Below are 94507 nucleotides of genomic sequence, written 5' to 3' on the forward strand. Positions count from 1 at the left end.
GGAAACAAGCCAAATATCACTGGCGACGTTTTATCACCTGGACTCAAGATACCATGGAGTATGAGCTAAATACGTTATTGGAAGGTTATGGTGATCAATTTGCAATTAATTTTTCTTGAGCACTTAACCGAAATGTGTTTGGTTTTCCTACAAAATTAGAATGGCGCGAAGTTAGCTCAGGGAAAGATAGTGAAGACTATTTTCCAAGGGATAGGTACACGAATGTCTTAAAACTAGATAAAGGTAAGGCGGTAATTTACCAAGATTTTTACAATCGAGGCTTTTCTGAGAAACCCGAGTTTATCATTGATATTCACAATGACCTCGACAAATACAGCTCAGTGAATCTTGGTTCTGTCGATGAAAGGTTAAAGCATGCTTACCTGTCATCATATTGGTCAAGAGAAACCATCGTCGCTTTCCATTACGATGAAGAAATCAGCACCTTATTCATTGATGTAGACTTGCCGGAAATAGAAGATACGCCAGTCTCTAATGGTGAGCGTTTGAAAACCGCTGAGGAATATTTTCATGATTACGCGAGGCATGTTCACGCCGTGATCCTTCGTGTATCCGGCATAGCTTTTAGAGTGCGCCCAGAAGTTCAGTTTGTTGTGACGGCTGGTTATTCACAAATATTCAATCACGATACTGGTGATGAAGATGACCGCTATCTGATTAATGCCAGACTTAATAGAGAGAAATTTGAGCGGCTACCAATCAAAAACATAGCTAAGTGTGACCCCATACAATATTTGTCAGGCTTTGATGTGTTGGTTAACATGGCAACCAACAACAAAATGAATGCAATTGAGTTGAGATGGTGACATGAAAAGGCTACTAATTGCATGTGTAATTCTTGCCTTAACAGGATGCGGTGATAACCACAGTGAATTTAATGGCGTGTATATCTGCAAAATAGGTCAGATAGTTAATTCTGAGGTAGCAGCACAAGGAAGTGAGTACTCTTTTCCGCTGGTGGTAGTGAAAGCCAAGATGACTTTTAAAAATGGAGTGATGACCATTCATGGAATGAAATCAGGTGATTATGTTGGGCATGAGATGGCTCTGACTGCTGCACCAGTTACACCGGATGGCAGGAAGATTATGTCAGAAAGAGAGTTTAAATATGATGATGGTGTAGTTAGTGAGGATTTTTTCCCTAAATACGGTATCGCGACAATTACGATCGGCAATCCGCGCTATGATGGTATAATGCAACAGCTAACTAACTGCAAAAAAGAGCAAGAATAATTTCACTGAAAGCCGAAACAGCCCCTTACGTGGCTTTTACTATCCAAACTCTCCAGTCATACGCCATTGACTTATACGATAAGAGTGCTATTATCATTCTATACATACGCCAATGGCGTACTGAAACATGATATTCATTGAGACCTCTATATTCACCGAAGACTGTAAAGAGCTGTTAAGTGATGATGAATATCGCGAGTTTCAGCAATATCTTGCAGACAATCCCGCTTCGGGTGATGTTATCCAGCACACTGGGGGCTTACGTAAAGTTAGATGGGCATCCAGAGGTAAAGGTAAACGTGGCGGTGTACGCGTCATTTATTATCACAAGGTCGATGTCTCACATATAAGACTGCTGCTGATTTATAAAAAAGGCATTAAAGATGACCTTAGCGAGTCAGAAAAGAAAGTCTTGAGAGCATTAAATGAGGGATGGTAACAATGGATAGCAAATTATTTTCCAGACTCACTGAAAGCATGACACAGATGAACGAAATCATGAATGGCGAACGTGCTGCTTCTCGTGAAACAACTATTGAGGCAGTGAAGGTAAAAAACATTCGTCAGACAACCGGCTTAAGCCAAGCGGGATTTGCTAAATTAATCTCTGTTAACGTTGGAACCCTTCGCAATTGGGAGCAAGGGCGAAGAGAGCCAACAGGACCAGCCAAGGCTCTGTTAAAGGCGATAGAGAAAGATCCGCTTCATGTCTTAAAGGCGTTATCTATGTAGCTTACGAAGCCCCTTACGGTAATACCGCTCGCTTAAGTACGAGCGGTTCTTTTTTTATAAAGGTAACGTGGTGCTTTACAGAGCACTTGCCTTGGAATAGATTGGCGTTTTCGCTTTTGAGGTAAGATCAGCCGTTTACCACTCTCCCTGAGTGCTTTTAATTTTTGAGGGATCGTGCCGGGACTTCGTCCGGAACACCATAAAAACTCATCCTGTATTAGTCGTAACGCATTGATAAAGCTTATCTGAAGAGGTGCAACACGATAGTCCTTTGCCATCCGACTCATCTCCAGCCGAACCAGATTGTAGGCAATTAATATGCCCCATAATTCCTGATAGATGCCTGCCCGGGTTTGGCTTCTCAGGATGGCCGTATTATTGAGTTGCCTTTGTTTCAGCTCACCATAACCTTCTTCGGTTTCCCATCGTTCCCAGTACACACCCAGAATTTCTTTGAGGGGATACGTCACCGGGCACGCCATGGAGGTGATAAATCCTTTAATTTCTCCCTTCGGTTCCGGGATCAAAATAAGACGGGCCCGCCATGTTTTTTCAAGGTGAGGATGGGTTTGTCGGGCTTGGGGAGAAACCGGCATGTCGATAAGTTTGTCATAAGGGCTGTGTTCCTTAATGACGTCATAACGTATTTTACTTTTTATCGGGGTGAGCCAATGGGTATTTTTGTCGGCACCTCTCCAGGCTTGAAATAACTCCGCAGAGAGAAAACCCCGATCAAACAACGTCAGGGAATTTTCTGGTGCAGAGCCCACCAGTTGTTGGGCGTAACTAACCTCAGCTTCGTTTAAAAATAGCGATATCATTATCCCGTAAATTCAAGCTCGGTTTTTTAGGTTGGAATGTATAATCAATGAGGCCTGCGGCGATTTCCAGCAGAAAGCCACCTTAGAGGGAATGGGGGTGTCGGATGAGAAAACCGTCGAGCTGATGATGAAAGGCCGTAAGGAGCTGGAACGGGTGATGGGTATCCAGAAAGAATATGCCGGCATCACCAAGGAGAGCATCGAAAAGTCTATCAAGTTCAATGCGGCCATGAATAAGTTCAATCAGTCATCGGGCTTGCTCAAAAACAGCTTTCTGGAGATGGTGATCCCCGTTCTCGCCAAAGGCATGGCATGGTTGTCCCAATTCATCGACTTTTGTAAGGATAATAAGAACCTGATTATCGGCTTCTTTTTGGCGGTTGGCATTGCAGTGGCCACGTTTTATGTGCCGCCCATGCTGGCCGCTGCGGCCGCAACCCTTGCCGCGACATGGCCCATCTTAGCCATTATCGCCATCATTGCGTTGCTGGCCGCCGCGTTCGCTATTGTTTACGACGATATTATGAACTTTATCGATGGCAATGATTCGATGATCGGTCGCATCATGGACAAGTACCCGATGGTGAAGAAAGTCATCATGATGCTATGGGAAGCATGGCAGACCCTGTTTGGCTACCTCAAAGTGGCGGTGAAATTTGTCGCCGATATCGTGATTGCTGCCTTTAATTATATGGATCAGAAGATCACGGCATTTATCAACTGGCTGCTGGGTTCGGTGGCTTCCCTGACCGAATGGGGCAGCCAGTTCAGCGGCGTCTTTGACACGGTCTCGGATGCGGTGGTGGGCGCGTTTAAATGGATGTGGGAACAGGTGAAGAAGGTGATTGGCTGGATAGGCGACGGGTTGGATGCCGTGTCCAAAGGCATTAGCACAGTGAAAGGCTGGTTCGGTTTTGGCGACGATAGCAAAGTGGAAGTGGTGCAGCGCTCAGTCAATGAAGACGGACAGATAGATGCGAAGCTACCGAAGTTGGCTCATAAGGAAGATGATAAACAGGCTGTTCGCGCCGATGTAGAAAAACTCAACCGACAGCTGGCTATCGCTGCCCAGAACCCGCTTAATCCGATAACCAGTCAGGCGATCAGCAACCAGTCGCACCAGACGAATGAAATCAATACGCAGATCGGTGAAGTCACTATCACGACACAGGCCACCGATGCGCAGGGAGTCGCCAAGGATATGAAAGGCGAGCTGAACAACCAACTGAAAGACTTAGGCCAGCAAACTGCCACGGGAGTAGCGAAATGATCACCGAGGTGAAAATCTTTAACGTAGACAGCTTCGCCACCTTGTTCGAAAGTGCCAGTCCGATACAACTCAGTGTCCGGGATGAGCATAAGGTGACGAAGTTTCAGGTGGAGAACGGCGAAACCCGCAGTGACCATATTGTGGTGGAAGCGGTAGAAATTGGTATGGAACTGTTGCTCACGGGCGAATTGAAAAACCATTTTGCCACGATGCAGCAGGCCTACGATACCCATCAGTTGGTGGGTATCCAGACACGGGTCAAAACCTACCAGCCGATGATCCTCGTCAATTTTTATCATGATGAAGTGCCGGAAATGGCCGATGCGATCAAACTGTCCCTGCGGTTCAGCGAGTGGCGCACGGTTGAGCCGGAATACGGTGAACTGCCGCCCCGGAAAGTGGCGAAAAAAAACCAGTCCGGCACGGTCAACCGGGGCAATGTCCAGACCAAGGACGTAGAGGGCAAGAAAAAATCCGTTGCCACCAAAATCATGGATGGCGAAAGTATATTCGGAAAGAGTGGAGGCAAATGATGCGCGAAATCCCGCTACGCGCCATTCCTAATCAGCGGTTGGCGGTGACATTGGACGAGGCTAACTGGGTGATCACGATTAAAGCTGCACGCACGATGATGGTATGCGATATCCAGCGCGATGATGTGATAGTGGTTCAGGGCAGCCGCTTAATCCCCAATACGCCGTTAATTCCTTATGCGTACCTCAGCACAGGCAATTTTGCTTTGTTGACCGAAAATCACGAATTGCCCTGGTGGGAAAAGTTCGAATCGACACAAACACTCATTTACTGGAGTCACGATGATAGATCTGCGACGCATCCGGCTGGGGATTGAAGTCAGCGGGCGGCTGAACTGGTACGAGGGCATGCGCCTCTCAGCCTCCGGCACCAAGTACGCCAACCCGTTGCAAAATGAGTGCGCGGTCAATATCGACGGCCTGAGCAGTGATACCCGCGATTACCTCCTGACCCAGACCAGTCCCTACACCAAAAACAAACAACCGCGCCGCCTGATCTTGGAAGCCGGACGGGTGAATACCGGGCTGTTCCGGGTGTTTGTCGGCGATATTGTCAGTGCAGAAATTACCTCACCGCCCGATGTGACCTTAACCCTGAAAGCCAAGACGGGGAACAGCAGCAGCGGTGCTGTCGTTTCTTCTTCTGGCGGGGCCATCAAAAAACTGTCTGAAATTGCGCAGGGGATCGCGCAAGACTGCCACGTGAAGCTGGATTTTCAGGCCACGGATAAAAATATTGCCAACTGGTACTACTGCGGCGCGGCACTGTCTCAGGTGGCGCGGTTACAGGAATCGGGCGGCGTGAAAGCGTTTATTGACGATGAAGTCTTGTATGTTAAAGACCGTGATAAGGCGCTGAAAAACCGCCTGCGTATCCTGAATATGAAATCAGGCATGGTGGGCATTCCCAAAGCCACCGAAAAGGGCCTTGATGTCAGTTTTCTGATTGATGGCGAATCTTTTCTGGGCGGTATGCTGCGGCTGGACAGCAAACTGAATAAATCCCTCAACGGCGATTACATCATTGAGCAACTGAAATTTGATATTGCCTCCCACGATGACGCCTTTTTCTACACCGCCACCTGTAAGCGAGCGTAACCATGAATCAACCCAATAGCGATATCGCCAGCGAAGGCAGTCTGGCGGGGCAGTTTATGGCGGCCTTTCGTAACCTGATGTTAAACGTGGAGGACATGTTGCCGGCGACGGTGGTGAGTTATGACGACCAGACCAATAGAGCCGTTATCCAGCCACTGGTGATGATGGCGACCACTGAAGGACAGACTGTTTCCCGTGCACCGGTACATAACATCCCCGTATTTCGTTTTGGCGGCGGGGGCTTTTTTCTGCGCGTACCCATCAAGCCCGGTGATTTTGGCTGGTTAAAAGCCAACGACCGGGATATCAGCCTGATCTGCCAGCGCGGGGGACAGGAAGACCAGCCCAACACGGCACGGCTGCATTCGTTCAGTGACGCGATGTTCTTTCCTGACACAATTAAAGGTTGGGCCATTGACGGCAAGAATCTGGATGCGTTGGTTATCCAGTCGATGGATGGCTCAGTCTGTTTGTCGTTGCACAGCAATAAAGCCGTATTGGAAACCCCCCGTTTTGAGGTGAACGCCCCTGAAACCCTGTTCACCGGCAATGTCACCATCAATGGCAACCATGCGGTGAATGGTAACAGCGATTCCAATGGCGGCACGATGCGCCATAACGGGCGCAATATCGGTGATACCCATCAACACAGCGGTGTTCACACGGGTGATGGCCACACAGGAGAACCACTATGATCAGCTTTGCCGTCGATACCAATAACGATTTAATGCTGGGCGATGATGGCAACCTGTCGCTTTGCAAAGGCGAACAAGCGGTTAAAAACCTGTGTGTCCACTACGCCCGTGCATTACGGGGAGAGATGTTGCACAAGGTGGATAAGGGGATCCCTTACTGGAAAACCACCTTTGGACGTCAGGCAGATATTCCGATGTTTGAAGCGGCGTTCCGTGAACGCATGCGTGAGGTGGACGGGGTAAATGAGGTTGTTTCCTTTCAGGCTGAAATTGCGGATGACGAGTTGCGTTACGTTGCCGTGATCCGCTCAACATACGGGAGTTTTACCCTCAATGGCTGATTATCATTACATTACCCGGCAGGGCGTGATTGTGCCGGATACGGCCGATTTGCGCGGCGCCGTGGAAGCCGAGTTTCGCACGGCGTTCGGGCAGGACATCGACTTGTCACCGGAAACCCCGCAAGGCGTACTGGTGACGATGGAAACCGAGAACCGTGATGCGATGGTGCGTAACAATGCCGAACTGGCCAACCAGATTAACCCTGATATCGCGGGTGGGGTGTTTCTGGATGCGATTTGGGCGCTGATGGGCGGCAGCCGTTTTGCGGCCACCCGTTCTTACCTGTCCAATGTCGAATTCGGCGGCGTACCGGAGACGATTATCCCCAAAGGCGCGCAAGCGGAATCAGTCACCGGGGCGTTGTTTGAAACGATCAGCCCCCTGATTATCGGCAAGAACGGTAAAACCACCGGGGATATGCGGGCGGTGCTGTTCGGTACGGTGGAATGCAAAGCCGGACACCTTGAACGGGTGGCCAGTTCCGTGTTGGGCTGGGAAACGGTAAATAATCCCACCCATGCGGTGGTCGGGCGTGAAGCCGAATCGGATATCAGCGCCCGGCGAAGACGCAAGCAGACACTGGCTAAGAATACCGTCAGTGTGGGCGAAGCGATCACGTCTTCTCTGTACGAACTGGAGGGTGTGAATTCGTTGTCGTTCCGTGAGAACTATGCGCCGCAGATTATCACGGTTGATGGTATGAAGCTGCTGCCCCATAGCGTCTATGTTTGTGTGGAAGGCGGCGACCGCGAGGAAATCGCCCGCGCCCTGCTGCGTACCAAAACCATCGGGGCGGCGTATAACGGGAAAGAAGTGGTAACCGTAATAGAACAGGTCAGCGGACAGGAGTATGAGATCCGCTTTGACCGTCCCACGGAAAAGATCACCTTTTGCCGGGTCACCGTTAAAAAATCCACGATGGACGCGCAAAGCATTATCCCCGCGGCTATTGAGCAATGGGTACGCGGTGAATTAGAAGGCGATAATGGGCTGGTGGTCGGGCGTGAAGTGTCACCGTTTGAAATTTCTGCGGCCATTAATGCCATTGAGCCACGGCTTTTTATTACTAAAGTTGAGTTGTCACTGGATGGTCAGGCGTGGGAAATGGGCACGATTCCTATCAGGCTAAATGAAGTGGCGCGATTGCATCGGGGATCGGTGCAGGTGGTGATCGTATGAAGATACAAACGCTGGACTTTCATTCTGATCTGTTGCGGGCCATTCTCTGGCAGTATGAGAACGCCGATAAACTGAAAACACTGGCGAGGCATAAAGCGGATTATTTCAATCGCAACACGGTGGCATTCTGGCAGCACTGGACTCGCGACGTGTTCAACATCGATACGGCCAACGACTTCGGGCTGGCCGTCTGGGCGCGGATCTTGGATGTGTCGCTCGGCATTGATGTAGCCCCCAGTGATAAAACCAAAATTGGTTTTGGTTTTGGCAAGAAGCGTAACTTTAAGGGCAACTTCCGGCGCAATGCCGATTACACCCTGATGCTGACCGCTGAACAGAAACGCCTGATTATCCGTATGCGCTACTTCAACCTGACGCAAAGTCCAACCGTGGTTAACATCAACCTCTTTTTAGAGCGCTTCTTCTGGCGTAATGAAAGCAAAGTATTTGTGCTCGATCCGCTTGACATGACCTATATGTATTACGTTTTTAATTTCAAACCCGATGAACATCTCAGGGTGTTACTCGAAAACTTTGATCTGATGCCGCGTCCCTCTGGCGTGGGTGTCAAATACCGCGTTGTCACCAAGAAAGCCTTTGGCTTCGGTAAAAAACATACCAACTACTTAAGCAGTAACTTCGGAGCTTAATTCCATGACTAAAATCTTTAAAACCCCCTTTGCGGCGCAAGGGGACAGGGTGTCTATTCCTAATGAAGTTCAGCCAGATGGGGCTGTCTCGTATACCCAGGGTTACGGCTATGATTACGAGCGTGACCAGAATACCGATCCGGCGGCGAAGGATATTGAACGTGAGAAGATGAACGGGATTTTTCACGATATCACCGAAGCGGTGGGTGAAATGCAGACCTTTGGTGTGGCGAAATGGTCGTTAGAGGCACAACCTTATCCCTTGCGTGCGGTGGTGTACCACAATCAGAAACTTTACCAGTCACGTATTGAGAACAACAAGGAGGATCCGGAAGCGGGTAAAGGATGGGTGGAGCTAAAAGCCGACCTGACAGCGGGTGATGTGGGGGCCTATAACAAAGAAGAAGCTAATCAGCGATTCCAGCCACTGGGGAACTATACGCCTGCGGGGTATAGCTATGGCAAAGAAGAGTCAGATACCCGTTTCCAGCCGAAAGGGAACTACCAGCCTGCGGGGAATTATGCACTTAAGGGCGAAAGTTACATTAAGTCGGAATCGGATGATAAATATCAACCCAAGGGAAGTTATTTAGAAACGGGTTATAGCTATTCAAAGAATGAAAGCGATGGTAAATATCAACCGAGAGGCAACTATGCACCTGCGGGCAGCTACGCCCCGAAAGGGGAGAGTTATACGAAAGATGAATCAAATTCCAGATACCAGCCAAAAGGAAATTACCAGCCTACAGGCAACTATGCCGTTCGCGGGGAAAGTTACACGAAAGGGGAATCAGATAGTAAATATCAACCTCGTGGGAACTATCAGCAAGCGGGGAACTACCAACCTGCCGGAAATTATGCGGTGAGGGGAGAGTGCTATACCAGAGGGGAGAGCGATGGACGATATCAATTGCGAGGTATTGCACAAAATTGGCGAAAAGTCGGAGATTTTGGCAAAGATTATAATATTGAGATTCAATTGAGCGAAAATTGCTTAGGCAAATATCTATATATCCAACGTGATGGTTGGGGTTATAGCCTAGTTGGTTTTTTTGTTCCCCCAGTGCCTGGTGTTCGGTTTGGAGTTTCTTTGCATTCACAGGGGTATTGGGATTTTGTCGTATCAACCAATGGTAGGCAATTAAATATGCTAGAGTCTGGTAACGGGCGTGCGGGGGCAGTTTTTATAGTAGATTGAATTATAAGTTAAAAAAAGACAGATGGAACAAAAATGCGGGAATTTCTTTTTTCGTTATGAATTCATAATTGATTATGAAAGTAATTATTTACTTTTTTGATGTATGCCTGTCGTCATTATCACTGCACTTAGTAGTGCATGTTTATTTGCAAGTATTACGTGATGTTTCATTAGCCACTATTGAATAAATAAATTTTATTAATGCCTCATGCGTTATTCTTCTGTTATAAAAATATAATGTGATAAATCTCTACATCACTAGTAGAAATTCACCAATGCCTTTGTAACATTAATGGGGTGGTATCGAGTTTCTTAACATCAGAGTGCCAGTAACTATTTATTGTTACTGGCATTAAATAAATTCAATTACTGAGACAGAATTTTTAGTGAGTTTTCAAACTCTTTTATAAATAGATTATAATCCGTCGTTTGCTTTGACCACTCTAATGCATTTTTACTTAATTGGTGATAATTGCCAACAATGTGTTGGACAGCTGTGGCACATTTCACAGGGTCAATTAATTTAGGGGCGGTAAGGCGGTCATTAATAGGGTCATAAATGTCATGTGGAAAATCAATATTGAGCCCTGTTGTTTGATAATATTCATCCGCTGAAATATCAGGAGTAATACCGATACCGCATACTTTATCTTTTATTGCTTCCGGTTGCCCATTCAATAGAGGGAATATGACAGGTACACCGTTTGACATAGCTTCAATACATGATAAACCAAATGCTTCAGCAACTGGTGTACTGATGTAGATATCAATCATTGAGTAAAACTTAGCTATATCAGTTTGATAGCCAATAAATTCAACATTTTTTTCTAATTTCAATTTAGTAACTAATTTCAGCAAGTCATCTTTTTGTTCACCATCACCGGCAATAATTAATTTAGCATCTATGCTCTGATCTATCAGAGCCTTAATACAGAGAATTGCAATTCCAATACCTTTCAGACCAACCAGTCGTGAAGCTATACCTAAAGTAATGGGGCTATCATAGTTAATAATTTTAGAAGATATCAAAGGTTCTATTGGTAATCTGTTTATTACAGTATTTATTTGGCATGATGGATTAAACCTTAACTCCATGACTCTTTTTGATGCATTAGAAACTGTAATTACAGAGTTCAGCATGTTAAAAAAATCTATAGTTTTTTTATTGTTTTCATATTGCCATGAGCAGCCATGGTCATAATAAACTAAAGTAGTATTTTTAGGCTTGTAGGATAGCCGCGGTATAAAATCCCAAACAATAGTTACATTCGGCTTACTTTTCTCTATTTTTTTAGCTAAAGTGAGTTTTCTTAAGAAAGTTGGGTATTTTATTGTAGTTGAGCCAATGAAATTAGAAAAATTAATGTTAAATTGCAATAATTCATTTTCTAAGTTTTTGTTTATACTGTTACTGGTACATAAAATTTCATTATCAAAAGAACTATTTTTTAAATATTCAATAAAAATACGTTCAGCACCGCCAAAGCCTTGTAAATTAATTAGATGCAACAGTTTCATGTATTCTCCTCTGTTATGATTTTACCCTTTTAACCCAACGTCAAATAAACACTATCCATAAAAAAGCTTTTATTTTTAATGATCTATTTCTATATTGTTCATCAAAAAAAGAAATCCGCTTTTGGAGCATTATTGACCTATCGCCATCGTTATAGGTTGATTGCACACCAATAGGCGTATTTATTCATATCATCCTCCAAAATGATTTACAGCAAGTACAAGCATAGCACTCAATCTCATTTACGTAGACTAATCTGATGAATTGTTGATCGTTACCCCACGAATGGAGCTGGGGGAAAGGAATTATAGTGCCAGCAGTTTGCTTCTCGCTTTTCTCTCACCATTTTATGTCGAGTATCCTATTGATGTGGTCGGCAAATTGCAGGGCTGGATGGGTGGGACGTATTTGGGACGGGTATCGAAAAGCAACCGCAGGTAACTGCGGGTAACTCTCGGCAAGGTGGGACGTGTGAGCACTGATAAATGCGGTAATTAGTTGATTTAAAAGGTGACTCTACTCTCTTCTAAGCCGTAGGTCACAGGTTCGAATCCTGTAGACTACAAAATCAGGATCAATGTGCTGATATCATCTTCTTTTTTTTGGTTAAGGTATATAAGAAAGCTAAAATAGAATATTTTTTCTAATAAATTGTAATCAGAAACTATCGAAGAAAGCGGCAAGAAAAAGGGGGCTTCGTACACCTTTGGCCAACAACAAAATCGATCTTAAAGTTAGAGCGCTTTTATCATTTTTTGTCGGCTATTTTACCAGAATATTACCATCATTTTACCAAAGGCAAATTTGAGACATAAAAAAACCAACCGCAATTGGTTGGTTTTTCTAGGGAAATTTGGTCGGCATGATAGGATTTGAACCTACGACCCCCGACACCCCATGACGGTGCGCTACCAGGCTGCGCTACATGCCGATGACTGTTCCTATAGTACCGTTTTTTATTTTCAAAGCAAGCCCTTAATTTAGTGAGTGATTGATTTTTAAACGATTAGTTTGCTAAAAAACGTTTCACTTCAGTTAGTATCTGTAATAGTTGGGCAAGATTTGGTTTGGAACCCTGAATTTCATTACCGTCTAAATCATACAGATAATATTCCCCATCTCTGGAAAGATAGATCGTATTTTTAGCCGTCGTAATTATCAATGAACCATTATCACCAGTAATAAGCCATGGGTTTTCTCTTTGAGCGTTAAAAAGATCTTCACCTTGTGAGTAATCTTCTGGAGAGTTGCCAACGTGCAGTAAACGTTGCATTAATGTTGTCATGACATCTTGATGACTGGTCAGTTTGTCGATAACTTGTGCAGGTGTACCCGGCCAGTGAATTATCAGAGGAACGTGAATCTGTTCGCGGTTGAATTTGTTATCAGTAATCCATTGCGGAGAGCGATTTATTGTCTCTTCACTCTGTTTGGCTGTAATCACAACGATGGTTTTATCTAGAACGCCTTTATTTTTCAAAGAGTCTAAAATGTTGTAGATTTCAGTATCCAGCGCTTTCTTATCGAATTTACCCGATGTATGAGTAACCCCGTTAATATCCAGAAAGGAGAACCATGGTGCAGAATCGTTGCGTAGATTCAGCCATTGACGCCATTGTGTCACGGTTAAGTTATCGTCTTGCTTGCCTGTGTTTGGCAGTGAGTAATCAGTCAATATCGCTTGACGATAAAGCGGGGTTTGGAATCCATCGGAAGAGAACAGGCCAAATTGATACCCTTGATGCGTCAGTGCATCAACAAGTGCGGATGGTTTTCTTGCATTAAGAACACCATCTAGGTAACCCGATGATATGCCATAGAATAAACCAAACAATGCAGTGTCGTCCTGAATACCCGTGCTGAAATGTTGAGTAAACTGGATGTTGTTTTTTGCAAATTGTTCCAGAGCCGGCATATCATTGATGATATCTTGATTATCCAGCCCATCCACCACGAGTAGCAGTAGATTATAGCCGCGCCCAGTATCCTGATAGGATAAGTTATTCAGTGGATAGTTGATGCTCAAGGCAGCAGGGTTTCCTTGCAGATTAATGCGGCGTTGGTATTCTTGATGATCCAATAATCCATGTTTTTCAAGGAACTTACGCGCTGTCATTGGATAAGAAAGCGGTAGGTTTGATCGTTGCATGGTAATGGGACGGTAAAAGTTGGCGTCTGCCCAGATATACATGAGATGGGAAGCGACAAAAGCGGTGATAAATACCGCGGCCAGTGGTTTTCCGAATCGTTGGCGATTGAGGCTACGTAACTTTTGCCAACTCCATGTACCGAAGAGCATCTGTATCAGGAAAATGATGGGGATACAGATGAACATCAGTTGCCATTCCCTTGTTAATTCCCCTTGTTCCGGGTTAGTGACTAAATCCCAGACTAATGGAGTTAAGTGCAGGTGAAAGCGAACATAGACAGAAGAGTCGAATATCAGCAGCGTTAGGCCCGCCGTTGCCAGTGCGGCTGAAAGAAACCTAAGTAACCGCTGGGATATGACGATGAATGTCAGCGGAAATAAAATAAGTAAGTAGATAGCAAAGATAATAAAGCTGAAATGACCGAGCCAACTGACTAGCGCGTAGATACGCCCAAACAGTGAACCCGGCCAGTCAGATGCAAATAAATAGCGACTGCCCAGCACAAGACTGAACATAATGTTGAACAGGGCGAACCAGTGTCCCCAACTGATCATCTGAGAAACTTTTTCGCGGTAATGCTGACGGCTAGTCACCATATTTTCTTTACATTAAGGTATTAATTGAAATTAATGCGCTTTATCTTCGTTAATTGAAGATTGTAATGCGCGTGCAAACGAGTCTGCGATATGTCTGCGTTGTGCAGGAGCAATGCTCGTATTGATCAAATTCGTTACCATATTACCCAATACCATCAGAGTAAGGTCAGTTGGCGCATGATTTTTCTCGAAAACATTTATTAATTCAGTTAATAAATGTTCAACTTTTTCATCGCTATAGCGAGACGACTGTGGCATAAATCAAATATCCTGAATGTACAAAGCCCTATATCTTACCGTATAGGGGAGTAATTTTCTGCTTTTTTATGACAAATTAATTCCCTATCGTGGGTATTGCTGTAATTTTCTAATCTGCTGCATCGTTTTAGCCTTTGATATATTGAGCATTAGCAATTAAATTTTGAATGCTTTTTGATCATTGGGGTTTTTGGTTGCAGCAAAGAGGCAACAGTGTTTGAATACGCCGCTAATCGCAAGGTTCCATAGGTAGCCAAAGCTGCAAAAGGAGTATAAATAATGAGTCTGGACATTACCCAGATCGCGTTACATCGGCTGATTAAACGTGATGAACAAACGTTGGAAGTCATTTTGCGTGATTCTCTGCTAGATACTAATCAAGTGGTTGAAGAGATGATGGCTGAATTACATCGTGTATATAGTGCAAAAAGTAAAGCCTATGGTTTGTTCAATGAAGAGAGTGAATTGGCGGAATCTCTCCGTCATCTGCGTAAAGGTGATGACGATTTTCTCGGTTTTAGTCGGGCTGCAACGGTTCGCCTGAAAGATGAGCTGGCAAAGTATCCTTTTGCGGAGGGTGGAACGGTTCTGTTTTGCCAATATCGATATCTTGCCGTGGAATATTTGCTGATTGCAGTTCTGAATAGTTGTAACAGCATGTCCGTCAATGAAGAGTTGGATGTGAACACAACGCAGTACCTTGATATTCCTCATGCAGATATCGTAGCAAGAATTGATCTGACTGAATGGGAAACTAATCCTGAATCCAGCCGTTATCTGACTTTTCTGAAAGGGCGGGTAGGGCGCAAAGTTTCTGACTTCTTTATGGATTTCCTTGCTGCCAGTGAAGGTATGAATGCGAAAGTACAGAATAAAGGATTATTGCAGGCGGTGGATGATTATTGCGAATCGGCGCAATTGGATAAAAATGAACGCCAGGCTTATCGTCAACAAGTCTATGGTTATTGTAATGAACAGTTACAGGCCGGTGAGGAGATTAAGCTTGAAGAATTATCCCAGGAATTACCGCCATTGGGAGAGCAAAATTTTCAGCAGTTCTCGCAGGAACAAGGGTATGAACTGGAAGATAGTTTCCCTGCCGATCGTGGGACGTTGCGTCAGTTGACAAAATTCGCGGGCAGTGGCGGAGGATTAACCATCAATTTTGATGCCATGTTAATGGGAGAGCGGATTTTTTGGGATCCAGTGACGGATACCCTGACGATTAAAGGTACACCGCCAAATTTACGTGACCAATTGCAACGTCGTGGTAATCGCTAATTTCCGTATTAGCCAAAGAATAAACCCTAGAAATAAATAACGCCGCAATTGCGGCGTTATTTACTCGGCGTCCCGATAAAAGCTCGACTGTGGCTAATTAAGCACGCAGGAAATCGATGTGCGTCAGTTTAGGTTTAAACGGATGACGCTGTACTGCCTGCACTTTAACTTTAGTTTCTTTACCATCAACAACCAGAGTCATAACTTCGTAGAATTCTGGTTTGCTTTCGTGGTTGATAACTGCATCGTGATCCAGTTCGATAGAAACTGGCTCTTGGTTACCACCGTAGATGATTGCTGGAAACTTGTTAGCTCTACGCAGGCGGCGGCTCGCACCCTTACCCTGCTCTTTACGTACTTCTGCATTAATAGTTAACATTATTTTTTCTCTGTAAAAGAAGAAAATAAATCCTGCTACAGGCGACCCAGCAGCAGGTTCGATACTTGGCCTAACATTATGTATTATGCTAAGCGGGCGGCATTCTAACGAAAAACCGCTATGACAGCAAATAGAAATGCACTATCTGGCTGGTTAGCAGGCAGGTTATTTGGCAAGCCTAGTACAGATCATCAGCCCGTCTAAACCGTCCCTGATAGTCAAAAATTTTTTCCCGGATTTGCCAGAATTGCCCCTTTTTGCGTGCAACAACAAAATCAGGATGGCGTAATAAAGGGCGTTGGTGAGCAATGTCTGCTGCTGTTTGCCACTGGAAAGCGGTTCCCGGCGCACGTTGATGTTGACGAAGGAACTGAAGTTCAAATACTTTCTTCTGAGCAGGAGTGGATAAGCGGAACAGTTCTGAAACATCCGCACCATCTTCATCATAATAGGTGATCTTCAACCACTCTCCTTTGTTGTCATAACCCGGAATTAATTGCATTCCACCACAACGCAGTACCAGCGCATCTTTAAGTTTTAAGGCTGCTTTCAGCATATCATCAGGATCGACTAATATTTCTTCACAGCGGTTACAGCGTCGGGCCGCGATATCATTTTCTGCTCCACAGTGGGGGCATGATTTGAAACGAAAACGGAAATCACATTGTTGTCGTTTTCCATTTTCATCCTCTTCCCAACCTTGGCAACGCCTTCCAAAATGCTCAATGAGCTCTCCGTCTGCTGTACATGTCCCCCAAAACGTATTAGCAAATTGGCAGATGGGACAAAATACCTGTACCGGCTGGCTTTGTGAATTAGGTTTGCTGTTACCGACTTCGGGCGTGTAGAGATCGTGGGGGTTGCCCGCATAATCCAGGATCAGGCAATCTTTTTTATCAGGAAATAAACGCAGTCCACGCCCAACGATTTGCTGATAAAGGCTAACGGATTCCGTGGGCCGTAATATGGCAATTAAATCTACATGCGGCGCATCGAATCCTGTTGTCAGTACGGCGACGTTAACCATATAGCGAAGTCGTTGTTCCTTGAATGCGTTGATCAAGAGATCCCGTTCAGATGTGGGGGTATCTGCGCTGACTAATGCAGCTTGCCCAGTAGGTAATAACTGGAAAATTTCTTTGGCGTGTTCGACCGTAGCGGCGAAAATCATCACACCTTTTCGGCCTTGGGCATAATCAATAATCTGTTTAATGATATGGGGAGTAATGCGCTTTTGGCGTTTTATCTCCCGGTTTAGCTCAGATTCGTTGAATATTCCTTGCTGACTGGTACGAACCTGACTGAAATCATATTGAACTATTGGCATGTCCAGTCTTTCCGGAGAAACCAGAAAGTGGTGTTTAATCATATAACGCAACGGAAGTTCATAAATACAATCGCGAAAAAAACAGCGTTCATCACCGCGTATCATGCCATGATAATGATATTGGTATATCCAGCCATAACCCAGACGATAAGGTGTTGCGGTTAGTCCCAGAATACGTATTTGAGAATTGTTTTTCTGGAGTTGTTGGATAATTTGCTGGTATTGGCTATTTTCATCATCACTGATGCGATGGCATTCATCAATAATTAGCAGTGAAAAATGGTGATCAAAATGCTCCAGATTACGGGCAATGGACTGGATGCTGCCAAAAACGACCTTTCCTTCGCTTTGTTTTTGCTTTAACCCGGCAGAAAAAATATCCGCATTTAACCCATAAGCACAATATTTGCTATGGTTCTGTGCAACGAGTTCCTTAACATGCGCCAAGACTAAAACACGGCCGTGAGCTAACTTTGCCAATTCAGCGATAACGAGGCTTTTACCTGCACCTGTTGGTAAAACAATCACTGCCGGCTCTTTGTGTTGGCGAAAATAGTGAATGGTAGCATCTACCGCTTCTTGTTGATAAGGGCGTAAAGTAAAAGCCATTTTTATGTTACTGTCACAGGTATCAGGTAAAAGAATGGGTATAGAGAATAACATCTTTCATTTAGCCTTGCTGCTGAGAAAATGTTTGTCATTCTTTCTTTTTCTAGGATTAGACGGGCTATAACGAGTGATTTATTATTGTTATAGTTATTTTAGTGATGACTATTATGGTAATTATCTGTTTAACTTAGTATCACCGTAGTAGCCTTGAAAATATTTGCAATATCAAAGGCATATTTACGTGTGTTTATTTTTATCAGGGACATCTATTCATGCGATTGGATAAGTTTTTATCTCAACAGTTAGGTATTAGCCGTAATGATGTGGGGCGTGAGTTACGAGCAAAGCAGGTTACTGTCGATGGTGAAGTCATCAAAACAGGCACTTATAAGTTGAAACCCGACCAACAAGTTGCTTATAACGGAACGATATTGCAACAATTAAATGGCCCACGCTATTTTATGCTGAACAAGCCACAGGGATATGTGTGTTCGACAGATGATCCGTCAAACCCGACGATTTTATATTTTATTGATGAACCTGTTGCCCATAAATTACATTCGGCCGGGCGCTTGGATATTGATACTACCGGGTTGGTTTTGCTGACGGATGATGGACAGTGGTCACATCGTATTACGTCTCCTAAACATCATTGCGAAAAAACTTATCTTGTTACATTAGAACACCCGATATCGGAGGATACTGAGCAACAATTTCTGGCAGGAGTCCAGTTGAATGGTGAGAAGACACTGACAAAACCAGCAAAGTTAGAAATTATCGAACCCCAAATTGTACGTCTGACCATCAGTGAAGGGCGTTACCACCAAGTAAAACGAATGTTTGCAGCAGTGGGGAACCATGTTGTTGAACTTCATCGGGAAAGAATCGGTGAAATTTATCTCGATCCTGAATTAGCGCAGGGAGAGTACCGAGCGCTAACTGATAGCGAGATTAATAGCATACAAATGCCAACACCTTAACTTCTTACCCTTCAACTGATTCAGGAGTAACTGCGTGCAACAACAGCGAGTATCCTATTTGGGATTAGTCATGATCCTTGGCTTGCTTTCTATGCTAATGCCATTGGCAATTGATATGTATTTGCCAAGTATGCCAACGATCGCTGAAAATTTTGGTGTCAGTGATGGTTTGGTTCAGATGACGCAGAATAGCTATATTCTGGGTTTTGCCATCGGTCAAATGTTTTATGGGCCAATGGCGGATAGTTTGGGGCGTAAGCCTGTCATTTTAGGGGGAGTTATTGTTTTTGCTATATCTTCTGCCGCGTGTGCTTTAGCCCAAGATATTCACACCTTTATTTCCATGCGTTTCTTGCATGGTTTTTCTGCTGCCGCTGCCGGTGTTGTAATCAATGCCCTGATGCGTGATATGTTCACAAAAGATGAATTTTCCCGCAGCATGTCTTTTGTCACCTTAGTGATGGTTATTGCACCTTTATTAGCTCCCATGTTAGGTGGGATGATGCTGATATGGTTCAATTGGCATGCCATTTTTTGGTCAATCGCTATTGCAGCGGTAGTCTCTGCGGTTTTGGTCACTTTCTTTATTAAGGAAACATTGCCGAAGGAAAAAAGGCAGCGCTTTAATTTAAAAAACACGCTAATGCAGTTTATTATGCTGTTCCGGCAACGTCAGGTATTGTGTTATATCTTAGCCAGTGGTTTTTCCTTTGCCGGTATGTTCTCTTTCCTGAGTGTCGGGCCATTTGTTTACATTAAATTAAATGGCGTGTCTGAACAGAATTTTGGTTACTATTTTGGGCTGAACATTATTTTTCTGTTCATTATGACAACTATTAATAGCCAGTGTGTTCGTAGATACGGTGCATTGAAAATGTTGCACATTGGGTTGCTCGTCCAATTTGTCATGGGGCTGTGGTTATTGTTTAGTACCCTGTTTGATCTGGGATTTATTTCTTTAGTCATAGGCGTTGCTATTTATATCAGTGGAATTTCTATGATCACATCTAACACAATGGCTGTTGTGTTAGATGATTACCCGCATATGGCCGGAACCGTTTCTTCACTGGCAGGAACAATCCGTTTTAGTATTGCTGCATTGGTGGGGGCCACTTTGTCTTTTATGCCAGGAGAAAGTGCTTGGCCGATGGTAGGAGCAATGGTGTTATGTGCGACATTGGGAATGCTGCTTATTATCCAAGTACGTAAGGCACAAAAATAAAAAACTAAAAGGCTGTCTCTTTGTATGGGATGGCCTTGTGTTATCACTTCTGTTTATTATCTCTTCTTCACTCTTAGGTATAAGAACATATAGATTTTCTTAAGATTTTTTTCTATGTATTTAGAGCTAAGTTTGCATTTTCCCTCCTAAAATTCCTTGAATGCGCAAAGAGGCGATTGACTGCATTGATAGACAGGAAATACCGAATGATCATCAAATAAATGTAGAAAATTATTAATTTCGTTATGTTCAGATAGTATTAATGTGTTGGCTTTTTGTTAACTTTTTATGATTGGTTTCATAACTACAAATGATAATGGTGTCGTTATTAATTAACCTATTGTAAAAAAACAAAATTAATCTTTTTCTGGCGTTAGGTGAAGTCTAAAGAAAGCAAATATGTAAATGAATCTTGAATAAAAAGTTGCCATATTGCGTGAAAATAAGTTGAATTATTTACTTAAACAGTATAAATATATACAAAATGCGAGTTTGATCGCACTTTTTCAGGATGAAAAGGGAAGTAAGTGCGATAATGTGGTTTTCATTTTAACCTTTTTTTTACTTTTCTGTTGGGTGGTTATTCGGTTTTGACGAGTCGATAACCGACATCTGGTGGTTAGATGTATTAATGTTGTTTCTGATAGGAATAATACGTGAATAATATCCAACTTTCGGTAGTACACAGACTGCCGCAAAGTTATCGGTGGTCATCTGGGTTTGTTGGTACAAAAGTTGAAATTTTACCAGCAGAAGAAACAGATATAGGGAACAGCCTGACGGGGCTGAAGTTGTTAAGCCATGAAGGCGAAAAAGCACAGGAGATTTTGCGTACTATAAATCAGTCTATCGCTGATATGCAGATACTAAGTGCAGTGATTGAATGGGAAGGGGAGCCATGTTTGTTTTTTGCTAAGGAAGACGAAAGTGCAGTGATATGTCGTCTTAAGACGTTAGGAGCTGCAATTGCGGAAAACATAACGGCGTTATATCCGCTATAATTTTTTTACCCATCAATAAAAAACGCTTCTATTCAGGAAGCGTTTTTTATTGCTTGCAAGGGAATTTTTTGAATAATACGGCCTTATGCCCGACTTAATGATGGGTTATATTGTGGCCTTTGTATCATCTGATAGTACTCGCCTTGCACCATAGTATCGTTTATTCCAATAGTTATCAGTCAACTTAGAGACGATAACCCCACTACTGGTTGAAGCATGCACAAATTGATTATTGCCGATGTAAATACCAACGTGACGCATATAACGGCCAGTCTTGAACAGTACTAAATCACCTGCACGTAATTTAGAACGGCTAACGGTTTGACCTATACGCTGTTGTTCTGATGTTGAACGTGGTAAATCCATGCCGAATTGATCGTGAAAAGTACGCTGTACAAAAGCAGAACAGTCAATGCCGCGTTTTGTATTCCCGCCTAACCGATAAGCAACCCCTTTCCAGTCTGCATATTGATTAAGTAACTTGGATTTAATACCTAAGTTGTTAACTAAAGTTTCAAATTCATCCTGAGATGGTTGCAGTAAGAAATGCTTTTGAGAGTTTACTGCATGCGTCTCAGTATGCTTATTACGTAGTTTGGAATCTGGTGAACTACATGCGGTTAGTGCCACTGCCGCCAGAATTGCGGGTATCAACCGCAATATATATCTCAGTATTGGTTGAGATTTGACCATTATATTAATTTTCCCTTGCAGCCCTTAAATCTGATTTATTACCACCATAAAAACACTAAACGTTTTAAAGCCTAGTAAGAGTATGATGAATTAACAAATTTTCTGTCCCTAAAGTGTGTGAAGCAACACATTTTATTAGTTTCTTTACAAAACGCATTATTTTAACAAACAGGACGCAGGGAAGATTACTTAATTCATTAGTAAAAAGCGAGAGACAAAAAGAGGTATTTACAAAAAATTAGATTACTAACTAAGAGGTTAGAATGGCTTGTTGTTATTTTATACTGGTATGGTGAAAATTTTATGGTAATTGAGGAGATAGCTGATATCTCCTCAATATTATGGCCTTAATTTGTCTGTCTGATATGCGGTAATTTCTTATCCAGCCATTCTGCTATGTTGTCACTCAGTGGCGTCAGTAATACCCAACTCATGCCGACCAGCGTCAGAGACAGGGAGCCTACGGCAACATCTGTAAACCAGTGAGCGCCTGCCATAATGCGAGGAAGGGCGAAAGTGATCATAATCAGCAGGGCAATAAAAAATGCGCCGCGGGAGACATAACGTAGAATAAAGCTGCTGAAAATCAATAGCATCAGGCCATGATCGCCAGGGAAACTGTCTTTTGAGGCATCTTTTGTATGCCAACTTGTCATACTGTCTATACGGTTGACGTTTTCAAATGTCAATGTTGGGCTTGGACGAGTGACAGGTATCTGGTGACCTATCTGATTAATGATGACAGCGGAGATGAGCATGACGAGGCCAATCATGAAAAGTCGGCGTTTACCCGCATAATCTTGTTTGCGAAATGCACTGTAATAAAGCATTCCCATAAAAAGTAGCGAGATCACATCAAATGCTCTGACATTGGCGATTGCTACAAATAGGGTAAATTTTGAGTTTGGCAGCAGTTTCTCATTAAAAAAATAAAAAATAGAAGAATCAATGTGAAACCAAAAGCCGTGGTTCTCAGGTAAGTACCATGAGAGAAACAGGGAGATGCCAAGGATATTAAGCATAAGTATAGCGAGTGGGCGACTGCGAGTCATGAAGTACCTATCTAACACGTAAAATGGTTTTAGTAGACAAATTAACAAGGGGGGCACTATAACAAACTTTCCAGAAAAGGGTAATCGCTGTGGGATGTAATTGTTAACGTATGGTTATATCAGCATATTTTTAAAGTTAATCGGTTAATTTTTTCTCATTAATATGGAAATGGTTCAATGATATCGGAAAAATAGCTAAATCCCAATTTCAGTACCGATAATATATATTTGATGCGACATTGATACCTGACTATTATTAAATAACCAAGAATTGACTCCTTCATATCCAAACTTATTGGAATATTCTGTTGAATTGCGGGCTGAATAAATAAAAGGTATAAAGAAATTTTTCCATTTGCCGTTATATAGACAGCAGAGTGTTACGCTATTATCTGGTTTAAAATTAGCGCGGGGCTAAAATTGAAAAAAGATAATAATACCTGTAGTGGAGATTGACTGCTTATGTTACGAAAAATGACGACTTTTTTGTTTATGTCCCTATCTTATCCTGCAATGGCTCATTCTCCGTCAACTTCAAATTCTGGAACTATTCATTTTCAAGGTGCTATCGTCGATCCTCCATGCCAATTTAGTTGGGATGAAGAACATACTGAAATGGTTTGTTGGTATAATGGCGAAAAAATAACTCAAGATAAAGTAATTGAATATCAACAGGATAAGAAGATTCTGTTGTCTCTTCGAAAACATATCGGAACAGAAGAAATCAGATGGGTGGGAGAAAATAAGAAATTAGGCATTATTACTATAACTTATCACTAAATGTTATATGTAATAAATATAATTATCTTGTTTGTTTTATTTAAATAATATAAATGAAATTTGCAGAAATTATTTGTGATTTAGTTCAATGAACGATTTTTAATAACATTTTTGTAAATTATTTAATAAAGACATTAACTTTATTTTTTAGTTAAAGATTCACTTTTGATATTTATCAATAAAATGTGTCAATGTCGTATTTTTTTCATGTGAAATAGTTATGATGAAAAGGAAGGAATAAAAAGTAGTTGAGTCTGAGTTAATGGAAAAACGAAAGTGAGGTGACCATGCGAAATTATCTTAAATTGCTAATTAGCTGTTTGTTGGTTTCATGGCTTTCTTATGGGTATGCAGAATCTAATGGAGGAGTAATTCGGTTTTCAGGTGCAATTGTTGATCCAGGATGTCAAGTTGTCGTATCAAATATTCAAGCTAATATCTCTTGCTATCGGTTAGGGAAAAACCTCACTGTTAAGCAAATCATCTCAACTAAGAAAACAACAAATAATGTTATGCTTCCCGGGAATATTGGTGTTTCCAGTGTGAAGTGGACGGATAACCAAAAACGAGTGGCAATCGTTAATGTGGATTATTTCTGATTTAATAGGTAATGAGTTGCTCTTTTTATCGAATATTATTTCGACGAAGAGAGCAGCTCATATTTAAAGAGTATAGGATTAATCACAACGTCCCATATAACGACGTTCTGCAATATGAATGCGGATTTTTTCGCCTGAACTCAGATACTCAGGAACTTGAATAGTCAACCCTGTACTCATTTTGGCGGGTTTAGTTCTGGCACTTGCTGATGCGCCTTTAATACCCGGAGATGTTTCTTCAATGACCATATCAACAGTTTGTGGTAATTCAAGAGCCAGTAATTGTCCATCCATTGTTAGGACTTGCATTCCCGGTAAACCCTCTTCTGGAATGAAAAGTAATTCTTCTTCGATTTGATCTTTCTTGAAGTGATAGGGGGTGAAATCTTCATCATCCATAAAGATATATTCATCACCATCAATGTAAGAAAAACTTACACTACGGCGAGTTAATGTGATGGTTTCAAGAATGTCATCACCTTTGAAACGCTCTTCCACTTTCTGACCAGTACGAATATCAGTAAAACGCATTTTATACAAAGTGCTGGCCCCGCGTGCGCTAGGAGACTGAATATCGATGTCTTTGACTAATAGTAGTTTTCCATTGTAGCTGATTGCAGCACCGCGTTTAATTTCATTGGCTTTAGCCATAGATACCTTCCATAAGAACGAGGAAATAGTGGAATGAATATTCAAGTGGCGACAAAATTACTCGCAGTCGGTCTGTTAGGCAAGAGTTGAATGAATTCCCCAGTAAAAATACTGGGGAATAAGGAAGGTATCAGCGATAAGTAGGCAACAAATTAAACAAAGAGAGAATATGGGCTGTCGCATTGATCAAGCCGAACAGAATAACAAAGACTATCAGAAAATTACCGCCCGGAACTCGATAGCCAGATGTTGGATAACGCTTACGACTAGCTCGAACCATTAACGCAGGGATAATCACTGCCCAGATGGTTGCAGCCAGACCAGCAAAGCCGATTGCGTACAAAAAACCATTGGGGAAAATCAGTGCCAGTACAGTGGGCGGAACAAATGTAATTAATGCTGACTTAAGACGGCCTTTGCCACTGTCATCGAATTTAAAAAAGTCGGCCAGATAATCAAACAACCCCAGCGATACGCCTAAGAATGAACTTGCCAGTGCCATATATGAGAAGGCATTCAGGAACTGGGTTACGGTTACATTGTTGGAGGTATTATCCATTTGTTGCAGTAAGTTACCAATATTGCCCCCATCCGCAATAATTTGTTTGAACGCTTCACGGGGAATGTTTCCCTGAATCACGTACTGCCACAAAATATAGATGACTAATGTTATTAATGTTCCGTATAACAAGCTGCGAGCAACAGCTTTACTGTCTTTGTGATAGTACTTAACAAGCCCGGGAACATTACCGTGATAGCCAAATGAGGCGAGTAGATAAGGCAGGGCGACTAAAGCGTAAGGCAAATAATTCGCTTCGGTATTGGCTTGATCAAATAAAATAGCTGGTTTTACTTCAGTAAACATACCACCGACAGACATGATAAAGGTGATTACCATACCACCTATCAGGATAGTGCTTAAACGGTCTACAGCTTTCGTGGATAACCAGACAATGAAAGCAACGATAAAGGCGAAGATCAGGCCAGCTACGGGTTGTGTTATCGGGATAATATGCCCAATGTTGTGAACAATAATTGAGCTCCCCGCTGAAACATAAGCATAGGTCAGGATATATAGCACAAAAGTGATGGATAAGCCTGTCAGGATGCTCCAGCCATTGCCTAGTAAATCTTGGGTAACCGTATGGAAACTGGAGCCAGCGGGATAATGCAGATTAGCTTCCATAATCATCAGGCTAGAAAAATACAGGCATGCACAGGTATATACCAGCAAAATGATTGAGCCTGTAAACCACACGCCTGAAGTAACGATAGGAATGGAAAACATACCAGCACCGATAGCAGTACCGGCAATAATCATCGCGCCGCCAAATATGGAGGGGCGTTTTAAATTTTGCGTTACCTCAATGGTCATAGAGACTCCCTGATGAATGGTGTTACCTTGTACTAGCGCAAAGATACATTAATGAATAATATGTGTAAATAAATATTTATGGAAACTAATTAAGTCACGTTGTCGCATTTAGGATACATTTGCCGATAACTCAGGTAAGGCAGGTTATTTGAATGAACCTGCCTTAAGGGATATTAAGTTTCTGAGTAGAATTGTGCCTTTTGCCATAGCTTGATGGCATTGCGGCTGGCTTCAAAATGCGGTTCAGGAAGATAATTAGGATCGCACCAAATGAGTTGTGAACATTTCTCTGGTTCCATTAATTTAGGCTCACCTCCGGTATACTGTGCTAACAAACAGACTGAAACTGTGTGTTTTCCTTCTTCATGATAAGTTTCGAGATTATTGCAAATACCATAAACCTTGGGGCTTTGGATTGTCAGACTAATTTCTTCCTGAATTTCACGAATAGCGCAGTCTTCAAACGTTTCGCCAGGATCAACATGCCCGCCAAAGATTGACCAATATGGCGCATGTTTGCTGGTACGTTTTCCCAATAAAACTTCACCCTTATCGTTAACGATAACAACACCTACTCCGACAACAACTGACACTGATATATTCCTCCGGATAGAACCTAATGACGCTGGTTCAGATAGCTTTTAGCTATCTGTAACAGTTTTCTTTTGTTACTTAATAAGAAAACATATTGCAGCATATTTTTACTTTTAGATCGCGGTGACACAATGATCAATCAAGGCGTAATTTTAACTGAAACGATTCAATTTTGATGATATAAATACATAGATAAATCTTAACGTTACTTATGACTGCTTATTCAGGAGAAACCGGGCAAGATGAGCCGCCGAGTTGCCACAATTACCTTAAATCCAGCTTATGATTTAGTTGGTTTATGCCCAGATATTACTAAGGGAACCGTTAACCGTGTACAGACAGCGGGGTTGAATGCTGCTGGTAAAGGAAACAATGTTGCGAAGGTACTGCGTGACTTAGGGATTGATGTTACTGTCAGCGGTTTTTTGGGGCGGGAGAATCAGGAAGGGTTTCAGCAGTTTTTCAGCGAAAATGATATGGTAAATCGCTTCCATTTGGTTTCAGGGCGAACGCGAATCAATGTAAAACTGACAGAAAAACACGGTGAAGTGACGGATTTTAATTTTTCCGGTTTCCATGTAACGCCAGAAGAATGGAATCAATTTGTCAGTAATTCTCTCACGTGGTTGGGGCAGTTTGATATGGTTGTTGTCAGTGGTAGTTTGCCAGAGGGAGTGACGCCTGAGTTGTTTTCAGATTGGATGATACAACTACGACAGTGTTGCCCTTGTGTTATTTTTGACAGTAGCCGTGAAGCTTTCGTTGCGGGCCTTGACGCATTGCCATGGCTGATAAAACCTAATCGCCATGAATTGGAAATTTGGGCAGGTAAGCCACTGCCGGATTTAAACAGTGTGATTGATGCTGCCCATGAGTTACGTAACAGAGGGATTGCCCATGTCGTCATATCATTGGGAGAGCAGGGCGCGTTATGGGTTAATTCCTCTGGCGCGTGGTTGGCAAAACCACCCCATTGTGAGGTGGTCAGCACTGTTGGGGCAGGGGATTCCATGGTGGGTGGATTGGTTTATGGTTTGCTGATGCGTGAATCCAGTGAGCATACGTTGCGTCTGGCAACCGCAGTTTCTGCACTTACGGTCAGCCAGTCGAACGTTGGAATTAGAAGCCGTACTGAACTTGCTTCAATGATGTCAAGGATTGAACTGACTTCAGTCAGATAATCAGCTTTGTTGGGATTTCAGCCAGGCAATTTCCTGAGCCCAAATATCTGGATTGATCGTTTCGAGTACTAAGGGAATACCATTGAAGCGATCATCTTTCATGATATAGCTGAAAGGCGTTTTGCCGATATTACCTTCGCCAAGACTGTGATGCCGGTCAACCCGGCTGGAAAATTCACTTTTAGCATCGTTCAAGTGCATCGCTTTAAGATATTTGAACCCGACTATTTTATCGAATGCCTGAAAAGTTTCATCGCAGTCTTTTTCAGTGCGTAAATCATAGCCAGCAGCGAAAGCGTGACAGGTATCAATACAGACACCAACCCGGCTTTTGTCTTCAACACCGTCAATAATTGCAGCGAGTTGTTCAAATTTAAAACCAAGGTTGGTTCCTTGTCCGGCGGTATTCTCAATGACAGCAATGACGCCTTGTGTTTTGTCTAACGTGATATTAATGGATTCTGCGATACGAGCGAGGCACTTATCTATGTCAATTTTATTGAGATGGCTGCCCGGATGGAAGTTGAGCAGACCGATGCCTAACTGCTCACAGCGTTGCATTTCATCAAGAAAAGCGGCACGGGATTTTTCCAGTGCTTCCGTTTCAGGATGACCAAGATTGATTAAGTAGCTGTCATGGGGAAGAATTTGTCGGTTGCCATAACCATAACGTTCACAGTTTGCCTTAAATTTATCAATAACTTCTGTTGATAGCGGCGGGGCGTGCCACTGGCGCTGATTTTTCGTGAACAGGGCAAATGCTGTTGCTTTTAATTCGTGGGCTCGGATCACCGCCTGATCAACACCACCCGCAGCGCTCACATGGGCTCCAACAAATTTCATATTCTTTTCTCCTATTTTCTCGTCATTATGGCATTGTTTGTTCCGTTGATACAATTTTGCCGGAAACAGTCAATTCAACTGAGAGTTAGATCCTCTTCAGGCTGGATTAGCTAAATAAATGCTGAATGCCTTGATTGATGATTAGCCCTCCCACCATTAGCCAAATAAACAAAATGAGTGCCAATAAAATGGGCTTAACTCCTGCCTGACGAATAGCACTGATATGCGTGGTTAAGCCCAAAGCAACCATTGCCATTGCCAGCATGACGGTATCTATAGCAATGATATTGTTAACAAGGGATTCAGGTAATAAATGAAAGGAATTAAAACCTGCTGTCGCAATAAAGAACACCGCAAACCACGGAATAGTGATTGGGGATTTTTTCTGATCGGTCTGGCAATGTGCTGTTTCCATGCGGTTGATATAACCAGAAAGTAGCAACAAGAATGGTGCCAACAACATCACTCGGATCATCTTGCTAATGACGGCCGCATTTTCAGCATCGCTTCCTAATGTATGCCCAATAGCGACAACTTGAGCGACTTCATGAACAGTTGAACCAGAAAAGATACCAAATGTTTCTTGAGAAAAGTTAAACCACTGGTAATGGGCATTGAGCTGATAAAACCACGGGTAGATAAAGATTGCAAGCGTACCAAAAATTACCACAGTAGATACAGCCACAGCGACTTTGCTGGCAGCGGCTTTGACAACGGATTCTGTTGCCATAACAGCCGCAGCGCCACAAATGCTGCTGCCGGCACCTATCAGAATGACGGTTTGGTTATCCAACTGAAAAAAAGAGCGTCCAACCCATAAGGCGATAAAAAAAGTTGAAGACAGCATAATGACATCAATCAGTATTCCTGTTGCGCCTACTTCGGTGATTTGTTGGAACGTTAATCGAAAGCCGTAAAGAATGATGCCTGCCCGCAACAAATAATGTTTGGCAACATGAACGCCACTATCACAAATGGGTTTTAAAAAAGGATATAGTGTATTGCCGACACAAATTCCTAATAAAATAGCGAGTGTCAGTACGCCTAACCCCATGTTTATAAGCCACGGAATATTACCAATATAGATAGCGAAGGCAGTCAGGATTGCGGTTAATATGAATCCAGGAATTAATTTTATTGCAGTGTGTTGGTGGCTTTTTTCTGGTTCACCGAATTGAGTTTCAGACATTTGGGCTACTCTATTGCTTATGTGTTTTGGGAATAAGCATATATCCAATCTTAAAATCAATAAAATTGATAATTTTTATATATATAACTACTAAAAGTAGTTAATTGCGGGTGACTTTTGTTAAGTTGCATAATACTGTCTAAAATCAAGACTACCTTTCAACTTAATTTGCTTCCCGTGAGGCCATATGCGTATCACTCTGAGACAACTGGAGATTTTTGCAGAAGTTCTGAAAAGTGGTTCAACGACACAGGCTTCTCAGCAGTTGGCGTTATCACAATCTGCGGTGAGTGCTTCACTGACAGATCTCGAAGGACAGTTAGGAGTACGGCTGTTTGATAGAGTGGGGAAACGTCTGGTGACTAATGAACATGGGCGTTTACTCTATCCTAAGGCATTAGCATTACTTGAACAGGCTGGTGAAGTGGAACAGCTTTTCAAACTTGAATTGGGGGCATTGCGGTTAGCGGCCAGTAGCACGATTGGCAACTATATGTTACCTGAAATGCTGGCGAAATATCGTCAGGATTACCCTGATACACCATTAGAATTGAATATCGGCAATACTGAAGATGTCATAAAGGCAGTTGCAGAATTTCGTGTCGACTTGGGATTGATTGAAGGTTTGTGCCATGACCCTGAATTGATCACTCAACCGTGGATGAAAGATGAGCTCATTATCTTTTCTTCGCCGGAAAGTTCATTATTACAGCGTGATCTTACTATTGAGGATTTGATTACAGCACCTTGGATATTGAGGGAAAAAGGATCAGGAACCAGAGAAGTGTTAGATCATCTTTTATTCTCACAAATTCCTCGGTTCAATATCGCAATGGAGTTGGGAAATTCGGAAGCCATCAAACATGCGGTTCAATATGGAATGGGGATCAGTTGCCTTTCACGGAAAGTCGTTCAAGAGCAACTAAAAAACGGGACGTTAACAGAGCTCATAATCCCTGGACTTAGCCTCAATCGCAACCTGTATTTGATTTACCATCGCCAGAAACATATGTCCAATGCACTGCAAAAGTTACTGAATTATTGTCGCTAATGTTAAGAGCATAATCGTGTAGCTTATAATTGGTTATGGATTATGAAGGTATCTTATAACCACGAATCGCTGCTATTCTGGAAACGAGGATTTGTTACAATTCCACATTAAAGTTATTTTAATGATATAGGAATAGAATGTCTCAAGAACAGTGTACGCCACGGGATCAGGCTCCGAAAAACCTGCGCCGTGAATTAAAAGCACGACATATGGCAATGATTGCCATCGGTGGATCAATTGGTACGGGATTATTTGTTGCCTCAGGCGCAACTATTTCTCAGGCTGGCCCGGGTGGAGCTTTACTTTCCTATGCCTTAATTGGCCTAATGGTCTATTTCTTGATGACCAGCTTAGGCGAATTGGCTGCGTACATGCCGGTTTCGGGATCATTTTCAACCTATGGCTCCAAATATGTGGATGAAGGTTTTGGCTTCGCATTGGGCTGGAACTACTGGTATAACTGGGCGGTGACAATTGCTGTTGACCTTGTCGCTGCACAATTGGTTATGGGGTACTGGTTCAGTGATGTTCCTGGCTGGGTATGGAGTGCATTGTTCCTTGGCCTGATTTTTCTGTTGAATTTTATTTCTGTTAAAGGCTTTGGTGAAGCAGAATATTGGTTCTCCTTGATTAAAGTTTCTACGGTTATTGTTTTCATCATCGTTGGTATTCTGATGATCGTCGGCATTATGAAAGGTGCTGAGGGGGCTGGCTGGCATAATTGGGCCGTTGATGATGCGCCATTTGCAGGCGGTTTTGCTGCTATGATTGGCGTAGCAATGATTGTCGGCTTTTCCTTTCAGGGGACAGAATTAATCGGAATCACCGCAGGGGAATCTAAAGATCCGGCGAAAAATATTCCTCGTGCTGTTCGTAAGGTATTCTGGCGTATCCTGCTGTTTTATGTGTTCGCCATTTTGATCATCAGTCTAATCATTCCTTACACTGATCCAAGCTTATTGCGTAATGGAGTGAAAGATATCAGTGTCAGTCCATTCACATTGGTGTTTCAAAATGCCGGATTGCTGTCAGCCGCTGCCATAATGAATGCGGTGATATTGACTGCTGTACTTTCGGCAGGAAATTCAGGAATGTATGCCTCTACCCGAATGTTGTTCACGCTCGCAAGAGAAGGTAAGGCACCGAAAATTTTTGGTCATTTGTCAAAAGGTGGGGTTCCACGTAATGCACTTTATGTAACCACGGTGGTGGCAGGATTGTGTTTCCTCAGCTCTATGTTTGGCAACCAAACCGTTTATCTGTGGTTATTGAATACCTCAGGAATGACCGGGTTTATCGCTTGGTTAGGAATTGCAATCAGTCATTACCGTTTCCGTAAAGGCTATGTTGCGCGCGGGCTGGATCTGAATGATCTGCCATATCGTTCCGGTTTCTTCCCTATTGGGCCAATTTTTGCCTTTATTTTGTGTCTGGCAATCACATTGGGGCAGAACTATCAGGCGTTTCTGCAAGATAAGATTGATTGGTATGGTGTTATTGCAACGTACATTGGCATTCCGCTATTTCTGATTATTTGGTTTGGTTACAAATTGAAAAAGAAAACTCGCTTTGTTAAGTACAGTGAGATGGAATTTCCAGTATTCAAATATACTAATAAAGAATAGTTGTGAATAAATATTCAATGGATTGATATTTATTGATTACAACATTATGACTTTTATGTGAAAGAGAGCTGCCTATTCTGTGATAGAATCGGCAGTTTTTATTTTTCAGGGGATTAAGGAAAAAATATAGTCTGTAAATTTGGTATACACCGAATCAATCGCATTGATAAGTATTCTTATTTGCTTTATTGTTAGCGCCACAATTGTTGCATGAAGAGGCTAACTAAAGTGAAGTTTGTATTCCGAGCAGTCGTGAAAAGTATGGGTGTCAGTTTGATAGCAGGCTCTGCCATGATGGCAAGTTTTGCATCTTGGGCTGAAACAGTCACTGATGTTGCTGGACGTACTGTGGAAGTGCCTGAGAAAGTCAATCGGATTTTGTTGGGCGAAGGTCGTCTATTCCATTCTGTTGCACTGCTGGAAGGAGATAAACCTCTGGCTCGCATTGCTGGCTGGCAAGGTGATTTCCGCAAGTTAGATCCACAAACTTACGCCATCTATAAAGCTAAATTCCCTGAAATCGATAACATTCCCCTGATTGGTAATACCAGCGAGGATAGTGTCAGTTCTGAAAAAGTACTTACATTGAATCCTGATGTTGCTATTTTCGGCCTGTCTGGGCATGGTCCCGGAAAAAACAGCGAACTGGTAAAACAGTTGGAAAAAGCGGGTATTCCGGTTGTTTTTGTCGATTTCCGCAATGATCCTTTGAAAAACACATTACCTAGCCTCCGTATGCTGGGCAAAATCCTGCACCGTGAAGAACAAGCAAATGCTTACGCCGATTTTTATGAAAAAAATCTGAAACTGGTGACTGATATTACTGATCGTATACCAGAAGCTGAGAAACCTTCCGTATTTATTGAGTTAAGAGCTGGCTCCAGCGAAGATTGCTGTGGTACGGCAGGTAACGGCAATATGGGGAATTTCATTGACTTGGCTGGAGGCAAAAACATCGCCAAAAATGTATTGCCGTCTCCATTGGGTACAATGAATCTGGAAAAAGTGATTGCCGATGATCCTTATATCTATATTGCAAGTGGTGCACAAGATCCGGGTGATAAAGATGAGGGCATTAAAATGGGAGCTCAGACTTCCGCAGATATTGCCCGTGCTGGATTAAAAGCCATCACTGAACGTAATGGCATCAACACGTTAACCGCAGTGAAAGAAGGCCGTAGTTATGCTATTTGGCACCACTACTACAATTCTCCTTATAATGTTGTTGTTACGCAAATTTTTGCCAAATGGTTCTACCCTGAAAAATTTGCTGACTTAGATCCACAGCAAACATTGAAAGAGCTTCACAATAAATTCTTGGCTGTTGAACCAGCAGGTACGTATTGGGTTAGTGAGAAATAAGTAGTAACAGGTAATAAAAATGAGCGTCACTACCGAGCCTATGCCAATGGTGAAACAGAAATTGAATGAGTGCGATATAAAAGCACATTATCGTCATATCCTGCGTCGACGTGTTGCATGGATATTGTTCATCATTTTGGTGATTGGCACTTCTGTTGTACTGGATTTTACAATGGGGCCATCGGGGTTATCACTGCAAACCCTTTGGCAAACACTGGTTTCACCGGAAAGTGTTAACGCAGCAACACGGGTGATTGTTTGGGATATTCGATTACCCTATGCTCTGATGGCGGTAGTGATTGGCCTGTCTCTCGGGCTGGCCGGTGCTGAAATGCAGACAATCTTGAATAACCCATTAGCCAGCCCGTTTACTTTAGGTGTTTCCAATGCCGCTTCTTTTGGTGCGGCATTGGCGATTGTGCTTGGAATTGGTATTCCTGGCGTTCCGGATCAGTGGTTCATCTCGGCAAATGCTTTTCTTTTTGCATTGCTGGCCGCGTTGATGCTTGATGGCATTACCCGCTGGACCAGAGTGGCAACCTCCGGTGTTGTATTGTTCGGTATTGCGATGGTATTTACCTTCAATGCGCTGGTTTCTATGATGCAATTTATCGCCACGGAAGATACCTTGCAGGGTTTGATCTTCTGGACAATGGGGAGCCTTTCCAGAGCGACGTGGGAAAAATTGGGCGTTATGATGCTGGTCCTTTCCGTTATTATGCCTATCTCAATGAGCAACTCTTGGAAATTGACCGCGTTGCGTCTGGGAGAAGATCGTGCTACCAGCTTTGGAATCAATATCAGCCGCCTTCGTTTAGGAACATTACTGCGTATTAGTATCTTGACTGCATTAGCGGTTGCGTTTGTTGGTCCAATTGCTTTTATCGGGTTAGTGGCACCTCATATCGCCAGAATAATGTTTGGTGAAGATCATCGTTTCTTTCTGCCTGCAAGTGCATTAATTGGCGCATTGGTTTTGTCGATGGCCTCCATTGCCTCTAAGAACTTGATCCCGGGTGTCATTATACCGGTGGGGATCGTGACATCGTTAGTTGGTGTGCCTTTCTTCCTTAGCATAGTTTTACGCCATAGGGGGAATGTATGAGTCAGGGGCTAAAAATAAATCGTTTGATAACGGGGTATTCGAAACATCCTGTTATTCAGAATCTGGATGTTAAGCCATTACCGCGTGGTCAGATTACCGTATTGCTGGGGCCGAATGGTTGTGGAAAATCCACGCTATTACGTGCCCTGGCGGGTTTGAATAAAGCCAGTGGTGAACTATTGTTGGATGGGCAGGATTTGATGCAGATGAATTTTGCCCAACGCGCAAAAAGCGTGGTGTATTTGCCTCAATCGCTACCAGCGGGCGTTCATCTCCACGTACTCGAATCTGTGATTGTTGCTCAGCGAGCATCAGGTGGCATAAGCAATAGCCAGTGTGAGAAAGAAGTCATGGAGCTACTACGCCAGCTCGGTATCGATCATTTGGCTCTTAGCTACTTGGATCAATTATCGGGTGGTCAGAAGCAATTGGTTGGATTGGCTCAGTCATTAATCCGCCATCCGGCTCTGTTATTACTTGATGAACCATTAAGTGCACTGGATTTAAATTACCAGTACCACGTCATGGATTTGGTTGCACGCGAAACGAAACGTCGTAATATTATTACGGTTGTTGTTGTTCACGATATAAATATTGCATTGCGTCATGCAGACCATGTATTAATGCTAAAGAAAGGCCAATTAATTTCTGAAGGTGCACCTGAACAGGTTATCACATCTGATAGTTTGGCTGAGGTTTATGGTATCAAAGGCCGAATTGAGCGTTGTTCTCAGGGGGTTCCACAAGTATTAATTGATGGTTTAGTGACGGAATTGGCGAGTTAGAATAATAAAAAATATAAACTGTTTTATTAAATTAAAAAGTCATTAATTTAATAAACATAACACTGACAGGGATAAATATTTATCCCTGTATTACGAGTGTATGTCGATTATCCATATTAAATTAATTCTATTCTACCTCTTGGAGAATCGGGAATGGCTGTTTTTGCAAAGAAAAAAATCGTATTAGGTATTATTGCTGTTATCTCATCCAGCACTGTTTTGACTGTTAATGCAGCTAATGGCGGTGAAGATAAAATAGTTGTAACAACCGCAGCGGGTTTCCAGCAAAAAATTGAAGATGCACCTGCTTCTATTTCTGTTGTTAGCCGTGAACAATTGGAAACTAAAGCTTACCGTGATGTGACGGATGCATTGAAAGATGTGCCAGGAGTGGTTGTTACGGGCGGTGGAAGCAGTAGCGATATTAGTATTCGTGGTATGGCTTCGAAATATACCATGATTCTAGTTGATGGTAAGCGTGTTGATACCCGTAGCACCCGTCCAAATAGTGATGGTTCAGGAATTGAACAGGGATGGTTACCACCATTGGCTGCAATTGAGCGTATTGAAGTGGTACGAGGGCCGATGTCTTCTTTATACGGCTCTGATGCTATGGGGGGAGTAATTAATGTTATTACTCGTAAGGCACAGAAAAAATGGCATTTAACTCTGAATGCAGATGCTACCCTGACTGAAAGCAAAAAATCTGGTAACAGCTATCAGAAAAGCATCTATGCTGCAGGCCCAGTCATTGAGGGATTGCTAGGTTTGAGAGTAAATGGTCTATATTCGCATCGCAATGAAGATAAGTTTTTAGGTGGATTTAGAGAGCAGGAGATGCGCAATGGTGCGGTTGCTCTGTCTTTAACTCCAGATGAGCAAAATGATTTTACTTTTGAAGCAGCCCGCTATGAACAAGATCGCGACTCAACGATTGGTAAGACACGCGACTGTCAGCCAAAATCTTGTGAAAATGATATAAGCCGTTATAAAAGAAACAATTATTCCATTACTCATCATGGTGTTTATGATTTTGGAACGACGACGTCTTATATTCAAAGAGATGAATCTCGTAATCCTGAACGTGAAATGACAAACAACGATACGATATTTAATAACCATACGACGTTTATTTTTGATGACCACACAATAAGTATTGGTGGTCAATATCGTTATGAAGATTTGCGAGACAATAGTAACAAACTACCTTCAGCCAAAAATGTTAATAAGTTAACTCGTTGGAGTTGGGCATTAGTTGCAGAAGACGAATGGCAAATGATCAATGATTTTGCTCTGACTGGCGGAGTTCGGTTAGATAAAGATCAAAACTTCGGCATGCATTGGACACCTCGTTTATATGGAGTATGGCATGCTGATGAGCAATGGACTATTAAGGGTGGTATTTCTACAGGTTATCGTTCTCCTGATATAAGACAAGTTGCCCCTAACTGGGGACAGACAACGGGCGGACGTTCCAGTAAGGGCATGATCTTAGGTAACTCAGACCTCAAGCCAGAGAAAAGTGTTAATGAAGAAATTAGTATCATCTGGAATAACCAAGAGAACTTTAATATTGGTGTAACTGTGTTTAATACTGATTTCAAAGATAAAATCACTGAAATTAAAGATTGCGAGAAAGATTGTAATCTAGGTGGTGAGAATTATGACTTTATTAACAAACGTATAAATGTTGATAAAGCTAATATTCGCGGTGTTGAAACTACCATGAATTGGGATATCGTTGAGAGTCTATCATTGGCTGCAAGCTATACTTATACCGATTCTGAGCAGAAAAGTGGTAATTTCAAAGGACAGCCTTTAAATAAAATGCCAACACATATGGCGAATGCAACCCTGAACTGGCAACCTTTATCCGAGTTGAATACATGGACTCGTATCAATTTCCGAGGTAAAACAAAAAATTATCAGTATCGCTCTAGTATGAGAGATGGAACCCCTTCTTATACATTTGTCGATCTAGGGATGGCTTATAATTTGGCTAAAAATCTACGCTTGTTAGGCGGGGTTTACAATGTTTTTGATAAACGAGTCACTGAAGAAAGCCATGATGCAGTACTCGATGGCCGCCGTTACCATATCGGCATCAATTATGACTTTTAATTAATATTTCACTTTTTTATTAATATTAGTCATTATACTTAATATTTAGACGTAATATAAAATCATCCCGCATCAATTTTATGATGGTGGGATGATTTTTTTGACATCAACGTCATCATAATTAATTGGCTCATAGTTTCTCTCTGTGCTAAAAATTTACAGAGGCTAATCAATGGATATGATGGCGTTAAATTTCAGCACTGACTCAGTAAGAGCCTGTTCTCTAAGGCTCTGTAGTGTCGTAAAAAATAATAGATTTTTAGTGTCATAGCGCTTGCTATTTCTGGACTCGAAGTGCAAAATGCGTGCACTAAAAATAACTGATGCGTAAATATGCATCAGTTATTTTTTTTGCGTTGAGTTATTTTTTACAACACCAAGAGGCCGGATTTTGTTCCGGATCGATACTGACCAATAAGCAACCATAACTGAAACAAGGTTGCTGTACTGAGGAATGCAAATATGGAGCAATTATTCTCTTTTGCACTTGTGCCGATTGGCGCTCGTTGCTGCAACGATGACTATGGGGCATGGCGCTCTGTTAATTCACCATCCTCTAATTCTTCTTTCTTTTCTGTTTATAGACAGATGCGAAGTCTACCCAGTAACTATCGATTAAGTAGTTGTATCAGTACCCAAATCGAAGTTATGGGAGGTTTCGCTCATGTCGCATAATTCAATCTCTCTCGGCACTAACCAAGCCAGTGCCAGTAACCGCGTCCAACTGAGAAAAACCTTGACCTTGTTTCAGGTGGTCATGATGGGCCTTGCTTATATACAGCCAATGACTATCTTTGATACTTTTGGCATTGTTTCCAAATTAACGGATGGGCATGTCGCGACATCTTATGCTATCGCACTGATCGCAATTTTATTTACAGCTTTAAGTTACGGGAAATTAGTAAAACGTTTTCCATCAGCAGGTTCTGCCTATACATATGTACAAAAATCAATGAACCCCCATCTTGGGTTTATGGTAGGTTGGTCATCTTTGCTGGATTATCTGCTTATGCCGATGATCAATATCCTGCTGGCAAAAATTTATCTTCAAGCCATTTTTCCGGGTGTTGATCCTTGGATCTTTGTTGTTGGTTTGGCAATTTTGATGACAGTTTTCAACCTGAGTGGTATCAACGTTGTGGCTAACCTCAACGGTTTGATCGTGGTTGTGCAAGTAGCTGTTATAGTGGCATTTGTTGGTTTATTAATATACGGCGTACATAATGGTGAAGGTGCTGGCACATTGCTCAGTATGCGGCCGTTTACGTCGGAAGAAGCAAAATTGATTCCAATGATAACCGGAGCGACGATACTTTGTTTCTCTTTCCTCGGGTTTGACGGCATCAGTTCCTTGTCTGAAGAAACACCTAATGCAGAAAAGGTCATTCCGAAAGCGATTTTCCTGACCGCATTAATTGGTGGTGTTATCTTCATTGCGGTATCTTATTTCTTACAACTCTATTTCCCTGATATTTCCCGATTTAAAAACCCGGATGAATCTCAGCCGGAAATTATGTTGTATGTCGCTGGGGCACTATTCCAAGCGATTATTTTAGTCTTCTCTTGTGTCACTGTAATGGCTTCTGGTATGGCTGCTCATGCGGGCGTCTCCCGACTGCTTTATGTGATGGGGCGTGATGGTGTATTGCCTGAGAAAGTGTTTGCTTATGTTCATCCAAAATGGCGTACTCCTGCGATTAACGTCCTATTGGTTGGCATTGTTGCTCTATCAGCCTGTTGGTTGAATCTGGTGACTGCAACTGCATTGATTAATTTTGGTGCATTGGTGGCATTTACTTTCGTTAACTTGTCGGTTATCTCGCAATTCTATGTTCGTGAACGCCGCAATAATACACTGAAAGACACCTTGAATTTCTTGATCCTGCCACTTTTGGGGGCCGCAACAGTAGGTGTCTTGTGGATGAACCTGGAAGCAAAATCGATGGAATTAGGTTTGATTTGGGGCGGATTTGGTCTCCTTTATATGTTCTTTGTGACTCGTAGCTTCCGTCAACCAATGCCACAGTTCAGTGAGTCGTGATATCAGTGAATCATGATAGTAAAAGATGATTTCAGGTTGCCGCTGCTACAGGCGTGGTCTGAAAGAAAAGAGTACATTGATACTTTTTTGAAACAGCACCTTCGGGTGCTGTTTTTGTTAGAAAAAAATAGGAAATAGAAAAAGCAGTTACTGCATAAAGAACATTAAAAGGTAGTCGGTGATTAATGGATTCTAAGTTGAAATGCGGATGAAAAAACAACAAATTGTAATGAAAAGGGTATAATAGATAATAATTTCGCCATACCTGATTTCAGCAAGAGCCCGTCTGGTAGGTTCTCATAAGGTAATAGTACTATTATGAATGATGCTAAAAACCCACAAAATCAACAACTAATTGCTGTTCTCACCAATATCGTTGGTTCTTCCCATATCCTCACTGAACCCAGAAAAACAGAACGTTATCGAAAAGGTTTTCGTTCCGGGCAAGGAAATGCCCTTGCGGTTGTGTTTCCGGGTTCGCTATTGGAACAGTGGAAAGTTTTCAAAGCTTGTGTTGAAGCTGACAAAATTATCTTAATGCAGGCAGCTAATACTGGATTAACGGAAGGATCTACACCGAATGGCGATAACTATGACCGTGATATCGTTATCATAAACACCCTGCGGATGGATAAAATTCAGGTTCTTCAATCTACCAATCAAGTTATTGCATTTCCCGGCAGTACATTGTGGCACCTGGAAAAAGTATTGAAGCCGTTGGGGCGCGAACCTCATTCAGTTATAGGTTCATCCTGTATTGGTGCCTCTGTTATTGGGGGGATCTGTAATAATTCGGGGGGTTCTCTGGTTCAGCGTGGACCCGCTTATACCGAAATGGCGCTATATGGTCGTGTTAATGAAAGAGGCGAAGCTGAACTCATTAACCATTTGGGAATATCATTAGGTGATAAACCTGAAACTATTTTGTCTTGTCTGGAAGAACAGCGTTATCGTGCCGAAGATATTGAGCACACTGAAAGAGTTGCTTCTGATCATGAATATTCACAGCGTGTCAGAGATGTCGATGCAGAAACACCATCACGTTTTAATGCCGATGAGCGAAGATTGTTTGAAGCCTCTGGCTGTGCGGGTAAATTAGTTGTCTTTGCTGTTCGCCTTGATACTTTTCCGGCAGAATCATCTTCGCAGGTTTATTATATTGGCACGAATCAACCTGAGGTCCTGACGGAGTTACGCCGTCATATTCTGTCAAATTTCGAGAACTTGCCCGTTGCCGGAGAATACATACATCGGGATATTTTTGATATTGCTGAAGTGTATGGAAAAGACACTTTCGTCATGATTGATAAACTAGGCACAGACAAAATGCCAATGTTTTTCAGCCTGAAAGGGCGAATGGATGCCATATTGGGTAAAGTACCGTTTTTGCCTTCTCATTTTACCGACCGTGTCATGCAGGGCTTGAGCCGTTTATTACCTGCTCATTTGCCCGCTCGTCTGAAAGAATACCGAAATCGTTTTGAACATCACTTAATGCTGAAAATGTCTGGTGAAGGTATTAAGGAAGCGAATGAGTGGTTGAAAAGCTACTTCAAACAGGCTGAGGGAGAATATTTTGCCTGTACACCAGAAGAGGGAACAAAAGCATTTTTACACCGTTTTGCAGCCGCAGGAGCCGCTATTCGCTATCAAGCTGTTCACAGTAATGAAGTGGAAGATATTCTGGCATTAGATATTGCTTTGCGACGCAATGATCGTGAATGGTTTGAGACCTTGCCTGAAGATATCAATGAAGCATTAGTGCATCGGCTGTATTATGGTCATTTTATGTGCCATGTATTCCATCAGGATTATATTGTTAAAAAGGGTACAGATGTTTATGCACTGAAAGCAAAAATGTTGGAAATTTTGAATCAACGTGGAGCTGAGTATCCTGCTGAACATAATGTGGGCCACTTATATGAAGCTAAACCACAGCTCAAGCAGTTCTATCAGATGACTGATCCTACCAACGCCTTAAATCCGGGGATTGGTAAAACTTCCAAACTAAAAAATTGGGTGGGGGAGTGTGGGTGCCAGAATATGAATAACCCGCATGACTAGCTTGATTTAATGAAGAAATAGAAAAAGACAAAACCTGACGGATTGTCTTTTTCTATCGTAAAAACAAATGGAAATTGTGTGGAAGTTTTATCCGGCTAGTTGGATTGCATAATCAACCAATGCTTTTAACTGGCAGCATTTTTCTTCATCGGATTGATATTCCACAAAAAGCGCTTCAATTGCTGCAAGATATTGATTAATACTTTCTTGTGTCAAAATATCTCGGCGATGACGCAGCCAGCGTTGTTGTTCGTCATAATCCAGAGTTGCCGGATAGTTTCTGGCGCGATAACGGAATAAGAGTGCCTTAATGCGTACATCCTGGAACGATAAATCCAATGCCGGTAAATTTTGAGGGGTGGTTTCTCGGATAATCTCCATTGCGGTTTTATCGGCATCACTGAAAAAGCCGTTATATAACTTGGTATCGACATTGTCAGATTCTGGAAATTCTTCTGGATGAGAAAACAATTCAACAACTTTTTCTCTGATTTGAGGATGATTGCGCAAAATAGCTAAATTTTGCTCGCATTGGCTGCGATCTAATCCTACTCGTTCTGCATCCGCAGGCCGTAATGTATTTTCTGGTGCGATGATTGGACACTTATTGATATGCACTAATTTAATGGGGACTGGAGCTTGATCCGGCTGTAGTTCATTACGCCGGGTGTATAAACGATCGCGTAACTCATCTGCATTGAGTTCCAATAATGGGGTGAGATCGCCTGCCAGGTCACACATGATTACCGCGTTACGATTTGTCGGATGCCATGCTAAGGGGGCAATCAGGCTGATATTACTGCGTAACGTACCAAACATACCTGATACATGAATCAGAGGTTTCATTTGCGGAATATCAATCTGATGACTGATTTTCTGCTTGTTTCTTACTTGGAAAAAGTAATCAAACAAGCGAGGTTGAGCTTTTTTTACCAACTTTGCCATTGCGATAGTGGCATACACATCGGACATAGCATCATGGGCCTGAGTATGTTCAATACCGTTGGCTTTTGTCAGATGTTCTAGCTTGAAACTCGGTAATCCATCATCATTTTCTGGCCAGATAATGCCTTCTGGACGCAAGGCATAGCAGGCACGTAATACATCAAGAAGATCCCAGCGGGAATTCCCTTTTTGCCAACTATAAGCGTAAGGATCGTAAAAATTACGATAAAAAATGTTGCGACTGACTTCGTCATCAAAACGAATATTGTTGTATCCAAGAATACACGTATTCGGTTTACTGAATGCTGCATGGATTTGACGAGCGAACTCCGCCTCATTGACGCCTTTTTTCAAAGCCAATTGTGGTGTAATGCCTGTGATCATGACAGCTTCAGGATCAGGAAGATAATCGTCAGCGGGAGCACAATACACCACTAAAGGTTCTTCAATGATATTGAAATCACTGTCGGTGCGAACGCCTGCAAATTGAGCGGGACGATCTAGGGCAGGGTGTTTACCAAAAGTTTCGTAATCATGAAAGTAGAAACTTTGTTCTTCTTTACGGGTGTTCAACGTTGAGTTATCCCCATTTAATTTATCAATTAATTATAGAGTTATGCTTTTATTGGCGTCTCATTTGCTTGGTTAATGTAGCTAAATTTCTTTACTGTTTTCCTGAGTAAATACTGTGCATGTGTACCAAGCTCCTGTTTAAGATGTGTACTCAGAATTACGGTTCTGAGTGACACCAGATTAAGCCTTTTACATGGTAAACCATATTCAAGCCAATCTGAATTATTAGATATGGATGGTTTTGGGATTAAGGTATCCGTTCTGTTGTGATATTCCCTTTCGCATATCAAAAAGCACACTTGCCGATTATCGGGTAAGGCGTGCTTTAACTAAACAGGTGTACTTTTTGATATGAGTGAATGGAAAAAATGGTCGGATGCCCTTTAATTCGCTGCTGCTATTTGGTCAGTGAAAGGAGTGCATAAGCATGGATGTTAGCAGCTTCTGGATTAAGGTGTACCAATCCTCTATCTAGCAAACGTAAGTCTATGTTGCTGTTATCCCACACAAGTGGGTCAACACAATCATCAGCTAGAAGATCAGGAATATAATATTTTGTACCTTTCAGAGGTGGTTTTCTTTCAGGTACAGGTACGTCACATTCGCCAATGCGGATAATTAGTGGATTAGGCTTTAGCCTGAATTCTAATGTCTTGATAAAAATTAAATTTTTAGTGCAATTCTGCCAATTTTCGGAAGCGTCCTTGCGGTATTGAAACCAGCGCCATGGTTCATCATGTTCGGCTGCGAGTTTTGCATATTCCTCAATTAAAGCTGCGTGTGGGTGCGGGTACGCGGCTACTACAGTGTCAGAATGAACAAAGACACCATTAATCAGGTACTTACCATTATTTTGCTCTGTGAGTTTATAAATCTTGTTTTTAACTAAATTGTTTTGGGGATCGTCTTTCCCGATATATTTGGCGTACATGTGTGTTCCTCGGCCTTTGCAATGTTTAACTCATTACAGTCCACTCGAAAATGAGCTAGAGTTAGTTAAATCTGCAGTAATTCAAGTCTTATCTTTTTACCGAAATCTGTTTTCCAATGTATCCAGGCAATTTTTTAAATTTTCCCAGTGTGGGCAATCTTACCTAAGGTTTCGACAAGATTTAATAAACCGATTTTGGATTTTATGGTGAGCTCGTTAGTATGGGGCATGTGAATTTCACTGCTTACAATCTGCTTACGCGATCAAGGTATCAATAAATTGTCGAAACTGACTTGTCTATGTGTGGCTTGAAATTGTATTGTGTAGTTAACATAAGAAATTATCGGTCTGATTAAAAAGGTGTAAAAAATGGACAACACAAATAAACCAACATTCCACAATGTACTGGAGTTTGTGCGTATATTCCGTCGTAAGAACAAATTACAGCGCGAAATTGTAGATAATGAGAAAAAAATTCGAGATAACCAAAAGCGTGTACTACTACTCGATAACTTAAGTGACTACATCAAACCGGGGATGTCGGTTGAAGATATTCAAGGGATTATTGCTCATATGCGCAGTGATTATGAAGAGCGTGTTGATGAATATATCATTAAAAATGCTGAGCTATCTAAAGAGCGCCGTGAATTATCTAAAAAGCTCAAAGCGATGGATGGTGGAATCAAGTGAGTTTTTAGTTGTTCAAGTTTGAACAGATAATTAACCACGCCATTAGGCGTGGTTGTGTTTTTAGGATCTTTTGTAAATCAGTTCCAATGCGGTTTTAGCTCAGGATCAACTAAGGCATAAATCTGATAGTAAGTTTGTTCATCTTCGGCCATTTGTGCCAATTGCTTGGCGACATCTTCCCGACTTACCATGCCATGAACTTCTTCTTGATAACGCTGACAATGGCCTGTACCTGATTGATCAGTTAAGCCACCAGGACGAATGATTGTAAAATCCAATGTGCTGGTTTGCAGATAACTCTCTGCGAGTGATTTGTGCCGGACTGACTGCCCAAATAATGATTTGGCCCGTGGAGATAATGTTTTCCAACTGTCACCACATCCGATAGATGTCACCAATAACATGCGAGAGATCTTAGCCTGTTCCAACACATCTATGATGGCAATATTTCCGTAATGATCGGCATCTCCCCCTCCAATAGTTGAAAAGATGATTGGATTTTCTCCTGCTTGTGAAATCGCTTTTTCTATACTCTTTTTGTCACAGGCATCACCGTGTATTACGTTAACGCCTGCTGTATTCAGTTCTAACGCCTGTTGATCATTGCGGATTAATGCTGTGACAGGGCGGTTCTGTTCCAGAGCGATAGTGACCAAATGGCGTCCAACCCCTTTTCCTGCACCAAAAATAAGCCAAGGTTTCATAGATGGGAATTTCTCCATAAAATTAACTATATTAAATGAGAATGATAACTATCTAATTTTATGGGAATAGTTGGTTAAATAAAATTAAATTGGCCTATATTTATCGTATATAGATAAAAAAATGGCTCCTAACAAGAGGAGCCACTTTGAGTTTTACAGAAAATCACACTATCTGATTATTCGAATGATTGTGGTTTCGACATAGCAGAAGTTGCGATATTTGTTGCAGAATGCCCACCTGCACCACCTTTGCCTTTGAATGGATAAGCAGGGCGCTGCCATTCAGTGATAACAACAGGTTTTGTTGCCATATCTGGTGCCGGCGCTTTCGTCATTGGGGAATAAGCGTGATGATTTTTTTCCACGATAATCGAAGACTCAGCAGCTTTAGCCTCTTTCGCTTTAACTTCCTCTGCCTTAGCGCATACTTCCGTTGCGACAGTTGGTTGTTCTTCATGATGTTCCTGTTCAAGAATAGGCGTCACAATGATGGCTTCCGCAGGTTCAGCATTATGTGATGCTGCATTATCATGCTGTATTGTCTCATGGGATATAGTTTCATGAAGTGTGGCTTCATGAAGCACGGTTTCATGAGATACAGCTTTATGAGGTGTAGTATCACCTAAAACTTCTGGCTGATGTTTTTCATGATGATTGATAACAGGTTCCGCGATTTCCGGTTCTGCAACTTGAGATGTTTCAAATTTCGGTTCTGCAGATATCGTGATAGGCGCATCATTGCTAATTGATTCAGCTTTGTCCTGAGTAGTGACATTTTGTTTTTCAGCAACCTCAATATGTACTTCTGTTGAGGCTGGCGCAGACTCAACTACTACTGGCATTTGAATCACATTTTCTTGCTGCGCAAGTGTTGTTTTTTCTTCAATGGTATCAATAGCTACCGGGGTTTCAAGCTCAACGGATGTTACTGGTGTAACGGGATAACGAACCCAAACTTTGCCTGATGCCAGCTCTGGTGAAACGACAGCCATTGTCAATGGCACTGGTGATTGAGTCAGATTACGTTCATCACGATAACGACGACGACGTTGACCGCTGACACGTAAGTGGCGTGGTGAACGGCGGGAGCGACGTGGCATCGTGTTATCTTGTTGCTCATTATTTTGTGAAGCTGCATTTTGTACAACCGGGCTTTGTGGCATAGCGGGTTGATTTGCTGCTTCAATATTCGTATCAATAACGGCAGGGACAGGCGCTTTAGCTTTTTGCGCTTCTCCTGTGTTTGTTGATACAGTTTCAGGCATCACTGTTGGTAAAGCTGCAATGCTGACTTCTTTTTTCACTTCATCAATGATACGTACTTTTTGTTCAAGCTGGCGACGTTGACGACGAGGCATGACAGGCTGGAGCTCTTCAACTTCCTCTTCGACAACATCAGGTTTATTTGTTGCCTGTTGAGCTTTGGCTTCCAGTTGTTGCTGGCGTTTTTCTTCCTGACGACGACGCTGACGTTCAGCTCGTTGCTCACGGCGTTGTTGTTGCTGTGCTTCACGAGCTTCATTGTCTATTGCCGGGTTTTCTTGAGCATTATTTTTCTGCTGAACATTGCGGCCCTTGCGTTGTTCATCGCGTTCACGGTTATTGCGAGTTTCATTCTCGTTGCGTTCACGGCGTTGGTTCTGGCGGCGGGAGTTGCGGCGTTCTGCTGAGCGACGATTATCATTACCAGAAGATTTTCTCCCCTTTTCCTGAGTTTGTTTTTCTTCTTCACCACTGAACATTTTCTTCAGGGCAGAAATAAAACGGCTGAGTAACCCAGGTTTTTCAGCTTGCTTCTGGTTATTGACAGTTGTCTTTTTCTCTTTTGCTTTTGCAACAACAGGTGCTGGTGTTTCTGCCGGCAGATCAAACGTTGAGATGGCAGGTTGTTCTGGACGCTTACGCTCATGCTGACCGTCATCCTGAGCGTTTATCATTTCTGCTTCATGAACTTGCGGGAGCATATAGCTTAAAACAGAAATTTCTTCACCTTTACGAACACGTAAAACGGAGAAATGCGGAGTCTGCATCTGATCGTTCGGAACAATAACAACGCCTACACCACCCTGGCGATGTTCAATTGCGCTGACTGCCTTACGCTTTTCATTCAGTAAGTAGGAAGCAATTTGTACCGGAACAATAGCATGAACCTGATGTGTATTTTCTTTTAGTGCTTCTTCTTCAATGAGGCGCAGTATTGACAAGGAAAGTGATTCATTGTCGCGAATAGTTCCTGTGCCGCTACAACGAGGGCAGACATGGTGACTGGATTCGCCCAGAGATGGGCTTAAACGCTGGCGTGACATTTCCAATAGGCCAAAGCGGGAAATTCGGCCAATTTGAATACGAGCCCGATCTTGGCGTACCGCATCACGCAACCGATTTTCAACTTCACGCTGGTGGCGAACAGGTGTCATGTCAATAAAGTCAATAACAATGAGGCCACCGAGGTCACGCAAACGCAATTGGCGGGCAATTTCATCAGCCGCTTCCAAGTTAGTATTAAAGGCTGTTTCTTCGATATCGCCACCGCGGGTTGAGCGGGATGAGTTAATATCGATTGCGGTCAAGGCTTCAGTTGTATCAATAACCACTGAACCACCGGAAGGCAAACGAACTTCACGCTGGAAAGCTGATTCAATTTGTGACTCTATTTGATAATGGCTGAACAGGGGAACTTCACCGCTGTACAACTTGATTTTACTGGCAAAATCAGGACGGCCCAGAGCAGTGATGTGTTGGCGTGCCAAGTCAAGGATTTTCGGGTTATCAATCAGGATTTCGCCGATATCTGGACGCAGATAATCACGGAAAGCCCGCACGATAACATTGCTTTCCTGATGAATCAGGAATGGAGCGGGGTGGCTGTCTGCCGCTTTCTTAATTGCTTCCCAATGTTTCAGACGGAAGTTCAAATCTCCCTGCAAGGCTTCAGCAGATTTGCCTACGCCTGCGGTACGGACGATAAGCCCCATCCCCTCAGGAACTTCAAGAGAAGAAAGCGCCTCTTTTAATTCGATACGATCATCACCTTCGATACGGCGAGAAATTCCGCCTGCTCTTGGGTTATTTGGCATCAGAACCAGATAGCTGCCAGCCAGGCTGATAAAGGTTGTTAAAGCTGCACCTTTATTGCCGCGTTCTTCTTTATCAACTTGAACGATGACTTCCTGACCTTCTTTAAGGATATCCTTAATATTAGGGCGACCATGGGAGTGATAATTACTTGGGAAATATTCGCGAGCAATTTCTTTAATGGGGAGGAAACCATGCCGTTCTGCGCCATAATCAACAAAAGCAGCTTCCAGGCTAGGTTCAATTCGGGTAATTTTACCTTTATAAATATTGGCCTTTTTCTGCTCGTGTCCTGGGCTTTCAATATCCAAATCATAAAGACGCTGCCCATCAACAAGGGCAACACGCAACTCTTCCTGTTGGGTTGCGTTGATTAACATTCTTTTCATTCTAGCTTACTCATTATTTTTTACATTAATATAGAGCTGCGAGCAAAAAAGAGATGCGCTACTGGTTACCGATGGCCTCGTGTCTTTTACAAAACCGCCAGCCTCACGGCTATCGTTTGTATAGAGGCGCCTATTTGTCGGTGAGCCTGAATTTCATTTAAATACAGCACTCTTTATTTGGGACACTGTAATAAACTGGTACAGATTTTACCCAATCCAGTAAGCTGCAACTCGCAGCCCATAAATTGTTTGCTTAAACATTACGTCTTACGCCATTGCTGCGTTTTTGTTCAAACAAACAGATAACAAACAATTTCAATCTTGCCATTCATAGTTTAGTAAACTGTGGCCAGAAAGCATTATTCCATTGCTATTGGGGTGATAGCAAGGTGACTTTATCGCTTTGCGGCTTTTTTATTAGGAAATAGTGATAAGTTGTTAATCTTTAGCCTTTATCCTAAGACACTTGGAATAATGAAGTAAGAAAATATGGATGTTATTTAGTCATATTTAAAAATGAGTGGCACTATGTTTGTTGGATAATTAGAATCTCGCCCATGAAAACAAATAATCAAATTGTACAGTTTGTCACGATTGATGACGATGAAGCAGGTCAGCGAGTTGATAACTTTTTGCTGGCTCGTTTAAAAGGTGTACCTAAGAGCATGATCTATCGAATCTTGCGAAAAGGTGAAGTTCGAATTAACAAGGGAAGAGTCAAACCTGAATATAAATTGACCGCAGGTGATGTTCTCAGAATCCCGCCTGTCAGAGTTGCGGAAAAGCAGGAAACCCCTGTATCTGCGAAATTGGATAAAGTGGCTGCTCTGGCAGAATGTATTTTATACGAAGATGACCATATTCTGGTCATTAATAAACCCTCTGGAACAGCAGTACACGGTGGTAGTGGGCTGAGTTTCGGGGTGATCGAGGGATTGCGTGCGCTGCGCCCGGAAGCTCGTTTCCTTGAGTTGGTGCATCGTCTTGATCGCGATACATCGGGTATTTTGCTGATTGCCAAAAAGCGTTCTGCGTTGCGAGCACTGCATGAACAGTTACGTTTGAAACAGATGCAGAAAGACTATTTGGCTTTAGTACGCGGACAATGGCAATCTCATTGTAAAGTCGTAGAAGCTCCCTTGTTGAAAAATATCTTGCAAAGCGGGGAAAGGGTAGTCAAAGTCAGTAATGAAGGTAAACCCTCTGAGACGCGTTTCAAAGTTGAAGAGCGGTATGCGTTTGCTACATTAGTGCGAGCAAGCCCGGTTACAGGGCGAACGCATCAGATCCGCGTGCATACTTTACATGCGGGTCATCCTATTGCTTTTGATGATCGCTATGGTGATAGAACATTTGATGCACAGCTTGCAGAAACAGGCCTTAACCGACTGTTTCTGCATGCAAGTTCATTGAAGTTTACTCATCCCTCTACGGGCGAAACGTTACGTTTCGAAGCGCCAATGGATGATAGATTAAGGCAATGTTTAAGAATATTGCGGCAAAATAATCACTAAGAATATTCCGTCAGTGGGTTGATCCCCTGACGGATAAGCATGTCTGTCAAAGTTATCAATGGCAATCCGATAAGTGTGTTGGGATCTTTACCATCTAACCTTTCAAATAACGTAATTCCCAGCCCTTCACTTTTAAAACTGCCGGCGCAATTGAAAGGTTTTTCTTTGTTTAAATAGCTAATGATTTCTGTTTCAGTAAGTTCTCTGAAATAAACATTAAATAACTCACAACGGGTATCTATGTTCCCAGTTTTGCTATTTAACAGTGTGATCCCTGTATAAAAGGTGACACACTTCCCACTGGCTTTTTGGAGTTGAATGAAAGCGTTCTCAAAATTATGGGGTTTACCTGTAATTTTGTTATCTAAAACGCAAACTTGGTCTGAACCTATAATAAGATGGTTAGAATAATTCAACTGTAATGAACAGGCCTTTGCCTGTGCTAGCCGCATAACTAAATTTTCTGGACTTTCGTTCTCCTGCGGACTTTCATCAATATCGGGAGAGGCACAAGTAAAAGGTAATCCTATTTTTTCCAATAATAGGCGGCGATATACAGAAGTTGATGATAAAACAATCGGAAGCATCATTTTTCCATAAAATACGTAGAGAAATATTCGCAGACATTTTAAACTATACGCCGCTTAATAAGCGAATTTTTGGCGGAAAGGTGCAGATGTGTGGCCTTTTTCTTTGACTATGTCTCATTACAAAGATAATATGCGCGCCTTATGCAAAAGGTAAAATTACCCCTGACCATCGATGCGCTTCGAGCAGCTCAGAAAAGATTGGACTACCAAGGTAGTTATTCTGCTGGGCAGGTTTCTCGTATTGCAGAATCTGTGGTCAGTGTGGATAGTGATGTAGATAACTCATTATCATTTGAAATTGATAATCAGCGTCTGGCAGTTGTAAAAGGGCATTCTGATGTGGATGTCACGCTTCGTTGTCAGCGTTGTGGCAGTAATTTCAGTCATCATGTTCACACAACGTATTGTTTTAGCCCTGTCGTCAATGATGAGCGGGCTGAGGCATTACCGGAAGAGTATGAGCCAATTGACGTTAATGAATTTGGCGAAATAGATTTGCTGGCAATGATTGAAGATGAAATAATTCTATCTCTGCCGGTGGTTCCGGTACATGATTCTGAACACTGTGAAGTGTCCGACGCGGACATGGTATTTGGTGTTCTGCCTCTTGAAGCAGAAAAACCAAACCCATTTGCCGTATTAGCCAGTTTAAAGAAAAGTACTTAAGGAGTAAGGTCAATGGCCGTACAACAGAATAAACCAACTCGTTCTAAACGTGGTATGCGTCGTTCTCATGACGCACTGACTGCAACACATGTCTCTGTAGACAAAACTTCTGGTGAAACTCACCTGCGTCACCATGTGACTGCTGATGGCTACTACCGTGGCCGCAAGGTAATCAACAAGTAATTTCAGCTAATTATTAGCAAGTTGATATCTTGGCTAATCTAACCTTAGCGTTAGATGCAATGGGCGGGGACTTTGGTCCTCGCGTCACGGTGCCTGCTGCATTGCAGGCATTGGCATCTAATCCACAACTAAAATTGTTGTTGGTCGGTAATCCCGAAACCATCTCTCCTTTGCTTGCAAATAAAAATGCTGAGCTGCTCAGTCGCTTGCAAATAATTCCTGCGGAACACGTTGTTTCCAACGATGTAAAGCCTTCCCAGGCTATTCGTTCCAGCCATGGTACTTCAATGCGCATTGCTCTGAATTTAGTTAAATCGGGTGAAGCGCAGGCTTGTGTCAGTGCGGGAAATACGGGAGTTTTGATGGGATTGGCCAAATTGATGCTGAAATCCATAGAAGGAATTGAACGGCCTGCATTAATGACAGTGATACCTAATTTAAAACAACAGAAGACCGTTGTATTGGATTTAGGAGCTAATATTAATTGTAATAGCGGTATGTTAGTTCAGTTTGCGATTATGGGCGCCGTAATGGCGGAGTATGTTGCAGGGATTAATAATCCTCGTGTTGCATTACTCAATATCGGGGAAGAGGAATCCAAAGGGCTGGATAATATCCGCGAAGCTGCTATGACCTTACGCAATAGCCCGGCAATTAACTATATAGGTTATGTGGAAGGAAATGAGCTACTGACAGGAAAAGCTGATGTGCTCGTATGTGACGGCTTCGCAGGTAATGTTACGCTGAAAACGATGGAAGGTGCGATCAGAGTGATTCTATCTCTGGTAAAATCACCGGGTGGTCAGCAGAAAAATTCATCTTGGTTGATGAAAATATTCAAGATGAAGATATTCAAAAAATGGTTGCTGAAACGGCTGACCAGGCGGTTTGGGCATCTAAACCCTGATCAATATAACGGAGCAACATTAATAGGGTTGCGTGGCATCGTCATAAAAAGTCACGGTGCTGCCAATGAACATGCGTTTAAGGCTGCTATTGATCAAGCAGTACAGGCTGTAGAGAAACAAGTTCCTGACAGAATCGCTGCCCGGTTGGATGCAGTATTACCCAAGAGTGAATAAAACATAAATGTATACAAAAATCTTAGGTACGGGCAGTTACTTGCCTGCGCAGGTGCGTACTAACGCAGATTTGGAAAAAATGGTGGATACGTCTGACGAGTGGATCGTCACACGGACGGGTATTCGTGAACGCCGTATTGCAGCTAAAGATGAAAACGTTGCAGTTCTGGGGTTTAAAGCCGCTGAAAAAGCCATTGAAATGGCGGGTATCGATAAAACACAAATTGATTTAATCGTTGTTGCGACAACAAGCTCAACTCACGCTTTCCCAAGTGCTGCTTGCCAAATTCAGCAGTTATTAGGGATTCAGGGCGTTGCAGCTTTTGATGTTGCGGCAGCATGCGCGGGCTTTACTTATGCGTTAAGCGTTGTCGATAAATTTATTAAAACTGGTGCCGCTAAGCATGCCTTGGTGATTGGTTCCGACATTATTTCAAGAGTTGTAGATCCTGAAGATCGCAGTACAATTATCCTGTTTGGTGATGCTGCGGGAGCAATGGTGGTCGGGGCTTCAGAGGAGCCAGGTATATTATCTACCCATCTTCATGCTGATGGTCGTTATGGTGATTTGTTGTCGTTACCCCATCAGAGGCACGTGAAGGGTGATACACCAGCATACGTTACGATGGTTGGTAATGAAGTCTTTAAGGTTGCCGTCCGGGAATTGGCTAATATCGTTGATGAGACATTGGAAGCTAATAACTTGGCTCACAACCAGCTTGATTGGCTGGTTCCTCATCAAGCTAATTTGCGCATTATTTCGGCAACAGCCAAGAAATTGGATATGACAATGGATAAAGTGGTTATCACACTGGATCGTCATGGCAATACTTCGGCTGCATCTGTTCCGACAGCGTTCGATGAAGCGGTGCGTGATGGAAGAATCCAACGTGGCCAGCTTATCTTACTTGAAGCATTCGGCGGTGGCTTTACCTGGGGCTCAGCGCTAGTACGTTTTTAATTTAACAGGAAGATAGACATGTCTGATTTTGCAATGGTGTTTCCCGGTCAAGGTTCTCAGTCTTTGGGTATGCTGGCGAATTTGGCCGCAGAATTCCCGCTGGTTGAACAGACCTTCGCAGAAGCTTCTGCGGTTTTGGGATACGATTTATGGGCATTGGTTCAGCAAGGGCCAGCAGAAGAACTGAACAAAACGTGGAAAACCCAACCTGCGTTGTTGGCCGCTTCAGTAGCGATTTGGCGAGTATGGCAGGAAAAGGAAGGAAAAGCGCCTTCCATGATGGCGGGCCATAGCCTTGGCGAATATTCAGCACTGGTTTGTGCTGGCGTGATTGAATTTCAGCAAGCCATCAAGCTCGTTGAGTTGCGTGGAAAACTGATGCAAGACGCTGTACCGGAAGGGCAAGGAGCGATGTATGCCATTATCGGTTTGGATAATGAATCCATTGCAAAGGCATGTGAAGAATCAGCTCAGGGTCAGGTAGTTTCACCTGTTAACTTTAATTCGCCTGGTCAAGTAGTGATCGCAGGTGACAAAGACGCCGTAGAGCGGGCGGGGGCTGCATGTAAAGCGGCTGGCGCAAAACGTGCATTGCCTCTGGCTGTGAGTGTGCCTTCGCATTGTGCACTCATGAAATCTGCCGCCGAGCAATTGGCTTCTGCGTTGCAAGAGGTTGTGTTTAACCAGCCACAGCTCCCTGTCGTCAATAATGTTGATGTAAAAGTGGAACAATCTGCCGATGCTATCCGCGACGCGCTGGTTCGTCAGTTGTATAATCCTGTGCGCTGGGCAGAATCAGTTGAATATATTGCCGAACAGAATATTGCACAACTGTTGGAAATTGGACCGGGCAAGGTATTGACTGGGTTGACTAAACGAATTGTTGATACTTTAAGTGCTGTAGCAGTAAATGATGTATCATCACTCACAGTTGCTCTGAATAAATGACTGAGGAAAACATGAGCTTTGATGGAAAAATTGCACTGGTCACTGGCGCTAGCCGTGGTATAGGTCGCGCGATTGCTGAATTATTGGCTGCACGTGGTGCATGTGTTGTTGGCACTGCAACCAGTGAAAAGGGAGCAGAAGAAATCAGCTCCTACCTTGGTGATAAAGGCAAAGGTTTTGTACTGAATGTCACAGATTCAGAATCCATTGAAAATGCACTATCGAATATTCGTGCTGAATTTGGTGAAATAGACATATTGGTTAATAATGCTGGCATCACTCGTGATAACTTGTTGATGCGCATGAAAGATGATGAGTGGCAAGATATTATTGACACTAATCTTTCTTCGATTTTTCGTCTGTCAAAAGCAGTAATGCGCTCTATGATGAAAAAACGTTATGGACGTATTATTTCCATTGGATCTGTTGTTGGGACGATGGGAAATGCAGGGCAGGCGAATTACACGGCAGCGAAAGCAGGAGTTATTGGTTTTAGTAAATCATTGGCTCGTGAAGTCGCTTCTCGTGGCATCACCGTCAACGTTGTTGCACCTGGTTTTATCGAAACAGATATGACAAAGGCGTTGACAGACGAACAACGTGCAGGTATTTCTGCTGGAATTCCTGCTAATCGTCTCGGTGATGCAAAAGAAATTGCCAGTGCTGTAGCGTTTCTTGCTTCTGACGAGGCCGCTTACATTACGGGTGAAACATTGCATGTCAATGGTGGCATGTACATGATCTAAAAATGAGCGAACCCTCTGTTTTTGATGCGTTTTTTGTACAAAAAGAAGCAGAAAGAAGCAGATTGTGGTTCGACCAGCCGGGATTTGGTTGCATCTTTTCCTGTATTTTATAAACTACGAAAACCATCGCAAAAGCGAGTTTTGATAGGAAATTTAATAGTATGAGCACTATCGACGAACGCGTTAAGAAAATCATCGTTGAACAACTGGGTGTTAAAGAGGAAGAAGTTGTGAACACAGCTTCATTTGTTGATGACTTGGGCGCTGATTCTCTTGACACAGTTGAACTGGTAATGGCTCTGGAAGAAGAGTTCGATATCGAGATCCCAGACGAAGAAGCTGAAAAAATCACCACAGTTCAGGCTGCTATTGACTACGTTGAAAACGCAGGTAAATAAGCACACATACCTAGGCGGTCGTTCGACCGCCTATGTTTTTCGTCCTAAATTTTTTCCCTCCCTGGAGGATAACCGTGTCTAAGCGTCGAGTAGTCGTGACCGGACTAGGCATGTTATCTCCTGTCGGCAACACAGTAGAATCTTCTTGGAATGCTGTTTGTGCCGGACAGAGTGGTATCGGCCTTATCGAACATTTTGACGCCTCTAACCATGCAACTAAATTTGCTGGTGTGGTGAAGAATTTTAATCATGAAGATTTCAATATTTCGCGCAAAGAAGCGCGGAAGATGGATCTCTTTATTCAGTATGGTATTGCTGCAGGCATACAAGCCGTTGAAGATGCAGGAATCGAAGTAACAGAAGCCAATGCTAGCCGCTTTGGTGCTGCTATTGGTTCTGGTATTGGTGGTTTGGGCCTGATTGAAGAAAACCACAGTACATTGCTTTCGGCAGGGCCTCGCAAGGTCAGCCCATTCTTTGTACCTTCGACCATTATTAATATGGTGGCAGGCCATCTGAGCATCCTTTATGGTCTGCGTGGCCCTAGCATTTCTATCGCAACCGCGTGTACTTCTGGTGTACATAATATTGGTCATGCGGCTCGTATCATTGCTTATAATGATGCTGATATTATGCTGGCAGGTGGTGCAGAGAAAGCCAGCACAGAATTTGGTATTGCCGGATTTGGTGCTGCACGTGCATTATCAACCCGTAACGATAATCCTCAGGCTGCAAGCCGTCCTTGGGATAAAGATCGTGATGGTTTTGTTCTGGGCGATGGCGCAGGTGTTGTCGTTCTTGAAGAATATGAACATGCTAAACAGCGTGGTGCAAAAATCTATGCTGAAGTTGTTGGCTTTGGCATGAGTAGTGATGCTTACCATATGACATCACCTCCTGAAGATGGAGCCGGTGCTGCTTTAGCGATGGAAAATGCCCTGAAAGATGCGGGTATTTCACCAGAGCAGGTGGGTTACATTAATGCTCATGGTACTTCAACATCAGTTGGTGATATTGCAGAAGCTCGCGCGGTTGAGTCTGTTTTTGGTGAAGGCACTAAGGTATTGGTGAGTTCAACCAAATCCATGACAGGCCACTTGTTGGGAGCTGCGGGAGCGGTTGAATCTATTTTCACTATTCTTTCCTTGCGTGATCAGATTGTTCCTCCGACCATTAATTTGGAAAATCAGGATGAGAACTGTCATTTGGATTTAGTTCCAGGTGAAGCGCGTAAAGTTGAAGGAATGGAATACGCATTGTGTAACTCTTTCGGCTTCGGTGGCACTAACGGGTCATTGATCTTCCGTAAGATCTAAAAACGCTTTGTGTTTATAAAGAGCCTCAACATTTGTTGGGGCTTTTTTACATCTGTTTTCTGACGGATTGTTTTTTTATGGTTTTTTGCACTGCCCGAGCTCCTATATTATTATAACGCCCCTTAATAGTTGAGGTTATCACGCCTTTTTATCGAAAATAAGAAGTTAAAATGACGTATTGGATTAATGGTAATCTGTGTGATCAATTGCCTGTGAATGATCGCGCGGTACAATTTGGTGATGGTTGCTTTACTACAATAAGAGTTGAGCAAGAACAGCCCGCTTTGTTACCTTTGCATATAAAACGGTTGCAAAAAGGCGTTGAAAAACTGTTTATGCCAGCACCGGATTGGACGCAGCTTGAGAATCATATTAAACAAGTAGTTCAAGGGTGTGAATCAGGTGTTCTGAAGGTTATTCTTTCCAGAGGAGCCGGAGGGCGTGGTTACGGTATTGACCATGAAATTGAACCCACAAAGATTCTCTCTTTGAATCCATATCCTGCACAATATATTACCTTGCGTCAAAATGGTGCTGCGTTGGCTCTTAGCCCGATTTCCATGGGGATTAATCCCTACCTTGCAGGTATCAAGCACTTGAATCGCTTGGAACAAGTTTTGATCAAAAGATTCATTGAACAATCCAAAGCGGATGAAGCACTGGTGCTTGATAGTGATGGTCTATTAGTTGAGTGCTGTACTGCGAATATTTTTTGGCGAAAAGGAAAAGATGTTTATACGCCAGATCTCAACCAGTGTGGCGTGGAAGGGATTATGCGGCAAAAAATAATCGAATTATTGGCAGACAGTGATTATAGCCTGTCATTTGTTATGCGTTATCCTGAAGCACTGGCTCATGCCGATGAAGTGATTATCTGTAATTCCCTGATGCCCGTGGTTCCAGTAAATCAAATTCAAGCACACAAATATCAACCTGCGTGGAAATATCAATCAAGGGAGCTGCATGAATTTTTATTACCAGAATGTTTAACACTTTAATTTTTAATTAAATAATGCTTAAGTTTTTAGCTATTTAGTCCTCATCATTGAAGCACACATAAAAGTGATTACCGAATGAAACTAAAAAAGCGCATTCTTATTTTACCCGGATTGGTTATCGCAATCGCTGTGATCGTATTCTTTTCTTTTGTGAAAAAAATAGAAGACTTTGCAGATAAGGATATTATCCTTAATCAAGAGGTTATATTTACTGTACCAGCGGGCACAGGGCGTACAGGTCTGGAAACTTTACTGATCCAGCAGAAATTAATTGAAGATAATCGATTACTGCCGTGGTTATTTCGACTTAAGCCTGAACTGGCAAAATTTAAGGCGGGAACTTATCGTTTGCAAAAAGGGATGTCCTTAAGAGCCGTTTTGCAGTTGTTTGCCAGTGGTAAAGAAACCCAATTTACTATCCGTTTTGTGGAGGGGAGTCGCCTTTCTGATTGGTCAAAAATCTTGCAGAATGCGCCATACTTAAAGCATGAAGCGGAAAGTAAAACTGCGCAGGAGCTGGCTGACGCGTTAGGAATGAAAGAAGGAGAATCACTGGAAGGATGGTTTTATCCCGATACTTATCTGTATACAGCGGGCACGAGTGATGTGGAATTACTCAAGCGGGCGTATAACAAAATGAAAACGGTATTGGATCAGGAGTGGAAAAACCGTGAACCGAATCTCCCGTATAAGAATGCTTATGAGATGTTGATCATGGCATCCATCATTGAAAAAGAGACAGCGATTGAATCTGAACGCACCAAAGTGGCTTCTGTATTCTTGAATCGTTTACGGCTAAAGATGCGGTTACAGACTGATCCGACCGTGATTTACGGCTTGGGAGATAAATACTCAGGTACGATTTTTCGCAGCAATCTCACTACTCTTACGCCGTATAATACCTATATGATTGATGGATTGCCGCCAACACCTATTGCTATGCCAGGTTTGGCTTCGATTAAGGCAGCAGCCCATCCTGCCGTCACTGAATATTTATATTTTGTTGCGAATGGCGATGGCGGCCATACATTCACCACTAATCTGGTAGCACATAATAAGGCGGTAAATCTTTATCGTCAGAAGTTAAAGCAGGATAAATGAACAGCAAATTTATTGTAATCGAAGGGCTTGAGGGCGCAGGGAAAACGACTGCGATCCAAACAATTGTTGATACGTTGAAACAGTATGGTATTTCTGACCTGATTTTTACCCGTGAACCTGGTGGAACACCACTGGCAGAAAAGTTACGTCAGCTAATTAAACAGGGAGTTGAAGGCGAATCACTGACAGATAAAGCAGAAGTATTGATGTTATATGCTGCCAGAGTTCAATTGGTAGAAAATATCATCAAACCAGCGTTATCAAAGGGAACTTGGGTTGTTGGTGATCGTCATGACCTTTCTTCTCAAGCGTATCAGGGTGGTGGTCGAGGTATTGATCAAAATCTGATGGCATCATTGCGCAAAGCCGCGTTAGGTGATTTTTATCCTGATTTGACTATCTATCTTGATTTACCGCCAGAAGTAGGTTTACAGCGTGCTCGTGAACGTGGTGAATTGGATCGTATTGAAAAAGAATCGTTGGATTTTTTCAATCGTACACGTGAAAAGTATCTCGAATTAGTGGCAGAGAATGACAGCATCAGAAAGGTAGATGCAACTCAGTCATTAGAGAAAGTGCAGGATGATATTCGTCATACCTTACTTAATTGGTTAAAAGAACAGGAAACGCAGGCATGAATTGGTATCCGTGGCTTAATCATGCGTACCGTCAATTAGTTGAATTCCACCAACAAGGGCGGGGGCATCATGCAATTTTACTTCATGCGCATGAAGGGACGGGTGCAGATGAATTATTGTATGGATTGAGCCGCTGGTTAATGTGCCAGAATAAACAGGGTCTGAAAAGCTGTGGCAAATGCCACGGCTGCCATTTAATGTTGGCAGAAACCCATTCTGACTGGCATGTGCTTGCTCCTGAAAAGGGAAAAACTATCATTGGAGTGGATGCCGTGCGTCAGCTTAGCGAAAAACTCTATGAGTATTCCCAGCAGGGAGGAGCAAAAATTGTCTGGTTGCCATCAGCAGAATCCCTGACTGATGCTGCTTCCAATGCCTTATTGAAAACTTTGGAAGAGCCACCTCAAAACACATATTTTCTGTTGCGCTGTCAGCATTCCGCAAATTTGCTGGCAACACTGCGTAGCCGTTGTTTTTATTATTTTCTCCCTGCGCCTGAAAATTCTATAGGGCTTTACTGGCTGAAAAATCAGCTTCCGTCCGTATCATCGCTGGATGCGCAAACAGCGTTAAGACTTTCTCAGGGAGCGCCGCTGGCAGCGGAAAAATTGCTTCAGACTGAAAAGTGGCATCAAAGAAATTCACTTTGTCAGGCAATTACACAGGCATTACGCAATTGTGATACCTTGTCGCTTTTGCCATTGTTGAATCGTGATGATGTACAGCAATCCTTGCATTGGTTGATCAGTTTATTATCAGATGCTGTAAAATGTCGGCAGCAAGTGCAACATTACTGCGTTAACCAAGATCAGCAGGCTTTGATTTATCTCCTTGCCTCTGCTCAAAGTGCGGAAAGATTATTAAGCACGGTTGATGATTGGATACGTTGTCGTCATCAATTATTATCTGTGGTGGGTATCAATCGTGAATTATTGCTGACAGAACAATTACTCAATTGGGAAAAGCAACTCGACCTCACACAGTAACTTATTTAGATATGAGCATATTATGTTTTTAGTTGATTCACATTGTCATCTCGATTGCCTTGATTATGAAACACTGCACAAAAGTGTAGATGATGTCGTAGCTAAAGCCGCAGAACGCGATGTTAAGTATATGTTGGCAGTAGCGACTACATTGCCAGGATTTCAACAAATGAAAAACCTGATTGGCAAACGAGAAAATGTAGCGTACTCCTGTGGTATCCACCCATTGAATCTGGATGAAGGTTATAATTTTGAGGAACTTGCCCGTTTGGCTGCGGATGAGGATGTCATCGCAATGGGTGAAACGGGGTTGGATTATTATTATCAGAAAGAAAACGCTGAACTCCAGAGAACATCATTTCGTGAGCATATCCGTATCGGTCGTGAACTGAACAAGCCGGTGATTGTGCATACCCGCGAGGCAAGGGACGATACACTGATGGTGTTGCGGGAAGAGAAAGTGCAAGAATGTGGTGGTGTTTTGCACTGCTTCACAGAAGATAAAGAAACAGCAAGGCTTTTACTTGATTTGGGATTTTATATCTCTTTTTCTGGTATTGTTACTTTCCGCAATGCAGAGCAGATCCGAGAAGCGGCAAGATTTGTACCACTTGACCGCATTTTGGTGGAAACTGATTCACCTTATTTAGCACCTGTTCCTTATCGCGGTAAACAGAATCAGCCTGCTTATGTGCGTGATGTTGCTGAATATATGGCAGTTTTAAAAGGCGTTAGTATTGAAGAATTGGCAGCAGTAACCACAAAAAACTTTTGTGAACTGTTTCATGTCAATATTGCATAAAATTAAGTGGAAAAGGAGAAATAAGATGGCAGAAGAAACTATTTTTAGCAAAATTATTCGCCGTGAAATTCCTGCTGATATTATTTATCAGGATGATTTAGTCACAGCATTCCGTGATATTTCCCCACAAGCACCGTCACATATTTTGATTGTTCCTAATGTGCTGATCCCGACTGTTAATGATGTCACTGCTGAGCATGAACTTGCATTGGGTCGTTTATTTACGGTTGCAGCAAAAATAGCAAAAGATGAAGGCATTGCAGAAGATGGCTATCGCTTGATTATGAACTGTAATCGTCACTCTGGTCAGGAAGTTTTCCATATCCATATGCATTTAGTGGGTGGACGACCACTAGGCCCGCTTTTGGCAAAATAATATTATTCACGAGTATCGGTACAAGGTAGCGATGTAACTGGGGTAGATTAATGAAAAGAATTCTCTTTGTTATATTATCAGCAATGTTGCTGGCAAGTTGTGTAATTGAAAAAACGCAACAGCCTGCTCCTGTTACGCCAGTGGAACCAAAGAAAAAACAGGAACCGCCAGTCAAACCATCGGAAAAAGTTCCTCAACCTCCTAAGATCCAGTCTATTAATTGGAATAGTGTTGTCCAGCCATTGGTGGAACAGATGGTTGAGGCCAGCGGAGTAGAAGCAGGAAAAGTATTGCTTGTTGATTCTGTCAAAAATAATACCAATGGCTCATTGCGGACACTGAAAGCGACAGATGCGATTACGGATGCAATCAGTAACAAACAAGTCTTTCAGGTTGTCCCGAAATCTCAAGTCCATACTGCCCGGCAGGCGTTGGGGTTGTCATCGGAAGATAGCTTGGGGTTACGCAGTAAATCTATTGGCCTCGCGCGTTATTTGAATGCTGATTATGTCTTGTATACCGCAATTTCCAGCCATAATGGTCAGCGTGACATAGAGATGCAACTGATGCTGGTTAAAACCGGTGAGATACTCTGGTCTGGTCGTGGTGACGTTAACTAACCATCATTCTTTGTTAAAGATGTTGTCTGAGCAATGGCCTGATATTCCAGTAGATTCCTGGGAAATTAGGCCATTAACGGGTCTGACACAGGCAAGTTATTACATTACGGATGGTGTTCGTCAGATGGTTGGACGTGCACAAACATCATATAGTAGTACGTTGGGGGTAAACCGTCAGCGGGAAAAGCAGATTTTGCGCAGATTAACTCCTACTGGTATTGCACCTAAGGTATTGGCGACGAACGAAACTTGGTTATTGCTGGAATGGCTCAAGGGAACAAAAGTAGACGCTGATACATTGAGTTCGCCAGCTATACAGAAATCATTGGCCCAAACGCTTGCCACTCTTCACAGCCACTCTCCATTGGGTTATCCCCTTAAGCTTAAGCAGCAAATTGCATCTCAATGGCAGCAAATAGATCGGAGACGTCTATCCCCTCGTTGGTTACGCCTGCATAAATTATTTATGGCTGCCAGAATGCCTGCCACATTAAAAATCGCTCCGGCTCACATGGATGTTCACCCTGATAATCTGTTAATGACCAAAGATGGGCTAAAATTGATCGATTGGGAATATGCTGCTGATGTTGATATTGGCTTCTCATTGGCTGTTCTATTTAAAGGAAATCAATGGGATAAACTACAGCAAAAAACCTTTTTGAATTATTATTGCATCCAAATGTCAGGATATTCAGATATCCAACGATTACAGCAGCAGATTGAACGATGGGAGCCGTGGGTCAGATACATGATGCTGATGTGGTATGAAGTACGCTGGCAGCAAACGAAAGAGCAACAATTTTTATCACTGGCGTATCCTTTGCGCCATGCTTTTAAGCTGTTGTAACAAATTGACACTGGCGTAGTGCGCTGGTGGAGTTTCAATCAACGATAATATGGCAACCAATAAAAAGAAGTGAGGAATGCTATGGGTCCAGTAATGTTAGATGTTGTTGGCTATGAATTGGATAATGAAGAACGAGAAATTCTGCAACATCCATTAGTGGGCGGTTTAATTCTGTTTACCCGCAATTTCCACGATACAAAACAATTACGTGAATTAATTCGTCAAATTCGCGAAGCTTCCCGTCATCGTCTGGTGATTGCAGTGGATCAGGAAGGCGGGCGTGTTCAGCGGTTTCATGAAGGTTTCACTCGTTTACCAGCAGCACAGTCATTTGCCTGTATGAATGATTTGCTTATGGGAGCTCATTTGGCAGAAGAGTCTGGTTGGCTGATGGCGTCAGAAATGATCGCAATGGATATCGATATCAGTTTTGCGCCAGTGTTGGATTTGGGGCATAAATGTACGGCAATTGGGGAGCGTTCATTTCATGAAGAGCCTGAACCCGCAATGGTAATGGCAGAAAAATTTATTAAGGGCATGCATTCTGCGGGAATGAGATCAACGGGTAAACATTTTCCGGGACATGGTGCAGTGACGGCAGATTCTCATAAAGAAACACCGAGGGACAATCGTTCAATGGATGCCATTAGTTGTCACGATATGGTGATATTCCGTGATTTTATTCAACGCAATTTGCTGGACGCCATCATGCCTGCTCATGTTATTTACCCTCAAATAGATCATCGCCCTGCTAGTGGTTCACCGTATTGGCTGAAATCTATATTGCGTGAGCAACTGGGTTTTGAAGGTGTCATTTTTTCTGATGATTTATCAATGGAAGGTGCCGCAGTTATGGGTAGTTACTCCGAGCGAGCAACAGCTTCATTAAATGCTGGTTGTGACATGATCTTGGTGTGTAACAATCGGGAAGGGGCTGTCAGTGTACTGGATAACCTTCCGATTATCGACTCAGGCAAAGTCACACGGTTATACCATCAAGGTAAACGATTTAGTCTGGAAGAATTGCAGAAATCTGACCGTTGGCAACAGGCTAATAAAGCCTTACACGGTCTGTGCGAAAAATGGCTAAGATGTGAATCATGATTGAATAATGTAGACTTATTTCAATAAAGTCGGGAATAGGAGTGCCATTGGTGATCTTATTCCTGACTTTTCTTCAATATGCTATTTCTCGTCTTTCTCTTCAATAGTTTGATATTTTGCCCTGAAAATTTCATATTCACACAATCTTAACATTTACAATGTTAATTATTCATAAATCTGCTTTAAGTCTAATTAATTGAAAATTATCATACAAATTTTGTGATTGTTGTCTAATTAATCAAAAGAATTTGATTAAAGCTATTTTTGGTATGACCAACTGACCTGCCATGATATTCTGGAGATATTTGCAGTATGAAATTTGTTTGGCTTGGTGTTATTTAAGGACGTTATCCAAGGTTTTTGCTCAAAAAAGTGGGTTTAGCACCTTACATAACATTATGTTGTATTTTCAGTGGGGTAGTCATGACAACGCCAAAGACAAGAATTGTCATCATTGGTGGGGGCGCTGGTGGTTTAGAGCTGGCAACGCGTTTGGGACATAAATTGGGTCGTAAGCAAAAAGCCGAAATTACTTTGGTGGATCGCAACAACAGCCATTTATGGAAACCGTTATTACATGAAGTAGCAACAGGTTCCCTGGATGATGGTGTTGATGCACTGAGCTATTTAGCGCATGCCAGCAACCATTATTTCAATTTTCAGCTAGGTACGCTCACGGATATTAACCGTGAAGAGAAAAAAATCACTTTGGCTGCAATCCGCGATGAAGGCAGTGATTTGTTGGTACCAGAGCGTGAGTTGGCCTACGACATTCTTGTCATGGCATTGGGCAGTCAGTCGAATGATTTTGGGACGGCTGGAGTGAAGGAAAACTGTATTTTCCTTGATAACCCGCAGCAGGCACATCGTTTCCATAATGAGATGCTGAACTTATTCCTGAAATATTCTGCAAATCAATGTGCGGAAGAAAAAGTGAATATCGCGATTGTTGGTGGCGGCGCAACGGGTGTTGAGCTTTCTGCTGAGCTATATAATGCGGTCAAGCAGCTTCATAATTATGGCTTTGAAAGCCTGAGTTCAGATGCTTTAAATGTGACTCTGGTTGAAGCTGGTGAGCGAATTTTGCCTGCATTGCCAGCGCGTATCTCTGGCGCGGCCCATCAAGAATTGACTAAGCTTGGCGTCAAGGTCTTAACCAAGACAATGGTGACCAGTGCTGATGAACATGGCCTGAATACTAAAGATGGTGAGCAGATCAAAGCTTCCCTGATGGTCTGGGCGGCAGGAATTAAAGCACCAGACTTTATGAAAGACATTGGTGGATTGGAAACAAACCGTATTAACCAATTAGTGGTGAAACCAACTTTGCAAACCACACTGGACGATCGTATTTTCGCTATTGGTGATTGTGCATCATGCCCGAAAAAAGAAGGTGGATTTGTCCCTCCTCGAGCTCAGTCCGCTCACCAAATGGCAAGCCGTTGTTATGATAATATTCTGGCATTACTGAATGAAAAACCATTGAAAGAATATGTTTATAAAGATCATGGTTCATTGGTTTCATTATCGAAGTTCAGTACGGTTGGTAGCCTGATGGGGAACTTAATGCGCGGCTCAGTGATGGTGGAAGGCCGTATTGCCCGTATAGTTTATATCTCCTTGTATCGGATGCACCAAGTCGCTTTGCACGGATATATTAAAACAGGCTTGATGATGTTGGTTGGTGGAATTAACCGTGTTATTCGTCCACGGTTGAAGTTACACTAATTAGTTAGCTGAGAGAATTAGCTGAAAATGGTTCATCTAGACATAATCAACCCAGATGAGCCATTTTCCTGCTTATTATATTTATTGTTATACATATCATAATTATTCTTATCTAAATCTATCGCAGTTATTTATTATAATGAATAAAACTGTATTTAATATAATTACAGACATCCATTTGAGTTAACTCATTATTGTTATATATAAAATATATTAACATAATGAGGTTGTTATTATTTATATATTAAAAAAATAAACTCAGATAACTCAATTTCGTATGTGCTATCTGTGGGTAAATGAAACAATTTATCAGTGTGGCTAATTAATCGTTGTAATAAAGCGAGTTTTAGTTAGGTTACTGTAGTATCATAACTTTGATCTGCCTGTTAGAATTAGATACATTATAAATGGTGTATGTCCTTCATTTTTCGAGTTACCGCTTTACTGGTTGTATTAATACACTTCAGTTTGTAGTCATATAACATATAGATATATAACATCTTATTCTATAAGAATGTTTATTTTGCATTATGTTACAATTTTTTGCTCAGAATAGAAGCGAAGAGTATAAGATTAAATCTCCTTAATGAATGATAATAATTTTATTAGATTAGCTTAAGGAAATAGGATTTTTCTTAAATAACGAATCTAGCGCATTTCTAGCTTACATAAAATATCGGGAAAACTATTAATATATCAAGGTGCTATGTGGTTAAATTAAAGATAAGACAGTATGTAATTGGTTCAATAATTACTATTGCCATTATTGGTACTGCTGCAACGTTTTGTTTTGAATCCCCGCGTCCCAGCGTTGCGCAAGTATTATACTCGAAGCCTATTAGATCAACTGTTGCGGTTAGTCAATTCTATTGCCATATCACGGTATCTCCCATTACTGCTACAGTAAAAGATATTACGGAACGTTTTTTACCGAATTATGAATATCGTATATTAACACTTATTAATACTTTAAAAGTAAAGAGAGAATATCCTGCGTTAAAGCATTCGGAGCTAAAAAATTGCATCACCGTTGATGTTAAGCAACCACGTGTTGTTGGGTACGATGTCGTTTATCGTATCGGAGATAAACTAGGGAAAATCAGGATACCATATATACCAGGGGAAACGATTCCTTTAAATGAGAAAGGCCAATTAATTCTAAAAGTACAATAGAATAATACGTTCGCGATACTCTTTAGCAGAGGGTTATTTAGAAGATTACACTGTTTAGCGGGGAGTTCACATAAAATTAAATTGGTGAACTGTATTAGCAAAACAGTGCAATCATAAAATTAACTCCTCAACTTTTAATTTACAGATTGAGGACTATTGGGGACAACTCTGATGTTGAACAAACGCTTCCAACAATTGCTGAATGAAAGATAAACGAGCCGCTCGCTCCGTTAATTCTGTAATGAATTTCAGTTTAGACGGGCCATCCAGTCGATAGATATGAGGCTGAGTCTGTAATAAACCGATCAAATAATTAGGATCGACTTTATTATCATTGCTAAAATCAATGAAGCCCCCTTTCTCATGTGCTTCAATACGTTTGATGCCCAATTTACGGGCTATCAGGCGAATGGAAGCCGATTGTAACAGTTGGCGTCCCGGGTCAGGCAATAAACCAAATCGATCAATGAGTTCGACTTTCAATTCATCCAATTCGGCATTATCTTGCGCGCTAGCGATGCGTTTGTAGAAAGACAGGCGCATGTTTACGTCCGGGATATAATCATCGGGTAAAAGTACCGGCATGCGTAGCTCTATGTCGGTCTGATTATTGGTGAGATCTTCAAGTGAAGGTTCACGCCCGTTTTTGAGTGCATCAACAGCACTTTCCAACAATTCCATATAGAGGGTGAAACCGACGCTGGCCATCTGCCCACTTTGATCTTCACCTAGTAATTCACCTGCCCCCCTGATTTCCAGATCATGAGTCGCCAACGCAAAACCGGCGCCTAAATCCTCAAGAGATGCGATAGCCTCCAGCCGTTTTTGGGCATCACTGGTCATCGCTTTTGGATGTGGCGTCAGCAAATAAGCATAGGCTTGATGATGAGAGCGTCCGACACGTCCACGTAATTGGTGTAATTGCGCTAATCCAAAATGATCGGCGCGTTCAATGATAATGGTATTGGCACTGGGAATATCGATACCTGTTTCAATAATGGTGGTACACACCAAAACATTAAAGCGTTGGTGATGGAAATCTGTCATAACGCGTTCCAAATCACGTTCACGCATTTGACCATGTCCTACAACAATTCTGGCTTCGGGAACTAGTTCTTCCAATCGTGCTTTTGCTTTTTCAATGTTTTCGACATCGTTATAAAGATAATAAACTTGCCCGCCACGCAATATTTCACGCAGGATGGATTCACGAACAACGAGACTGTCATATTCCCGCACAAAGGTTTTTACTGCCAAACGACGGGCAGGAGGAGTAGCGATAATAGACAAATCGCGCATGCCACTCATTGCCATATTGAGTGTACGAGGAATTGGCGTTGCAGTAAGCGTTAGGACATCAACATCTGCACGAATGGCTTTAATACGTTCCTTATGGCGAACGCCGAAGCGATGTTCTTCATCAACGATTAACAAGCCGAGATCTTTCCAGCGCAGATCACTTTGCAGAAGTTTATGGGTGCCAATAATGATATCCACTTTCCCTTCAGCCGCCATGTCAATGACTTGTTGTTGTTCCTTTGCACTGCGAAAGCGTGACATAACTTCAATGTGCACAGGCCAATTAGCAAAGCGATCACGGAAATTATCATAATGCTGCTGTGCCAATAGGGTTGTTGGTACAAGTACGGCGACTTGCTTGTTATTGGTAATGGACAGAAATGCGGCACGCATCGCCACTTCTGTTTTTCCAAACCCGACATCGCCACATACCAGACGATCCATAGCAATGGGCTGACACATATCACCCAGTACAGCGTTGATGGTCTGTTCCTGATCTGGTGTCGTATCGAATGGGAAACTTTGGCAGAACAGTTGGTATTGTTCATGATCTTGCTCAAAGGCAAAACCCGGCTTAACAGCGCGTTGGGCATAAACATCCAATAGTTCGGCGGCAACATCACGCACTTTTTCGGCCGCTTTTTGGCGGGCCTTGCTCCATGCTTCTCCTCCCAGTTTATGCAGCGGCGCGCTTTCCTCTGCCCCACCAGCATAACGGCTTATAAGATGGAGAGAGGAGACTGGCACATACAGTTTGTCTTCCCCTGCATAAGTAAGGATAAGATACTCAGCTTTGATGCTACCCGCTTCCAGCGTTGTCAGACCTTGATAACGCCCGACACCATGTTCAAGATGTACGACAGGTTGACCGTGCCGTAACTCAGCGAGATTTCGGATTAGCGTATCAGTATTGATAGTACGCCGGTTATCCTGACGGCGACGACTGACTCGTTCCCCAAGCATGTCACTTTCACAAATAAGCGCGAGTTTATTGTCTTCATCAATAAAACCGTGTTCTGATGCTCCAATCATCAAAAAATGGCCGGGTTTATCAGCATCTGTTAGTTGGCTTATTTTGACTGGATTGACTTTGATTCGTGATAACAATTCTTGTACGGATTCCCGGCGTCCTTCACTTTCCACCGAAAACACAATCTTACCGTTAAACTGCTCCATAAAACGGCGTAATTTATCCAAAGGCGCTTTCTGCTGTGGAGACACTGATAGATCAGGCAGAACTTGATAAGCAAGATTGATGTTTCCTGCTTTTTGGGGAAGTGTTTCGTTATCAACTTGAAGGCGGGGCCAGTTTTTTAACGCTGAGAATAGCTTATTGACTGGCAACCAAATCCGCTCAGGGGGGAGTAGCGGACGCATGGGATCAACTTTGCGGCTTTCAAATCGTAGTTTTGTGTCCTGCCAGAAACGCTCGGCAGCGCTGATAAAATCCTGCGTGATGAGCAGCGTATTTTCGGGCAGATAATCAAAGATGGTCGGCAAGGGCTGTTCAAAGAATAGCGGCTGCCAATACTCAATGCCGGCGGGTAACACTTTTTTACTGACTTGCTGATAAATATGTTCAGCATCACGGCGAACTTCAAACTGCTCACGCCATTGACTGCGAAATAGTTCAATCGCATCTTGGTCAGTTGGAAATTCATGGGCTGGCAATAAACTGATTTTTTCCACTTCTGCCAGCGTTCGTTGGGTATCCACATCAAAGGTGCGCAGACTATCGATCTCATCATCAAAAAAATCAATGCGATAAGGATATTCACTCCCCATTGGAAACAGATCGAACAAGGCTCCGCGCGTAGCAAATTCACCATGTTCAAGCACCTGTTCAACGCTGCGATAACCGGCTTGTTCTAATTCTGCCCGCAGCTTATCACGGGAAAGGTGTTGCCCCTTGTGCATGACTAAAGCGTGTCCCTTGAGGTACTCATGGGGGCAGACACGTTGCATCAGCGTATTGACAGGTAGGATTAATGCGCCTTTTGTCATGAATGGCAGGTGATACAGCGTAGATAGACGGTTAGAGATGATTTCCTGATGAGGAGAGAAACTATCATAGGGCAAGGTTTCCCAATCTGACATCATATTTATCGGTGCGTGGGTGAATTGCTGGATTTCATCACGCAATCGAAGGGCATTCTGCATATCCTTTGTTACCAGCAGAATTGGCCCTGAGTGGCGTTCAATGATTGCGGCGCATTCAACAGCGCAGGCGGCACCGGTCAAATGACCTAATTGGCGGATATCACCGCGGCGTTCAGGAAGTTGATAACGATTTTTTGCTGACATAAGTGTTTGATGTGTTCTCTAAGATTCAGTTCATTCCCAACACACTTTTGACCCAGTAGCCTTGTAATAAATAAGCTGGCAGGTTGAGAGAAAGTAAAAAAACAGAACCGGGACGTGAATGGCTCCATAAAGTACAGCTACCCTTTATTATCCTCGTACACTTTGCTTTGGCAACAGGAGAGTAGCAGATTTCATGTTTAGATCAGAAATGAGTGATTTGGCACACTTGGAGATTGTTGATAACTAAAATTTATTTTTTTATTGATGAGGCTGAAATACTTGTCAGAAAATTTGGATTGACTGAGGTGTTGTACCATGATGTGGTGTATAACTTTCTGAATTCAGCAATGAGATACGCTGAAATTATTTTGCATAAAAGCCAATATGGAAAGATAAAGTTTCTATATTTAATAGTCAGTATTCCATCCTGCATCTAAAATTTCCATCGTAACGACCCACTGGATTCGTCAGTACAAAAATATAAAAAATAGAGAGAGTATTATATGGTGATACTTTTGTAGCTATTGATGTGAACATGAATAAATGGAATGCAAAGATATTTTAGAAACTATTTTGTATATTATAATATAAGTAACTATTTTATTTTGATGGTATATTTAATGCTAGATGATAAAGTGTTTTCTATTTTATTATTAAGATTGAATATCAGATATCTGATTAATTTTATATGTTTTATTATAGGAGGATACATGTATATTAATCATTTAATGATGGGGGTTAATATATAAATGTGTAATTTAACTTTCATGGAATTTAAAGGGTGGGAAATAAAATGATTGAAATTCTTGATGTCTGGGGTGAGGGAAGAATTGTTGATGGTAACTGTTCATCTGTTTTTTGTCCAGGTACTATCATTACAGGTTTTCCAAATTCAGTAAATATAAATAAATATGATCAAAAAATTTCTAATGGTCCTAATAGAGGAATGGATATTCCTAATCTTTCACCTGTTGATGATTATATAAATCCAAAATTTGCTATAGAAAGTGGTTCATGTAAATATATTACATTAATGGGATCACCGTTAAGTCGCGGTACAGCTGAAGAGATTTTGCGGGTTTTCAGTGAAGAGCAGGGATTTGGGAATATCTTTTTCTATGATTTATATTATGTATCTTTACAAATGTTTATAGGTATGGCTAGAGATAATTTTGTAATACATGATGGTCGGTATAAACCGGCTGAATTAAAACATCCTTTCAATGAGATTACAGCAAGCGCTGTTGATGTTTTCTTGCGTGAGTATACTTGTTAAAATCCAGGAGGATTTATGGCTAAAGTTACTGATATTGTTTCCATTGCTAATAATACACCTTATACGATGTCTTTAATAAATGGTGAAAATAGTGATCAAATATTTTCAATTGGAGCAGAAAGAGTCTGGAATGGACATTTATGGGTACCTTGGATTGGAAAGACTTCTGAAAACTACAAAGCTATAAAATTAATTTTAGGGCCAAAGAGTGATAATTACATTTATGTTTTTCAGGATTACTATAATCCTTCTGGTGAGAATGCCGTTAAATATTTTGAGGGATTATCTATGAACTACGATGGTGACACCAAAGAAGTTGAAGGTGATAATAGAGGTGGTGGAAGAAAAGTTCTGGTGGTGAATCTAACTGGTAGAAATTATATTTTGAAAATGTTCAGTGGAAATCTATGATAGTTACAACATAAATTCGTATAATGTTTTTCATTAAAATAACTTATATCCTAAGGGAACGAAAAATACGTTAGTCTAGATTCACTTTAATAAAGTGATAGTTCCCTTTATTAATATAAATTATTATTTATGGTGTTTTTCTGTGTCTATATTATTTTTATGTTTTTCTAAAATTAAATTTTTTAATTTTTATTAATTCTATTCTTGATGAATTAAGTCATTAGGTTGTAGGGTTGTTTGTTTTATAACCTACACTATGCTTCGCTATTGTCACTCATTTTCTTCGTAAGTGCTTTAAATGTTCGCTTAAATTCCCTTGACGTAAGCTCATTGAGGTTATGATTGTGTATGAAATTTGTTTTGTTACTTTACTTGCTAAATTATCAATAAATAACTAAAACAGTAAGCTTCGGTAGAAGGCAGTGATTTAGCAATTTTTTATCTTTGATTTGAAAAGGGAGTAAGTAAATTTTGATAAAACGATGATAGTATGTAGTCAATGAAGTCAACCTAATAGTTTTTAATTTATACAGAATGTACGTTCATAAATAGAGATAGAATATGGAATTTTTCACTAATCTATTGTTTCTAAATAAACTTCTTTGATACGGCGGATTTCATGTTTCAATCTGTCTCATTATTTATAGGATTGCGCTATATGCGCGGGCGAGCGGTCGATAAATTTGGCCGTTTTGTTTCATGGTTATCAGCTATTGGCATTACGCTGGGGGTGGCTGCACTGATTACCGTATTGTCAGTAATGAACGGTTTTGAGCGCTCACTGGAGAGCAGCATTTTAGGTTTTATGCCTCAGGCTATCATTACGTCGGAAAAAGGCTCTATTAATCCGGTTGATCATCCGAGTGATCAACTGAAAGGATTAAAAGGTGTTAACAACATTACACCTATTGTGCAAGGGGATGTAGTGTTACAAAGCCCCGGTAATGTTGGGGTTGGTGTTATGTTGGGTATCACTCCACATGAATATTCTCCATTGGCGGAACATATTGTCGATGCTGATCGTAGTCAATTACAATCAGGGCGATATTTTGTCATTCTGGGAGAAAGATTGGCTGCAAAATTGAATGTTAAACGTGGTGATAAAATCCGCGTTATTGTACCAAGTGCCAGTCAATTGACGCCGATGGGGAGGATCCCTAGCCAGCGGTTATTTACTGTCGTTGGCACATTCTTTGCCAATAGTGAGGCTGATGAGACAGAAATGCTGGTTAATCAGCAGGATGCAGCACGATTGTTACGTTATCCTATTGGTAATATTACAGGTTGGCGTTTATATCTCAATGAACCTCTGTTGGTTGATGAACTGAGCCAACAAACCCTGCCGGAAGGATTGGTTTGGAAAGATTGGCGTGAACGCAAGGGAGAATTTTTTCAGGCAGTCCGCATGGAAAAAAATATGATGGGTTTATTGTTGAGCCTGATTATTGCTGTTGCTGCTTTTAATATTATTACTTCTCTCTCTTTGCTGGTGATGGAGAAACAGGGGGAAATAGCCATTTTGCAAACGCAAGGGCTGACCCGCCGTCAGGTAATGGCAATCTTCATGATCCAAGGCGCAGGAGCAGGCATCATTGGTGCTTTACTGGGAACGGGATTGGGAGTGCTGCTCTCCAGCCAGTTAAATAATCTTATGCCGGTTGTTGGCTTGCTGGTTGAAGGCATTCAATTACCTGTTGCTATTGATACCACGCAAGTGGCGATGATCGCTATCAGTGCGATGCTGATATCCTTATTATCGACTTTATATCCTTCCTGGCGCGCGGCTGCCACTCAACCTGCTGAGGCTTTACGTTATGAGTAACCAACCTTTATTGCTGTGTCATTACTTGTGCAAAAAATATCAGGAAGGAAAGGTTTCCACAGAAGTATTGAAAAATGTCACTTTCTCCATGCAGCAAGGAGAAATGATGGCTATTGTCGGGAGTTCTGGGTCAGGTAAAAGTACACTTTTACATTTACTTGGTGGTTTGGATTCTCCTACTTCGGGAGAGGTGCTTTTCAAGGGGCAATCACTGAACGATATGTCCTCTTCTGCGCGGGCAGAATTGCGCAACAATGAAATTGGTTTTATTTACCAGTTTCATCATTTATTGCCTGATTTTAATGCACTGGAAAATGTTGCCATGCCGCTATTGATTGGAAGGAAGTCAATTGGCGGTAAGAAACGTCTGGCACAACAAAAAGCACTGGATATGCTGGCGGCTGTTGGGCTGGAACATCGGGCGCAACATCGGCCATCCGAGCTGTCAGGAGGGGAGCGGCAGCGTGTAGCGATTGCCCGGGCGTTGGTAAATGAGCCTTCATTGGTATTGGCGGATGAACCAACCGGTAATCTTGACCAGCGTAATGCAGACAGTGTGTTTCAGCTTTTGCAAGAGTTGAACCAGCAGCAGGGCACGGCATTTCTGGTTGTGACTCATGACTTGAAATTAGCTGACCAACTGACGCGTCAGGTAGAAATGCGTGATGGGTATTTACAGGATGAATTAACCCTAACGGGAGAGATGTAATGGCAAATCTGCCTCTTGCATTACTGACTGCTTTACGGTTCAGCCGGGGCCGCCGCCGTTCAGGTATGGTATCTCTGGTTTCTGTCATTTCGACACTGGGAATTATGCTAGGCGTTGCAGTATTGATTATTGGTCTTAGCGCTATGAATGGTTTTGAGCGAGAGCTGAAAAACCGGGTACTTTCCGTTGTTCCACATGGGCAGATCTATGCAGTAGAGCAGCCTTTTCAAGATTGGCAATCGGCGCTTGAGCGTGTAAGGCAGACGCCGGGTATTGTGGGAGCGTCTCCCTATATTACGTTTACTGGCTTGATGGAACGTGGCGAAAAACTCCATGCTGTGCAGGTGCGGGGTGTGGATCTGGAAACTGAAGCGGAAGTCAGCACCTTACCTCAGTTTGTGCGTAATGAAGCGTGGAAAATGTTCAGGGCAGGCAAGCATCAGGTAATTTTAGGGCAGGGTGTGGCGAATTCACTGAATGTAAAACAAGGTGATTGGCTGACGGTCATGCTCCCCAATACGGATCCAAGCCTGAAACTCTTACAACCTAAACGTATCCGCTTACAAGTTGCCGGCATTTTCCAATTGGGTGGGATGTTAGATCACAGTTTTGCTTTGGTTCCTTTATCTGATGCCCAGCAATATCTGGATTATGGCAATGCCATTACAGGGATTGCTATCAAAGCTGACAATGTTTTTGCTGCGGAGAAGCGGGTTTTAGAAGCAGGCAAAGCGACTGAAAAATATGTTTATATCAGCACATGGTTAAAAGATTATGGCTATATGTACAACGATATCCAGATGATACGCGGCATTATGTATCTGGCTATGGTTCTGGTTATCGGTGTCGCTTGCTTTAACATTGTTTCAACGCTGATTATGGCCGTGAAAGATAAAAGCAGCGATATTGCTATTTTGCGCACTCTGGGCGCTAAAGACAGTCATATCAGGGCCATATTTTTGTGGTATGGATTACTGACAGGCATGATTGGTAGCATCATTGGCGTGGTTGTTGGCGTTTTCACATCATTAAATTTGACGACTATGATTAAAGGACTGGAAAAACTGCTTGGGCATCAATTTTTGTCAGGCGATATCTATTTTATTGATTTTCTGCCGTCAGAATTACATATGATGGATGTTTTTTATGTTTTGCTAACAACATTAGTATTGAGTTTATTGGCTAGTTGGTATCCTGCTCGTCGGGCCAGTAAGCTTGATCCAGCCCGAATTTTGAGCGGTCAATAATAAGCCAAAGTATCAACATGTACTTAATCACGCTATTGTATGATCTTCAATCGGCAAAAAATGGATCAGCAAAACGCTCTTAGGTACATGTTCTGAGTGGAATTAAGAACATCATGCCTTAAGGAAATAGCCATATGCGGGTTCGTTATCGGTACAGTAAATTTTGCCGGGTTAGACGGTTACGGCGTCAAAGGCTGCAAAGACAAATTTTTTACAGGGATACTCAATTGGCAAATAAAATAAGAAAACCCCATGTGGTGGTGCTGACTGGAGCGGGTATTTCCGCTGAGTCAGGCATTCAAACATTTCGCTCTTCCGATGGCCTGTGGGAAGAGCATCGTGTTGAAGATGTTGCTACACCTGAAGGTTTCCAGCGTGATCCGAGTTTAGTACAGGCTTTTTACAATGCACGACGGGAACAGCTCCAACAACCAGAAATTCAACCTAATGCAGCGCATTATGCTTTGGCAGAGCTTGAACAGGTGCTTGGTGACCATTTTCTATTGGTGACACAAAATATTGACAATTTGCATGAACGTGCAGGGAATCATCGTGTGTTACATATGCACGGTGAATTGCTGAAAGTTCGTTGTTGTCAGTCTGGGCAGGTGATTGAATGGACGGCTGAACTAAGCATGGAAGATCGTTGCCATTGTTGCCAATTCCCATCTCTGTTGCGTCCTCATGTCGTGTGGTTCGGGGAAATGCCATTAGGTATGGAGCAAATCTATTCTGCTTTAACTGACGCCGATATCTTTATCGCTATCGGAACATCAGGTCACGTTTACCCGGCTGCCGGTTTTGTACATGAAGCAAAATTATCTGGAGCACATACGGTTGAGCTGAACCTGGAACCCAGTCAGGTTGAGAGTCTGTTCGATGAAAAACACTATGGCTATGCCAGCGAAATTGTTACTCAATATGTTCAGTCTTTAATTCAGCAGGTGAAGGCAGATAAAAGCTGATTTGACGCAATACCTGCTCTATTCATCTTCTCCATAATAAATCCACATGAATTAGGGGGAGAAGATGGATAGACTATTAGAGCGTTTTTTTAAATATATTGCATTTAATACTCAATCAAAACCATCCGCTAAGACCATTCCCAGCAGCGACGGTCAACTGCAACTCGCTAAAGCCTTATATGAGGAGCTGATTCAACTTGGCTTTGTCGATACTACTTTCGATGAGCGGGGATGTGTTATGGCTACATTACCATCAAATGTTGCCTGGCCTGTACCGGTGATTGGCTTTATTGCGCATCTTGATACCTCACCGGACTTTTCTGGAAAGCATGTTAATCCTCAAATTTTGGAAAATTACCGTGGCGGTGATATTGCATTGGGAATAGGCGATGAGGTGTTGTCGCCGGTGATGTTTCCGGTATTGCATAACTTGCTGGGAAAAACATTGATTACAACCGATGGAAAAACCCTGTTAGGTGCGGATGATAAAGCAGGTATTGCTGAAATCATTACTGCTATGGTGCGCTTGCAGCAAGAAAATATTCCACATGGCGATATTCGGATTGCATTCACGCCTGATGAAGAGATTAGTAAAGGTGCGCACTATTTTGATGTAGCAGCTTTTGGTGCTGAATGGGCCTATACCGTTGATGGCGGAGGTGTGGGGGAATTGGAATTTGAGAACTTTAATGCAGCATCAGTGCTTATTAAGATTGCAGGTAACACGGCTCATCCGGGCAGTGCCAAAGGCGTAATGGTCAATGCCTTGTCGCTGGCAATGCGTATTCACCATGAATTGCCTGCCGAAGAGACGCCTGAACATACAGAAGATCGTGAAGGTTTTTATCATTTGCTGAGCATAAAAGGCACGGTAGAGCGAGCTGAGATGCACTATATCATCCGGGATTTCGACAGTACAAATTTTGAAAAACGCAAAAAAACACTAATCGCCATTGCTGGAAAAGTAGGAAAAAGCCTGCCCCCAGATTGCTATATAGAACTGATGATTGATGATGATTATTACAATATGCACAATGAGATAATTAAACATCCGCATGTGATTGCATTGGCTAAACAAGCCATGCTGGATTGTGGTATTGAACCGATCATCCAGCCGATTCGGGGTGGCACGGATGGAGCACAGTTATCTTATCGTGGGTTACCTTGTCCGAATATTTTTACTGGCGGATATAATTATCATAGTAAGCACGAATTCATTTCGCTAGAAGGTATGGAGCAGGCGGTTAGCGTTATCATGCGGATTGCTGAATTGGCTGCAAGTCATGAAAATAGAGTGATATCTGATTAATGCTATGACACCAACAGAGTATTTTCTCTTATAACCGATAACGGTTCAGAAATAGGTATCTCAGGTTAACAATACGAGAAAAGGGGCAAAAAAGAGCCCCTTTGTTCACGGATTAATCATTAAAATACCAATAACCGCTATTGACCAAAGCTGTGAGCAGACTGATAAATCGGACATCATCGATTGCATCACCCAAAAGTTTGGCGTTGACTTTATCATATTGACAAAGTGCGTCGGCGGCGTGGGTGTGAGAAGTATCCATCAACTCTCCATTGACGAAACATTGATCACCGACACGCAGGACGCGCAATCCACTCAACCGATTTAGCTCTTCACCCTGTTTCAGTAATTCATAAATCTCGTCACTTTCATAAGGTGGTTCAGGTGGTGCAAGATCCAATTCATGGCGTGATTGTGAGATAAATTCACCAAACCAATTTTGGAACGTTTCAGGTTGTTCCAACAATTCACGCATCATTGCACGCAGTGAATCCAGTTCATTTGTTTGGATCAACGCTGGATTATCACGGAATTTCAGGTCAGGATCGCTGTAACGATAGCTGCCTAATTCATTTGCCAGAATATAATCAGCAAATCCACTGAATAACTCACGGGCATTAGGGGCACGGAATCCGACCGAATAATTCAGCGAGTCTTCAATAGCATAGCCTTCATGTGGGAAACCCGGTGGAATATAAAGTATATCGCCCGGCAGCATTTCTTCATCAATAATTGCCTCGAAGGGATCAACCTGTAATAAATCAGGATGAGGGCAATGTTGTTTCATAGGTATTTTTTCACCTACGCGCCAGCGCCGGCGACCTTTTCCCTGAATGATAAAAACATCATATTGATCAAGATGAGGGCCGACACCACCACCGGGCACAGAGAAAGAGATCATCAAATCATCCATGCGCCAGTCAGACAGCACACGGAAAGGCTTCATAAGTGCAGAAGAGGGGAGATGCCAATGGTTGACGGCCTGTACAAGCAATGACCAGTCTTTCTCGCCTAAATGGTCGTAGGATTCAAATGGCCCATGGGAAACTTCCCAGCGCCCGTTTTTCTGGCTGACCAAACGGCTATCAATTTCATTTTCCATCGCCAGACCCGCCAGTTCATCGGGAGAAAGGGGATCGATAAACTGATGGAAACCCTGCTTAATCAGCAATGGTCGTTTTTGCCAATGGTTTTGTAAAAACGCCTGCCAGTCCAGATTGAGCTGATAATCCATGGTGACATCCTGAAGTGAGAAGTGAATTTCGCGCTATTATAACGAATAGTTAACGGCGATATCAGATTTGGTTGAAATATTTCGCGATTGTTATGGCAATCACTTAACTATCAGTCAGCTAGGTATCAGCCACCTAGCTATCAGCGACATTGACTTGTTGCACCCGAAATATCACGCTTACTCTGGCCCCACCAAGTGGGCTATCTTCAATACTGATAGTGCCTGCATATTGCTCGACAATTTCAGAAGCTATCGACAGACCTAATCCTTGTCCTACTCGCAATGTATCAGCTCGTAAACCACGCTGAAAAATCATTTCACGTTTGTCTGGTGGTACTCCAGGGCCATCGTCATCAACTATTATGGTGACAGAGTTTTCTCCCATGGTGGCGGTGACTCTGACAAACTCCAGACAATATTTACAGGCGTTATCCAGAATACTTCCCATGACTTCTAGAAAATCATTCTTTTCACCTAGCCATGTCACTTCAGGGGAGACATCCAGCGTAATACTGATGCCTTTATGTTGATAGACTTTTGTCAGCGCACTGATAAGGCTATCCAGCAAGGTTGGGACAGAAGAAACTTGTCTGAGGAGCAGGGGATGATCACTGTGCATATTGGCTCGATGCAGATAGTAGCCGATTTGTTGGGATATCCGATCAATTTGCTCAAGCATGATAGGTTCAGCTTGTTCAATGGTCATTTTTTGCGGGGGACGTAGAGAGCGCAGGGTCGATTGTAGCACTGCTAAAGGTGTTTTCAGGCTATGCGTTAAATCAGAAAGCGTTGTGTGGTATTTAGCATAGCGTTTACGCTCATTGTTTAATAAAGAATTTAAGTTCCTGACCAGTTTTTTTAATTCTGTGGGGGGATTTTCATCAAGTTTTTCTCGTTCTCCGTTTTCTAAGGAGCTTATTTGAGTAATCAGCGACTTAATGGGACGAAGGCTCCAATCAGCAGCAAGCCAAATGAGTGGAATAACCAGAAGTAGGTTGGCTATTAACACATATCCAAACCATTCCCAGACCTTCGCTGATTCTTGTACATCCTGTGGCATGATATCAATAATGACGATAGTCAGTGCAGGCAGCCTATCAGTTGCGGGATAAATATTGACCGCTACTGAATACGTTAACAACACACTATTATCGTCAACTGACTTGTTTGTATCACCTTGATTTGATGTTTGATTATAAAGAAAATCCCCTTTTTCTTTGAGATTTGTCTCTAGTTCATGTAAGCCATCTTTTTTCAGCCAATTAGGATCGAGCATTTTTTCCAGTTCAGGCACATTATTCTGACGCCAGAGTATATTTCCTCTATTATCATAAATCAGAACTGATAAGCGAGGGTTCATGGAAAAATGCTTCGGAATAAGAATGTCCAGCTTGTTGTTATTCCATTGAGCAAGCGTAAAAAATAAATTACTTTGGCTCCGGAGTATAGAGTAGGTTGTTTTATCAAAACTCACTAAATACCCGACAATAGCGACAATCCCATATGATAGCGTTAAGGCTAAAATAATCGCTGCTGTTGCTATAAGGAACCGGGTTCTTAAAGAAAGATGTTTTTCAGAGAAATTACGCATCATGTGATTTCACGTCAAAACGATATCCTTGACCACGGACTGTGACTATCACCTCCCTGGACCATTCACTCAATATTTTTTTCCTCAATCGCCCCATTAATACATCAATTGTATGACTTTCACGTAATTCTGCATCAGGATATAACTGACGCATTAACGATTCTTTACTGACAACCTTGCCATTATTACGCATCAAGGTTTCAATAATAGTGTATTCAAAGGCGGTCAATTTGATATTGGTACTATTGATAGAAAACTCTTTTCGTGAAAGATCAATTAAAAAAGGTGAAATTTCAACTAATTGTGATGCCAATCCATTATTACGTCGCATTAATGCTTGTATCCGGGCATTAATTTCTTCCAGATGGAAAGGCTTAGTCACATAATCATCTGCTCCTGCGTTTAACACAGTCGCTTTTTCTTGCCAGCTATCACGAGCAGTAAGAACAAGGATAGGTAAGTTAATCTGCTCATTACGCCAACGGCGTAACATACTCAGCCCGTCCTCGCCAGGTAAACCCAGATCAACGATAGCAATATCAGGATGACTTTCTTTAAGATAATAATCGGCTTCTTTAGCATTCTCCGCGGCATCGACTTGATGCCCAATATCCCGCAGTTGTACGGTTAAGTGATGACGAAGTAATGCGTTATCTTCAACAATCAATATCCGCATAATGATTCCTTATGCTAATCAATAACGTTTACTAAATAAATTTAAAATAGCTAAGTAGTCAAATTCGTCAATAAATATTAAATAAAATTATGGGTAAATTTTTTATGAGTAACCTTAAGTATAGTAACTATTTAGCTTTTGTTGGTATGTTAATGAGTGAACCATTTAAAAACAAATGTTTAGATGGAAATAACAAATAAATTTACAATCTATTTATATTTTATATAAGGTTAGGCTGTTTTTGGAGAGTTTGCTCTTTATATTTTAACTAGTTGTTCTGCTGATTTTATTCACTTCTTCAAATCCTGTGGTTATCTGCCATTAGCCATGGTTCCCAATAGAGAGTCATTTTTGTTTCAGTTCTGTTTCAATACTGAAAGCATAAGATTTTCAGGTGATTTTTGGTAGGAAGTTCAGCTAATTAAGAAAATCAGTTAAGTGTCGTTGAAGTACAACTTAGATGGGGCGTATTGAGTATGGGCGGGATAGACTCCGCCCATTTGCATGAAGAAAGTTTATTTCAACTTATCAACCAGCGAAGTGGCATAACCAATGTAGTTTGCTGGTGTCATGGATTTGAGGCGTTCTTTTTCCGCTTCAGGAAGTTCCAGGCCATCGATGAACGTTTTCATTCCTTCTGCATCAACACGTTTGCCGCGTGTCAATTCCTTCAATTTTTCATAGGGTTTTTCAATACCATAACGGCGCATAACAGTTTGAATAGGCTCCGCCAGTACTTCCCAGTTGTGATCCAGCTCATCCAGTAAGTGCTGTTCATTAATCTCTAACTTACTCAATCCTTTCATGGTGGATTGATAAGCAATCAGAGCATACCCCAGACCTACGCCAAGATTGCGCAGTACGGTTGAATCCGTTAGGTCACGTTGCCAACGGGAAACAGGAAGTTTGCTGGCAAGGTGCCCCAGAACGGCGTTTGCCAATCCCAGATTTCCTTCTGAGTTTTCGAAATCAATCGGGTTGACTTTATGTGGCATGGTGGAAGAACCGATTTCCCCAGCAATGGTTTTTTGTTTGAAGTGATTCAGGGCGATATAACCCCAGATATCGCGATCAAAATCGAGCAGAATGGTATTGAAACGCGCTACACAGTCAAACAGTTCTGCAATGTAGTCATGAGGTTCTATCTGGGTGGTATACGGATTCCATTGGATACCCAGAGAAGTCACAAATGATTCGCTGAATTGATGCCAGTCAATATGTGGATAGGCTGACAGGTGCGCATTATAGTTACCGACTGCCCCGTTGATTTTACCCAGAATGTCTACTTGACTGAGCTGACGGAATTGGCGTTCCATACGATAAGCTACATTAGCCAGCTCTTTACCGACGGTAGAAGGAGTCGCTGGTTGTCCGTGAGTACGTGACAGCAGAGGAAGATCGCGATAATCGTGCGCCATACGCGTGATAGTGTCAATCAACTGACGCCATTGAGGCAATAAAACTTCTTCACGGGCAGTTTTAAGCATCAACGCATGTGACAGGTTATTGATATCTTCTGACGTACAGGCAAAATGAATAAATTCCGCAACTTGATGCAAGGCCGGAATATGTGCGACTTTTTCTTTCAGAAAATATTCAACAGCCTTAACGTCATGGTTGGTTGTGCGTTCAATTTCTTTGATACGCAACGCATCTTGTTCATTGAAATTTGCAATAATTTCATCAAGGTAAGCGTTTGCGTTTGAGTCAAAAGCAGGAACTTCTTTGATTTCTGCTGTAGCGGCCAGTTTTTGCAGCCAACGTACTTCGACCTGCACACGAAATTTCAGTAAGCCGAACTCACTAAAAATGGCGCGTAGCGCGCTGACTTTATCGCCGTAACGGCCATCAATTGGAGAAACAGCGGTCAGTGAGGATAATTCCATTGGTAGCAACTCCCGGATTTTATTTAACAATTTGTGTCTAATAATTTTGTTTAACAACGAGCAAGAATATCTTTTGCCTGTTTGATCAGGTGCTGACGGGAAAACATGATTTGCAGGCGGGTGCCGCCAATCTGTTTCCATAAAACGGCACTGCGAATGCCCGCCAGTAAAACTGATCTGACTTTTGCCTGAATGAGTGTATTACGTAATACATCAGGCGACCCTGTCACTTGGATACGAGGCCCCAGTGGACTGATAACGTCGACATAAATCCCAGCAAGTGCGTTGAGCATCCCTTCTGACATAGGCTCAAAATAGGCTTGCTGACGTTCTAACTGATTGATGCGATTTGCTAATTCATTAGCAGCAGATTGATTTTTATTCAAATGACGTTCCAGAGCCATTAAACCCAGCATATAGCGGGTAAGGTCGGCAGAAACACCGCTATGTGAGCCATTGAACATGCCCAGCATAGCATCAAGGCCAATGCGAAGGTTGCAGGCATTGTTGCCAAAAACATCCAATGTGGATGCCGGGTTCATATTCAAAATACTGTTGAGCATCATTTCAAAAGCATCATTATCGCACTGGCCTTCATGAGCAAGCTTTTGTACCAGACGACCTGACTGGCAGATACCTGCCAGCGCCAGTGTAATGTCGTAATAATTTTTAGCCACAATTACTCCTGTATACGTTGTTCGATCACGCCACCACCGAGACAGATCTCATCTTGATAAAATACGGCTGATTGGCCGGGAGTGACAGCGGCAATAGGGCTATCAAAACGAATTTCAATTTTATCTTCGCCTAGGGGAATGATAGTGCAGGGAATATCGTGCTGACGGTAGCGCGTTTTCACTACACAACGAATTTCTGTCTTCAATGGTTGGCGATCAACCCAATGAAGTTGCTGTGCAATCAAACCGACAGACATCAGGCGAGGATGTTCATGGCCTTGAGCAACAATCAGCGTATTGTTTTGGACATCTTTATCAACAACATACCATGGTTCTTCACTACCATCCTTCGTTCCGCCGATCCCCAATCCTTTGCGTTGGCCCAGTGTATGGTACATCAAGCCAGAATGCTGGCCGATAGTTTGCCCGTCGACTGTCATAATTGGGCCCGGTTGGGCAGGCAAATAGCGTCCCAGAAAATCACGGAATTTGCGTTCACCAATAAAGCAGATACCAGTTGAATCTTTTTTCTTTGCTGTGATCAGACCGAGCTCTTCGGCAATGCGGCGTACTTCAGGTTTTTCGAGTTCTCCGACGGGGAATAGACTCTTGGCAACCTGCTGGTGACTTAAGGTATATAAGAAATAGCTTTGATCTTTATTGCCATCCAGACCGCGAAGCAATTGGCTAATGCCATCTACATCCCGGCGCCGGACATAGTGCCCGGTTGCAATGTAGTCAGCACCCAAATCCTCAGCGGCAAATTCTAGAAACGCTTTGAATTTGATCTCTTTATTGCAAAGAATGTCCGGATTTGGGGTTCTGCCAGCTTTATATTCAGCAAGAAAATGTTCGAATACATTGTCCCAATATTCGGCTGCAAAATTGATGGTATGCAGTTCAATGCCCAGTTTGTCACAAACGGCTTGCGCATCGGCAAGATCGGCGGCAGCCGAGCAATACTCTTCACCATCGTCTTCTTCCCAGTTTTTCATGAACAGGCCAGCTACCTGGTAGCCCTGCTGTTGCAGAAGGTAGGCGGAAACTGATGAATCAACACCGCCGGACATTCCGACAATGACTTTTTTCTGGCTGTTATCTGACATGGATATATCTCACTGCGGAAAAAAACAAACACGATACTTTAGCACGTTGGTAGCTGTGGTGCATCAAACGTCTCACGTTCTTTCTATTCGATTTTTTTATTTATGCGGCCATTTTCAAAAGGGGGGCCGTAACTGTCCAATATTGATAGAGGATACGCCTTGTGTTCTAAGTAACAGCGAATACTTTCAGCGACCAGTGGTGAGCGTAGTTGAGAACTGTTAAGAATTTCTTCTGCGCTTAACCAGTGGCAGCAATGGATATCGTCATCTTGTGGATTAGTATCAATGATTTTTTCCATTTCAACCAAGAACAGAAAACGGATAAATGGCGTTCCATCGGGAGCAACCCATTGATATAGTTTCAAAAATGCTTGTAGTTGAGCACGAATCCCTGTTTCTTCCCACAATTCCCGTTCAGCGGCTTCCTGCAATGTTTCTCCGGCTTCAAGATGACCAGCAGGCTGGTTCCAGAGAGATTTACCATTGATTCGTTCTTCGACAACCAGAAATTTATTTTCTGCATGTACAATACAAGCAACAGTGATGTGTGGACTAAACAAGATTAATTTCTCTCCATTCTCCGGGGGACAATGAGCTTAATTGTATCGAACCCATACTGAAACGAATTAGGCGCAATGTGGGAAAACCAACATGAGCAGTCATTCTGCGTACCTGACGGTTACGGCCTTCATATAGCGTTATTTTGAGCCAGCTTACGGGAATATTTTTTCGCTCTCGAATGGGTGGCGTTCGTTTCCAGAGCCATTCTGGTTCTTCCACTCGTTCTGCGCCGGCAGGTAGTGTCGGACCATCTTTTAACGTGACGCCATTGCGTAGCTTACCCAGAGCTACCTCATCAGGAATGCCTTCTACCTGAACATAATAAACTTTAGCTGTTTTTTTGTGAGGTTGAGTCAACCTGGCTTGCAATTTACCATCATTGGTTAACACGAGTAACCCTTCGCTGTCGCGATCCAAACGGCCTGCGGCATAAACATCAGTAAACGGAATAAAATCTTTTAATGTTGTTCTTCCCATTTCATCGGTGAATTGGGGAAGAACATCATAAGGTTTGTTAAAGATTAATACCCGACGAGGGCCTGTTGATTTTTTTATCGTATTGTTATTTTTTCTTTGGCTGAATCGGTTAAGTTGGCGTTTTTTAAAAGAGATATTTGTCATGATAAGCCATCGCGAAAAATTAGGGTACGTATTATACCTTAAATCTGTGACCATTGGCGTTTGCAGAATATTCAAGTAGTATTGACACGTCCCTTACAAAAATTTAACAAGGCATTGCGTTTATTTGAAAGGAGAGGTTAATGGAAAGCAAAGTAGTTGTTCCGGCGGAAGGTAAAAAAATTACTATCGATGCCAAAGGTAAATTAAATGTTCCGAATAACCCTGTAATCCCTTATATCGAAGGGGATGGCATTGGTGTTGATGTTACGCCGGTCATGCTGAAAGTTGTGGATGCTGCTGTTCAGAAAGCTTATAGCAGCGAGCGCAAAATTTCTTGGATGGAAATCTACACAGGTGAAAAATCCACACATGTTTATGGTAAAGATGTTTGGTTACCAGATGAAACACTGGATTTGATCCGTGAATACCGTGTTGCTATCAAAGGCCCTCTGACAACGCCAGTCGGTGGCGGCATCCGCTCGCTGAACGTGGCGCTGCGCCAGCAATTGGATCTGTATGTCTGCCTGCGCCCGGTTCGTTACTATCAAGGTACACCAAGCCCTGTTAAACAGCCTGAGCTGACTGATATGGTCATTTTCCGCGAAAATGCTGAAGATATCTATGCGGGTATCGAGTGGAAAGCCGGTTCAGCGGAAGCGGACAAAGTCATCAAATTCCTGCAAGATGAAATGGGTGTTAGCAAAATTCGTTTCCCTCAACAGTGTGGCATCGGCGTGAAGCCTTGCTCAGAAGAGGGCACTAAACGCTTGGTGCGTGCTGCAATTGAATACGCTATTGATAATGATCGTGAATCCGTGACTCTGGTTCATAAAGGCAACATCATGAAATTCACTGAAGGTGCCTTTAAAGATTGGGGTTATGAATTGGCCCGCACTGAATTTGGCGGAGAACTGCTGGATGGCGGCCCGTGGGTTAAGATCAAAAATCCTAAGAGTGGCAAAGACATTATCATCAAGGATGTGATTGCAGATGCTTTCCTGCAACAAATTCTGCTTCGCCCTGCTGAATACGACGTTATCGCTTGTATGAACCTGAATGGCGACTACATTTCTGATGCATTGGCTGCGCAAGTCGGCGGTATCGGTATCGCTCCGGGTGCAAACATTGGTGACGAGTGTGCATTGTTCGAAGCAACACACGGTACTGCACCTAAATATGCGGGTCAGGATAAAGTCAATCCGGGTTCTGTCATTCTCTCCGCTGAGATGATGCTGCGCCATATGGGGTGGTTCGAAGCCGCAAACCTAATTGTTAAGGGAATGGAAGGCGCAATTGCTGCCAAGACCGTCACTTACGATTTCGAACGTCTGATGGATGGTGCTAAGCTGCTGAAATGTAGCGAGTTCGGTGATGCAATTATTTCTCATATGTAATTGATTGCGTAACTGAATAGATAACGGGGGCTTAATAGTTCCCGTTATTTTTAACGATATGAAAATTCTTCTGCAAAACTCTTCTGCAAAACTGGTTATAATTTAACCGTTATTTCACCGCCAAAATAGTCCAATCTTTACCTCTATCATCATGGTATTTATCTGTCATTAACTGGCTCTTATGACCTAGCAATGTTTTTGTATCAACTCCTTGTTCGCGATACAAACGCTCCGATAATGACCTTTGTTCATGGAAGCTGGGAGGTGTACCTTTCTCCCACTTGAAATCTGTCTCATCACGGATCTTTTTAAAACCGGCAGTGATAGCATTAGCAGACACCTGACCACCGCGTTTAGCTTGTGAAGTCGTATGGTGATAGTAGAGCACGTGAGGGCTTAATATCCTATCTCTGTAACGTGCTATTACATCTCGTAATGTAAAGCCTATTTTTTCACATTTGAGATTTAGGGGAATCGCCAGTTTAGTTCCTGTCTTTTCCTGAATAATATGTAAGTGATCATCCCATACGTCGTCGAACCGTAATTTGGAGATATATCCTAAGCGTTGTCCGGTGTCCATATAGCTATTTAGCCAGCTTGTTACTGATATTCCTTTTTTTATCTTTCGGCTAATTTCATCTTTTACTTTTATGAGCTGAGTCATTTTGACCTCAGCTAAACGGGAATTAGCTTCTACAGCAATGGCTCTTGCAGCTTCTTCGTCATCCCCTAAGCCATGAAATTTTCCTGTAATCGGGTGCTTATAGCGCCAATAGATCTTTTTTGTTCTGGCGTCTGTGTAACAGGATATGGGGAAATCAAAAAGCAGGCGCTGGGCAGTGCCATTATCGATCCTTTTTTCATTGCGGATGCGATGGGGGAGGAAAAGGGCACCCTGACCGACAGGATTATCCTCAATCTGGTGGGGGAATGTGCGAATGCGTAACATGCCAATAATCCTTAATCAGTGGGGCACATGGGCCAGTGAGGGGAACAGTGCGGTTGACTGGGCGCCCATTGCCGCGGGATTTAAAGGACTGGTTACCAGCCCCCGAAAGACCTGTGTCCAATGTTGTGATGATGATGGATTCGCTATCGATGCGGCGGTTCTGCGCTTGAAGAAACATAATCCTTATTCGTACCAACTGATCGTACTGCATTATATTAAAGCACTGCCATTGAGACCGATGGGCACTAAGCTGGGTATTTCTCATAACGAAGTCGCCAAACGGCTACAGGCAGCCGAGGGATTTATTGAGGGCGTACTGGCTGTTTCAGATGTCGTTTTGGAGCTGGATAAATGCGTGCAAAAAGAAACCATTAATCAGGTTGCGTAATTACAAAAGACAGTATATTGTGATAAGTTAATAAGATAAATTATCTGCATTACTGTTATAATCAATAACCCGATAACCCGATTTTCCACCTGTTCTTATGAAATCGAAGATAACACTTTCTGAGCCTGAACGAATTACATTGCAACAACTGGCTATCACTGGCGACGTTTTATCACCTGGACTCAAGATACCATGGAGTATGAGCTAAATATGCTATTGGAAGGTTATGGTGATCAATTTGCAATTAATTTTTCTTGAGTACTTAACAATGTCACACAGCTTATCGAATGCTCAGACCTCGCCCAGTGCCTGTCTCTTATACACAACTTTGTATCCTGCTGTTTTTTTATATGAATTATTTTAAACTTTTCGAGACAACGTTGAAAAATATTTCCTTTAAAATCAGTTGAGTATATTTATCAAATCACGGTCATTCACTCGTAATTTGAGATGTGACTAAAAGACAGGCACAGTGCGGGGTTTTTTATTTCTGGGCTATTTAATGGCAATGCGGAATAGATTTAAGAATAAATTTTACAGAAAATAAACAATATCAGTTTAATATAATTAAAAGTTATTCCATTATAATATATTTATCTTTGTTGTAAGATTGTTTTTGATGTTTCCTTCTTAGTTTATTTTGGTATGGTTAAATACGTAAGCAGCTTACTAATTAAATATGGGTCCATGGTTATTTTGGTTGTATATAAAAAATAATAATACCATTAACTAATGAGGGTACTATAATGGCAGATGTAATCGATGTATTGGTTGTTGTGGATGCGCAATCTATTATGAAATATATTACAGATAATAAAATGAAAAATGAAATGGATGTTAATAAGCCTATCTTACTTGGAAATAAAAGTGAATATATCCATATGTTGACGCCGCCAAATAAAGAACATTATATGAGCGGTCAAGGGACAAGTGAATTATGGATTAAAGTTAACATTGGTGATGTTGTCCGTTGGCGTGGGGTTACTTTGTCTAAGGATTCAGAGTATTCGGCTGCATTATTGAAGCTTAAATCAGTTGGAGGGACACCCCAAAATTACTTTGCCACCCCTAAAGTACAACCAATACATTCTTATGTTCCAGTGTTGAAGTCGGATAATGCAATACTAAATCCAGATCCGCTCGAAGTAAATTTCCAGGAGACAATTGGCTATTATTGGGAAACTTCAATTAAAAATATGCCGATTCCAGGTAAATCTATCACACAGAATTATACATTTACTGTTGGAATATATAAAAATGGTAATCCCAAAGCATATGTTCATTGGGACCCAGCCATTGTTCTTGACAATAAATAATCCATCATGTAATTTCCAATCATAAATGTAAGCCTCGCACTCGCGGGGCTTTTTGCTATCTACCAGTAGTCAATTTTGAGTTTACAACTCAAATTGATCGGGGTCGGACAGCACCCTACATTACTGTTAAATCAATATGTTAGATTGGTTTTTGGGTGAGATGAGCAACACCTCGAATTGGTATAGAGAACACCCCTGCATGTTATATAATTCATATGATTAATTTGATTTTCAGCGAAAAAGAGATCACCCCCATGAAAGACGAATTCGAATGGTGTGATGAGTTCGATGGATTTCAATTCCAACCTGTAAACCATCTCTACAAGCTCAACTATCCGGTAATTCCGGTTAGTTCAAACTTACTCGTTATTGCTTCGATACTTTTTGCGTAGTCTGATCCCAACAATGACAAGACCAATGGCTAGTAAACTTTTAACTGAGTTATATAACCAGTCCACTTCAATATCAGATGTCACCCACTTTAAAATTGATAGCGCGAGTAAAAATATCCCCCCAAAGATGAATGCTAGAGGTGTTTTATCTCCAAGTGGTAATTTTTCGAATTGTGACATATTAAATCCTTATAATATTTACCGATGGTTATTTGATATAAGTTTCACATATTCGGTTATTCCGAACAACCGAATTCTGTAGCTATAAATGCTTCGGTAGTGTGAGACAGTCCGACTGAACTAACTCAGCCAATCTATACAAGATCGTTTAATATGGCCTTTTTCGTATCTGCCACCGCAATCATTTCCAGAATCTCCGTATAACACATTGCGGTTGGCATCTTATTAACTACATGGTCGCTTAATGCGGCCTTTTTGCTTTCTGGCTGCACCACTAGAGAGGGAGGTGGAACGGTGAAATACATGGAAAGTAAATCCCGTATCGCGAAACATATCGCCCCCTTTATTCTGGCACATTTAACAACAGACACGGTTTATGTTGAGCCGTTTGCGGGCGGCATGAATATGGTGAGTCACATCAACACCAAACATGCCGGCCCTGTTATTGCCGCTGACAGCCACGAATATTTGATTGAAATGTAGAGAGCTTTGTTATCTGGCTGTCATCCTCCAGAACAAATATCACGAGAGCAGTATTACGAGATAAAGAATAACAAAGCGGGAATTTCCCATCTAACAGGATGGGTGGGATTTAATTGTAGTTATTCGGGTAAATGGTTTGATGGCTATGCAGGAATAACACAGACTAAATCAGGCATTCGTGATTATCAATCGGAGGCTATCAGCAATATTCAACGGCAGGTCATCGATCTGGATGGCGTGCAATTGTTGTGCACTGATTATAAAGAACTGAACATACCGGATGGTGCAGTTGTCTACTGCGACCTGCCCTATGCGAACACCCGGCAATACCGCGATGCCTTTAATACGACTGAGTTCTGGGGATGGGTTCACAAGTTATCAAATAGATGTACCGTTTTTGTTAGCGAATACACCGCACCGGATGATTTTGATTGCATCTGGTCGCGCGAAATTACTAGCGGTATTTCTGGAACAAAAACGACATCAATTGAATCACTATTCATGATGAAGCCTGAGTAGCATCGCCTTCACGTATTTCTGGAACCGACTGACAGGTGACCACAGATGATTAAGGAAATATGCGGTGTGAGGATATTTCCCCTGATTGTAATGTTATATCAGGTTCGGCGCTGGTGGGCTTTACGTAGACTGCGAAGTCATTGGCGTGGCGACCGGTTCTTTCTGAAACTCGCTCGTCAACCTAAGTACAAATGGATGAGCGATCATTTAATTTCTACAAGCGTTATCGATTCCTCAAATTACTGACTGAGGCTGAACAACAACGAGGGAAAATCTGATGACCAGAGGTATTCGCAATAACAATCCGGGTAATATTGATCACAACCCCGCTAATAAGTGGCAGGGTCAATTGCCCCACGACCCAAAGATTGAGAAGCGTTTCTGTCGGTTCGAGTCACCAGAGTATGGCATTCGTGCACTCATGAAGTTGCTGACCAATTACCACAAGGGCGGCCATAACAGCGTGTCTAAAATCATCAACCGCTGGGCACCCAACATAGAAAACAATACTACCGCTTACATCAACGGCGTTTCCAAGGCGCTCAATGTTGAAAAGCATCAAGTTCTGGACATCAATAAACCGACGCTGATTGCGCTGGCTAAGTCCATTATCCGGCACGAGAACGGCCAGCAGCCTTATTCCGATGATATTTTCACACGGGCATTTGAAATGCTATGAAACTCAATAGTCGGTACTTCACCCTCAGTGCTTTGGTGATTGTCTCCGGCCTACTGTGGTTCTATTACCGTGAGTATCAGGACAAGGCCGAAGAATACGCTATAGCAGAATCAACATGATCTGACACATTCGATGTGCTCGGTGAACAACTCATCAACGGAACATCTTTTTTGTCTTCTTATCGCTTTTGCCCCACCCCATTTGTGTTCTATGGGATTCAAGTCCGG

92 protein-coding genes and 1 tRNA gene are annotated in these 94507 nt (G+C 42.3%); 63 read left to right on the forward strand and 30 right to left on the reverse strand.

Annotated elements, in window-relative coordinates; genetic code table 11:
* Positions 1–134 precede the first annotated feature (134 nt).
* From Xenpb_RS14185 to nadS, 4 genes are all read left to right on the forward strand, one after another.
* Entirely contained in the window at positions 135–827 is a 693-nt protein-coding gene (locus Xenpb_RS14185) for a hypothetical protein (RefSeq protein ID WP_187654924.1), read from the forward strand.
* A 1-nt stretch (position 828) separates the two neighbouring features.
* Complete coding sequence (locus Xenpb_RS14190) at positions 829–1254, forward strand: hypothetical protein (RefSeq protein WP_187654925.1); 426 nt, start codon at positions 829–831, stop codon at positions 1252–1254.
* Between the two features lie 127 nt (positions 1255–1381).
* Positions 1382–1693 carry a type II toxin-antitoxin system RelE/ParE family toxin gene (locus tag Xenpb_RS14195; RefSeq protein WP_069315354.1) on the forward strand — a complete coding sequence of 104 codons (312 nt, stop codon included), beginning with the start codon at positions 1382–1384 and terminating at the stop codon, positions 1691–1693.
* Positions 1694–1695: 2 nt separating this feature from the next.
* Positions 1696–1986 (forward strand): NadS family protein, encoded by a 291-nt coding sequence (gene nadS / locus Xenpb_RS14200; protein ID WP_038243532.1) that lies wholly within the window; start codon positions 1696–1698, stop codon positions 1984–1986.
* 32 nt (positions 1987–2018) lie between these two features.
* Here nadS and Xenpb_RS14205 read toward each other — a convergent pair whose 3' ends face one another.
* Positions 2019–2807, reverse strand: coding sequence for an IS4 family transposase (locus Xenpb_RS14205; RefSeq protein ID WP_187654926.1), 789 nt, complete (start codon positions 2805–2807; stop codon positions 2019–2021).
* Between the two features lie 97 nt (positions 2808–2904).
* On the opposite strand from Xenpb_RS14205, the gene Xenpb_RS14210 reads away from it, so the two are divergent.
* From Xenpb_RS14210 to Xenpb_RS14250, 9 genes are read left to right on the forward strand one after another with little or no spacing between them, the layout of a single operon-like run.
* Positions 2905–4077, forward strand: coding sequence for a hypothetical protein (locus Xenpb_RS14210; protein ID WP_187654927.1), 1173 nt, complete (start codon positions 2905–2907; stop codon positions 4075–4077).
* Entirely contained in the window at positions 4074–4610 is a 537-nt protein-coding gene (locus tag Xenpb_RS14215; RefSeq protein WP_187654928.1) for a phage baseplate protein, read from the forward strand. The genes Xenpb_RS14210 and Xenpb_RS14215 overlap by 4 nt, the downstream gene beginning before the upstream one ends.
* Complete coding sequence (locus Xenpb_RS14220) at positions 4610–4927, forward strand: hypothetical protein (protein WP_187654998.1); 318 nt, start codon at positions 4610–4612, stop codon at positions 4925–4927. The genes Xenpb_RS14215 and Xenpb_RS14220 overlap by 1 nt, the downstream gene beginning before the upstream one ends.
* Positions 4893–5708 (forward strand): hypothetical protein, encoded by an 816-nt coding sequence (locus Xenpb_RS14225; protein WP_187654929.1) that lies wholly within the window; start codon positions 4893–4895, stop codon positions 5706–5708. Before Xenpb_RS14220 ends, Xenpb_RS14225 begins: the two co-directional genes overlap by 35 nt.
* A 2-nt stretch (positions 5709–5710) precedes the next feature.
* Entirely contained in the window at positions 5711–6403 is a 693-nt protein-coding gene (locus Xenpb_RS14230; protein WP_187654930.1) for a Gp138 family membrane-puncturing spike protein, read from the forward strand.
* Complete coding sequence (locus Xenpb_RS14235) at positions 6400–6744, forward strand: hypothetical protein (protein WP_187654931.1); 345 nt, start codon at positions 6400–6402, stop codon at positions 6742–6744. The genes Xenpb_RS14230 and Xenpb_RS14235 overlap by 4 nt, the downstream gene beginning before the upstream one ends.
* Positions 6737–7924: a baseplate J/gp47 family protein gene (locus Xenpb_RS14240; protein ID WP_187654932.1), complete on the forward strand. Its 1188-nt coding sequence runs from the start codon at positions 6737–6739 to the stop codon at positions 7922–7924. Before Xenpb_RS14235 ends, Xenpb_RS14240 begins: the two co-directional genes overlap by 8 nt.
* Entirely contained in the window at positions 7921–8574 is a 654-nt protein-coding gene (locus Xenpb_RS14245) for a DUF2612 domain-containing protein (protein ID WP_187654933.1), read from the forward strand. Before Xenpb_RS14240 ends, Xenpb_RS14245 begins: the two co-directional genes overlap by 4 nt.
* Before the next feature lie 4 nt (positions 8575–8578).
* Entirely contained in the window at positions 8579–9772 is a 1194-nt protein-coding gene (locus Xenpb_RS14250) for a hypothetical protein (protein ID WP_187654934.1), read from the forward strand.
* 366 nt (positions 9773–10138) lie between these two features.
* On the opposite strand, the gene Xenpb_RS14255 is transcribed toward Xenpb_RS14250, so the two are convergent.
* From Xenpb_RS14255 to Xenpb_RS14270, 4 genes are all read right to left on the reverse strand, one after another.
* Entirely contained in the window at positions 10139–11290 is a 1152-nt protein-coding gene (locus Xenpb_RS14255) for a glycosyltransferase (RefSeq protein WP_187654935.1), read from the reverse strand.
* Between the two features lie 852 nt (positions 11291–12142).
* Positions 12143–12219, reverse strand: a tRNA-Pro gene (locus Xenpb_RS14260).
* Positions 12220–12294: 75 nt separating this feature from the next.
* A complete protein-coding gene (gene yejM, locus Xenpb_RS14265; protein WP_187654936.1) occupies positions 12295–14034 on the reverse strand; it encodes an LPS biosynthesis-modulating metalloenzyme YejM in 1740 nt (579 codons plus the stop codon).
* 30 nt (positions 14035–14064) lie between these two features.
* Positions 14065–14292 (reverse strand): YejL family protein, encoded by a 228-nt coding sequence (locus Xenpb_RS14270; protein WP_047964219.1) that lies wholly within the window; start codon positions 14290–14292, stop codon positions 14065–14067.
* 279 nt (positions 14293–14571) lie between these two features.
* Here Xenpb_RS14270 and yejK point away from each other — a divergent pair, with 279 nt between their 5' ends.
* A complete protein-coding gene (gene yejK, locus Xenpb_RS14275) occupies positions 14572–15573 on the forward strand; it encodes a nucleoid-associated protein YejK (protein ID WP_187654937.1) in 1002 nt (333 codons plus the stop codon).
* Between the two features lie 97 nt (positions 15574–15670).
* On the opposite strand, the gene rplY is transcribed toward yejK, so the two are convergent.
* Both rplY and Xenpb_RS14285 read right to left on the reverse strand, forming a co-directional pair.
* Positions 15671–15952, reverse strand: a complete 282-nt coding sequence (gene rplY, locus Xenpb_RS14280) for a 50S ribosomal protein L25 (RefSeq protein WP_038235979.1) — start codon at positions 15950–15952, stop codon at positions 15671–15673.
* A gap of 178 nt (positions 15953–16130) precedes the next feature.
* Positions 16131–17888 carry a DEAD/DEAH box helicase gene (locus Xenpb_RS14285; RefSeq protein ID WP_187654999.1) on the reverse strand — a complete coding sequence of 586 codons (1758 nt, stop codon included), beginning with the start codon at positions 17886–17888 and terminating at the stop codon, positions 16131–16133.
* A gap of 272 nt (positions 17889–18160) precedes the next feature.
* Between Xenpb_RS14285 and rsuA the strand changes: the two genes are divergently transcribed.
* The 3 genes from rsuA (at position 18161) to Xenpb_RS14300 (ending at position 21091) form a co-directional block, all read left to right on the forward strand.
* Complete coding sequence (gene rsuA, locus Xenpb_RS14290; protein ID WP_187654938.1) at positions 18161–18868, forward strand: 16S rRNA pseudouridine(516) synthase RsuA; 708 nt, start codon at positions 18161–18163, stop codon at positions 18866–18868.
* A gap of 34 nt (positions 18869–18902) precedes the next feature.
* A complete protein-coding gene (locus Xenpb_RS14295) occupies positions 18903–20090 on the forward strand; it encodes a Bcr/CflA family multidrug efflux MFS transporter (RefSeq protein ID WP_187654939.1) in 1188 nt (395 codons plus the stop codon).
* A 656-nt stretch (positions 20091–20746) separates the two neighbouring features.
* Positions 20747–21091, forward strand: coding sequence for a YejG family protein (locus Xenpb_RS14300; RefSeq protein ID WP_187654940.1), 345 nt, complete (start codon positions 20747–20749; stop codon positions 21089–21091).
* Positions 21092–21196: 105 nt separating this feature from the next.
* Here Xenpb_RS14300 and mepS read toward each other — a convergent pair whose 3' ends face one another.
* Together mepS and Xenpb_RS14310 are read right to left on the reverse strand one after the other, a co-directional pair.
* Complete coding sequence (gene mepS / locus Xenpb_RS14305; RefSeq protein WP_187654941.1) at positions 21197–21784, reverse strand: bifunctional murein DD-endopeptidase/murein LD-carboxypeptidase; 588 nt, start codon at positions 21782–21784, stop codon at positions 21197–21199.
* A gap of 347 nt (positions 21785–22131) precedes the next feature.
* Positions 22132–22836, reverse strand: coding sequence for a phosphatase PAP2 family protein (locus Xenpb_RS14310; RefSeq protein WP_187654942.1), 705 nt, complete (start codon positions 22834–22836; stop codon positions 22132–22134).
* Between the two features lie 462 nt (positions 22837–23298).
* Between Xenpb_RS14310 and Xenpb_RS14315 the strand changes: the two genes are divergently transcribed.
* A complete protein-coding gene (locus tag Xenpb_RS14315; RefSeq protein ID WP_187654943.1) occupies positions 23299–23616 on the forward strand; it encodes a type 1 fimbrial protein in 318 nt (105 codons plus the stop codon).
* Positions 23617–23903: 287 nt separating this feature from the next.
* Complete coding sequence (locus tag Xenpb_RS14320; RefSeq protein ID WP_187654944.1) at positions 23904–24215, forward strand: type 1 fimbrial protein; 312 nt, start codon at positions 23904–23906, stop codon at positions 24213–24215.
* A 78-nt stretch (positions 24216–24293) separates the two neighbouring features.
* On the opposite strand, the gene yeiP is transcribed toward Xenpb_RS14320, so the two are convergent.
* From yeiP to Xenpb_RS14335, 3 genes are all read right to left on the reverse strand, one after another.
* Positions 24294–24866, reverse strand: coding sequence for an elongation factor P-like protein YeiP (gene yeiP, locus Xenpb_RS14325; RefSeq protein ID WP_187654945.1), 573 nt, complete (start codon positions 24864–24866; stop codon positions 24294–24296).
* A gap of 130 nt (positions 24867–24996) precedes the next feature.
* Positions 24997–26241: a tryptophan permease gene (mtr, locus tag Xenpb_RS14330; protein ID WP_187654946.1), complete on the reverse strand. Its 1245-nt coding sequence runs from the start codon at positions 26239–26241 to the stop codon at positions 24997–24999.
* A 173-nt stretch (positions 26242–26414) separates the two neighbouring features.
* A complete protein-coding gene (locus Xenpb_RS14335) occupies positions 26415–26834 on the reverse strand; it encodes an NUDIX domain-containing protein (protein WP_187654947.1) in 420 nt (139 codons plus the stop codon).
* 243 nt (positions 26835–27077) lie between these two features.
* Here Xenpb_RS14335 and fruK point away from each other — a divergent pair, with 243 nt between their 5' ends.
* Positions 27078–28016, forward strand: a complete 939-nt coding sequence (gene fruK, locus Xenpb_RS14340) for a 1-phosphofructokinase (RefSeq protein WP_187654948.1) — start codon at positions 27078–27080, stop codon at positions 28014–28016.
* Here the strand turns inward: fruK and nfo are convergent, their stop codons facing one another.
* Together nfo and Xenpb_RS14350 are read right to left on the reverse strand one after the other, a co-directional pair.
* On the reverse strand, positions 28017–28859 hold the full coding sequence (gene nfo / locus Xenpb_RS14345) for a deoxyribonuclease IV (protein WP_187654949.1): 843 nt from the start codon (positions 28857–28859) through the stop codon (positions 28017–28019). It lies immediately after the preceding gene.
* A gap of 106 nt (positions 28860–28965) precedes the next feature.
* Entirely contained in the window at positions 28966–30048 is a 1083-nt protein-coding gene (locus Xenpb_RS14350) for a YeiH family protein (protein ID WP_187654950.1), read from the reverse strand.
* Positions 30049–30235: 187 nt separating this feature from the next.
* On the opposite strand from Xenpb_RS14350, the gene yieE reads away from it, so the two are divergent.
* The 9 genes from yieE (at position 30236) to dld (ending at position 42202) form a co-directional block, all read left to right on the forward strand.
* A complete protein-coding gene (gene yieE / locus Xenpb_RS14355) occupies positions 30236–31099 on the forward strand; it encodes a DNA-binding transcriptional regulator YeiE (protein ID WP_187654951.1) in 864 nt (287 codons plus the stop codon).
* A gap of 137 nt (positions 31100–31236) precedes the next feature.
* Positions 31237–32724 carry an amino acid permease gene (locus Xenpb_RS14360; protein WP_187654952.1) on the forward strand — a complete coding sequence of 496 codons (1488 nt, stop codon included), beginning with the start codon at positions 31237–31239 and terminating at the stop codon, positions 32722–32724.
* A 228-nt stretch (positions 32725–32952) separates the two neighbouring features.
* The gene (locus Xenpb_RS14365) at positions 32953–34086 is read left to right on the forward strand and encodes an ABC transporter substrate-binding protein (RefSeq protein ID WP_368666829.1); all 1134 of its coding nucleotides are present in this window, start codon (positions 32953–32955) and stop codon (positions 34084–34086) included.
* 19 nt (positions 34087–34105) lie between these two features.
* Complete coding sequence (locus Xenpb_RS14370) at positions 34106–35191, forward strand: iron ABC transporter permease (RefSeq protein ID WP_187654954.1); 1086 nt, start codon at positions 34106–34108, stop codon at positions 35189–35191.
* Positions 35188–35976 (forward strand): ABC transporter ATP-binding protein, encoded by a 789-nt coding sequence (locus tag Xenpb_RS14375; RefSeq protein ID WP_187654955.1) that lies wholly within the window; start codon positions 35188–35190, stop codon positions 35974–35976. The genes Xenpb_RS14370 and Xenpb_RS14375 overlap by 4 nt, the downstream gene beginning before the upstream one ends.
* A gap of 153 nt (positions 35977–36129) precedes the next feature.
* Complete coding sequence (locus Xenpb_RS14380) at positions 36130–38097, forward strand: ligand-gated channel protein (RefSeq protein ID WP_187654956.1); 1968 nt, start codon at positions 36130–36132, stop codon at positions 38095–38097.
* A gap of 462 nt (positions 38098–38559) precedes the next feature.
* Complete coding sequence (locus Xenpb_RS14385; RefSeq protein WP_099113208.1) at positions 38560–38772, forward strand: hypothetical protein; 213 nt, start codon at positions 38560–38562, stop codon at positions 38770–38772.
* Positions 38762–40138: an APC family permease gene (locus Xenpb_RS14390; RefSeq protein WP_187654957.1), complete on the forward strand. Its 1377-nt coding sequence runs from the start codon at positions 38762–38764 to the stop codon at positions 40136–40138. The genes Xenpb_RS14385 and Xenpb_RS14390 overlap by 11 nt, the downstream gene beginning before the upstream one ends.
* A 318-nt stretch (positions 40139–40456) precedes the next feature.
* On the forward strand, positions 40457–42202 hold the full coding sequence (gene dld, locus Xenpb_RS14395) for a D-lactate dehydrogenase (RefSeq protein WP_187654958.1): 1746 nt from the start codon (positions 40457–40459) through the stop codon (positions 42200–42202).
* A gap of 87 nt (positions 42203–42289) precedes the next feature.
* Here the strand turns inward: dld and sbcB are convergent, their stop codons facing one another.
* Positions 42290–43720 carry an exodeoxyribonuclease I gene (sbcB, locus tag Xenpb_RS14400; RefSeq protein ID WP_187654959.1) on the reverse strand — a complete coding sequence of 477 codons (1431 nt, stop codon included), beginning with the start codon at positions 43718–43720 and terminating at the stop codon, positions 42290–42292.
* Positions 43721–44117: 397 nt separating this feature from the next.
* The gene (locus tag Xenpb_RS14405) at positions 44118–44651 is read right to left on the reverse strand and encodes a hypothetical protein (protein WP_099113212.1); all 534 of its coding nucleotides are present in this window, start codon (positions 44649–44651) and stop codon (positions 44118–44120) included.
* A gap of 369 nt (positions 44652–45020) precedes the next feature.
* Between Xenpb_RS14405 and tmaR the strand changes: the two genes are divergently transcribed.
* Positions 45021–45341, forward strand: a complete 321-nt coding sequence (tmaR, locus tag Xenpb_RS14410; RefSeq protein WP_187654960.1) for a PTS system regulator TmaR — start codon at positions 45021–45023, stop codon at positions 45339–45341.
* Positions 45342–45418: 77 nt separating this feature from the next.
* On the opposite strand, the gene Xenpb_RS14415 is transcribed toward tmaR, so the two are convergent.
* Both Xenpb_RS14415 and rne read right to left on the reverse strand, forming a co-directional pair.
* Positions 45419–46045, reverse strand: coding sequence for an SDR family oxidoreductase (locus Xenpb_RS14415; protein WP_187654961.1), 627 nt, complete (start codon positions 46043–46045; stop codon positions 45419–45421).
* 176 nt (positions 46046–46221) lie between these two features.
* Positions 46222–49509, reverse strand: coding sequence for a ribonuclease E (gene rne, locus Xenpb_RS14420; protein ID WP_187654962.1), 3288 nt, complete (start codon positions 49507–49509; stop codon positions 46222–46224).
* 557 nt (positions 49510–50066) lie between these two features.
* Here rne and rluC point away from each other — a divergent pair.
* Complete coding sequence (gene rluC / locus Xenpb_RS14425; RefSeq protein ID WP_187654963.1) at positions 50067–51023, forward strand: 23S rRNA pseudouridine(955/2504/2580) synthase RluC; 957 nt, start codon at positions 50067–50069, stop codon at positions 51021–51023.
* Here rluC and Xenpb_RS14430 read toward each other — a convergent pair.
* Positions 51020–51610, reverse strand: a complete 591-nt coding sequence (locus tag Xenpb_RS14430) for a nucleoside triphosphate pyrophosphatase (protein ID WP_187655000.1) — start codon at positions 51608–51610, stop codon at positions 51020–51022. The two genes, rluC and Xenpb_RS14430, sit on opposite strands and share 4 nt — an antisense overlap.
* 144 nt (positions 51611–51754) lie before the next feature.
* On the opposite strand from Xenpb_RS14430, the gene yceD reads away from it, so the two are divergent.
* From yceD to umoD, 19 genes are all read left to right on the forward strand, one after another.
* A complete protein-coding gene (yceD, locus tag Xenpb_RS14435; protein WP_099113217.1) occupies positions 51755–52279 on the forward strand; it encodes a 23S rRNA accumulation protein YceD in 525 nt (174 codons plus the stop codon).
* A 12-nt stretch (positions 52280–52291) separates the two neighbouring features.
* Positions 52292–52462 carry a 50S ribosomal protein L32 gene (rpmF, locus tag Xenpb_RS14440; protein ID WP_004247080.1) on the forward strand — a complete coding sequence of 57 codons (171 nt, stop codon included), beginning with the start codon at positions 52292–52294 and terminating at the stop codon, positions 52460–52462.
* A gap of 29 nt (positions 52463–52491) precedes the next feature.
* Entirely contained in the window at positions 52492–53544 is a 1053-nt protein-coding gene (gene plsX, locus Xenpb_RS14445; RefSeq protein ID WP_187654964.1) for a phosphate acyltransferase PlsX, read from the forward strand.
* A gap of 7 nt (positions 53545–53551) precedes the next feature.
* On the forward strand, positions 53552–54505 hold the full coding sequence (locus Xenpb_RS14450; protein WP_187654965.1) for a beta-ketoacyl-ACP synthase III: 954 nt from the start codon (positions 53552–53554) through the stop codon (positions 54503–54505).
* Positions 54506–54523: 18 nt separating this feature from the next.
* The gene (gene fabD / locus Xenpb_RS14455) at positions 54524–55453 is read left to right on the forward strand and encodes an ACP S-malonyltransferase (RefSeq protein WP_187654966.1); all 930 of its coding nucleotides are present in this window, start codon (positions 54524–54526) and stop codon (positions 55451–55453) included.
* An 11-nt stretch (positions 55454–55464) separates the two neighbouring features.
* The gene (gene fabG / locus Xenpb_RS14460; protein ID WP_047962910.1) at positions 55465–56199 is read left to right on the forward strand and encodes a 3-oxoacyl-ACP reductase FabG; all 735 of its coding nucleotides are present in this window, start codon (positions 55465–55467) and stop codon (positions 56197–56199) included.
* A gap of 161 nt (positions 56200–56360) precedes the next feature.
* Entirely contained in the window at positions 56361–56597 is a 237-nt protein-coding gene (gene acpP, locus Xenpb_RS14465; RefSeq protein WP_012989255.1) for an acyl carrier protein, read from the forward strand.
* Between the two features lie 74 nt (positions 56598–56671).
* On the forward strand, positions 56672–57913 hold the full coding sequence (fabF, locus tag Xenpb_RS14470; RefSeq protein ID WP_187654967.1) for a beta-ketoacyl-ACP synthase II: 1242 nt from the start codon (positions 56672–56674) through the stop codon (positions 57911–57913).
* Positions 57914–58083: 170 nt separating this feature from the next.
* Positions 58084–58911, forward strand: coding sequence for an aminodeoxychorismate lyase (pabC, locus tag Xenpb_RS14475; protein ID WP_187654968.1), 828 nt, complete (start codon positions 58084–58086; stop codon positions 58909–58911).
* Positions 58912–58986: 75 nt separating this feature from the next.
* Positions 58987–60012 (forward strand): endolytic transglycosylase MltG, encoded by a 1026-nt coding sequence (gene mltG / locus Xenpb_RS14480; RefSeq protein WP_187654969.1) that lies wholly within the window; start codon positions 58987–58989, stop codon positions 60010–60012.
* Positions 60009–60650 carry a dTMP kinase gene (gene tmk / locus Xenpb_RS14485; protein WP_187654970.1) on the forward strand — a complete coding sequence of 214 codons (642 nt, stop codon included), beginning with the start codon at positions 60009–60011 and terminating at the stop codon, positions 60648–60650. The genes mltG and tmk overlap by 4 nt, the downstream gene beginning before the upstream one ends.
* Positions 60647–61636, forward strand: coding sequence for a DNA polymerase III subunit delta' (holB, locus tag Xenpb_RS14490; protein ID WP_187654971.1), 990 nt, complete (start codon positions 60647–60649; stop codon positions 61634–61636). Before tmk ends, holB begins: the two co-directional genes overlap by 4 nt.
* Positions 61637–61658: 22 nt before the next feature.
* Positions 61659–62438: a metal-dependent hydrolase gene (locus Xenpb_RS14495; RefSeq protein WP_099113226.1), complete on the forward strand. Its 780-nt coding sequence runs from the start codon at positions 61659–61661 to the stop codon at positions 62436–62438.
* 25 nt (positions 62439–62463) lie between these two features.
* Entirely contained in the window at positions 62464–62814 is a 351-nt protein-coding gene (gene hinT / locus Xenpb_RS14500; RefSeq protein ID WP_099113227.1) for a purine nucleoside phosphoramidase, read from the forward strand.
* A 50-nt stretch (positions 62815–62864) separates the two neighbouring features.
* Complete coding sequence (gene lpoB / locus Xenpb_RS14505) at positions 62865–63434, forward strand: penicillin-binding protein activator LpoB (protein ID WP_187654972.1); 570 nt, start codon at positions 62865–62867, stop codon at positions 63432–63434.
* The gene (locus Xenpb_RS14510; protein ID WP_368666830.1) at positions 63397–64281 is read left to right on the forward strand and encodes a phosphotransferase; all 885 of its coding nucleotides are present in this window, start codon (positions 63397–63399) and stop codon (positions 64279–64281) included. Before lpoB ends, Xenpb_RS14510 begins: the two co-directional genes overlap by 38 nt.
* Before the next feature lie 81 nt (positions 64282–64362).
* The gene (gene nagZ, locus Xenpb_RS14515; RefSeq protein ID WP_187654973.1) at positions 64363–65385 is read left to right on the forward strand and encodes a beta-N-acetylhexosaminidase; all 1023 of its coding nucleotides are present in this window, start codon (positions 64363–64365) and stop codon (positions 65383–65385) included.
* Between the two features lie 423 nt (positions 65386–65808).
* Positions 65809–67113, forward strand: coding sequence for an NAD(P)/FAD-dependent oxidoreductase (locus Xenpb_RS14520; RefSeq protein ID WP_099113231.1), 1305 nt, complete (start codon positions 65809–65811; stop codon positions 67111–67113).
* A 708-nt stretch (positions 67114–67821) separates the two neighbouring features.
* Positions 67822–68286, forward strand: a complete 465-nt coding sequence (gene umoD / locus Xenpb_RS14525; protein WP_187654974.1) for a UmoD family flagellar biogenesis regulator — start codon at positions 67822–67824, stop codon at positions 68284–68286.
* Positions 68287–68439: 153 nt separating this feature from the next.
* On the opposite strand, the gene mfd is transcribed toward umoD, so the two are convergent.
* Positions 68440–71889, reverse strand: a complete 3450-nt coding sequence (gene mfd / locus Xenpb_RS14530; protein WP_187654975.1) for a transcription-repair coupling factor — start codon at positions 71887–71889, stop codon at positions 68440–68442.
* 793 nt (positions 71890–72682) lie between these two features.
* On the opposite strand from mfd, the gene Xenpb_RS14535 reads away from it, so the two are divergent.
* The 7 genes from Xenpb_RS14535 (at position 72683) to pepT (ending at position 79628) form a co-directional block, all read left to right on the forward strand.
* Positions 72683–73165, forward strand: a complete 483-nt coding sequence (locus Xenpb_RS14535; RefSeq protein ID WP_187654976.1) for a hypothetical protein — start codon at positions 72683–72685, stop codon at positions 73163–73165.
* A 15-nt stretch (positions 73166–73180) separates the two neighbouring features.
* Positions 73181–73576, forward strand: a complete 396-nt coding sequence (locus Xenpb_RS14540) for a hypothetical protein (RefSeq protein WP_187654977.1) — start codon at positions 73181–73183, stop codon at positions 73574–73576.
* A 619-nt stretch (positions 73577–74195) separates the two neighbouring features.
* Positions 74196–75398, forward strand: coding sequence for a lipoprotein-releasing ABC transporter permease subunit LolC (gene lolC / locus Xenpb_RS14545; RefSeq protein WP_187654978.1), 1203 nt, complete (start codon positions 74196–74198; stop codon positions 75396–75398).
* Entirely contained in the window at positions 75391–76107 is a 717-nt protein-coding gene (gene lolD / locus Xenpb_RS14550; RefSeq protein ID WP_187654979.1) for a lipoprotein-releasing ABC transporter ATP-binding protein LolD, read from the forward strand. Before lolC ends, lolD begins: the two co-directional genes overlap by 8 nt.
* Positions 76107–77354: a lipoprotein-releasing ABC transporter permease subunit LolE gene (gene lolE / locus Xenpb_RS14555; protein ID WP_187654980.1), complete on the forward strand. Its 1248-nt coding sequence runs from the start codon at positions 76107–76109 to the stop codon at positions 77352–77354. Before lolD ends, lolE begins: the two co-directional genes overlap by 1 nt.
* Positions 77355–77488: 134 nt before the next feature.
* Positions 77489–78319 (forward strand): Sir2 family NAD+-dependent deacetylase, encoded by an 831-nt coding sequence (cobB, locus tag Xenpb_RS14560; protein ID WP_187654981.1) that lies wholly within the window; start codon positions 77489–77491, stop codon positions 78317–78319.
* Between the two features lie 64 nt (positions 78320–78383).
* Complete coding sequence (gene pepT / locus Xenpb_RS14565; protein ID WP_187654982.1) at positions 78384–79628, forward strand: peptidase T; 1245 nt, start codon at positions 78384–78386, stop codon at positions 79626–79628.
* 112 nt (positions 79629–79740) lie between these two features.
* Here pepT and Xenpb_RS14570 read toward each other — a convergent pair whose 3' ends face one another.
* The 8 genes from Xenpb_RS14570 to rluE form a co-directional block, all read right to left on the reverse strand.
* Entirely contained in the window at positions 79741–80862 is a 1122-nt protein-coding gene (locus Xenpb_RS14570) for a cupin domain-containing protein (RefSeq protein ID WP_187654983.1), read from the reverse strand.
* Positions 80863–80995: 133 nt separating this feature from the next.
* Entirely contained in the window at positions 80996–82453 is a 1458-nt protein-coding gene (phoQ, locus tag Xenpb_RS14575) for a two-component system sensor histidine kinase PhoQ (protein WP_222942997.1), read from the reverse strand.
* On the reverse strand, positions 82446–83129 hold the full coding sequence (gene phoP / locus Xenpb_RS14580; protein ID WP_222942992.1) for a two-component system response regulator PhoP: 684 nt from the start codon (positions 83127–83129) through the stop codon (positions 82446–82448). The genes phoQ and phoP overlap by 8 nt, the downstream gene beginning before the upstream one ends.
* A 515-nt stretch (positions 83130–83644) precedes the next feature.
* Positions 83645–85015, reverse strand: coding sequence for an adenylosuccinate lyase (gene purB, locus Xenpb_RS14585; protein WP_187654985.1), 1371 nt, complete (start codon positions 85013–85015; stop codon positions 83645–83647).
* A gap of 50 nt (positions 85016–85065) precedes the next feature.
* Entirely contained in the window at positions 85066–85692 is a 627-nt protein-coding gene (hflD, locus tag Xenpb_RS14590; RefSeq protein ID WP_187654986.1) for a high frequency lysogenization protein HflD, read from the reverse strand.
* A gap of 2 nt (positions 85693–85694) precedes the next feature.
* On the reverse strand, positions 85695–86798 hold the full coding sequence (gene mnmA, locus Xenpb_RS14595; protein ID WP_187654987.1) for a tRNA 2-thiouridine(34) synthase MnmA: 1104 nt from the start codon (positions 86796–86798) through the stop codon (positions 85695–85697).
* 83 nt (positions 86799–86881) lie between these two features.
* Positions 86882–87358 carry an NUDIX hydrolase gene (locus Xenpb_RS14600; RefSeq protein WP_187654988.1) on the reverse strand — a complete coding sequence of 159 codons (477 nt, stop codon included), beginning with the start codon at positions 87356–87358 and terminating at the stop codon, positions 86882–86884.
* Positions 87351–87980, reverse strand: a complete 630-nt coding sequence (gene rluE / locus Xenpb_RS14605; RefSeq protein WP_187654989.1) for a 23S rRNA pseudouridine(2457) synthase RluE — start codon at positions 87978–87980, stop codon at positions 87351–87353. The genes Xenpb_RS14600 and rluE overlap by 8 nt, the downstream gene beginning before the upstream one ends.
* A 140-nt stretch (positions 87981–88120) precedes the next feature.
* On the opposite strand from rluE, the gene icd reads away from it, so the two are divergent.
* A complete protein-coding gene (gene icd, locus Xenpb_RS14610; RefSeq protein WP_187654990.1) occupies positions 88121–89374 on the forward strand; it encodes an NADP-dependent isocitrate dehydrogenase in 1254 nt (417 codons plus the stop codon).
* A gap of 109 nt (positions 89375–89483) precedes the next feature.
* Here the strand turns inward: icd and Xenpb_RS14615 are convergent, their stop codons facing one another.
* Positions 89484–90323 (reverse strand): phage integrase Arm DNA-binding domain-containing protein, encoded by an 840-nt coding sequence (locus tag Xenpb_RS14615; protein ID WP_187654991.1) that lies wholly within the window; start codon positions 90321–90323, stop codon positions 89484–89486.
* Between Xenpb_RS14615 and Xenpb_RS14620 the strand changes: the two genes are divergently transcribed.
* Together Xenpb_RS14620 and Xenpb_RS14625 are read left to right on the forward strand one after the other, a co-directional pair.
* On the forward strand, positions 90313–90711 hold the full coding sequence (locus tag Xenpb_RS14620) for an antiterminator Q family protein (RefSeq protein WP_187654992.1): 399 nt from the start codon (positions 90313–90315) through the stop codon (positions 90709–90711). The two genes, Xenpb_RS14615 and Xenpb_RS14620, sit on opposite strands and share 11 nt — an antisense overlap.
* 746 nt (positions 90712–91457) lie before the next feature.
* On the forward strand, positions 91458–92027 hold the full coding sequence (locus tag Xenpb_RS14625; protein WP_187654993.1) for an AidA/PixA family protein: 570 nt from the start codon (positions 91458–91460) through the stop codon (positions 92025–92027).
* Positions 92028–92386: 359 nt separating this feature from the next.
* On the opposite strand, the gene Xenpb_RS14630 is transcribed toward Xenpb_RS14625, so the two are convergent.
* Positions 92387–92599 carry a hypothetical protein gene (locus tag Xenpb_RS14630; protein ID WP_187654994.1) on the reverse strand — a complete coding sequence of 71 codons (213 nt, stop codon included), beginning with the start codon at positions 92597–92599 and terminating at the stop codon, positions 92387–92389.
* 303 nt (positions 92600–92902) lie between these two features.
* Between Xenpb_RS14630 and Xenpb_RS14635 the strand changes: the two genes are divergently transcribed.
* The 3 genes from Xenpb_RS14635 (at position 92903) to Xenpb_RS14645 (ending at position 94280) form a co-directional block, all read left to right on the forward strand.
* Positions 92903–93082, forward strand: coding sequence for a DNA adenine methylase (locus tag Xenpb_RS14635; RefSeq protein ID WP_187654995.1), 180 nt, complete (start codon positions 92903–92905; stop codon positions 93080–93082).
* Between the two features lie 6 nt (positions 93083–93088).
* Positions 93089–93601, forward strand: a complete 513-nt coding sequence (locus Xenpb_RS14640) for a hypothetical protein (RefSeq protein WP_187654996.1) — start codon at positions 93089–93091, stop codon at positions 93599–93601.
* A 277-nt stretch (positions 93602–93878) separates the two neighbouring features.
* Positions 93879–94280: a structural protein gene (locus Xenpb_RS14645; RefSeq protein ID WP_187654997.1), complete on the forward strand. Its 402-nt coding sequence runs from the start codon at positions 93879–93881 to the stop codon at positions 94278–94280.
* The last annotated feature ends 227 nt before the right edge of the window (positions 94281–94507 follow it).

The sequence above is a fragment of the Xenorhabdus sp. PB62.4 genome, from assembly GCF_014467285.1.
Lineage (GTDB): Bacteria > Pseudomonadota > Gammaproteobacteria > Enterobacterales > Enterobacteriaceae > Xenorhabdus.

Bases quoted from the DNA above. Each gene is read 5' to 3' on its own strand.
- lolE (WP_187654980.1), top strand. From the start codon at position 76,107: ATGGCAAATCTGCCTCTTGCATTACTGACTGCTTTACGGTTCAGCCGG.
- yceD (WP_099113217.1), top strand. From the start codon at position 51,755: ATGCAAAAGGTAAAATTACCCCTGACCATCGATGCGCTTCGAGCAGCT.
- lpoB (WP_187654972.1), top strand. From the start codon at position 62,865: ATGAAAAGAATTCTCTTTGTTATATTATCAGCAATGTTGCTGGCAAGT.
- rne (WP_187654962.1), bottom strand. From the start codon at position 49,509: ATGAAAAGAATGTTAATCAACGCAACCCAACAGGAAGAGTTGCGTGTT.
- cobB (WP_187654981.1), top strand. From the start codon at position 77,489: ATGCGGGTTCGTTATCGGTACAGTAAATTTTGCCGGGTTAGACGGTTA.
- lolD (WP_187654979.1), top strand. From the start codon at position 75,391: ATGAGTAACCAACCTTTATTGCTGTGTCATTACTTGTGCAAAAAATAT.
- acpP (WP_012989255.1), top strand. From the start codon at position 56,361: ATGAGCACTATCGACGAACGCGTTAAGAAAATCATCGTTGAACAACTG.
- phoQ (WP_222942997.1), bottom strand. From the start codon at position 82,453: ATGCGTAATTTCTCTGAAAAACATCTTTCTTTAAGAACCCGGTTCCTT.
- Xenpb_RS14450 (WP_187654965.1), top strand. From the start codon at position 53,552: ATGTATACAAAAATCTTAGGTACGGGCAGTTACTTGCCTGCGCAGGTG.
- phoP (WP_222942992.1), bottom strand. From the start codon at position 83,129: ATGCGGATATTGATTGTTGAAGATAACGCATTACTTCGTCATCACTTA.
- Xenpb_RS14430 (WP_187655000.1), bottom strand. From the start codon at position 51,610: ATGCTTCCGATTGTTTTATCATCAACTTCTGTATATCGCCGCCTATTA.
- fabG (WP_047962910.1), top strand. From the start codon at position 55,465: ATGAGCTTTGATGGAAAAATTGCACTGGTCACTGGCGCTAGCCGTGGT.
- Xenpb_RS14240 (WP_187654932.1), top strand. From the start codon at position 6,737: ATGGCTGATTATCATTACATTACCCGGCAGGGCGTGATTGTGCCGGAT.
- Xenpb_RS14415 (WP_187654961.1), bottom strand. From the start codon at position 46,045: ATGAAACCTTGGCTTATTTTTGGTGCAGGAAAAGGGGTTGGACGCCAT.
- rluE (WP_187654989.1), bottom strand. From the start codon at position 87,980: ATGACAAATATCTCTTTTAAAAAACGCCAACTTAACCGATTCAGCCAA.
- nadS (WP_038243532.1), top strand. From the start codon at position 1,696: ATGGATAGCAAATTATTTTCCAGACTCACTGAAAGCATGACACAGATG.
- Xenpb_RS14625 (WP_187654993.1), top strand. From the start codon at position 91,458: ATGGCAGATGTAATCGATGTATTGGTTGTTGTGGATGCGCAATCTATT.
- dld (WP_187654958.1), top strand. From the start codon at position 40,457: ATGAATGATGCTAAAAACCCACAAAATCAACAACTAATTGCTGTTCTC.
- Xenpb_RS14350 (WP_187654950.1), bottom strand. From the start codon at position 30,048: ATGTCTGAAACTCAATTCGGTGAACCAGAAAAAAGCCACCAACACACT.
- mnmA (WP_187654987.1), bottom strand. From the start codon at position 86,798: ATGTCAGATAACAGCCAGAAAAAAGTCATTGTCGGAATGTCCGGCGGT.
- Xenpb_RS14520 (WP_099113231.1), top strand. From the start codon at position 65,809: ATGACAACGCCAAAGACAAGAATTGTCATCATTGGTGGGGGCGCTGGT.
- rpmF (WP_004247080.1), top strand. From the start codon at position 52,292: ATGGCCGTACAACAGAATAAACCAACTCGTTCTAAACGTGGTATGCGT.
- rluC (WP_187654963.1), top strand. From the start codon at position 50,067: ATGAAAACAAATAATCAAATTGTACAGTTTGTCACGATTGATGACGAT.
- tmk (WP_187654970.1), top strand. From the start codon at position 60,009: ATGAACAGCAAATTTATTGTAATCGAAGGGCTTGAGGGCGCAGGGAAA.
- Xenpb_RS14540 (WP_187654977.1), top strand. From the start codon at position 73,181: ATGGCTAAAGTTACTGATATTGTTTCCATTGCTAATAATACACCTTAT.
- Xenpb_RS14190 (WP_187654925.1), top strand. From the start codon at position 829: ATGAAAAGGCTACTAATTGCATGTGTAATTCTTGCCTTAACAGGATGC.
- yejK (WP_187654937.1), top strand. From the start codon at position 14,572: ATGAGTCTGGACATTACCCAGATCGCGTTACATCGGCTGATTAAACGT.
- Xenpb_RS14315 (WP_187654943.1), top strand. From the start codon at position 23,299: ATGTTACGAAAAATGACGACTTTTTTGTTTATGTCCCTATCTTATCCT.
- Xenpb_RS14225 (WP_187654929.1), top strand. From the start codon at position 4,893: ATGATAGATCTGCGACGCATCCGGCTGGGGATTGAAGTCAGCGGGCGG.
- Xenpb_RS14635 (WP_187654995.1), top strand. From the start codon at position 92,903: ATGGAAAGTAAATCCCGTATCGCGAAACATATCGCCCCCTTTATTCTG.
- Xenpb_RS14215 (WP_187654928.1), top strand. From the start codon at position 4,074: ATGATCACCGAGGTGAAAATCTTTAACGTAGACAGCTTCGCCACCTTG.
- Xenpb_RS14230 (WP_187654930.1), top strand. From the start codon at position 5,711: ATGAATCAACCCAATAGCGATATCGCCAGCGAAGGCAGTCTGGCGGGG.
- mepS (WP_187654941.1), bottom strand. From the start codon at position 21,784: ATGGTCAAATCTCAACCAATACTGAGATATATATTGCGGTTGATACCC.
- Xenpb_RS14320 (WP_187654944.1), top strand. From the start codon at position 23,904: ATGCGAAATTATCTTAAATTGCTAATTAGCTGTTTGTTGGTTTCATGG.
- rsuA (WP_187654938.1), top strand. From the start codon at position 18,161: ATGCGATTGGATAAGTTTTTATCTCAACAGTTAGGTATTAGCCGTAAT.
- mtr (WP_187654946.1), bottom strand. From the start codon at position 26,241: ATGACCATTGAGGTAACGCAAAATTTAAAACGCCCCTCCATATTTGGC.
- Xenpb_RS14380 (WP_187654956.1), top strand. From the start codon at position 36,130: ATGGCTGTTTTTGCAAAGAAAAAAATCGTATTAGGTATTATTGCTGTT.
- Xenpb_RS14370 (WP_187654954.1), top strand. From the start codon at position 34,106: ATGAGCGTCACTACCGAGCCTATGCCAATGGTGAAACAGAAATTGAAT.
- nfo (WP_187654949.1), bottom strand. From the start codon at position 28,859: ATGAAATTTGTTGGAGCCCATGTGAGCGCTGCGGGTGGTGTTGATCAG.
- Xenpb_RS14385 (WP_099113208.1), top strand. From the start codon at position 38,560: ATGGAGCAATTATTCTCTTTTGCACTTGTGCCGATTGGCGCTCGTTGC.
- Xenpb_RS14570 (WP_187654983.1), bottom strand. From the start codon at position 80,862: ATGGATTATCAGCTCAATCTGGACTGGCAGGCGTTTTTACAAAACCAT.
- pepT (WP_187654982.1), top strand. From the start codon at position 78,384: ATGGATAGACTATTAGAGCGTTTTTTTAAATATATTGCATTTAATACT.
- Xenpb_RS14255 (WP_187654935.1), bottom strand. From the start codon at position 11,290: ATGAAACTGTTGCATCTAATTAATTTACAAGGCTTTGGCGGTGCTGAA.
- nagZ (WP_187654973.1), top strand. From the start codon at position 64,363: ATGGGTCCAGTAATGTTAGATGTTGTTGGCTATGAATTGGATAATGAA.
- fruK (WP_187654948.1), top strand. From the start codon at position 27,078: ATGAGCCGCCGAGTTGCCACAATTACCTTAAATCCAGCTTATGATTTA.
- purB (WP_187654985.1), bottom strand. From the start codon at position 85,015: ATGGAATTATCCTCACTGACCGCTGTTTCTCCAATTGATGGCCGTTAC.
- Xenpb_RS14620 (WP_187654992.1), top strand. From the start codon at position 90,313: ATGCGTAACATGCCAATAATCCTTAATCAGTGGGGCACATGGGCCAGT.
- Xenpb_RS14205 (WP_187654926.1), bottom strand. From the start codon at position 2,807: ATGATATCGCTATTTTTAAACGAAGCTGAGGTTAGTTACGCCCAACAA.
- Xenpb_RS14245 (WP_187654933.1), top strand. From the start codon at position 7,921: ATGAAGATACAAACGCTGGACTTTCATTCTGATCTGTTGCGGGCCATT.
- Xenpb_RS14390 (WP_187654957.1), top strand. From the start codon at position 38,762: ATGTCGCATAATTCAATCTCTCTCGGCACTAACCAAGCCAGTGCCAGT.
- Xenpb_RS14220 (WP_187654998.1), top strand. From the start codon at position 4,610: ATGCGCGAAATCCCGCTACGCGCCATTCCTAATCAGCGGTTGGCGGTG.
- yeiP (WP_187654945.1), bottom strand. From the start codon at position 24,866: ATGGCTAAAGCCAATGAAATTAAACGCGGTGCTGCAATCAGCTACAAT.
- mfd (WP_187654975.1), bottom strand. From the start codon at position 71,889: ATGTCAGCAAAAAATCGTTATCAACTTCCTGAACGCCGCGGTGATATC.
- Xenpb_RS14195 (WP_069315354.1), top strand. From the start codon at position 1,382: ATGATATTCATTGAGACCTCTATATTCACCGAAGACTGTAAAGAGCTG.
- tmaR (WP_187654960.1), top strand. From the start codon at position 45,021: ATGGACAACACAAATAAACCAACATTCCACAATGTACTGGAGTTTGTG.
- lolC (WP_187654978.1), top strand. From the start codon at position 74,196: ATGTTTCAATCTGTCTCATTATTTATAGGATTGCGCTATATGCGCGGG.
- holB (WP_187654971.1), top strand. From the start codon at position 60,647: ATGAATTGGTATCCGTGGCTTAATCATGCGTACCGTCAATTAGTTGAA.
- fabD (WP_187654966.1), top strand. From the start codon at position 54,524: ATGTCTGATTTTGCAATGGTGTTTCCCGGTCAAGGTTCTCAGTCTTTG.
- pabC (WP_187654968.1), top strand. From the start codon at position 58,084: ATGACGTATTGGATTAATGGTAATCTGTGTGATCAATTGCCTGTGAAT.
- icd (WP_187654990.1), top strand. From the start codon at position 88,121: ATGGAAAGCAAAGTAGTTGTTCCGGCGGAAGGTAAAAAAATTACTATC.
- Xenpb_RS14375 (WP_187654955.1), top strand. From the start codon at position 35,188: ATGAGTCAGGGGCTAAAAATAAATCGTTTGATAACGGGGTATTCGAAA.
- Xenpb_RS14495 (WP_099113226.1), top strand. From the start codon at position 61,659: ATGTTTTTAGTTGATTCACATTGTCATCTCGATTGCCTTGATTATGAA.
- Xenpb_RS14535 (WP_187654976.1), top strand. From the start codon at position 72,683: ATGATTGAAATTCTTGATGTCTGGGGTGAGGGAAGAATTGTTGATGGT.
- Xenpb_RS14630 (WP_187654994.1), bottom strand. From the start codon at position 92,599: ATGTCACAATTCGAAAAATTACCACTTGGAGATAAAACACCTCTAGCA.
- rplY (WP_038235979.1), bottom strand. From the start codon at position 15,952: ATGTTAACTATTAATGCAGAAGTACGTAAAGAGCAGGGTAAGGGTGCG.
- Xenpb_RS14310 (WP_187654942.1), bottom strand. From the start codon at position 22,836: ATGACTCGCAGTCGCCCACTCGCTATACTTATGCTTAATATCCTTGGC.
- yieE (WP_187654951.1), top strand. From the start codon at position 30,236: ATGCGTATCACTCTGAGACAACTGGAGATTTTTGCAGAAGTTCTGAAA.
- Xenpb_RS14405 (WP_099113212.1), bottom strand. From the start codon at position 44,651: ATGTACGCCAAATATATCGGGAAAGACGATCCCCAAAACAATTTAGTT.
- hinT (WP_099113227.1), top strand. From the start codon at position 62,464: ATGGCAGAAGAAACTATTTTTAGCAAAATTATTCGCCGTGAAATTCCT.
- Xenpb_RS14645 (WP_187654997.1), top strand. From the start codon at position 93,879: ATGACCAGAGGTATTCGCAATAACAATCCGGGTAATATTGATCACAAC.
- Xenpb_RS14615 (WP_187654991.1), bottom strand. From the start codon at position 90,323: ATGTTACGCATTCGCACATTCCCCCACCAGATTGAGGATAATCCTGTC.
- yejM (WP_187654936.1), bottom strand. From the start codon at position 14,034: ATGGTGACTAGCCGTCAGCATTACCGCGAAAAAGTTTCTCAGATGATC.
- Xenpb_RS14360 (WP_187654952.1), top strand. From the start codon at position 31,237: ATGTCTCAAGAACAGTGTACGCCACGGGATCAGGCTCCGAAAAACCTG.
- mltG (WP_187654969.1), top strand. From the start codon at position 58,987: ATGAAACTAAAAAAGCGCATTCTTATTTTACCCGGATTGGTTATCGCA.
- Xenpb_RS14250 (WP_187654934.1), top strand. From the start codon at position 8,579: ATGACTAAAATCTTTAAAACCCCCTTTGCGGCGCAAGGGGACAGGGTG.
- Xenpb_RS14270 (WP_047964219.1), bottom strand. From the start codon at position 14,292: ATGCCACAGTCGTCTCGCTATAGCGATGAAAAAGTTGAACATTTATTA.
- Xenpb_RS14285 (WP_187654999.1), bottom strand. From the start codon at position 17,888: ATGGCTTTTACTTTACGCCCTTATCAACAAGAAGCGGTAGATGCTACC.
- Xenpb_RS14235 (WP_187654931.1), top strand. From the start codon at position 6,400: ATGATCAGCTTTGCCGTCGATACCAATAACGATTTAATGCTGGGCGAT.